Here is a 115,343-nt window from a genome sequence, read left to right on the forward strand (position 1 = left end):
CCCCGGTGTGGGGGGGGGTTGTCCCCCCCCCTGGAGCCGGGCCCCCCCCCCTCCAGGGCCCGCCCGGGCAGCACTGCGTGAGTCCTAGAGCTCCGTGGTGACCTTCCACGACGAGTGAATGGCGCCGTGGATGTAGTTGACCGCGCCGGCGTCACCAACCACGTCGCAGCTGATACCCGCGTCCCGCAGCTCGTCCGCGAGCGGGGCCGCCGACGTCGTGCCGTCCGCGTAGACCACCATGGCGGCGGGTGCGGAGAAGGACTCCTCCCCCACCGTCCATTCGACGGACTTCTCGGTGATCCGGGTGATGACGGCGTTGCGGTGAATCTGGACGCCGTGCTTCTTGGCGTCGCTGACGGCGGTCCAGCGGCGCGGCATGGCCAGCGGCAGGCCGAGCTGCTGCTTTTCGTGCAGCAGGGTGACGCGGCGGCCGCGTTCGGCGAGGAACTCGGCGAGCTCCAGGCCCACCAGGGAGCCGCCGATCACCACCACGTCCTTGCCCATGGGCAGCCAGAACTTGGTGAACTGGCGGACGAACTCGGGGCTCTTGGTCACGCCGGAGAGCCGGCCCATCTTGCCCAGGGTGCTCAGCACGGCGCCGGCTTCCTCGGCGGTGGCGGTGCCGAGCATCATGGCGCGCAGGGTGTCGCCGGTCTGCACGATCGGCAGGTCGCCGCCCGGGAAGTCGGGCTTGGGCCGGACGGCGCCGGTGGCCACGATGACGTGGTCCGGGTTCAGTGCGCGGATGGTTTCGAGGGTGGCCGGGGTGTTCAGTTTGACGGCGATGCGCAGCCGCTTGATCTCGGCCTTGAACCAGCGCAGCAGACGTTCGTTGTCCGGCGTCGTCATGGTGGAGAACCACATGGTGCCGCCCAGGCGGTCGGACTTGTCGATCACGGTGACGCGGTGGCCGCGTTCGGTGAGCACGCGCGCGCTTTCCAGACCTGCGGGTCCGGCGCCGACGACGACGACGTGCTTGGCCGCCGACGCGGGTTTCAGTGGTAGCAGGGCTTCGTTGCCGAGGGCCGGGTTGACGGCGCAGAACGGGGTGTCGTCGAAGAAGTTCTCGGCGACGCAGAGGTAGCAGTTGATGCAGGGGCGGACTTCGGCGAAGCGACCCTCGCGGAGTTTGTTCGGCAGTTCCGGGTCGGCCAGCAGCTGGCGGCCCATGGCCGCGTAGTCGATCCGGCCTTCGGCGATGGCCTTTTCGGAGATCTCCGGGAGCATACGGCCGACGGCGATCACCGGGACATTCACCGCTTGCTTGATCGCGGCGGCGTTCTCCAGGTAGGCGCCCACCTTGTTGGGCAGCGGGCCGTCGGTGAAGTTGTCGAACGGGTTGCGTCCCCAGCCGGTGACGTGGATGGCGTCCGCTCCGGCTTCTTCGAACAGCTTGGATGCCTCGATGGCTTCGGGGAGGGTGAGGCCGCCTTCCTGGCCGTATTCTTCACCGGCGACGCGGACCAGGATGGCCAGCTTGTCCCCCACGCGTGCCTTGACCGCGGCGATGACCTCGCAGGCCAGGCGGGCGCGGTTGGCGAGGGAGCCGCCGTAGGCGTCGGTGCGCTTGTTGTCCCGCTGGTTCAGGAAGACGCCCAGGATGTAGCCGTGGGCCGCGTGGATTTCGATGGCGTCGGCGCCGGCCTTCGCGATGCGCTCGGCGGCGTCGGCCCAGGTCTGGATGAGCCAGTCGATGTCCTCCTGGGTCATCTCCTTGTAGGAGGTCTGCTTGCCGGCGGTGGCGGCACCCATCTTGCCGAGTTCTTCCCGGGTGCTGTCCGCCAGGGCGGACATGTCGTAGCTGTAGTCCGGCTGGTTCGGTGCGAGAACGGCGCGGTCATTGGCGACGTCGACGCGGGCTACCTTGCCGTGGTGCGTGGACTGGATGCAGAGCTTGCTGCCTGCTGCGTGGATCGCGTCGGCGAGGGCTTTCAAGCCGGGGATGTACTTGTCATCGGAGAGCCCCGGCTCCTTCATCGACGCTGCGCCGACGGGGAACGCGATGGCGCAGGCTCCGGTGATGATCAGGCCTGCGCCGCCTTTGGCGCGGGCGACGTAGTGGTCGATCTCGGTCTGTTCGATTTCGCCGTGCTCGGAGACGTTCATGTCCATGGCCGGCAGGACGATGCGGTTGGGGGTTTCCATCGGACCAATACGGCCCGTGGCCATCAGTTGCGGGAAGGTTCTGGTGCTCATGTTCCGAATTTTAGTCGTCTTGTTTACAACGTATACACGGATTCGCGGGTGCGGGGATGTGTTCTGTGCGACAGGTGTGTGCGGTGCCGGTAGGACCGCACGGGTGGGCGGCCGCTACTCCTGCGGCCGGGACCGAGCGGCCAAAATGAGTTCGCGCAGAATGTCCGCATGGCCGCAGTGCTGGGCAACTTCGCGCAGCAGATGCTGCTGAACCCAGCGCAGCGGCAGCGGACCGCGCCGGTTGCCGGGGAGCAGGGTGTCGCCGTCCATTCCGGCGACCGCTTGCCGGGACTGCGCGACGGCGGCAGCATAGTCCGCCAGGACGGACTCGATGGTGTCCGATTCCTGGAGGTCGAAGGACTCATCTGGCGTGGCCGGGATGCTCAGTTCCGTTCTCGATGCTCCGGTGACCGCTTCACCGAACCAGACCCGCTCCACGAAGGTTGCGTGCTTAACCAGTCCGAGCAGCGTGGTCTTCGACTGGACCAACCGCCGTCGGGCTTCTTCCTCCGTGATACCCTCTAAGCTGGCTGCCAGCATGCCGCGGTGCTGCTCGATGAACGTGTTGATCTGCACGTTGAAAGGGGCAAGGTAGGCGTCTCGGCTGTCAGGGTTGTGCACAGTCCCTCCCTTGACGTCGTGGCGGTACGGCATGGTGCCGGAACGCCGCCTCCGCAGCATAGCAACGGTTGGTGACGGGCAGAGGAGCGTTCGTCTGGGCTTGTTGAGCCCTTCACTTGTCCAGGCCGGATCTGAGCACTAACTCTTAGGGCGCGGATAGCCTTCATCCAACAGCCGCCAGCCGACGCCGAGCTGCGTCCGCCGAAGGTCCCTGGCGATGGCCTGCAGCGACTCGCCCCTGCGGTACAGGTCCTCCATTCGCCCCAGCTCAGCGGCCGAATAGGCCTTCCCGTGGCGGAATGCTCCAGTTTCATCCCTGATGTCGCCGGACGGAGTCAGGAGTCTGTTGATCAGATAAGTGGCTACCTCATGCTCGTCCAAGCCGGCCTGGCGTGCGACGTGGGAGACCATCATTCCCTGCCGATACAGCTCCATAACGCGCCGGGATGTTTCTTCCGGCCATGCACCATCCGTCTCGTCGATCTGCTTTGGACTCTCCGGTACCGGTCCGCTCACTCGAGTCGCGCCAGCGACTTTCCGGGGAGCACCGGCCACCACCAGGTTTCCAGAGACACTAACCTTCCCCGATGCCAGCGCTGCGGCCAGTGCGTCATCCAGCCGTTCTCCGATTCCGGCAGTGACCCGTTTACCGCCAAAGACCCGAATGGCCTGGCGCTTGAGCTCTTCAGGTTCCAGTCCGGCTGCATCGCGGCACAGCTCCGCCATGGCGTTGCCGATCTCCACCAGACTGACGTGCTCGATTTTCCGTGGTTCGGATTCGTCGCTTTGCCGGTACCTGGTCCAGGTCTGAGCGTCCAGCGCGGTTGGCCAGACGAACGCGTCCCGGTCGACATGGAACTTCTTGCGGTCGATGAGCTTCAGAACGGAAGCCGTCCGCTGCGCATTCACCTTGTTGAGGTCGAACTCGGCACAGACCAGCTTCGCCAGCCGCACTGTGTGGACGGGCCCTTCGGCGTCAATGACCGCCTCGAGCACTGAACGCACCGCATCGCGGGCGCGGCGCGACGAGCTGAGCTGGTCCAGATATTCGATGCCACCTGCGCCCCGGTAGGACCACGGAACGTACGGCAGGCTGTTCGAAACCGGAGCGGGGGCTGGCGTGGGCGCCGGCGCCGCCTTCACCAAGGCGGGTTGGACCGCAGCTGCCGCGCGAACCGGCTTGGCGGGTTCCGCTGCCTCGACCTCCGGCTCAGCGAGCAGGTCCTCCCGCCGGATTTCCTTCTCCAGCCTGTCCAGCACAGCTGCCGAGTCCGACAGCCATTCCGGCAGCCAGACCCGTTGGACAGATGGCCAGCGGAGCATACGGGAGAGGACGTCGTTGGGCAGCCCGTCGCGGTCCCCTACGGTTCCGCGGGAGGCCCACACCGGAGAGTCCAGCAGGATCGCCATCAACGGGCGTTCTGGCTCCTCAGGCAGGGCCACGCTGAGGTCCACCTTGAAGTCCGAAAGCCCAACGTCAGTGGAAACCACCAGACCGCGCTCACGCAGCGCCTCAGCGATTTGTTCCCGGTGACGGTCCGGGGCAGGCCTGCGCCGGCCGTCGGCAGGGAGGGCATCTGTGCCACCTGCTGCCAGATCCAGATAATTGCGCAGGTGTTTGATACCCAGGGATGAGGTCTCCTCAGCCCGCAGGTCAGAGGGATCGAAGCTGGAGAAGACGATGACCTGCCGGCGAGCACGTGTCACCGCCACGTTCAGCCGCCGCTCACCGCCGCTGCGGTTCAGCGGACCGAAGTTCAACGGCAGGTAACCCTTCTCGTTCTTCGAGAAGCCGGTGGAGAACAGGATGGTGTCCCGTTCATCACCCTGGACGTTTTCCAGATTCTTCACAAAGAGGCCGTCCGGGGCGTCCAGAGCTTCGGCGATCCGGGGATCGTCTGAGTCGCGCAGCAGCGACTCAATGTAGGCGCGCTGCTGCAGGTTGAAGGTCACCACGCCCACGGACGGGTACACCTGCGGCGAGGCGTGGAAACGGCGTCGTATCTCCGCAACCACGGCCTCTGCCTCCACCGGGTTGGTGCGGAGCAGTTTGCCCTTGCCCGTCCGGTTGAAGTGTCCACCGGCCACGCGGACGAAGTTGACGCCGTACCCGTTCACTTCCGAGCTGGCATTCCCGTGTACAGGTGCAGGGAAGGACGAGAGCTTGCTGTCGTAGTACTGCTGGTTGCTGAAAGCGATGAGGGATTCGTCCTGGCTGCGGTAGTGCCAGGTCAACCACTGACGGGGCACCCGCGCCGACACGCATTCGGAGAGGATGGATTCCTCGTCCGCTACGGTCTCCGCGGCGTCCTCCTCCTCGTCGTCCCGGTCCAGGCTGGTTTCGGCGAAAGAAGTGGGCGGCATCTGTTTGCTGTCGCCGACGACGACGACGGAACTCCCCCGTCCCATGGCGCCGACGGCGTCGGCCACCCGGATCTGGGATGCTTCGTCAAAGACCACCAGATCGAACAAGCCAGACCGTGCAGGGAAGAAACGGGCCACGGAATCTGGGCTGACCAGGACGCAGGGGGTGATGCGTGTGATCAGCTCACCGAATTCCTCCATCAGGGGACGGACCTTCAACCCGCGCTTGGAGTTCAACTGGCGCTGCAGCTTGCCCATCTGGCCGGCTCCGGACTGCGGGTTGAAGTCGCGCCGTGCCAGCACTTCAGCCGGCACGGCGACCTTCAGCTGCTCGCGGACCACGGCGGAACGGGTAATGAAGCGGTCGATCATATTCTCGTGTTTGCCTGCCTGGAACCGGTCCAGGCCCGTGGCAGACGCACGCTCGCTTTGCGCTGTGAGGGCGAGTCCGCGCTCAAAGGCGCTGACGGCGTCGTCGGCTGAAATCGATCCGGACATCAGCTGCTTCCGGGCCTCGCGCAGCCCGGAGTTCTTCAGCGGTTCGAGCGCGCTGAGGAATTCCATCCACCGTTCCAGCGAGGGCAGGCCTGGACGTTCGACGTCGCGGCCCCGGCTGGTCTGGTTCCAGCGTTCCACAAGGGTGCTGCCGGCCAGCCACGTTTCGAGATCCTTGGAACCTACCCCGGCAGCATCGAACAGATCGGCGGCCGCCTCGGCAAGATCGGCCGCGGTTTTGGCCACGTTCTCAGGAACCTGCTCTGTCTTGCGGAGATAGCTGCGCAGCGCCTGCAGGAACGGCTGGTCACCTGCTTCGCCGGTGACCTTGACAAGGTCCGATGCCCAGCGCAGCCAGTCCACCGAGTGGTTGAGTAGCTCCAGGCCGGCGTCCGTCAACGGGTTCCATGACTCCGGCAGCTGCATACCCGGCACCGCAGTCACTTTACCGGTCAGGCCCCGGACTGCGCTCTGAACGGTCAGCAGCGCCTCGGTGAGTGCTGGAACCTCCTTGGGTTTCACCACAGCACCCGGCCGAATGTACTCCGCCAACTGGTCACGGACGGCGATCAGGCGCTTCTTCCGTCCGAAGAAGCCGGATTCCGCCGCTGCAACGGCTTGCGCGTGAAGATCCGCCACAGGCAGATCGACAGCTTCGGGCACAACCTTGTCCAGCCCCGGATGGGCCGCTCCGATGAAGGCAGTGACCTGACTGCCCAGTGCTTCGATGGAGGTGGCCCAGCGCGGCGACGCCACTTCATCCAACAGGTCCAGATCCAGGGCTCCGGCAGCCAACACCTCCCGGAGCTTGGTCAGGTCCGCTACGGTATGGGCCGATTCCACGACGTGGGCGAATTCAGGATCCGCCATGCTCCGGTCCAGGGCTGCCTGCAGCCTCCGCACTGCGTCCTTGACCGCGTCCACCTTCGCGGCAGACAGGGGACGGTGGATGAACCCCCACGGCGTGCGGTTCCCCGGAGCGGCGGGATCAGCCACATCCGGGAGTTCAGCCAGCAGGCTGCGCAGATGTTGCAACTGCTCGATGCTGGTCTTCTCCACAAAGGATTCAGGCACCACAAGCGGCTCGGTTTCATCCCCGACTGCGAGCTCCTTGGTACGGGCACTGTATAGGGAGAGTTCGGCGTTGTTTTCGTCATGGAGCCGTGCTGCATACCGGACGAGTCCGCGCCGCGCCTTGTTCAGCTCACTCAGCGCAGCATCCAGGCCCTGGTGGTCCGGGTCAGCGCGATGATCGAGGGCACGCTTGATTTGTTCCCGCACCGCTGCTGGCTTGCTCCCCTTGTCGTGGAGGTCCAGCGCGAAAACGCCCATGCCGACGTCGTCAAGCCGCTTTTGGACAACCTCCAGTGCCGCCCGTTTTTCCGCCACGAAGAGGACCCGTTTTCCGTCGGCGACGGCGCGTGTCAGAAGGTTGGTGATCGTCTGGGATTTGCCGGTTCCGGGAGGGCCTTCCAGAACGAAGGTCTTTCCGGCCACCGCTTCGGAGATGGCCTGGAGCTGGGATGAGTCGGCCGGGATGGGCACCCGTGCCGCAAGTTCGTCGAGGTCCTGTCCCGTTTCGGTGGTGACAGGATCAGCAAAAGGATCCGTAGGCGTATTGACCAGATGGCTGACCAGCGGGTTCTTGGACAGCTCCTCCCAATGCTCGTCGAGATCCTTCCAGAGACGGAATTTGGCGAATTGCAGGATCGAGAGGTCCACGGTGGGTTCCACCCTGAACGGCAGTCCCTTGGCCTGGACGGCGGACCTCACCGCACCCAGCGCTGCGTCCAAATCGATGCCCGCGTTGTCTTCCTCAGGTTCAGCGAGGCCGGGAATCTCCATCCCATGTTCCATGCGGAGCTTCTCGAGCAGGCAGTAATTGGGTGTCGATCCGCCTGTTTCGTCCAGGAAGACCTCATAGGGGCCCTGTTTCGACGTCGGACGCAGCTTCACCGGCACCAAGACCAGAGGGGACCGGAGCTCCTTCCCATCCAGGCTCCAGACCAGCGACCCCAGCGCCAGATACAGATTGTTCGCGCCGGTTTCCTCAACCAGGGTCCGTGCCTTGTACGCGAGGCTCCGCATCCGCGTCTGGTAGCCGGCTTCCGTGACGTCAGCATAGACGGCGTGACGCTTGACCAGCATGTCCGCGAGCTGTTCCTGCGGCAGGTCTCGGCCGTAGCGGATGCCGCGTTCGCGCTGTATGGCGGCAACGTAGTCGGAGGCCTCCAGCCGGATCGGTTTTCCAGCGCTGATCAGGTCCTCGAACTGGCCGATCCAGCTGTCCGGTACCGCCAGGGGAAAGCGTGCCGTCTTGGTGAAATTGATGAGACGGTTCCGCAGGCTAAGGTCGAGCAGCGCGTTCTTCCACTGGCTGATACGCGGAGGAAGCTGTTTGGCATCGGTCCGGCTCTGCGTTCCCCGCCCACTGCCCTGGGGCACGGCCGGCATTTCCGGGCGGGGAGGCGTGTACTCGTAGACCTCGACTTTTCCGCCGGCGGTGGCGAGACGGGCCGGGATGGGCCGGATCCCGGCGCTGCGGGCGCCGAAGATATCCACGACCCCGCGGACACTGTCCATGTCCCCGGTCAGATAGCGCTTGTACGCGGCGTCGTGCACGTCCTGCGGGCGGAGAGATTCTCCCTCTTCCGTCACCAGAGTCGATTCGATGAGGCGGATATTGCCCAGGTCCACTTCATTGACCAGATAGGCCGCCTCCTCCAGCGCGGGCGTCTGGAAGTTGCGCTCATCGCGCCAGTAGCCGAGGAAAATGTGCCCTTCCATCAGCCACAGGTTCGCCTGCAGGCCAGCGAACTCCAACGCCGCCGCCAGGATCACCGTGGTGTCCATGCAGGTGCCAAACTGACCGTTGAGCACCTGCTCAGGGGTGCGGATCCTTTGGGCGTGCTGGCCCCATGCTGCTGCCGGCTCGCTGTACCGGATGCCCCGGTTCATGGCTGCCCGGAAGATGGCCCAGGCGATCTCGTCGGCGCGTTCCGGTCCGGACTGGTAGCCATTCATAGCGCCGCTGCCGCTCTCTGCCTTCAAAAGGTCAGATGCCTCGGAACACAGCTTCGCGATTTCCGGGTGGTTGGGCTGGACGAAGGCTGCAAGGGATTCCAGCGCCAGCAGTCCGCGACGCAGCTTCCAATGCTGCGCTCCCAACAGTTCGACGTCGCAGCTGGCGGACGCGACCACATTGTTCTCCACCAGAAGTTCAGCACGAACTGTGCCCTGCTGCCGATCCTCGAGCTGCAGCATGGCAGCAGGATCGCCCTGCAGATTCGGGCTGGAGAGAACAGTGGAACCGCCCGCAGGAATGTCCAGATAATGCTCACTTGTTCGGGAAACGACACCGATTTCGGCACTGAGGCTTAGCTGCAGCACCGCACCGCGAATCTCCGGGCCGGAGTTCGCCACCACGAGCCGGTTGATGACCTGCCCGCCGTTGTAGGACATGGCGTAGCTGACCTCGGAGGCGGTCTCGAGGGTGATGGTGATGCCCTGCTGCACTTGAGGCTTCGGAGCCGGCTGCGGTGTTGCGGTTTCCTTCTCCATGGGCCGAGGAGCTGTCTTCGCGCCTGGATCCAGCGGCCTTGGCTGGGGCGCGGCAGGCCCCTGAGGCGAGGTTTCCGGGGCGGGGGCGGCTGTGCCGGCAGCCCGGAAGTCTTTAAGCAGCTGCTCTGCTTCAGCGGCCGGCTTGTCCAGACGCATCCAGCGCATCAGCCGCAGGGACGTATCGATCGCACGGACCACGTCGTCGTCGGAAAAGGTCTCGTTGTGGGCCCAGCTGTTGCGCACCTGGCGCAGCTCCGAGGCATAGGCCACGGCTTCCCGCGGCAGGGCGAACGGGTAGCCCAGCGTTCCCAGACGCTCGGTCAGGACGCGGAGCTGGGTCTGAACATCGTTGGCTTTGTACGTCTTGGTGCCACGGCCGGCCAGCTCGTCCTTGCGGGAGAGGAGGGAGGGCCAGTCGACTCCCGGCGAAACCTCTGCCATCGCCCGATCGATGTATGGTTTCAGCCCTCTGGACAGGATTTCCAGGGTTCTCCCGACGAACTCCCGGTTGGATAACGCCATGCCACTTCCCTACGCCAAATCGGCGCCTCCCCTGGCGCCCCCAGACAGAATATACCTCTGCATGAACTCCCCCTGCTGCAGATACGCGGATGCACAACCCATGCAGTGTTCCTGCGTGGATGTGCCTGTGCAGACCGCCGGTGAAAGTCCTAGCAACAGCTGAAGATTCAGCAGGTACCCCGGTTTGCAGCGCCATAAAGGTAGCCTGTTACTGCTGCCACAAAGCCTGCTGCAATTCCGAAAGCGCTCCTTCGATCAAACAATGACTTCCCTTATCTCTTGGCTTGATGCCAACACTGACGAAAACAACCGCATGCGGGAGTTGGTAAAACTCTTTTCCACGCCGGAAACCATCGATGATCTGGGCATCGGGCAGATTCGGGATGTCATCAGCAACACCCTTTTCCCCGGTACTTCCGTCCTGCATGCCGGCGCCCGCTACCTTCTGCTAGTTCCCTGGGCTTATCTGACCGCCGCGGCGGGAACAACCCAACCGGATGCCCTGAAATCGCGGGCAGAGAAATCCGAACGCGCACTGATCGACAGGCTTGGCGAAATCTCCACCACCGGGTTCATTGGCAGCTCGGCCGGCAATAAGGTCCGCCAGCTTCCGTCAGCGGCCTACTGGTCCGCACTTCGCCGGTATGAGATTGTGCACCCGGATATCGACCGGGCAGGAGTCGCCGAGGCCATGTGCGCAGCCCGGCGCAGCTCGGAAAGCTCCAACGGCAGCGAATCAACGGTGATCTGGGACCAGTCCCTGCCCAAGCCGCCCGAAGGCTTTCCCAGTACAGAAGAGCACGGCCTAGCGCTCACTCATGCCGAAGCATCATGGCTCCAGGAACGCCTGCTCGCTTCCTGTCGGGGGACACTGCTGGCACATCTGGTGATGTCCCCGGTTCCGCTCGCGGACAACACCTATGGTCCATGGGAGGAACCGGCCGCCCGAACTGCCGACGCTCACACTGCCCAATGGCTTCGCGACGCTGAACTTTTTTCGTTTGTGCACAACGGTGCCAACATCCTCTACCAGCATTTGCTGGCCGAACTTGCTGCCAGGACTTTTCCCGACGGCAGCTCGACGGAGAAGACCAACGAGCTGCTGCAGTCCTGGGAAATGGAACGGAGTGCGAAGAGGTACCTGCTCGAAAGCTGGGACACCGCCTCCTTCCTGGAGAGAGTGCAGGCCGTCAACCCCGCTATCCGCTTGAGCACCCTCGACTTCGCCCGCACTATCGCCGCAGCTTCTCAGGACTTTTCGACGCACATGGCGGACAACCTCGCCCTCCGCCGGGCCGTTGAAGACCGAGAGCGGCTCATGAAGAAAGCCAACTCTCGCTTCCGCAACGAGCAGCGCCTCCGTGCCTGGGCCCCGACGGAGCGAGTCTCGGCCCTCACATTCCGCTGGACTCAGGTCCGGCGGACCATCCGCGACATTCACGACGGGCTGGCCCGCGGACAGGAACTTCCACATGCTTGATGCCGGGAACAGGCAGGCCCTGACTCAGCAGCTGCGTCCGCCGGCCGGGTTCCGGTTGGTTCATGCCGTGGGCACCACCTTCACTCTGGACATGGCCAGTGCGCTGGCCGTCCCACTGAGTTTTGTGTCCGGGTCCGGGGAGCAGTTCACTAATTCGGTCGCGGTGCTTACCGCGCTCCGAAAGGTATCCGACCGTGTGGACATCTTCTGTCAGGCCGGGAATATCCGGGTTCCACAGGATGCATCGGACTTGCTGGCGCTGCTCGAGCCAATGATTCACCAGGTCAGCGCCAGACGGGGTGGCCTCTTCCACCCGAAGGTCTGGGTACTGGAGTTTGAAAACGACGACAACGGCGAACGCCGCTACCGGTTCCTGTGCAGCAGCCGCAACCTCACCCCGGACACCAGCTGGGATCTCCTGGTCCGGCTCGATGGTGCGCCCTCGGTATCTGCGCAGCCTGGCAACACTCCCCTGTCGCAGTTCCTCACAGGGCTGAGTCCCATGGCCTCCGTGCCGCTGGATCAAACACGGGTCAACCGCATCAATGACCTCGCTGAGCGAATCACCACGGTTGAGTGGGAGTTGCCGGAGCACATTTCCTCGCTATCGTTCCGTCCACTCGGTGTTCAGTCCGAGCCGGAGCCTTCGTCCCTGGTCAGTTACCTGCGCAACCCGCAGACCGCCACGGGCCTGAATCCCGACCCGGGGGCGGCGAAAACCATCGGTTACAAGAAGCTTGTTATCTCCCCTTTTCTGGATGAAAAGCTGCTCCGGCGCCTTATCGACGTCCGCACCGACCAAACCCACGTGTTTTCTCGTGCCGACCAGTTGGATCTGCTCCCCTCAACCGTGATTTCGAACAAGCGCCTCTGCTTCCGCTCCTTCGACGACACAGTCACCCCTGAAACAGGCGACGACGGGGTTCCCAACTCACCGGGTGAACTCACCGGCCTGCATGCCAAGGCTTACTTCTGTGACTACGGTTTCCAGACCCATGTTCTTCTCGGCTCCAGCAATGCCACCGACGCCGGGTTCAACACAAATGTGGAGTTCCTAGTCGAGATGAAGGGACTCAAATCCAGAATCGGCGTGGATGAAATCCTAAACAGCCTCAAAGACGTTCCATTCACGGATTATGCGGGCGACGGCGGCAAACAGCCCAGCAACGAAGACAAGACTCGTTTCCAGCTCGAGACGGAGCTCCAGAAGGCGGCGGCTGGAAGCTTCGTTCTTGATGCAGTCAAGGAGCAGGGACCTGACTCATCCGGACGGTATGCGGTCAGCTTGGAGCATCATTGGACCCCTCCGCCGCAGTTCAGCGCCACCGTCCGGTTGGTGACGCTTCGCACACCGGTCTTCGAGGTCCTGGGGGCTTCCGAACGCCCGGCCGCGAGTTTGGTTTCTCGGCAGGTGCCGCTGGCAGATGTGACCCCCTATCTAGTACTGGGTCTGACCGACAAGGAATCCGGGCTGAGCGCGACGGCCGTTGTGCAGGGTGTGCTGCGCACCGATCCGGCGGGCCGTCTCGACGAGGTCATTGCCCGGCAACTGGACCACCCGGACAAGCTGCGGCAGTTCCTGCTTCTGTTTCTGTCACCGGAAGACGCTCCACCCGGTTCAGGCCTTGCCGGCTTTTCGTGGCATTTCCGTTCAGGATATGAGGCGGGGTCATCAGCCGGACTGTACGAAGCCCTGATCACCGCACTGGAGAATCCCAACGCCCCGGACGTGTTCAGCGATCTGGAGCCGGTGATTAAACGCCTGGTGCAGCTGAATGGGGGCAGCGAAGAGGTCCTGCAGCTCCAAGCCCTCTGGTCCGCCGCAACAGATGCTCTGCAAGTGAAGGAAACGTCCCATGGTCTTTGACCCGCAACCGGCGCTGAACAGCCTGCGGGGATTCCAGCGGCGCACCGTAGACCACGTTTTCCACCGGCTCTACCAAGACACCCAGCCGGCAGACCGCTTTCTCGTCGCCGACGAAACAGGGCTCGGGAAAAGCATGGTTGCCCGCGGCGTCATCGCCAAAGCCATCGCTGAACTGGACCGGACCGACTCAGGCGTGGATCGAATCGACGTCGTCTATGTCTGTTCCAATTCCGATCTGGCCAAACAGAATCTGGCTCGCCTGAACGTCACCGGCCAGCAGGACATCATCGAATCCGGACGGCTGACCATACTCCCCAGCCAGCTGGATTTGCTGCAGGGTGAACCTGCCAAGGGCATGAACAAGAGGGTCAATTTCATCTCGCTGACTCCGGGCACCTCATTCAAAGTCACTCATGCCACGGGGCAGGCGCCGGAACGGGCTGTGCTCTTCACGCTACTGGAACAGCTCAACGTCATCACTCCCCACAACCGGACACATGCAGTCGAACTTCTGCGCGCTACTGCCGGAACCGGCTCGTTTGAATGGCAGCTCGGCCGCATTAAGACCAAGAACCCCGACGGGTTCATGCCCCAGATCGCGGACGAGTTTCTGACTCTGGCATCGGCCAGCGGAAATCTGCCGGCGTTCAAGCGTGAGCTGTTGAACGAGGCAGCTGACTGGGACGTTCAACGCAAATCCATGAACAGCATCATCGGCGGTTTGCGATCCGACTTGGCGCAGGCAGGCCTGAACTGTCTGGAACCGGATCTGATCATTCTGGACGAGTTCCAGCGCTTCCGCGATCTGCTGCGACCGCCCGCGGACGACGACCAGATTGATGAGGCCAATGAATTAGCCCGGCAATTCCTGGAGTACGACGGCGCGAAGCTGCTGCTGCTCTCCGCGACTCCCTACAAGGCTCACACCGCCGCCGCTGATATCGACGGGGACGACCATTCCTCGGATTTCCTTCAACTTCTGGACTTCCTCAGCCGCGGCGAGGAAGGCTACTTGAGCAGGCTGAGAGCCGATTTCGAAACACGACGCCGGCAGCTCACCGGTCAATCCGTTGATGAGAACGTGACTGACCGGATAGAACGCTCGCTGCTCCGGTTTATGTCCCGGACCGAGCGGCCCCAGCTCGGCATGGACGACATGCTCAAGGTCATCGATATGGCGCCAACCGAGGTGAAGCCCGGGGACCTCGCAAGCTATCGGTCCCTGTCCGAGGTCTCACGGGCAACCGGTTCGGGCAACGTGCTGGAGTACTGGAAATCCATTCCTTGCTTCGCTCACTTCCTAAGCGGCTACAAAATCGGTCGATCGACTGCCCAGAACGGTGTAGCTCTGCAGCCACTGCTTACCAATCTGGCCACCATCGATCCGGACAAATACCACCGCTACGAACCGCTGGAGACCGACAGTGCGAAGTTCCGTGCCATTCGTGACCACACTGTCGGCCAGGAATGGTGGAAGCTGCTGTGGATTCCGCCGTCGCTACCCTATCTGGAACCGAAGGGTCCCTTTACCGGGCAGTCCTCCGTGACGAAACAGCTGATATTTACGTCATGGAATGCTGCCCCCACAGCGATTAGCACTCTCCTTTCCTATGAGGCGGAGCGGGAAATACTCCAGGGGTCCGATCACGGAGAAAACTCTCCCGAGGCCCGGCGGAAGTTCCGCGGCAGGTTCCGCTATGACGTCAAAGACGGGGAGCCGCAGCGTATGTCGACGCTGGCGTTGTTCGTCCCCCACGTTGGTCTCAGCGCTGCCGGTGATCCCTTGTCGGCTGCAAGGTCAGCCAGCCGCCGCGTGACAGGTACGGAGCTCAGGGAACGCACTGCCGCGGCAGCTCAGCTAATCTCGGGAGCGCCGGAGGGCGATGCCGGGCGGCTAGGATCCTGGGCATCTTATTTCAGCGTTCCGGGTGGCTTCCCTAAGACATGGGACAAAAAGGACGCTGTGTCGAAGAAGTTTCGAGAGACAGCCGAGGACATCGTACGGCGCTCGGGCTCAGAGGACGCTCTTGAGTCCACTAGGAACGACGACGGCGGACGGGAGGACACTGCCTACCTCCAGCATGTTGACCGGATGCTTGAGGTGGCGGCTGGAGGGTTCCTTGGATGGGATGCTGAGATTGCTGATCTGGCAGCGAATTCACCTGCCAACTGCGTGTACCGCTCCCTGCTGCGGATAGCTCCGGAAGGAATGGACCAGGGCGATGTCTATCAAGCCGCCCTAATCGGTGTTTCCGGCCTCCGTTCCCTGTTCAACCGGCTTGATGTCGCTGAACTCCTGGTCAGACTGTTCCCGGAGGGCGAACCCTGGCAGAGGGTGCTGAGGTACTGCGAGGCAGGAAACCTGCAGTCCGTACTGGATGAGTATGTGTTCCAGCTGCGGAGTCAGCAGCCCCCGGGTGAACTGACCAGGGAACAGCTCATGCTGCTGGCGAACGACATCCGGGGCGCCCTCACTCTTCGTCCCGCACCCATGCAGGCGAAATATCCGGATGGCTCACACGAGGACCTTCGAATGGGGGTCCGCTTCGCAGTCCGCTACAGCAACTCCCGCTCAGAGGACGGCGATTCAGCCCGCATGCCGGAGGTCCGCCGGTCATTCAACAGCCCCTTCTGGCCGTTTGTATTGGTGTCAACTTCGGTCGGCCAGGAAGGTATCGACTTTCATTGGTGGTCGCACTCAGTGATGCACTGGAACGTCCCGTCCAACCCGGTTGATTTTGAGCAGCGTGAGGGACGGGTTCACCGCTATCTCGGCCATGCCGTGCGCAAAAATGTAACTACGCAGCACGGGGATGCCGTTTTCGGCTCCAATACCCAAGACCCCTGGGCAGCTGTTTTTCGGGTTGCGTCCCAGGCCGTCGCCGAGTCTGAAGATGCCTACAAAGAGTTCTCACCTCATTGGATACACCGAGGCGAGAACAAAATAGAACGTCGGTTACTCGATCATCCCCTGAGCAGGGATGTTGTACGGACCAGGCAGATGCTCTCCGGTCTAGCGACATACCGGCTGGCGCTGGGTCAGGCTCGACAGGATGATTTGCTCGGTCTCATCCCGAAGAGCAGCCAGGCCCCGGCGCTGAATCTACGCCCTCGAGGCGTGCCTATGGGAAAGGACTCTGGTAGCGCGTTGAAGTCCTCACCCACGAGAAAGACAAACTGAGCTAGGTGCTAGTAGAAATCGGGACTAGCCAGCCGGCGTCTGCACTACCTCGAACTGGCAGTGGTCGACCTCCTGCCTGCTGTTAATGCAGGTCCGGGCCGCCCGCCTCCACCAGCTCGGCGAGGATGCTAATGTTCTCGTCCACACCGTCCTCCCCCGTCGTCTGTTCTGGAACCATCGGAACGGTGTCCTCCTTCAACTGCGGGTATTTTTCGAGCAGAAAGCGCCGGCGGTAGGCCATATCTGCGGTATCGATAATGGCCTCCAACGTGGCCCAGTTGAACCCGCTCCCGATCACTATTCCTGCGGCAGGAACGACCTTGCCCAGCGACTGCTTGGTAAAGCGAACGCTAAATGCATTGGCAAACTGCTTATAGACCTGGGTGACTACGGATTTATCGAGAATGGCCCACGCTTTACCACGTACCAACGCCTGGGTCAGACGAGAAATGTCTGCAAGAGCAGCGGTCTTGGCACTCGCGGAAACCGCTGTTCCGGCATTGACAACTGACATCACGAAGAGCTTTTCACTTGGGTCCTCAGGATCGTAGCCATAAAGAAGGGACACATGGCCAACTGAGCGTGACGCGATGCCCAGGACGGCCGCTGCGTCACCTACCATGGCACCTGCAATGGCTGCGCCGGACGGCGCAGCCGCGGCACCTGCCGACACGGCAGTCGCCAGCGACCCTCCGGAAACCACAATGCCCGCACCTGCTCCCGACATGGCTGCCGCAAGCGGATAGTACAAATTCATGCCGCGGCCACGGACTGCGTCTATCTCTTCAAGGTCTAGGAGTCGCAGGTCCGACAGCACCGCTACGTCATGCCCGCGCTTTCTATGACTTTGCACTACGTGACGTGGAGAGAGTCCCACTCGAGCTACCCGAGCCATGGTCTTGGTCACAGAGCTTAGCGCTGCACCGGACCAGTCGGCCATGCCATCAGGAATCGCGTCCGCCGTTTTCCGGGCGCCAGATCGTGCAACGCTCACACCCTTGCCCAAGAGATCCTTTCCCCGGGAGACGGCAGCCTGTGCGCCGGGGCGTTCTTCCAAGAACTGAGAGGCGCGGTGACTAAGACCGGCGGCACCATTGGCCACTTGATCACTCGCTTTCCTAACCGCCCGCGAGACAGGGCGGAGTCTGAACTGCTGAATGCTGCGCCAGGCGGCCAGCTCATACATCGAAGGAGTTGTCATAACGAGAACTATATGGATTCACACGGACACGGCCTCGGAAACAACCCAGTGAGTCCTTGGCCTGAAAAGTGAGCCCCGCGCCTCAGTTGTGCTCATCGGAGCACGCCAGCTCATTCAACGGCCCCGATCACCTCATGCGCATTGGCGACAGTTCCAGCGTGTATCGCCCATATGCCTGGAACGACCCGCGTGCGCTGCGAGATCTTCTGTGAGAGCTGTTCAGTTCGGCCTGAATACGTCCGCCAGTGCACATTCTCCGTGGAACGCTAGCTCTCCACGGAGGTCTGGCAAGCAGCGGACACTTCCTTTTCCTGCAGAACTAGAGTTAGTGCATTTTCAAAAGGCATCCCCGGGTGCTCCCGGAAGGTATGGCGATGCCACCGTGACGGATGCCGGGGCTCGTCGCTAACGGTCCAAACAGGGATATCCAAAGGCTCAATCTCAGCAAACAGCCACGAAATCTGATCCCGCCACAGGTGCCTCGCTGGCCCTGAAGGGGCTGACGTCCCGTAAGCGAGCAAGAGTCCGTCCGCCAAAGACATGCCAGAGTGCAGTTCTTCGCGCGCTATCGACCATGGCGCTTTATGAGTCCCCAGTGTCTTTAGGTCGCCAGTTGATTGGGTAGGCAGTGGGAACATGTTTGCAATTCGAACGTCCTCGTACCGGAGAATTCTTCGCGCAGTTTCAACCCGGTTGACCGTCCGTGTCCCAGTCGTTTTCGGTGGGCTGCAGCAGATTGCCAACAATAAGCCTGATACAGGTAGCTCTATAATCTTCGCTCGCTATCGTCGCAATACGGTCGTACATATTGTACAAGCCCCGGTCGATTGCCACATCAATAGGCATGACCAATGAACACGCGTCCAGGACTATCAGCGACGCCCCTATGACAGCGGTCACTAACGTGCCACTCCCCCTTAAGAAGCGCGTCCAGGGAGGTAGAATCGTAACTGCCCCGACACCTTAGGAACGCCAGCCCGTGCAGTTTGATGAACCAGGCCTTTTTGACCTACCCGAAGAACCAGCAGAGCGTGTCCAGCCCGAGCCCCTTATCAATGAGGACCAGGTCGCTGCAATTAGGGCAGCCTTTGAGCGGGCCGGCATAATGTCCATGAAGGAGCGTCAGGAACTGGTGCAATCCTGCGTGATCCGACAGGTCGCGTCGATTCGTGAGGTGTACGCGCACGAGGCTAGACGCATCCTTAACCGGATAGAAGATCGCAAACCCCGAAGGGCTCCCTCCTCAGGGTCCGCTTGGGACAACCGGGACGAGCCTACTTGGATCGACAAGCTCTGAAACAGGTCGAGACCCGACGCTGACGGGGTGCATCACATCCTGTACGTCTGCGCGCCGCAGCACAATCCTGATTCCCCGGCGTAAGCTAGATCAGCGGCCTTCTACGGCAGCAACAGCATCGACACCGTTAGCCATGGGGGCAAAAACACCAATGAAGGCCGATTCTCCGCATTGGAAGGTGATGGGCCCTGCCGCGACGCCCGAGGAAGCAGCCGCCCTCGAGGCCTTCCGCGAGGTCCTGCCCGACGACGGCCGCACCACCGCCTGGGTCAACCTCACCTTCATCGACACGAACAATCGAACGGCCGAAGTCGATGTACTACTCCTGACTCCTGTGGGGCTGTTCTGCGTGGAGCTCAAGGGGTGGCACGGAACCATCACCGGCAACTCCCAGCGCTGGTACCGGCCGGGCAAGACGCACCCGAACCCGTTCCTCGTGACGGATCGGAAGGCGAAACGCCTGTCGTCATTGCTGAAGACGTATGCGTCCGGTCATTACACCGAGCAGTCCGTTCCTTGGGTAAATGCGCTCGTTGTGCTGCACGGCCAGGGCTCAACCTTCGCCGTAGACCCCTCCGGACGCGCCGGGGTCATCAAGCTGGACAAGTACAACGTCAGCTCCAACCCGCCGCTGCAACGCCTGAGCGAGTTCCTGAAGACTCCCCCGCCCAATGCCAGAGACTACATCGATCCCCAGCGCGCCCAGCTCGTACGGCACCTTTGCGAGAAGGCAGATTTCCTTCCTACCCCGAAGAAACGGATGGTCGGGGACTACGCCGTTGCCGATTCAGACCCCGTAGCCGAGGGCGTCGACTGGCAGGACGTAGTCGTCACCCACCCGAACCTTCCCAAAATCAAGCAACGTCTGCGGCTTTACGACGTACCGCCAAAGGCTTCAGCCTCCGAACGCAAACGCATCGAGCAGCTGGCTCAGCGCGAATACCAGCTCACCTTCGGAATCCGCCATGAAGGCATCGCTGTACCCCAGCAGTTCCTGGTGACCGACGACGGCCCTGCCCTGGTTTTCGAATATCAGACCGAAGAGCGTCCGCTCGATGCGTTCCTCGCCGACGAGGGGGCTGCGCTAACCCTCGACCAACGCGTTGCCTTGGTTGAGCAGCTTGGCGACATTCTCCGCTTCGCCCACCATCGGCATCTTTTCCACCGCGCTTTGTCACCGCACCGGGTATGGGTGCGTCCGTCTGCGGATGGTCCGCGGCTCGAAGTCCGCGACTGGTATTCCGCGCAGAAGGACCACGACACAGCCACGACGACGCGGTGGACCATCAGCCGTGGAGTGACCGACCTTCTCGGCATTGCCGGTGCCGAAGACATGGTATGGCTCGCACCTGAGGCACGCCACACCGTCACCGACGTCCCCGGCGCCCCGCTGGACGTCTTCGGGTTCGGCACTATGGCGTTCTTGATCCTCACGGGGAAGGCACCGGCGACAACGATCGCCGAGGTGCAGGAGATCCAGCAACAGGCGGGGCGGTTCGATCCGCGGACCGTCACCGCTGCACTGCCGGACAGCCTCGCCGATGTTATTGGCGAACTGACAGCTGTCAATGAGGCCGAGCGTCCAGCCTCGGTGGAGGATGCACTGGACCTGGTCCGTTTAGCCTGGGAAGAAGTCCGCCGTCCGGATGATCAGGCCCCCCGGGCCGTCATCACTGACCCGCTGGATGCCCAGAGCACCGACATGATCGGCGAACGCTTCCTGGTCGAAGGCCGCCGCGGCGAAGGATCATCGGGAGTTGCCCTGGCGGTGCTGGATGACACGACCGGCGATGACAGGGAACTCATCCTCAAAGTCGCCCGGGATGACGCTGCCGGGCGGCGAATCGACGTCGAAGCCCAAGTGCTCAGTGGACTCGAGCATCCCCGCATCGTCAGACTGCGGGAAAAGCTCGAGCTGGGCGGCCGCACTGCTCTGCTGATGTCGGATGCGGGCAAAGAGACGCTCGCTACCCGCCTGGTCAAGGAAGGCCAATCAACCCTGGAGCAGCTGCAGCGCTGGGGTACTGACCTGTTGGAGGCCATGGCGTATCTCGTGGACGCCAAGGGCATTTTCCACCGGGACATCAAGCCTGCGAACCTGGGCATCGCTCCCGATCCGGGTTCTCGGAAGCCTCACCTCACGCTGTTCGACTTCTCCCTGGCGCGTGAACCGCTGGAGAACATTTCTTCCGGAACACCTGGCTACCTGGATCCCTTCCTCGGCACAGGGCGGCGTGCGCGTTACGACCGCGCTGCCGAACTGTGGTCCGTCTCGGCGACCCTGTTCGAGATGGCTACCGGCGTGCTGCCCTGGTGGCCCAACGGAGCCAGCGCACCGGCGCACCCTTCTGACCGGCCGGTGATTGAGCCGACGTCGTTCGATCCCGCCGTGAGCGCTCAGCTCACCGAGCTGTTCACGAAGGCCCTCTCGCCGGATCTCAAGGAGCGGTTTGGCAACGTTGAGGACCTGCTGGTCGCTTGGACCGAAGTTTTCGCATCCCTCGCCTTGGATGTCGAGGCAAAACAGAAAGATGATGAGCTTGCCGCTAACGTAACGCTCGAGACACCACTGGAGCAGTCAGGCCTATCGGCGCATGCTCTGTCGGCGCTGCGCCGCCTCAACGGCATAGTTACTGTTGGGGATGTTCTCGGTGTTCATCCGGTCAAGATCAACGGCATCCGGGGCTTGGGCGAGACTTATCGCAAGGAAATTCAAGCCCGCATCGCTCAGTGGCGAAAAGCCCTCCGCCCGGCGGAAACCGCTCAAGGAACCGAGGTAACACTCGGCGTGGACCGGGTAGTTGGCGACCTGCTGGAAATGCTTCCCGCAGGAGACAAACCGCTGGCCAAAGGGCTCCTGGGCCTGTCAGAGGCTGAACCATGGCCCACGGTGGCCGACGTAACCTCCAGCTTCCAGACCACCAGGGAACGCGTCACGACGATGCTCGACGACGCCGCCTCGACCTGGTCGAAGAATCAGCCGTTCGTGGCTGCGTGCGGAGAGCTGATCAAGATCCTCGTTGATGCAGGGCGGGTCATGACAGTGGTGGAAGCGGCGAGTGCGCTCCTGACCCTCCGTGGTTCCACCCTTGACGGCCCTGAGCGTTTGGCTCACGGACTGGCCCTGGTGCGGGCCGTTGTTGAATTCGACGCGCGAGACAGTCAGCCAAACTTTGTTCTGCGTCGCCGTGCCGGCGGCAAGGCGGCTCTGCTTGCGCTCAGTGACCAGACGGAGACCCAGGGGGACGACGTCTTCCCATCTGCTGACCTCCTCACAGATTTCGCCGGAGAGCTGGGAAATAAAGCCGATGAACTAGTCGCAGCCGGCGTCGTAGCAGCCAGCACGGCAATCCATGAACTTCGCAGTGTTGTCGAGGAGCTCGGTGGTGCGGGCCAATGGCACGTAAGCGATACCCGTCTGCTGCGGTTGGCCGCGGCCGCCAGCCAAACAGCGGCCGTATCCGGATTCCAGGAACTGTACCCACGCAACTTGCCGATTAAACAGGCACTCGAACACGCCATGCGGGGTAAACCCGGACGCTCCATCAGCCAGATGGCGGTACGGCGCACCCTGGCTGCTCGGTTCCCGCACCGGACCGAGTCGCTTCCGAGTTCAGACAAGCTCGACTCCCTGATGGGAGAGCTATATCCCGACCTGGTTAACCGGGACGGAGTGTATGCCCCCAAGAGCACCGTTCTGTCCGGCACCGGGACGGGAACGTCCACTCAGTTCACGCCAACGCCTGCCGCTGACGTCATCCGAAAGTTGCAGGACTCACTGGGCAGAAATGCAGCACTGACCCTCACCGTGGCACCCAAGCGGTATGTCGCTGCCGCGGAGGCGTTGGCTTCCCGTTACGGCGTGGAGGTTGTCGACGTCGCCGACCTCGTGGTCCGTGCGGGCAAAGCGAGAATAGAGAATGCCGGCGGCATTTGGACCGGCTTGCTCGGTTACGATGCGTTGGACCGGGAAAGCAAGGAATGGAAGTCCCTCGTGCAAGTCGTTCAGGGAGCCGTTGAGCCACTTTGGACCGACCTGATCGCGTCCGCCAAACCTCTATTGCTGACGAATGTCGGACCGCTGATGCGGTATGAAATGGCTCCGCTGCTGGCGTCTCTGCTCGACACCGGCAGTAAACGCCCGGCGGCCCGCTGGCTCTTGGTTGCCAAACCCGGAGATGCCCGTGCGCCTCTCTTGGAGGGCCGGTCCGTGCCACTGGGTCCGAGCGGCTGGATCGATCTTCCCCGCGAGCTGACACGTCCCGAAGGCACCGACTCTTCCACCTTTGACCATACTTTTTTGACCGGAGATTTTGCATGATCACGTCCTCGACCCTCCTGCCGGATCTGAAGTCCCAGCTGAAGGTCCTGCAAACCGATCTGAAGGAACGGGCCGACGACGCGACCACCCCATGGGGCGCCTCCCTGCAGAAACAGCACGCGGAAGCCCTGCGGCGGGAGCGCACGGGTTTGTCCTGGACGGCGTGGCGGGACAACGAGGTCGACCAGGCCGCGGTGGCCTGGATTGTAGCCACCACCTTTATCCGGTTCTGTGAAGACAATGACCTGCTGACCGGTGCCACCCTGGACGGGGTCCCGGTCCCGGTGGGCTGGATCGCCGGACCCGGTACCCGGACGGTGCGTGCCCGGGAGAACCAGACAGCGTATTTCCGCACCAACACCAGCCATCATGACCGGGACTGGCTGCAGCAGGCCTTCCGCGTGCTCGCCGCCCAGCCCGCCGGAGCGGCGCTGGTCGATCCCGAACACAACCCGGTCTGGACGGCGGAGATCAGCGCCGAAGCCGCCAAGGGCCTGCTGGACTTCTGGCGCCGCACCGACGCCGGCGGGAACCTGGTGCACGACTTCACCGACCCGGACCTGGACACCCGTTTCCTGGGTGACCTTTACCAGGACCTGTCCGAGCACGCCAAGAAAACCTATGCCCTGCTGCAGACCCCGGTGTTCGTAGAGGAATTCATCCTAGACCGCACCCTGACCCCGGCCGTCAACGAGTTTGGTATCGACGGGCTGAAGCTCATCGACCCGACCTGCGGGTCCGGGCACTTCCTCCTCGGCGCCTTTGAACGCCTCAACCGGGAATGGACCAATGAGGCTCCCGGGATGGATCCCAAGCAGCGGGTCCGTAAGGCCATGGACTCCATCCACGGCGTGGACCTGAACCCCTTCGCCGTGGCTATCGCCCGGTTCCGTCTCACCGTCGCCGGACTCCTCGCCGCCGGGGAAAAATCTCTGGTCGGGGTGCAGCAGCCCGGTTTTCACCTAGCCATCGGCGATTCCCTCCTGGGCGAGCAGGGCGGCGCCAAGACCCTCTTCGCCGAGAATACGTATATCTACGAGACAGAGGATCTTAACGAATACACGGACATCCTGCAGACCGGCCGTTACCACGTCGTCGTCGGGAACCCGCCGTACATCCAGCCCAAGGATCCAAGCCTAAAAGAGATGTACCGCCGCGCATACTCCTCCGCGCACCGTGAATTCCAGCTTTCAATTCCGTTCATGGAGCTTTTCTTCCGACTAGCTATTCGCGGGGAAACAGGAAGAGGGGCTGGTTTCGTTGGGCAAATCACTTCCAATGGGTTCATGCGACAGGAGTTTGGAAAGAGATTAATTGAGGATTTCTTTGCAGGTTATCATTTGGGAAACCCTGTCGATCTCCTGCTCGTAGCCGACACTGCGGGTGCATACATCCCTGGACACGGCACACCGACAGTTATCATCGTCGGCCGCCGCCGGCGCCCGGTCACCGAGCGTGTCCGGGTGGTGCTCGGTGTGCGCGGAGAGCCGGGCCACCCTCGAGATCCCTCGACGGGACTTGTCTGGTCAGAGATCGTCAAGCACGTCGACGACCCTGGACACGACGGAACGTATACGAGTGTTCGCGACCTCAAGCGCGAGGTACTTAGTCGACATCCTTGGGCGATTGCCAGCCCCGTGGCATCGGCCTTGCGCTCCCAAATCGAAATCCTCTCTACCCACACAATGTCCGAGGTCGTACTCACAATGGGATATACCGGGCAGACCAATGCTGATGGGGCTTTCCTGGCGCAGCGTCCGGCGTTGAAACGTCGCGGTGTCGAAGATGATGTAATTCGCGACTTCGTCACGGGAGATGATGTTCGGGATTTTCATATCCGTACAGGTTCAGCTGCAATCTTCCCCTACCGCGATGGCAAGCTCATGCGAATTCGCGATACTCCGGGGTTGGAACACTGGTTGTGGCCAGTCCGTGCCGCAACTTGGAATCGAAAAACATTTTCAAAGCAAACATACCGACAAGAAGGGCGCACGTGGTGGGAGTGGCATCAGATTGCCCTTGATCGGATTGGTCGGTGGGCGATCACTTATCCCAGTATTGCTACGGGAGTTCATTTCAGCCTCGACCGAGGTGCAATGCTATTCAATCGTCACGCTTCGTTCGTCCAATTACCAAATGATGCGACGGAAGAAGACTACTACGGGCTGCTCTGCATCCTTAACAGCTCCGTGGCTTGTTTCTGGCTAAAACAGGTCAGCCACAACAAAGGCGGAGATCAGACAGAACCTTGGGGATGGCGTTTCGAATTTACCGCGGCAAAACTTGAAGAGTTTCCACTCCCACCCGCCCTTCCGGCAACTAGGGGAAGGGTTGTTGACGCACTCGCGCAGGCACTCGATAAGGTCGAACCAGGAACGTCAGTTTCCGAATGGTGCAGCCGTAATGATCGAGGATCTCTTACCGATACATTAGATTCAGCGCATGAAGAGTGGATCGATCTGCGGGAGCGCCTTGTCTTCGAACAGGAAGAACTCGACTGGCAGGCATACGGGTTGTACGGACTCCTAGAAGAGCCTCTTACGTATAACGACACGGATATGGATTCAATACCGCTTGGGCAGCGCGCCTTTGAGATCCGGTTGGCGAGGCTCATGGCGAATGGCGACGAAGAGTCGGCGTGGTTCGAAAGACATCGGTCAGTTCCGGCAGCCGATCTACCAACCGAGTGGCCGGAAGACTACCGAGCACTCGTTGAGAAGCGCCTCCACCTTATGGAGACGGACCCGAACATCCGGCTCCTCGAGCGCCCAGAGTACAAGCGTCGCTGGACGACCGCCCCCTGGGGGAAGCAGCTGCAGGACGCCTTGGAGGAGGCGATCCTTGACCGTCTCGAAGACAGGGAGCTGTGGCGTGATCCGCAGGGGCCCTCTATCCGTTCAGTGGCCCAGTTGGCGGATCTGCTGCGCCATGACAAGGTGCTCTCTGAACTCGCCAGTGTCCTCACGGGAAACCCTGAACCAGATCTCGTTGGTGTGATAGGTTCCCTGGCGCCGACGCAGGCCGTCCCGTATCTGGCTGCTTACCGGTACAAGCCCTCCGGTTTGGAGAAATTCCGGGAATGGCAGACCATTTGGGATCTGCAGCGCCGCGAGGATGCCGGTGAAAAAGTCACCATCCCGGTCCCACCGCAATACAAAACACCCGATTTCCAAAAGGTCTCCTACTGGCAGGCCCGCGGCAAGCTCGACGTGCCCAAGGAACGGTTCATCATCTATCCCGGGGTGGGCCGCGAAGGCGATACGACTCCTGTTCTGGGCTGGGCCGGGTGGAACCACCGGGACCAGGCCGTTGCCCTGGTGCGGGAGATCATGAACCAGCAAGCACTCGGTGCGTCGAACGATGCTCTGGTCCCGATGGTTGCCGGGCTCGTGGAACTGGAACCCTGGCTGCACCAGTGGCACACCGACCTCGAACCCGAGTTCGGCACCAGCGCCGCCCAGGCCGTTACCAGCCAGATCGAGCAGTTCCTGACCCAGCTGCAGATGACCCGCGAAGACCTCAACGAATGGCGGTCACCAGCTACGGCAAGGGAACGCAAACGTGCCTGATCAGTTGGAGTACCGTCCTCTTACCCACATAGATCTAATCCACCCGATGAACGGAAGTTTCCGCTGATGAGCACCCCCACTTTTGGCGCCCTTGCCATGATGCTGCGTGATGCAATCAATGTTCCCGAAGCTGTCCACGACGACGACTTCGTTATGCGCATCCATGAGGGCGTCCCTGCTGCTGAGCAGACTCTCAAGGATTACGTGGTCACCGAGAAAATCGCAGAGGCTTTCGACGAGGGTCTCGGCCTGGTGAAATCAGCCATCTCCCGTGGCACTGCAAAGGGTGCGTTTATCCATGGCTCGTTCGGTGCGGGTAAATCTCACTACATGGCCGTGATGCACCTATTGCTGACCGGGAATCCGCAAGCGCGGGCATTGAGCGGCCTGCAGTCCGTTGTGGCCGCACATACCGACGTCCTGAGCAAGCAATTTCTCGCAGTCGATTACCACCTGATCGGCGCGGAATCCTTCGAGGCCGCACTCTTCTCGGGATACATCAACACTGTGAAGGCGAAGCATCCCGACGCTACCGCACCAGTACTGCACCAAAGCGATCAGCTGTTCCAGAACGCCCAAAAACTGCGGGCCCAAATGGGCGATGACTCTTTCTTCTCTAACTTTGCAGCAGAGCTTGATCCGGTACTGGGCACCCTCAGCGAAGGCGGATTAACGGCGGCCGACCTCGATGCCGCCGCCAACGGCACGGCGAACGAACGTGGCCGGCAGAGAGTTGCCACAGCCCTCGTCGAGACCTACTTCCCCGCCTACACATCCACCTCAGCCTGGTTGCCCATCGACCAGGGCCTGCGCGTCATGACCGCGCACGCCAAGGACTTGGGCTACGACGGTCTTGTGCTCTTCCTGGACGAACTGGTCCTGTGGCTCGCCAACCATCTGCGGGACTCGGCGTTCATCCAGAACGAAACCTCCAAGGTGGCCAAGCTCGTCGAAACCGGGTCAGGGCAAATGGCCATCCCTATGATTTCCTTCGTCGCCCGGCAGCGTGCGCTCAAAGACTTCCTTGGCGGCGGCAATGCAGGTGCCGAGCAGGTCGCACTGGAGGATTCCTTCCAGTGGTGGGAGGACAGGTTCGATAAGATCACTCTCGCGGCCGCTGACCTTCCGGAAATCGTGAACAGACGTTTGCTTACCCCAAAATCCGACGACGGCCGTTCCGCCCTTGCCGCTGCCGTCGGACGGATCCGGGCCAATCCCACGGACTGGAAACACCTGCTGACCGACGCAGCCGGATCCGCCGCCATTGATTTCGAGAAGGTCTATCCCTTCTCCCCCGCTCTGGTTGACGCGATGGTTGCCCTGTCAGCCATCATGCAACGCGAGCGCACCGCGCTGAAGATCATGAGCGAACTGTTGTACCGGGGCCGCGAAGAACTCACGGTGGGTGATCTGATCCCTGTCGGGGACCTGTTCGACGTCGTCGTGCTCGGGGACGCCAAGCCGCTGACCGAAGACATGGTTAAGATCTTCGACGCCGCGGCGTCCTTTTACCGCGGCAAGATGCGCCCCTATCTCTTGGACAAACACCACCTCTCCGATGCCGAGGCACGAGCGGAAGGCCGCAACTCCGCGTTCCGTCGGGAAGACCGCCTGGCCAAGACCCTTCTCGTCGCGGCGATTGCACCAGGCGCTACCTCCTTGAAGGACCTCACCGCGTCCAAGCTCGCGGCGCTCAACTATGGCAGTGTCGTGTCAATGTTCGGCGGGAACGTGTCCGGGCAGGTGGTGGCCCTCGCAACTGAGTGGCAGTCAAAGTTTTCGGAGATCACGGTCGGCTCCACCGCGGACCCTGTCATCTCCCTCCAGCTCACCGGTATCGATTTTGACGCCATTCTGGCTCATGTCACTCAGGAGGATTCCCATGCGAACCGCCGCAAGCTCATCCGCGACACTCTTGTCAGGGAAATCGGTGCGGTAGCCACCGGTTCCTACGCCGGCGAATATTCCCTGGATCACGTCTGGCGCGGCCAAAAACGAACCGTCGACGTCGTGTTCGGCAACATTCGCGACAAGTCTGCCCTGCCTGTTGAGGCTTTGAAGGCGGCAGACGGCCGGTGGAAACTCGTTGTCGATTTCCCCTTCGATGACCTCGATGACCGGGCGCCCTCCGACGACGTCGAAAGGATCTTTACGCTTCGGCGGGAAGGCATCGTCACCGACACCGTTGCGTGGGTGCCTCACTTCCTGACGTCCCAGCGCATGGACGACGTCGGCAAGCTCGTTCAGCTCGAGTACCTGCTGACGGGTGACCGGTTCGAGCAATATGCCGCGAACCTGCCGGTCAGCGACCGTGAGCCTGCGCGCCGGCTGTTGGAGAGCCAACGGGACTCGCTGCGTGGACAGTTATCGGCCCTGTTGCGTCAGGCTTACGGCGTCGATGCCGCCAACGAGGAGAATCTCGGGAGGACTCTCAGCACTAGCAACTTCGTCACCCTCGCCGAGGGTTTCACCCCGGCAAAGCCCTCAGCGGCGACTCTGCGTGACGCCGTCGTCGGTGTTTTCAACGCTGCACTGACGGACCGGTACCCCAAACACCCGGAAATAGAGCGCGGTACCGAGGAAATCCGGCGACCTGAGCTGAATTCAGTGTTGGAATTGGCCCGCAGGGCTGTAGACAACGGTGGGCGCCTCGAGAACGTGGAGCGCTCCCTTGGTACCAAAGTCCGTCGTGTTGTTACTGCTTACCGCACCGGCACATTGCGGGAGACGACTTATGCCTTGGACGCACAGAACTTCGAGTTTTTTGATGAGTTCACAAGGGCGGCGGGCACCGGGGACGTCACAGTCGGGAAACTGCGCGAAGTGCTTGCCGAGCGAGGGCTGACCTCCGATATTAAGGACCTGCTGGTCCTCGTCTGGGCAAAGGTCACCGATCGCGAGTGGTACCGGGCGGGCTCCAGAACATCGGAACCAGGCATTGGCGGACTCGCTCCGGAGATGGTTTTGCGTGAGCCGGTGCTTCCCTCTGAAGATGAGTGGCGCGTAGCACTCAGCCGTGCCAAGGGCATGTTCGGTGTGGGAAGTGATGAATACCATCTCTCTACGGCCGCCGTGCAGCGCGTCAGCGACGCGCTCGTCTCGAAGGTGCGCCCTGCTCTTGCTACGACGGCGGGCGTCGCAACGGAGCTGTCTGCACACCGGGATGTCCTGGGACTGGATGAAACGTCCCCACGCTGGCAGACCGTTAGTCGTGGACGGGACTTGGTTGCAGCGCTGGCCGCTGCGGATGGTCCCCTTGCTAGGATCGAGGTGCTGGCCCAGTTTGATCTGCCTGATGAGCCGCAAGCCGTCGCCACGTCCATAGCAGCCGCCGGGGATGTCGCCGCCGCGTTGCGCGGGGCGAATTGGGGGCTCATTGAACGACTGCCGAAGCTCGAGGGGACGCAAGCTGCAGATGCCCTTTCCAAACTGCGGGATGTGGCCCGCCAAGCCGAGCTACACGCCGCTTTGAAACCTGCTCTCGCCGCCGCTGCCGAAGAGGCGACGGAGGCGCTCCTCAACGATCCACATGAGAAGTCGATACGGGACGCAGAGGAACGAGAGCGCAAGGAGGCCGCACGCAAAGCAGCCGCTGAGCGCGAGGCTTACGCCGCGGAACAGGCAAAGCGGAAGGCTGAGCTCCAAGCCCAAGCCGATGAGCAGGCAAAGCAGCAGGCAGAACTCGAAGCCCAAGCCGCGGAGCAGGCAAAGCGAGAAGCCGACCTTGCCCAGAAGCTCGAGGAACTCAACAAGATCCGCCTCAGCGAAAAAACCCAGCAGGTCACTCGCGTCGTCGAGGTACAGGAGATCGGCAGCAAGATCACTGAGGAACTCATGCATCCGGTACCGGGTAAGAAGCTGCGGGTGAGCTGGAGGTGGGAGTGATCAGCTCTGCAGCCGAAGCTACGCGCACCGTTCCCGTATCAGAGGCGCTCATTCGTACCCGCGCCGCTGAACTCATCTCCAAGGGTGGAGAGTCACGCGTCCTGGTGATGCGCGCTCAGCCTCGTTGGCAGGGTGGTCCCTTAACCGTTAGCGGGCAACGGGTCCGCGTGGTCGAGGGTATCTCCCAGCTTGCGATCCTTGACGCCTATTCAGCGCAGGCTGAGGACGAGTTCCTGGTGGTCCTCACCGACCGTCCACGTGCGGATCTTGGAGATACAGTTCTGGCCCGGGCCTACCGGCAGCAGATCGAAGACCCCGATGAATGGGGCAGCATCCCCGCCCTGTTCCGAGGGGCGCGGGAAGTCAGCCGGGATCTGCGCCGGCTCGAGTGGGCTGCCACCGCGCTCTTGGACCACCAGCCCGCCCAGGGCTGGGCGCCGTCGTCCGATCTTGCCGTCAGCGCTGAACACGCGGTGGGGGGCTTGTTGGCGTATTTGCTGGGGACCGATGCAGGATCTCTCGACGGCGTGACCGTCCTCACTGCACTAAGCAATGGGGCGAGGGCGTCTTGGTCTGTCGTGGACCAAGAGCTGCAGGATCACCTCATCGATTGGGCGGAACAGCAGTACGGAACCGCTGCCGGTTTCGCTCTACGTACTACCGCCACAGCCGGCGGCCTCGTCAAGCCGCTGGCACTTGGGCTCGCCATCGACGTTTTGTGGCCGGATCCGCCGGGCGATCTGGTCGAAGAACAAATTGCAGCACGGACCCGCCTTTTGGAACGCTACATGGGCGGCAAATCTCTGACCCCATTGCAGGCGCGCGACGTCGCCAACGCTTCGGTGTCTGCCATGCTGCGGCTATCCCGCGAAGGCGACCCGGAGGGGCGCCTTGGCGTTGTGCTCGATCAAGCCGAGGCATTGCTGCGTGACAACTTGGGCTGGCCGACGGGTGCCGAACACTCATTGATTCTTCGTCCTGGTTTCACTGCTCGACTGCGCGCCCTCGGAAAAGCACTGGACGAAAAATCCGGTGTTGAGGAAGCACTGGCTGCGGTGCTCGACCACCGCGAAGCAGCCTATAACTCCAACCAGATCGCCCCTCGGATGGCTGTCCGGCTTGCCCGTTGGCTGGAAACGCCTGAGCAGGAGGTCCATAACCTTCGGGGGGATCTCCAACGCCAGCTCGACGACGGCGCTTGGGTCGACGCCGCCGTCGGCGTGCTCTGGAACGGGTCCAGCGATCCCGAAGTCGGCGGCGCTTATGGTCGACTCATTGAGCGAGTGCAGACGAGGCGACGGGCGAGGGACGCTGCGGCCGCTATGCACCTGGGAGACTCAGTGGCGGAGAGTGTAATTGCCAATCTGCTGACCGAAGGACCGGCACTCGGAGTCGAACAGATTCTGCGTCTTGTCGTTGATCCGTGGAAGCCGTATGGAGGAGTTCTCCTGGTGGTCTTGGACGGAATGAGTGCCGCTATCGCTACTGATCTGTCTGCCGAGGTTGGCCGCTCCGGCCTAGTCGAGTGGGTTCCTGCGTCCTCCAAACGTCGCCTCGCCGCCACGGCAGCGTTACCATCCATGACGGAAATTTCCCGAACCAGCCTCTTCTGCGGGGACGTCCGCAGTGGAAATGCGGCGGTGGAAAAAACGGGTCTCGCCAAAGCCTTCCCCCGAGCTCAGTTGTTCCATAAGGGAGAGCTGCGCGCGGCTGGCGGTGCACAGCTCTCGGAGCCAGTCGCCTCGGCAATAGCTGACCCCACTGTTCCCGTCGTCGGCGTCGTCATCAACGCCATTGACGACGCAACGCACAAGAATGACACTTCGGGCCGGCCTTGGACGATGGGAGACTTGGAACCGCTGCGGGCATTGCTGAATGCCGCGTCCATCGCGGGGCGAAGCGTTGTTCTCACCTCTGATCACGGTCATGTAGTAGAGCGCAAAACCGAGATGCTGCCTGCCGTTCCCAGTTCCGACTCGCGGTGGCGTCCAGCTTCCTCCGGGCCGGTCCAGGACGGAGAGGTCTTGGTGCGTGGACCTCGGGTTGCCACCGACGACGGAGAAGCCATCCTGCTGTGGCGGGAGGACGCCCGGTACGGCGCGTCGAGGGCCGGCTACCACGGTGGAGCCTCCCTGGCTGAGCTGACTGTGCCGGTCCTCGTTTACCAACACTCTCTTGCGCAGAAAGCTCCGTCGGGCTGGGAGCAGGCACCTCCACAGGTGCCGGCATGGTGGAATGACCCCATCGCTGAGAAACAACCGTTGCCCGCGGTGCCGACTCCGAAGAGGGCCCGTAAGAAGCCTGTCCCGGAGTCGGCCGAGCCATCTCTCTTCGAAGTTACTGAATCGGCTGCGTCCGCGCAGACAAAGACGGTTGATTTGGTTTCGCGGGTGCTCGGATCACCGGTATACGTTGACCAGGTCCGGCTTGCGGGACGAGCGGCGGCTTCAGCAGATTCTTTGTTGGAACCAATTCTCCGAACGCTCATCGAGCGCAACGGCCGTGCGCACCAAGACACCGTTGCCTCCGCCGCCGCCCTGCCTTCAACGAACGTGGGGCCCGTGCTGGCCGTGGCCAAACGTGTCCTCAACGTAGAGGGATATGACATCCTTTCCTACGACAGTGATGGTGAGACCCTGCGCCTTGACATTGACTTGCTCAAGGACCAGTTCGGAGTGGTGTAGTGGCGGATGTGGCGATCAGTCCCCGGCGGCGCCGGGAGATTATCGATGCCTTGCGTCGCGGTACGGTGCCGCAACAGGGGCTCGACATTATGGCGGTGGGGCTCACCAGCTTTGAGTCGGCCATCGACGGAGAACTGGAAGCCGTCCAGCATGGTGCTGCTCAGTTCAAGGCAGTTCGGGGTGAATACGGTTCAGGTAAGACGTTCTTCTCTCGTTGGCTCACTGAACGGGCAAAGAAAAGGAACTTTGCAACTGCAGAAATCCAGATCTCCGAGACCGAAACCCCACTGTACAAGCTGGAGAAGGTCTATCGCCGGGTTGTAGAGAACCTGTCGACCCCCACGGTTCCGAGCGGTGCTTTCGCCGACGTTGTTGACGGTTGGCTCTACGTCCTTGGCCAGGATGCCCGGGCGGGAGCCCCGACATCCCCTGCAGATCTGGATGCACGAACAGACGTCCTGCTGGAAAAGCGACTAGCGGCCGTATCTAAGGAAGCGCCGGCATTCGCCATGGCACTCCGGGCCTACCGGCAAATGAGTGCCGCTGGTAACAACGCGGATGCAGATGCGCTCTTGGCGTGGCTCGGCGGTCAGCCTCATGTCTCAGCCAATGCCCGCCGCACGGCTGGAGTGCGCGGGGAACTCGATCACTTCGGTGCGCTCGGGTTCTTACAGGGATTGTTGACTGTTTTGCGTGACTCCGACTATGCGGGACTTGTTCTGGTGTTGGACGAGGTGGAGACACTGCAGCGTATGCGATCTGATGTCCGCGAGAAGTCGCTCAATGCGCTTCGGCAGCTGATGGACGAAGTGGACAGTGGGCGTTACCCAGGCCTGTACGTTTTGATGACTGGCACGCCGGCCTTTTACGACGGGCAACAAGGCGTGCAGCGACTTCCGCCACTCGCCCAGCGTCTGCAGACCGACTTTGGAACGGACATCCGGTTCGATAATCCGCGCGCCACGCAGATCCGCCTTCACGGGTTCACGCCGGACACTTTGGTGGAGCTCGGCAGCCGTGTTCGGGACATCTATGCCGCCGGCACTGAGAACGCCGAACGGATCCGTTCGGCAGTGGACGACGCTTACGTTGCCGACCTGGCCAGTGCCGTCGCTGGAAAGTTGGGCAGCAAAACCGGCGTAGCACCGCGAGTTTTCCTCAAGAAGCTCGTTGCCGATGTTCTCGATAGGGTCGACCAGTTTCCAGACTTCGATCCGCGTCAGCATTATGAGCTGACATTAAGCGCATCTGAGCTCACCGATGTGGAACGGGAAGCGCAGACACGTGGGGATCTGCGCGCCGCTTCATCCGTGGACGACGTCGATCTTGGGTTCTAGACCGTGGGTGGCGTTACTGGGCTCGACGAGGCAATCGAGTACCACATCGTTAACTCCCTGGGCTGGCCTGGTCTTCGTCCGCTTCAATCGGCATCGGTTGCCCCTGTTCGTTCAGGATCCGATTGTGTACTGATCGCTCCGACCGCTGGTGGCAAGACTGAGGCAGCCCTCTTTCCTCTGCTATCGGAGATGGTCCAAGGGCGCTGGCAAGGCCTATCGATCATCTACGTGACCCCGCTAAGAGCCCTCCTAAACAACCTCTATCCCCGAGTCACGAAATACGGCGAGTGGTTAGGCAGGCGAGTTGGTCTGTGGCACGGAGACATTGGTGACTCTGCCAGGCGTCGTATTCTCGCGGATCCTCCGGACATTCTTCTCACTACACCTGAGTCGCTGGAGGCTATGCTCGTTTCGCAACGAGTCGATCACGGCAGTTTCTTCTCGGGGTTGCGGTCCATCGTCGTTGATGAACTGCATTCCTTTGCCGCTTCGGACCGCGGGTGGCATCTCCTGGGTGTCCTAGCTCGGCTGGAGCGGATTGCGGAGCGTCCTATCCAACGGATTGGCCTTTCAGCGACGGTCGGGAACCCGGAAGAAATTGGTCGGTGGCTTCAAGGTGGGAAACCTTCCTCACCAACGGATGTTGGAGAGCTGCGGGTGGTATCGGAAGAAAACACCGCCGCCGTGCCTGAGCCGGAAGTCTTGTTGGACTACGTCGGCTCGGTCGGCAACGCAGCGAAGGTCATTGCTGCACTCCACCGTGGAGAGAAGCGGCTGGTCTTTTGCGAGTCACGGCGTGTCAGCGAACAGCTAGCCTTTGAGCTGCGCGCTCTCGGCGTCGAGACGTTTGTATCCCACTCCTCACTGTCCGCAGACGAACGCCGAAGATCTGAACAGGCCTTCGCCGAAAGGCAAAACACGGTCATTGTCGCCACGTCCACTTTGGAGCTCGGGATCGATATTGGTGACCTCGACCGCGTTATCCAAATCGATGCCCCACGAACTGTCGCTTCCTTCCTCCAGCGCTTGGGACGAACAGGGCGCAGACCCGGTACACGTCGGAATGCACTGTTTCTCGCCACAAATAACGACGCGTTCCTGGAAGCCGCGGGGCTCCTCCTGTTGTGGAGGCGCGGGTTTATAGAACCCATCACTCCTCCCCCGCACCCGCGGCATCTGACCGCCCAGCAGCTGCTTGCTCTTGCCCTGCAGGAGGGCGCCTATGCTGCTTCGTCCTGGCGGGAGTGGTGGGGCAACCTTGAGCTGATGGACGAAGGCGAGGAGGTGCTCGCCTATCTTCGGGATGAAAAGTTTCTTGTCGAGGACGGCGGACTGCTGATGATCGGTCCGGCCGCTGAGAAGGCGTTTGGGCGCCGGCATTTTATGGATCTGTTGTCTTCGTTCGATGCTGAGAAGGAACTGCGTGTCATCAGCGGAAACAAAGAACTGGGGTTCATCTCGCCCCTCGCGTTGCCTCGCCAGGGCTCCGAAAAACTGGACGCTAAACCTATTCTCATGAACGGGCGGGCGTGGCGTGTAGAGCAGGTGAATTGGGATCGGTTCGAGGTCTTGGTCAGCCCCACCCCAAACAAGGGAGACGTTCGGTGGCAGAGTGATGCGATCGCGCTGTCCTTCGAGATGATGCGAGCACAGCGCGACGTACTCCTGGGTGAAACTCCGGATGTTCCGCTCTCCCGGCGCGCAATTGACAGGCTCTCTACGGTCCGTGAGGTACGGAAGGGAGACGTCGCTCGAGAAGGACTCGTCGTTCAAGCCGATGCGAACGGAATGCATCTGTGGACCTGGGCGGGGTTAAAGGCGAATGAAACCCTTCGTACTGCCCTTGGCGGCGCGGAAGGGCAGTCCTTCAACGACGTATTGACTCTGCGCGGTGCTGGAGATATGTCGCAGCTGGAAGAGCTCGCATTCGATGACGTGGTCCCGCGGGTGCCTGTTGAGATGGCTGTGAACCTCAAGTTCTCTGCCGCCTTGCCGAGGGCGACTGCAATCAAAACGTTGGCTGAGCGGTTCGTCGACAGAACGGGAGCCTCGACAGTTGCGTCAGAGAGACACATCACGGGGATCGAACGCCACTCCTAGGCGCGCTTTGCCTGCGTCCTGAGGTGGTGACTGAGTCAACTTGGATAATTACGCGACATGGACGAAATATGTCGAAGAGATAATTGATGTTTGTTGTTTCAAATCCGGCTTGATAGTTTTTGCTCCATGTATAGTGCATTGCCCATCGTGGAGAAGGTTAGTGGGGAACTCGAGTTCCTGCATGGTTCCGACCGCCCAGGTGGTCAACCCCGTATCGCATCAAGGGAAGAACCTTTTCCGGATGTTGAGAGCTTAAAACTCGTCCAACGTGGCCTCCGCGCTCAGAGTGGGCCATGGGAAAGGTATAGCGAGGCCAGGGTGGCTAACAACTTGGCTGCCGTCTACCTATGTCTAGACAAACCATCTGAAGCCCTTCAAGCGACGGCAGACGCCGATGCCGTCATTCGAGAAATGTTCGATTCTTCCAACCCCTACCCAATAAATCTAACCTTCGTTGGATTCTGCGTCGCGCAATACCACGCCTGTATGATTTACGCTCGATATGGTGGCGAGGATGCAAACAGTTGCGAGAAGCGTCGATTGGACACCCTGTCGCTAATTGACGATAATGAACACCGTTATCGCGTTCCCGACGGCGTCCCACAGAGGCTTGCACCCTCGCGCGCGTCAATTGATTTCGTGCAATCGGCGCTTTCATCCTTAAGAATAGCTCCCGCCAACTAGGGACAATCGCCGGATTAAGGTCACTTTCAGAATCGCCCGGAGATTAGCAGCCTCCACTCACGCACATAATTCCTAAGTGCGATCCGGCAATACCCCATTGCGCCGGGGCACTAGCCTCGAAGTCAACGCCCGCAAGCATCGTCAGGGTGGCGCTTCCACACGATGCAGACCCGCTTCACCACGGTAAGATCTGAAGTCCAGGTGCCCGAGGTGGTTGCACTACGCGGGCGGTGGGAACGGTGCACTGACCGGTTCGATGCTTGCCCAAGGGGGCTGTTTCCTCATGGGCCTACAGCGATGGTCAGCCCGTCGTGCCGCCCAGCCCCTCGAAAGCCTCCTGAATCTTCGCTGTAACGTCCGTTCCGAATCGTTGCGCCCGGCCCGTCGGGAGCCTAGGTCCCTGCTTATGCGGAGTGAGGAGCCCTATTAGCTCCTTACTGGTGTACTCTCGTGCCCACTCAACAGTGTTCGCGTCTCGGTCGAATCGAATACATAGCGCGAGATCAAGATCGGCGCTGTCTACAGTTTCTGACTTGAACTGGAATATGCGATTCGTCCCCTTTGGCAGAGTACGGGTCTTCACCTGGATTTTGCGACCCAGTGCGTCAGTTAGGTCATACCCACGTGTGCCGGGCGCCGCGAGAACACCACCGTAGACGGCCAAAGCAATTGCTTCGCCGATCTCGCCCTCAAGACTCCCGGATGTACGGGAAAGGCCGCGGCGACGAATTTCGTCCCTGACGCAGGATTGCAGATACAGTAGCTGGGCAAGAGTCAGCCTACTGATATTAGGAATATCCACGCTCCAATCCTAATGTGTTCCGAAGGACGGGATCGTTAACGTGCCCGATGGAAGACGAAACAACCAAGTTCATCCAACTAAATACTTCACCTGCATCCTCCGTGGAGACAACAGCTTGGACTGCTACGCACCCAATTGACCTAGCCAATCAGGCATTTCATCCGCGGCTAAGGAAGGTGCCGAGCAGTGCGGAATAGGGAAGCACCGAATAGGACTCCGCCATTGGACGACTCCAAGACTCAGTTTCTCCTGCGCGGAATTTACACCCTTTGGGGCTTAGCAGAGTCGCTACTGCGCCACAGCGCTAGCCTCAACATAAACATCCGCAGGCATCGCCCGGTGCAGCTTCCATACGATGCCGACCGGCTTCGACCCGGAATGCGACATGTAGTCCAGCTGCCCCAGGCAGGTGTACGGCATCGTCATCCCGTTCTCATCACGCTGCCGAGGCCGGGTGAAGAGCAGAACCTTCGACCCCAATGACTTGTGGTTGATGTACCGCCGGCCGGTCACGCTTTCCGGAGAGGTCGCGTTCTGCGACTCCCAGTGGAAAACATCCGGACTCATCGCATAGTCCTTGTACATGATGGACGCCGCACGTTCCTTCTCGTCCTTCTCCAGCGTCACGAAGAACGCATCGGTTTTCGTTTTCTCGCACCAGGCAACGCCCTCCCGGTGGCTGGTCTTACCGCCCAATGCGAAGTAGCCCAGCGCCGCCAGGACTTCCTCCCGCCGATAGGTAGCGTGTGAATACAGCGGGATATGCTGCAGCCCCAGGCCCAGCCCTTTGGGCGCATACCCGGAACGCTGAACGATAAGTGCAGCCAGTTGGCGGATCTCCGCGCAGACCAGCGGATAGTTGCGCAGGAACTCGAGTCCGGCGTCGTACGATGTGTGCCCTCCCCCGTTCGGCCACAGCGCGAAGAAGAGCATCCGGGCCAGAATCTGTTCCCTGTCGCTCAGCTCGCCGTAGCGGGGTGCGTTCTCCGAGACCAGTTTCGCGTACGTCTCCGCCCGCTCCGGATCATCAATGCAGAGCATCGCCGTCATCCGGCGCAGCAGGTCCTCTTCAAGCGCTGAAGTCTCGTTCAGCTGGGAGGCCAGTACGACGTCGTGCGCCTGGCTGATGTCCACCAGTCCGGCTTCACGGATGAGCGAGGTCCAGGAATCCCCGGTTTTGCGGTACACGTCGGGCAGGTCCCGCCCGGACTCCCGCAGATAGTCTTCCAGCAGGTGCTCCCCGTAGGACCGGACCTCCGCCACCAGCTGCTTCCGGTTGACGCGCAGCTGTTCCCGGATGTTGTTGAGCACGGTCTGCTGCGCCACGCGGTCCAGGATGATCTGCGATCCGGACGGCAGGTAGGGGAACCCGTCCTCCACAGCCTTCTCCAGCGCCTTGCGCCGGAGGCCGGTAAGGGATTTCAGCTTGGCATCGAACCGGAACTCACGGCGCTGCTGGCCGATGAAGTCCAGCACGGTGAGGACCGCTTTGTCCTTCGCACGGCGCAGGCCGCGACCGAGCTGCTGGATGAAGACAGTCGCGCTCTGCGTGGGCCGCAGCAGCAGAATCGTGTCGATCTCCGGCAAGTCGAGACCCTCATTGAAGAGGTCGACGGCGAAGAGGCAGTTCAACTCCCGGTCCCGGAGTTTGCGCAGGGCTGCGGCGCGATCCGCCTCGGGTGTCTCACCGGACACTGCCAGGGATGCGATGCCTGTGCGGTTGAAGACCTCGGCCATGTACTGGGCGTGCTGCACCGAGACGCAGAACCCGAGGGCCCGCATGTCGCTGGTGCTGGTCACCTTGTCCCGAAGTTCAGCGATGACCTTAGCGGCGCGGGCGTCATTGCCGGTGTAGAGGGCGTCCAGCTGGGTGATGTCGTAGTTCCCGCGCTTCCACTCCACCTGGCTAAGGTCGACGTCGTCCGCCACACCGAAGTAGTGGAAGGGGACGAGGAGATCGGCGTCGAGGGCGTCCCACAGCCTCAGCTCGCCGGCGATCCGTCCGCCGAAGAACTGATCGGCCACGTTGACTCCGTCGCCACGTTCGGGTGTGGCAGTCAGTCCAAGGAGTTCCTGCGGCTGAAGGTGGTCCAGCAGCCGGCGGTATGTGGGGGCTTCGGTGTGGTGGAACTCATCGATGACGACGACGTCGAACTGCCGCGGGTCGAGCTTGTCCAGTCCCAGCGCGGCGAGTGACTGCACACTGGCGAAGACCTGCTTCCACTGTGACGGTTTGTGGTCGCCAACGTAGAGCTCACCGAACGAACCGCGTTGCATGACGTCCCGGTAGGTGCGCAGCGACTGCTTGAGGATCTCCTGCCGGTGGGCGACGAACAGCAGGGACAGCTCGCGGCCGTCCGCCTCGCACAACCGTTTGTAATCCAGTGCGGCGATGACGGTCTTGCCGGTTCCTGTTGCGGCCACCAGCAGGTTTCGGTGCTGGTCGTCGACGGTGCGGGCCGCGTCGAGGTTCTCCAGCATTTCCTGCTGATGAAGGTACGGCTGGATCTCCAGTCCCGTGGTGCTATCTGGCCGGGCGGTCTGGCGGCCGCCGTTGCGGGCCAGCGCGGCGTCGAGGCGGTCGCCGTCGACTGCTGGGTCGTAGGGCTGGAAGGCCGGCTGCTCCCAGTAGCTGTCGAAGGTGATCTCGAATTTGCGGAGCAGGTCCGGTGTGCCGACGGAGGAGAGCTTCACGTTCCATTCGAGGCCGTCCAGCATTGCGGGGGCACTCAGGTTGGAGCTGCCAACATAGGCCGTGTCGAATCCGGTGTTCCGGCGGAACAGCCATGCCTTGGCGTGAAGGCGGGTGGCGTGGGTTTCGTAGTTGATCCGGACTTCGGCGCCGTATTTGAGGACCAGCTCATCGATCGCCCGCCGTTCGGTAGCTCCCATGTACGTGCTGGTGATGACCCGGATGGGGATGCCACGGTCATGGGCATCTTCGAGGGCTGGTTCGAGGAGGCGCAGGCCCGTCCAGCGGATGAATGCGCACAGCAGTTCGACACTGTTGGCGGAACCCATTTCTGCGCGCAGTTCTGCGGCGAGGTTCGGATCGTCCTTGCCGTTGGTCAGGAGTGCTGGCTTGCCCAAAGGTGTGGATGGACGGCGGAGCTGGCGGCGCTTCAGGGAGTCCGGTCGGAAGAGGGATAGGAGCTGGGTGGGGCCTGGTTCGACCAGGTCTGATGACAGATTCGCCAGAATGGCGTTGGTCAGTTGGACACGGTCCTCAGGTTTTACTCCTGCCAGAACTTCGCGCACTTTGGCAGCGACGTGCCGGGCAAGCAAAGCCGGCGACTCGTCGTCGGAGACGGAGTCCGTGATGGCCTCCACTTCTGGGCTCAGAGCGAGTTGATCGTGCAGTTGCCTGGTATACAGCATTTCGTATAGGCCTTGTGCCAGACCAACGTCGTCTCCCCCAGATATGTTCACCCAAAGAGAATACGCGTCCTTCCCGTGAGCAAGCTCTCGGATGCACTCAGGCTGGAGGCTGCCAATTAGACAATGGGTGGCGTGCGCGGCTGCATGCGCACGCCACCCATTCGCCTATCGCATCAGATACTGAGCGGCTCCGTTGTTCGCCGCCATCAGAACGGGTAGTGGGCGCCTGGTGAGCTCATAGAAATCACTCACTGTAATTCTGTGCCCGGGACGTTCCTTACGAATCGACTCGACCGCCTGCGTTTGTTGGTGGTTGAACCTCTCCTCGCTCCTGGACCACAAGGGGTGGTTGACCAGGATCGTGGTGTGAGCGTCCTGTATGTGCACCACAGGAGTACCGGTGCTGTCATAGGACACCCTGATCTCCGGGCTGATATTCGTCATGATCGCCTCCAACTCCGCTCTGCGACCGAACCAGCGTTCAGGGTCAAGCGGAGCACCTGAAGAGAGATCAAGCATGTCCAGCGCCAGTCTCCAGTCCAAAGCTCCATGCAGACGCTGGTTATCCCAGGACCGTAAACAGTCGGGGCATGATCCGGAGCAGTCGACATGCTTGGGATCCTCGTACTGACCCCGCAGCACCGTGCGCGTACTGCGGAGGAGCTCCTCGAAGACCCTGGGCTTCGCGATTTCAACCGCGTATCCCGCACCGTTATCCAGGGAATCAGCCAGAAAAACTCGGGCCGTGGAACGCGACCCCGCCGAGATGTACTGCAGTCCAGCCTGAATTTCCTGCGGATCGATATCCAACTGTTCTCTCGCGCCAACACGAAGAACTTCAGCTAGCGACCAAAGCGCAGCGTGCCCAGCCGGTAGAACCGACTGCTGAATGGGGACACCACCGTCGCCCGTAGCTAGCTCCGAGAAATCAACTGTGAGGGCATCGGTGGTCCGAATCTCGCCAATTGCGGCTCTTCCGAGGTCGTGCCCGGTCACAGGCATGTCCTTCCACCCCGATGGGTACAGACCCTTGTCGGAGGCGACCACGGACTGATCCGCCTGCCGAAGCAGTCTGAAGAGCTTCGATTTGTTGTCGTTGTACTGCACCAGCTTTCCTTGCTCGTACAGGCGGAGGTCAACGTCGCAGACTCGCGTCTCCTCGCTTGTTTCCTGTTCTGACACGAAAGTCGGCATACTCTTGGCGTGGCTGCGGGACTGGTCGATCCTAAAGGGCCGCTCCACGTAGGTGGTCCTGAAACCTAGTGGCTCATACATACGGAAATCAACCATGGGAGAACCGCAGGTGGGGCAAGCTGCCACTGCCTTGTCGATAAAGGTTGTTGCGCATTCCTGACAGAGTGCAACCTGATGGCTGGCTCCCAGCGGGTCCGCGGCTACCCATTTGTTCTCGCGTCGAACGTAGTGTGCAAATCCAGCGGCAGTGTGTACGAGTTGATCTCGAACCACCTGGGCCCCGGGAGCGTAGTTTGTAATGGCTATGCTCAGCGGACGGTCCGAAACGAGCGCGTCATCAAGTTTCTGAGAACCGGGATACGTCCGGTACAGATTTCGGACTCGGGTGGGAAACCCGAACATTGGGAGGACGCCGCCCAAAGCCAGGGCCTGACTGAGCTCAGGCTCCGTTACGTGGGGCTGCTGGAGGACGAAGTCAATTCGGGGGCATAGGCCGGTGCGCGCCCAAGAGATTAGCTCTTTCACCTGACCTTCCGTGAGTTTCGTATAGGCAGCGAGCCTGTGCACTGTTGCAGCTACCTGTGGGCTGCTGGCTAACCAATTCGCCACACCTTCTCGATGGGTGTCCCACTGGGATGTCTTTCCGAATGATCCGTGCAGGCTCTCGCTTGACCACTCCGGCGGGGCGGGCAAGGAAAGAAATGCCCTCCTCAGCAGCTCAGCGGCTACAACTCTCTGAACGATCCTCACTCGCCCCAGGTCCAGGAATGGCTGCGGGGCGAGGTCCCCGGTGATGCGTTCAGCGTGGTTAAAGTAGTACTCGTCGTGAGCGGAGTCGCGACAGGATGTAATTGCGAAACTAAACGGCTGCCCAGCACGTCCAGCGCGACCTACACGCTGTTGGTAATTGAACCTTTGCGGGGGCATGTTGGCCATCAGAGTCACATTCAGGGACCCGATGTCCACGCCAACTTCCATCGTTGTGGTAACGCTGAGCACGTCGAGTTGGGAAGTCCTCGAGTTCTCTCGTGGAGCGGGGAGTCTCACGCCTTTGAACCAACGTTGCCGTTTGCGTTGTTCTTCAGCCGGCTTCGTTTGCGCCGTCAGCTCGGCAACGGCAATGCGCCGAACTGGCTGTTGAGCCAGCCAGCTGTAGTAGTCCTGGGTGTAATCGCCCCGCTTACGCTCAATGAGTTCCGTCGAAGTGCATCCCTTGTGCGCGCAGACTCCCGCTGAAGCTTGGAGATGGCGGAAACCACACTGGCCACATTCCCAGACTTGCTCTCCGGCAGGTGCGAAAGCAATTTGGGTGGAGTGTCCATGCAGCCGGAGTGCCCATCCGTCGGCGATATGGGAGGTCTGGAGAGCTCTGTAGACCCATGCCTCCAGGGAGGCGCGGTCCAACCCGAATTTGGTTGAAACTCTATCGAGATACCCTGTGACTCCAGCCGGGGCTTTGGTACCTGTGTCCTGCAAGCGCCAATGCCCCTCATACTGCCGGTCGAGGGCAAGGATCCGAATGCAGCTCGCGACCACCTGCATTCCTTCCTCTGCTCCCAGAGGGCCGTTGTCCTGCAGGGGAGGCTTAACCCACGCCAAGAGAGTCGACTCAACGTCGCGTCGGCCTCCATCAAAAAGCTGGAGCGCGATCTCCTGGTCGAGCTCCTTGGCGAATGCATCCCGTGCAGGTGCGCTGGCAGAGACTGACACCTCGCGCCACATCCCAGGTTCCGGAGACGGATAGTACGCGTACCAGGGTTCTCCGCCTTTCTCCTGAGCGAATGCGCCGCTTCCGCCAGGGCTGAGTCCGAGATCGACTAGTTTCGTCGTCGTCCTGGCACGGAGTTCGGCCCATCCGACAGTGTCTGACCTAGACAGGCGTATTTGGGAGATAACGTCCAAGTCACCCTCTGTTGGTGAGCCGCTTCTTAGACGAATAACAGCAAGAATCGCCGTCGGATATTCCCGCGCGATCTGCTGAGCGACGGAGAGCTCTTCCTCGGTTAGCTCGGAGCTGCCGTGAGCGAACCGGTCGACGAGGTCAATGGGATCCTGCGCTGAAGCCTCCGCCAGGCCCTGGTACAACATTTGTACCAGGATGTCGCTGTATTGCCGGGTGGCCAAGGAGGCAGCTGTCCGTGCCGCCGAATCGCGGTTATCGGTGAAAACAATGGTGCGATAGTCTTCGGGTTTTTCCCCTAGAGTGCGGGGCAGCTGACGCAAATACACCGAAGTAACCTGGGCAGGAGAGGTCGCGTGTCCCTGTAGCGGTGTGGCTACTGCGCCTGTTTCAAACTCCGTCTGCCGCCCCCCTGACTGGCCACAGCGTGGGCAGCGGCTGGGCAGCGCCGGCGTCGCCCCGGCGTCGCCTTTCCCGGCAATTTGGAAGACCCATCCAGTAACTTCGTCCGAGCCAGTTTGCAGGATGCCTGCCGAGTTCAGGTGAGCAGGGACCCACTGCAATTTGAAGTTCGCGTGGGTCCAATCCGTTTGCCCTACCGGCCTTGTGCCGTCGGGGGAAGGCCAATACCACCGGTAGCTCTCCCTGCGGCGCCTGGTGACAAGCCCTGGGCTATCGGACATAACGGACGTGGGCGTGGCGCTCAGTGCCTCTTCACCATCCGCTTGCAGAGGCAAGTGATAGCCCCCGAAACTCGTGTCTCCACACTCACCGCATAGGATAAGTTCCAGCACTCTCGAGCCACATGCGTCGCACACCGACACGGGTCGAGCAAACATCTTTCCAACCGTTCGATGTGAGTCTGCCCGGCTGGGTTCGATCCCAGTGCAGTCGTGGTTGGTGCATGCCCATAGGCCGGAAAGCACACGGGCAAATAGGTGCGCTCTCAGCGGGATGGTCGGTTGCCCAGACTGTGCAATCGCTTGGAAAGCCGCTCCCAGCCCTAGAAATCCTGGGTCTGCACGGTTGAAGAGCCGCTCTGCCAGCTTGGAGAGCGAGTGGCTTCGATAGCGTCCATCCACCGGGTCAAAGCACGCTCGGGCCACCGCTTTGGCCAGTTCTGGGCCCTTCTGACTGAGGGTGCCCGCTGCGGACTCCTCCAACACCTGCCCGAGCTCCAGGGGAAGCTGAGCCTCGATCGTTTCTTGTTGCCCTTCGGTCAAATGAAACCGGGTTCTTTCGACGCCAAAGAACTCCTCGAGGAACTCGTATCCGGCTTCGTTTGCATCGAGGGAGGCGCTCGCTGCAATGATACGAAGCTGCGGACTGTCAGGGGTCAGTTCGAGGCGGCTGAGAAGACGCCTGATCAAAAGGGCAACCTCGCTGCCCGCAGTCCCTCGATAGGAATGCAACTCGTCAACCGCCAGCGTGAAGACATGATCCGGCGACTCTTTCAACCACTTTAGCGTCGCCGCAAATAGTGGATTTTCGAAGTCCCGCATCAGAATCGCGTTCAACATTGCGAAGTTGGAGACCAGCACGTCCGGAGGGTCCTGGACGATGTCCCAACGAACAACCATTTCGTGTTCAGCAGGGTTTGTGAAGAGCGCTAGATCCTCATCGCTCGTGCCTGCCTGGATCAAGCCCGTGTACTCTTCCTCGAGTTCCTGGAGCTCCTTGGCCACTCGGGCAATCTTCGGCTTCGATTTGGCTCCGGCGGGGATTCCGTTTCCACCCGGTGTCGCCCCGGTATATCGTCCCAGCCAAAGGCGAGCCGATGGATCTGTCTGACCTATACGTCTAAAAGCGAGTCTCAAACGCGTCAGCTGGTCCTCGACCAAGGCGTTGGTCGGGTAGAGGATCATTGCCCGTACAGCGGCTGGACGCTGTTCCTCAGCTCGAAGCCGTGTATAAGACTCGGTAGCCCACCAACGATTAACAGGGCCGGGAGAACTCCAAGCTTGGGCTTCCTCAACCAGTCGCAGGAGAATCGGCAATAGGATCGCTTCAGTCTTGCCGGACCCTGTTCCGGAAGTGACCACAACGTGCTGGGGCCCATCCTCGGCCGGGCGCCGGTTTACCGTGATGCTGGAGGCCTGATGTCGCCGAATTCGGGGCCCTGAAGAGTCCGTTGTGAATTGTCGGAAGAGCGCGTCTCCAACGGTTGCGGCTACTTTCTCTGAGTATCCAGCATCGACAGCCGTGGTGATGAGGTCGTCCTTAGCAGGGTAGGGAATTACCGGTTCGATCAGAGGGTCCTGAAAAACCTGGCCAGGAGACATGACGAGTTCATCTCGGTCCGCGGTGAGCCCAGGCGACCTGAGGCGGTAGTGCGTGCTGAAATAGCGTTGAAAGGCGTCCCTCAGTGACGCGGAGACCGATGTCGGAGTGGGGGCGAGAGTCATGAAGCGACCTTTCCAATCAGAAGGCGGGCAGTCTGAAGCTCCACTCCCCGGTAATTCAATGAAGACGTTCGATAATCCGCCGTAGGGAGGCAGCCGGAGGCCATGACGGCGGCCCTGCCATAGATCCCCGGAAGGTCTGCGCCCATGGGTACGGACAGCATCCTTGAATCTGGATCATAGGCAACCAAATGTCGTCCGTATTGCAGGGCCGAGAGGTGCTTTCCGAGTTCTACGGTCACCTTGGCCCCAACGCCATCTTCGACGTCCTGTTGGTTGCGGTAGATGTATTGCGTCAGATATCCGTCACGAGTTCGAAACAGACCCGGATACTCAGCTGATTCCACATCTATCCAACTAGCTGATGCGGGCTCAAAGAACTGGCACCCGTGCATACTCGGTAGTAGTGCTCGAGTAAGAGACCCGTCAAGTGTGGAGATTTCTGGGAGCACTGCGGCCAGTGCCTCGGCCGCATTCGGTTGGAAGACCACGTCAAGATCAGCGGCCAATTCCTCGACTTCGGAAACTGCCATATCCATGATTGTTTTGCTGGCATGGGTCTGGCCATTCAGAAAATCCAGACGGCCGCCGGCGTTTTTGACCTCTTTAGCGGCATAGGCCTGCATGTCCTTATCCCACAAGCCAGCGAGCATCCATGAACCGTCGCTCAATCCTCCGATGCTGCTGGCCGCTACCTCCCAGTGGGTTATGAGATGAGACTCATTACGTTCCACTTCTATGAAGGCAAGCGATTCAAGGGATGAGATGAGGTATTTCTCGAAAAACGCCGTGTCCTCGAGTTGCCTGGCTAACACCGAGAAGTCTCGGGTGGTGCCTGAGCCGATGTAGGCAAGTGCGTCCATCAATGCTTCCCAGTTAGTTTCCTTATCCGACAGCGGGGGCAGCTGCACCTGGCTGGATGGAGTGCTCCGCTGTACCCGCTGCTTAGGACGGGTAGGAGCACGATGGCTCAAATGGCACTGCTCGCATTCGCCATACATCCAGCTAGTCTGCGGCCAGCCGCCGTGAAAGGTGGGGAAAACGAAGCGATGCCGTCCAGTTACAAGACAGGATGCGGGACCTGGTGGAGCGAGCCGGACCGGCTTGCCCCTCGGACTCTCTACGCGGCACGCCTTCCAAGCACCGACTTTGGGGTATGGCACCTCTCTCGCTTGAATAACTTCACCGTCGATCAGGAGCCCATCAATTCCAATATGTTCTGCAGTGTTGTTGGACACTGCAGTGACCGGCCATAAAGGGTTCGCGAAATCTCGACACAGATATCGAAACGGTTCAGCAGCTAATGACCTTGTTGACGTGGAGTCGCGGAGCTTGACTGACAACGATTGCAGAGTCCTTTTTCCCGCGCGCAACGAGAGAGTGAAATCCTCGCGGTCCATGTCAAGATCGGCAACCATCACAGCATAGGGTGCACGGATCGCGCTTTTCAGAACGACTTCCTGCGCCTGCAAGCTCTCGTCCTTCAATGTAGTTGCTACGAGATCGAAGGGCCCTTCGTCTTCGGATGCAATAACCAATTGCAGAGGGCTAAGAGAACTCCACCTCGCTATTCGCCCGGGTAGCTTTAATCCACCTGTGAGTGTCATCTGCGATGAAAGGCGGAGTTCGAATCCGGCGAGCTCTTTACTAGTCGTGAGAGCCGCGACCGGGCTTCGCACCATCTGCACACGGTCGAACATGATCCAGCCATGAGGTATGCCCGAACGGTTTTCAGGAAGTCTCACATATCCGGGCTGCGCGGAGTCAATAATGATTTTCTCGACCGCATCCGCCAAGCCGCTCTCAAGGCGAACCAGGATCCGTGCAGGGGTTCCTGGTACTATCCTGTCGGCCTCCAAGTACCGTTCCGTCACTGGGTCCCTGGTCAGTATGAGTACATTCTTAGGAAACCGCCTGATCGTCCGTCCCGAGGCGGTAGTAATAGACACCAGACCTTCGAGAAAGCTGGCGTATTCCGGCACTGCAGCTCCAAAATCCACGTCGGCCCGGCCAGGCGCGTTGTGTCGGAGGACAATCGGAATGTCGCTGTTCTCCCCGGTCAGGATCCCGTCTTCATCGGAAGCTACCTGCAGGTTCACCAACAGACCCAGCTGAAACACTGTGCCGAGGCCCTTCCGTTTCTCCCGGAGCGTGATTAAGCATCTCTTGGCGTACGAGTTGAAGGTGTCGCCCGTACCATCGTTGTCCGGCCCGTCCCATGCAGCCAGTTCAGCCACTGCGATATCGGTTATTCGGTCTTGGGTGTCGCTGTTTCCCCACATTTTGATCATGGCCGCGTTGGCTGATGTGCGAGCGCTGCGAATCCAAACGTCGAGGGCACTGAACATTTCGCTATGCGAGAGGGACGTCCCCGGAAGTAGCCCCTGTTCCTCAAACATGCGCCGCAGGTTACGCCTCTCCGTTTCTCTGACAAGCGCCTGAGAAACCGGCAAGCCAACATAACGATGAGTCAGTGCGTATGCGCTCGGTAACCCCAGAGCGCCATCGTTTTCCTCCAGCCAGAGCGCCAGCGCCTCCCAATAGGCCTCTGTAGAGGCTCTGAATGCCGAGCGCAAACGAAGAGATTCCTCCGACGGTATTGAGAGGAGATTTTCCAGTTGTGCGTAGAAACCGGCCTCGTTCCCGCCCTGTCTACGCCCCGAGATATTGCCCATTGTCTCCGCAGCCATAGAGAAGACGGTTAGAAGCGCGACGTGTGGCGGTTCTGGCGGCGTTCCGTCCGAGCGGTTCCGTCTTGCCAGCCACTGCTCTGTCTCGTAGTCGAACCAAGCAAAAATTGAAGTCCCGGAGCGTTTCCAGTAAAGCCGTTCACGGACAGCAGCGGCCAAAGCCGCGGGTGCCTGATCCAAGGCGATGCCAAGAGATGCTGCCGCAGAGGTAAATGCTTCGTCGTCCTTATCGAGGTACACGAGCTTACCCGCGTTATCTTCGACGAAATATGCCTGTGCCAGCGCTGAGTTCCAGCGCATGTAGGCGCTGTCCTTGGCATCGACGTCCAACGTCCTGACCATAGTCCCCCCATGTTGATGTTCAGTTTGAGCTTACTGACGCCCTCCGACATTTCCCGCAGATCGGGCACAATAAATGCTCAATTTCAAGGGCACTGGTTGGAAAGGCACCTGACGCCATTCCGCTCTTCGAGTAGCGGTACGGTGTTGGGCTTCCGGAACCGGAACGAAGATCACATCTACTGCGCATCTATGACAAGTCCAATGCCGTCGTCGTGAGCGCCGTGCCACTGTGGCTCTCTCCACGTGCTGGAAGGTCCACACGAGGTACCCTGCTCATAGGATCCGGCCTAGCCGGTACACGATAGAGGGGGAATCGTGCATTGCATACCTGAGAAACCTGCTTTCCCGGAGGGCCATCACGCCGAGAAAGCTGTATGGGATGCCCTGCGCGCCCAGCTGCCGGATGATGTCGTACTGGCGCACTCCGTCCAGGTGCGCCATGGGCGCGCAGAGCACGAAATTGACATTCTGGTGCTCTGGCCGGGCGTCGGGCTGGCTGCGATTGAGGTCAAGGGCGGAAAGATCTCCGGCGATCAGGGCCAGTGGTACCAGTCCGATCGGCAAGGCAAGCACCGAATCGAGAGCCCCATCGCGCAATCCCAGGGGTCTCAGCATGCCTTCAAGGACTGGGTCAAGGACCAGATCGGGTCACCGCTGGTCAGCCGGTTCGCCTACATGGCGGCCTTCCCTTACAGCGATGTTCCCCATGACTGGGAAATGGCCGGGGTTCCCCGCCCGTTGATCTTCGACCATGACGACCTCACCGACTGCCGGGAACGCCTTCGTGCCGCCATCGAGACCCAGGCGCAAGGCGGAAGTCCGCTTGCGCCCAAATACGCCCAGCGGATCATTCCCCTGCTCTCCGGAGATCTGGAGCCGTCCAGCGATCCGTCGCTAAGTGCCGACGAGCTTGAAGACCTGCAGGAACACCTCACCGAACGGCAGAAAGTCCTGCTGGATTCCACCCGCTCCATTCCCCGGGCCCGCTTCGTAGGAGGGGCAGGCAGCGGGAAAACCTGGCTCGCCGTAGAGAAGGCGAAGCGCCTGGCCAAGGAAGGCAAGCGCGTCGGGCTCTTCTGCTACAACCGTGGCCTCGCTGAGCATCTGCGCCGGCAGGTTGCCGGCTGGCGCCAGGCCAAACTGGTTTATGTAGGCGAATTCCACGACTACGCCGTGTCCCTCGGGGTTCCCAACGGCGAAGGACAGGCCTACTTCGACGAGGACATGCCCGCCCTGATGATGAACCTCGCTGCGGGACTTCCCTCGGATCAGAAGCTGGATGCCATCGTTATCGACGAGGCACAGGACTTCGCTCCGCTGTGGTGGAAGAGCCTGCTCGCCTGCCTTCGGGATCCTGAAGGCGGGGAGATCTATGCCTTCATGGACGAACGCCAGAACGTTTACGGCAGGTGGGATTCCCAGTCCGCCGGCACGGCACTCGATCCAACCGCTGGCCTGGTCACCCTCCACATCGACGAGAACCTCCGCAACACCAAGCGCATTGCCCAGACATTCAAGGGCTTCGCCGGCAAGCACTTCGCGCCGCGCGGAGGCGACGGGCTTCCGGTGCGTCTGGTCGTCTGTTCCACCGAGGACGCCATCGACGTCGCCGGTGACTGCGTCGATGCCCTGATCGACGAGGGCTGGGCCAACAACCAGATCGCGTTCCTGACCACGAAGAACCGGCACTCCATCCACAAGGAATTCGAGAACGACCCCGTCGGCTACTGGAAGGCATTCCACGACGACGACGGGGAGTTCTACGGGCATGTCCTGGGCTTTAAAGGGCTGGAACGGTCCGTTGTCATCCTTTGCGTGAACGGCTTCAAAGACATGGACCGGGCTGCTGAACTGCTCTATGTAGGACTCTCCCGTGCCCGGTGCCTGTTGGTGGTGGTCGGCGACCCCGATCTCATCGCCGAGGCCGGTGGGCCGGAGATGGCGCATGCCATGGATCGGATGCAGAAGTGGCAGCCGGAGTTGGAGCCAGCAGCGGCTTCCAGCGCCTCCTAACGTCCCCGCCGCCACAACCGCGACGCGACGCTGAAAAGAAGGCAGTGCCGTGTCAGTATGATCCTCGCAATCCCCCGAGGCCAGTGGTCGCCTGTCCAAGGACAGCGTTACGTTCCAGCCGAAGGGCGTAAGTAAACACTGACGACCGCCGAGCGCTTGCTGAGGGAACCTTGTTCGGTCAGCAAGCGCCCGTCCGGGTCGCTCATGTCAACGAGCGTTCCAAAGCTCGCCTCGCAGACCGCGCCTCGTTTTGGCCCCTAGGAGGTCGCCTCTGGCCAGTCGCGCGCGTATTCGTCGGCGACTTGAGGCCAGATTATCTGGAGCCCATCGGCGACTGATTCAATTACCTCGGCTGGCGCTCCGGAGATGACAAAATCGTGTGGGATAACCCTTCCCGCCCTGTCCGTTCGCCCTTCCGGATCTAGAAACCTCAGTGCAACCCTGTGGCTAGCCCGGCGACAGACCTCGGGCTCATCCTCCAAGCCGGCAAAGGCCTCTTGATAAACAGGCAGCGGGTCCTCGAACCCACCATCCCGGAGGAACTTGAAACCCCATGCCCGCCCCCGGGTCGCCCAAATGAGGCTCATCTGCGACTCCTCAGAAGGATGCCGTCCTCTTCCGCCTGGTCCAAGTCCATCTTGAAACGGGTCAACGTCGCGGCAAGGTACTCTCGCTTAGCCATAGCGTCAGCATTCATTTCTCTCACCTTGTCCCCGGCCAAATTCACCGCACTGTTGAGAACGCTCGGGCCGATCAAGTTAGCCAGGTGGCCGATGGGGCCAGGAATATTCAGCTTGCGCCCAGACACGGCAGCTGCCAAAGCTCCGACCCCACCCAATAGATTCTCGACAACTTTCCTGGGGAGTTGCATAGCATGAGCCCACTTGGCATGCCGCTCGAACGGGAGTATGGCTGCCATCGGTTGGATTAATTCGATGCCGATGCGCTTGTCGACTTCAATCCCGCCCCCGTTGAACCGCGCGGATGAGAAGAGAACGAAATCCTCCCCCACCGACAGAGCGTCACTTCCGTCTACCAGTTCGGCCAGTACCTTTCGCAGCGCATCCATGTCGTCACAGGCCTTCTCAATAAGAAGATCCCGGAACCTAAATACATCCATGTCTGGCAACAAATCGGCTTTGGAGAGGGCCATCACCCAGATACGAGGAAAATCTGCAATTGGTTTCCCTTCCTCCAGCAGACCGTCTTTCAACGACAAGAGACCATTCCGGAAGTTTGCCATCAACGATTTCAGGTACCGCTCTTCTTCACCCGCGTTGTCCAACAGGCGCTGGGCATCAACCAGCAGGAATGCCACATCAGACCCAAGGAGGGACTTAAATGCGTCAACTCGATGCAGAGCTTCGGTGGACCCGCTTACCCCCTGCTCAAACCATTCCCCGGGGTAGTCATGCCAAACCAGACGCAGAGCATCGAACGGCTGGCCCCTAAAGGCCTTGGCCTTCGCACCTTCCTTCAACCTGATAGAAAAACTGTACGAGGCAGCCGTGAACTTCGTTAGCATGGGCAGACGATTTGAATCGCGCATTCCCAAGTAATTGCGGTGTAAACGAGCGCCTTGGCCAATATCGTCTGCCACCACGTGGAACAAGTTCTTTTGCAGGTAGGCAGGCTCTTGGGTAGCCCCGTAAAACGAGGAAAGCATGACTGTCTTTCCGCTGCCGCTCTCGCCAAACACTGCAATCTGTTGCTCTAATGCTCTGCTCAATTTCATACGAGAAGCCTACGCGGGCAAAAAGCCACTCCTGGACTGACTGAACAAACCCTAGCGTCCCCGCCGCCACAGCCGCGAAGGCCGGCCGCGGGTGCCGTCGGACATCTCCCCCGTCCCCATCAGCTGCGGCTCCATCTGGCGCCGGAAGGTATCGCGCATCAGAGACCGCCCAGCGACCGCCTCATGCAGATCCCGGAGCTCCTTCAACGTGAAAGGTTGCTCCAACAGCCCTGCGGGGTCCGGCACGCGCGCATAATCCTGCCGCAGCCGGTCGACCGCCAGGAGCACCATCTCCGCGTGGCCGTAGGGAAGGCCGGCAATAAGCTCCGCGTCCGGTGTCACCGAAGCCAGCCGGACGTCGTCGGATTCCAGCGGCTTCTCTAGTTCGCGGAACGGAACCGCGTCCAGGTGGGCCACTGACAAGGTCCAGCCTCGGTCGTCACGGCCAGGGTCGTCGAAGACGTGTAGCTGTTGAGGAACCCTCCCCTCAATTCCTGCTTTGTCCCGGAGCGAGCGCAGGACGGCAGCTGCCAGGGTTTCGCGTTCTCTCAGGAAAGTGCCCGGCAGCGCCCACTCCCCGGGATGGTGCTTCTCCCGCCGGCGCACGAGCAGGACCTTCAGCGCGCCGTCGTCGACAGTCAGCGCAGCAGTGTCCACGGCCACGGACGGCCGTGGAAAGTCCAGCAGGGAGGACGGGGGTCGAGACTCACTCATACCTGCATTTATCTCAATGTTGCGCAAAAGATGCAACCGGCGCATACTGAAAGAAGTTAGCGCGAATCTGCGCTAAAGGAAGGAGTTCGCCATGAAGATTCCACAGCTCCACGTAGGTGCCGGCACCGCCGTCGGACCGGTCACCATCTTTCCCGTCTGGACTGCCGGAGGCGGACGGCTCGGCATCAGCACCGGATTGAAAGCCGACATCGCAGTGTCCGAGCTGACATCCGGCGCAAGGGTGGGCAATCTGACCATCCTGAATAAAGGAAAAACCAACGCCCTGTTGCTCGAAGGAGAGCTGCTGGAGGGAGGCCAGCAGCACCGTACCTGCGCCCGGGATGTGCTCATCGCCCCCGGCGAATCCATGGATGTTGAGACCTTTTGTGTTGAGGCCGGGCGCTGGGAGGCAGGCCAGAGCATCCACCGCCGCCTTGCACGAAGGGCACCCCTGAGTGTCCGGTCCGAGCTGGTCTATGCCGGCGCGGCACCGGGACGTGACAGCCAGGCACAGATCTGGGAACGGGTCCGGCGGTTTGATGCCGCCCGCGGCCCCTCGGCCACCAGCTCCCTCCCGGAGCATCTGGACCGCTTTGGCGGGAACACACGGCACCACTCCGTACCTCAGATTCCGAAACCCCTCGAAGGGCAGCGCGGAGTGGTGATCGGGATTGCCGGGCAGCCGCTGCTGCTGGAAGTCTTCGGTACCGCGACGCTGTTCCGCCAGCACTACCGCCAGCTCATCGAGGCTGTACTGCTGGACGCGGAGCTGCTGCTGCCCGATTCAGCGCGGAACGCCCCACCGATGCCGGGGCAGGCTGCCCGGGACCTGGCAGCAATCGCCGGTCCCATGGATTTCGGCGAATTCTACGGCTGCGGCGGCGCCCGGCGGCATGACACCATGCGCAGCCGGGTCATCAGCGGAACCCGCGGACCCGTCCGCGCCTCGGGCATCGCGGTCAACCTCCCCGACCGGGAACCTGAGATTGTCCACGTGAGCTACTGGAACACCAACCACCCCCTGATGGAGGCCGTATGAACCTAAACTCTTTGCAGAATGATCGCGCCGCCGGCGTTCTCGTGGCCCTGGCGGCAGGCGATGCCCTCGGCGCGGGATACGAATTCGGTCCCCCGCTCACCGACGGCGCCGACGTCAGCATGAAGGGCGGCGGCCCGTTCGGGTTCGAGCCGGCCGAATGGACCGACGATACGTCAATGGCAATCCCTATCGCCGAAGCGCTGCTGGAATACGGCGCGGCCCCCGCCGCTTTTGATGCCGTGGTCCAGGCCTGGACGGACTGGGCGCGCGACGCGAAGGACGTCGGAGCGCAGACACGAACGGTGATTTCAGCAGCTTCCCGCGCAGCGGATAAGGATCGCCGAACCGTGACTGCTGGGGATTTCGCGGAAGCCGCCGCGGAGTTTCATGGTCGCTCAGGCCGCAGCGCCGGCAACGGGTCACTGATGCGCACCGCGCCGCTGGCGCTGGCCTACCTGCACCGGGATCCCACCGATTTGATGACGGCCGCCGTCGGACTGAGTGCCTTGACCCATTATGAATACGATGCGGGTGAGGCTTGCGGACTATGGTGCATCGCCATCCGCCAGGCCGTCCTGACCGGGCAGCTGGATCTCCGGGCTGGCCTGGCTCTGCTGGAAACGGGCCGCGCGGACCTGTGGCGGAAGCGCATCGAAACGGCTGAGAGGTCCCGTCCCCGAGACTTCGCTCAAAATGGCTGGGTAGTTGAAGCGCTGCAGGGTGCCTGGAGCGCCATCACATCCACCGGCGCCTCGCCCGCTGGGCCGCAGCATCTTCGCGCTGCCCTGGAAGAAGCAGTCCGCGGCGGAAACGACACGGACACTGTGGCGGCGATCGCTGGGTCGCTGCTCGGCGCTGTCTATGGGTTCTCGGCCGTGCCGTTCGAGTGGCGCCGTCGGCTGCACGGCTGGCCGGGGCTGCGCACCCGTGACCTTATGATTCTGGGCGCCGAGCTGGCTGCTGGAAAGGGCAAGCAGAACTACATCTGGCCACGGACCGGGCACCAGGACTACAGCGGCCGGAGCCGCACCGACGCGCTGGTACAGCACCCGGACGACGACGGCGTATGGCTGGGTGGGGTGGGTGCACTCTGCAGGACGGAGGAGCTGGGCATCGATGCGGTGGTCAGCCTGTGCCGCCTGGGAACCGAAGACGTCACCGGCATTGCCCCGGAGAACCAGGCAACATTCTGGCTAGTCGATTCGGCATCCCCCGAGTCCAATGCCGCCGCTGCGCACGTGCTGAATGAGGCTGCGGCCGCCGTCGAGCTCTTCCGGGCTGAGGGCAGAACCGTCCTGGTTCACTGTGTGCGGGCGGAGTCCCGGACTCCAAGCGTCGCCGCCCTATACGGCGCGCGGGTGGCAGGCGGGTCGGCACTGGATGCCTCGAAGCGGGTTCTGCGGGCACTCCCCCCGCGCCAATCCGAACCCCGCGTTCCGGGAGGTGCTCGCGGCTCAGGACGCGGACGCGGGGTCGACACCGGCCTAGTGAACGAGCAATGTCAGAGCCGCCCCCTAATGTATGCAGCATGAGCTAGTTCACATCCGAAGGGAGCTTGATGGCAGCAGTAGGGATGGGCGGCTCCGGAACCGGAGCTTCAGAACCGACCGGCGTGAGTGCTCTGCCGGCCGTTCAAGTCAACGCGTGCATCGGGCCTGCCCCGGTGTATGACCTCGTTGAGGAATACCGCCGCGGTGCCCCGCTTCGCGAGATCGCATTTTCATCAGGGCTCGGGTTGGAGATCCTGTGCCGGGAACTTGCGTACCGGCACAGTTCTGGGCCCCTGCATCTGCAGCGGTCCAAGGCGGTGCGGCGCGCTGTTCAAAAAGCAGAGAAGAGCATCGTGGATAACCTGCGGCTTATTCACCAGCTGCGGGATACGGACATCACGCCACGCGAAATCCCCATCGTCCTTCAGTCCCTTGGCCGGATCGAAGACGTCGATTACGTTGGCGACCTGCTTGAGTACCCAAGGCCGCCCTCGAGTGAGCCCTACAAGACGGAACGTCCTCGGCCTACTGCAGCAGACCGCATCTCGCTGCTCTACGTGACCGGGATCCATCACGGGATTGAACCGGATCACCAGCTGGCTCTGGCCAGGATCTCGCCGGAGACTGTCGCGGGGTTCCGTCAATTGTTCCCCGACTCGTTCTCCTACCGCCGGTTTGCCGACTTCCTGGCAGTTGCAGAAACCACGGCCCTAGCCATCCGAGCCCGCACCGTTACCCACCTTTCCTATGCCGATTACGTCAGTTGCGCGGACACGATCCGGCGGCGCCTCGGAACGATCACCGTGGACGGCGCCGCGCCGTGGCCTGTATCTGGCCCCGACCTGCGCCGCCGGCTGGGCGACACATACTGGGACGACACCCTTAGGAGTGCAGGCCTGAAGGTCATGCACAGTCAGGACCTGTTCCATCATGACGATTTCGTAGATGCGTTGGACGCGTTCGTCGAAGAAGCCACAGACATGGAACTTCCCCTCACCCTTGGGTCCTACGACGCTTGGTACATCGCCGAACAGGCCTGCTCGCAGAATCGTCCTTCCGCAGTTGAGGTCATTCAGCGCTTCGGAACCTGGGAGAGTGCGCTGAAGCTAGTCGGGGGTCCACCTGAGGAAAAGGAGGACGGGACACGGACCTGCCCCGTATGCGGCGAGGAGGCGTGGCCGATAGTTCTCGGAATGTGGTTCCCGGATCCAGACAACCCGAATCCCAAGGTCATCCACACGGGGTGCGTCGTGACCGATGAAACGCCGAAGCACCGGTGGCAGTGCATGAACCAGTCCTGCGGTTTCGGCTGGTCCTAAGCTCTTCTGCCCTGACCCAGGGGAGCTCAGGAGTTACAAAAAATTCTTAGCGCCTGCTCCTAGCTGCAATGTCAGAGGCGCCCCCTACTGTGAACCACATCTCCTGCCAGTGCCGGAGGTCACCCCTTGTAATGCGTTGTCGACTACCGCCAGGAGGCGCCGATGTCCTACCCCGTCCCTGTTCCGCCCACGCACCGCCTCATGTCTGCCGAAGAGGTGTTGAAACTCCGCAGTGGAGTATCCGTACGTATCAGTCCAAAACACGGGCGTCTCTTCTGGGCGGTCACCAGAACAGAGGGCGCAAAGTTGCTGGCCGTCGAATCAGGGTCAGTGGAAGCGTCGGCCGCTGGCACACGCAACCGCAGCCTGTTCAGTCAGGTTCGCGCCGCCGTCGTGCGCCACCTGCGCAGCTCCACAGAACCTGTGTTCTGCGATGACGAGAACACAGCCGAGGGGCTCCGCGCGGCGGGGCTCACGGCCAGCCACACTTATCCTCCTGCAGCAGCGATCGTGGCACTGGACGAAGCACTGTGCCGTGACATCCAAGTACTCCACGCCCGGTGCACCATCACCGCGGATTCGTCCCGCGGCAGAACCTCGCCCTGGCTCGGCCACGGCTGGCTGGTTGATTTTGGTTCCCAGTCCCGCCTGGTCCTCGGCCAGAAGGCGTCTCGGGGTTCGAGCATTCTGGAGGGTGAACTGCGTTCTATCCGCTTGGGGCTCCAGGCGGCCAGGAACACTTATGCGGGGTCGATGCTGGGAGAAACGGAGATCACCGTCCGTTCTGACAGCCAGCTCGCGCTGCGGATGCTGACTGATCCAGGTTTTGAACCTCCCTCGGCCAACCGTTTCTGCCGGGAAGAAGTGGCACGCATCCTGCACTGTGTCAGGTTCTCCTCAGTCACCTTCAGCTGGGTCCGCGGGCACAACGGCGACCCCCACAACACCGCGGCCGACCGTTTGGCCGTCCTCGCCCGCCGGGCACAGGAAGCGGAGCTTGGCCACGAAGAAACGTTGCGTCTCGCTGAACAGGTCCGGTTGGACGTCGCCGTCGATATCCGCCGCTCTTCCATGGCGCTGGCCGCCTAATAGTTGCCTGAGGAGGAACGATGCGCAACAACACGGACACATCATCCGTCCACAAGAGCGCCGACTGCTAGGTTGAAGTCACTTAATAACAAGGGGGAGTTTGTTGAGTACTGCTACAGATCCGGATGTGCGTCCGGGCACCCGGAGCTTTGGCCGCATGGCCGATCTGCTGAAGGAGCTGGCCGACACCGTTGCTGCCGCCCAAGAGAGCGGACCGCTCCAGCCCGTCACGGTCATCGCCCCCTCCCATTCCGCCGCCCTGGATGTGGCCCACTACCTTGGACGGGTCAGCAACGGCGGGCGCGGAAGTGCCGGCGTTCGTGTCCTTACATTTCGTGACCTCGCCGACGAAATCGCCGCTGCCCGCGGACAGCTAGCCCGCCGTGTGCCTCTTCCTGGAGTAGTCCGTGAAGGCGCCATCACAGCCGTCCTGACTGAAGCACCCGGTTTGTTTTCCGAGGTTGCCGGCCAGCCTGCCCCCGCGCGCCCCCGGGGCGCGCGGGGGCCGAGACCTCAGCAGTCCTTGATTCCGTTTGTCCAGCAGACATCGACCGGTTGCCGCCGCTGGTAGCGGAGGTTGCCCGAATCCATCGGAAGGCTGCTGCAGCACTAACCTCCCGCTGGTATACCGACCACGATCTCTTCACAGCCGCAGCAGCTGCCCTGGACAGCCCCCAAATCCTGAAGCGGCTGGGAACCGTCTTGGCCGTCCAGCCCGCTGCGGACCGAGATCCGTCTGCCGCGGCCTTTCGGACGTCACTGGTGCAGCATGCCGGGCTGATCCAGTTCACCGCTGCAGCACCTCCACTTCCCGGCCAGATGGTCCTCAGCGCTTCCGACGCCGATGACGAGGCCCGCGCCGTCGTCCGTCTGGTCGCCGACAAGCTTGCCGCAGGAGTCCCTGGACACCGCATCGGGGTTTTCTACTCGGCAGCGGATCCCTATCGAGCCCTGCTGGCCCAGCGCCTGCATGAAGCCGGAATCGAATTCGTCGGTACGGGTTCTCACGGCCTGGCCGACACCTCCCTCGGGCGCGGGGTCACCAGGCTACTGAGCCTCGATCCTGCGGCTCCGGACCTGCGCATAATCCTGGATGTCATGGCACAAGGGAGCCTCCACTGGCAGAACGGTTCCCTGCCCAGCAGCGCAGCCTGTGAACGCCTGCATGCTCATCCCCCGGCCGAAGCAGAAGAAAATGACGACGACTCCGAATTGTCCGGTTACGAAGTGCAGCGGCAGCAGGATTACGCCAGCTTTATGGAGTTTGCGGCCGTCCTCGGTGAACGTCTGACCGAGGTATTCTCAGCCGCAGGATGGGCTGACGCAGCAGACGCTCTGACCAGATTCGTTGCCGAATTCTTCGCTCCGCGGTCCCAGGCAGAGCGTCCGGAGGTAGCCAAGGCAGGCGAGGACCTTCTGCAGGTCATCCGGGAGCTCGAGCTGCTGCAGGGTATTGCGCCGGCCCCCACCCCGGCCGCGGTTCGGTCCACCATGGAGCGGGGCATCTCCTCGCACCATTTCTGGCATGGCTCCAGCGGTACGGGTGTGGTTCTGGGCTCCTACGACGACGGCGTCGGAAGGGATCTCGATGTCAGCTTCATCCTGGGTGCCGCCGACGGACTGGCACCGGCACGCATCCGGGAGAACCCCCTGCTGCCCGATTCCATCGGCGAGCTTCTCGAAGCCCCGCTCCCGACCATCCATGAACGTACGGCTGCTCTAAAAGAGCAATTCCGGCGGCTGCTCGCGACCGGCACGGAACGGACCATCCTGTTTCCGCGCGGAAGCCTGCGCTCCGGAGGCACCTACTCCCCTTCCCGCTGGCTCGACGGCGCGGAGCCCAGTCATCTGCCGTCCTTTGCGCATGGGCTGACGCAGGGAGCTCCCACCGGCAGACCCGCCACCGCCCAGGAATGGAGGGTGCGCACCCTGCTTGCCAACGACGCCGTCGACGACGCCGTCCTGAAGTCTTCACTTGAAGCCCGGTCACATCGCCGCGACGGAACGTTCTCCCGGTTCAACGGCGATCTCTCCGGGGTAGCCGGTCAGGTCGTCGATCCGCAGAAGCCGATCTCCCCCACCCACCTTGAAGACTGGGTCATCAGTCCGCTCACCTACCTCCTGCGCCGCGTGCTCCGGGCGGAACTCTTTGAAGACGTAACGCTGGAAGTCCAGATCAGCAAGATGCAGCGCGGCAACCTGATGCACCAGGTGCTGGAGGATTATGTCCGCGGGCTGGCTCTCGGCACCCACCCGGTCTCTTCCGAACGCCTGCTGAAACTCGCCGAGGATGCTTTCGCTGCCACCGCCAACCCTGCGTGGCTGAAACACACGTGGGAGCGTGACCAGTCACGGATCCGGGCCGATCTTCTGAAGTCCCATGTGACCGACGACCGCGAGCGGGGCAACGGCTGGCAACACGTGGCCGTGGAAGCCGAGTTTGGCGGCTCCGCGGGTGACCCCCCGGTGGAGTTGAAGCTCTCCGATGGGTCTACGGTGCTGTTCCGGGGCAAGGTGGACAGGGTCGACCGGCACAGCGACGGCCGGGTCCGTGTGATCGACTACAAGAGCGGCAAATCCGATAAGTACAAAGATCTCAGTCCGGACAACCCGACCGCTGGCGGCACCCGATTTCAGCTGCCCGTCTATGGACTGTTCGCTCGACGTTTCCAGCAGGACACCGGCGTTGAAGTCCTGGCCGAGTACCGGTTCCTCTCCTCGGCCGCAAAGAAACCGACCGTAGGCTACGCGGTGGGTCCCGACGTCGTTGCCACACTGCGTGAGGACGTCGGGCTCATCATGAATGCGATGCGCGCCGGCATCTTCCCGCCACGCCCTGAATCGGACCGGTATACCAACCACACCACGCTGATGGGCGCCGCCGGGGTGCGGCATATCTGGGAACAGCTCAAATCCGACCCAGCGCTCAGCGACTATTCACGGTTCTTTCAGGAGGAAAAATGAACACCGCCGTCCACATTCCCCTGAAGGATCAGGATCACCGCACCCTCATCGCCACCGAACTGGATACCACGGTATTCGTAGAGGCAGGTGCCGGCAGCGGCAAAACGCACGCCATGGTTGAACGCATCGCCGCTCTGGTGGAAAGCGGAGTGGGCATCGGCAGCATTGCCGCAATTACCTTCACCGAAAAGGCCGCCGGAGAGCTCCGGGAACGGCTGCGCAAAACGCTGGAGCTGCGCATCTCGGCGGACGGTGGTTCCCACAGCCTTTTCAGCACGGCCCTGGACCGCTTGGATGCAGCTCCCATCGGAACCATTCATTCCTTCGCGGCTCGGCTCATCAGCGAGTACCCGATCGAAGCCGGTGTGCCGCCGCTGATCACCGTGGTCGATGAGCTCCGCGGCCAGCTCGCCTTTGAACGCCGATGGGAGACAGCTCAGCAGGCAGTGTTCACCGATCCCGCCGCCGACGGCGCATTGCGGGTCCTGCTGGCCCTCGGCATCACCCTGGATCAGCTGCGCAGCGTAGCCAAGGAACTGGACTCCAACTGGGACCGGCTCCGGGACCACCCGCCTGTCGGGCAGACCGTACCCAGGCTCGATGTCGGTCCACTGCTGCGCGCTGCGGAATTGGTTCTGGAGAACAAATCACTCTGCACTGATCCGGCGGATGCACTGATGGCCCGCTTCCCGGTGGTTGAAGACTGGCGCAGCAGGCTGCAGGAAGTCGGCGGCTCCGGAGACCTCGGCCGCACCATCGATGTCCTGGAAGCCCTTCCGCCCACGGGCTACGCAAGAAAGGGTGCCAAGAAGAACTGGGCCGTCGATGTTGAATCCGTCCGGCAACAGTTCAAGGACCTCGTAGAAATGCGCGACGAGCTCGTTGCAACGCTGGTGGCTCCCGCGGTGGAGACAATCAGCTCCATCATGGCTCTGGTCCTGCTGGACGCTGCCCGCACCCGCCAGCGCAGTGGTGAACTGGAGTATCACGACCTGCTGGTTCACGCTCGTGACCTTTTGGTCGGCGAAAGTGACGAGCAGGCACCCGCGCGGCGTCCTCTGCAGCAGCGGTACACCCATCTAATGCTCGACGAATTCCAGGATACCGACCCGGTTCAGGCCGAGATTGCTGTCCGGTTGGCCGCCTCCGCAGGCTGCGGGCCTGATGGATGGGAGAAGCTGCCGGTTCCGGCCGGACGGCTCTTTACCGTCGGAGACCCCAAGCAATCCATCTACCGGTTCCGGCGCGCTGACATCGCCACTTTCCTGGCCGCCCGCGGACGGGCAGAGCTCGATGCTGGATCGCAGATCGCCAGTCTGCAGACCAATTTCCGGTCAACCACCGGGCTGCTCGACTGGATCAACACCGTGTTCGGGACACTTATCCATGCCAACGGAACGGTCCAGCCACCCTATGCGCCGCTGAATCCGGCACCTAGCCGGCCGATCTGGACAGCTGACGGTGCGGGCCCAACCGTCGCCGTCATTGGCCGCAGCGGTGCTCTCCCAAACGGCGACTGTAAGGTCACGGCCGCCGACCGCAGCCGGCAGGAAGCTGCCGATGTGGCTTCAGCCATCCTGCTTGCCACCGGCAGCGCCGGTGGTTCCGCGTGGCAGCATGAAGGCGGCCAGTCCGATGGTTTCCGCCGTCGTGCTCTGGAGCTCAAAGACATCTGTATCCTCCTGCCCACCAGAACTGCCCTGCCCTACATCGAAGATGCACTGGACGCGGCGGGCATCGAGTACCGCGCGGAGGCCTCCTCACTGGTGTATGCCACTCAGGAAGTCACCGATTTGCTCCTGGCACTGCGTGCCCTGGCCAACACCGCTGACCAGGCGGCGCTGGTACTCACCCTGCGTTCTGCGCCCTTTGCCTGCGGAGACGACGACCTATTCCGATGGAAACAAGCCGGCGGTTCCTGGAACCTTTATGCGCCGGCCCCCGACGGGCAGGAGACCTCAGCAGTGGGTTCGGCAATGGCCTATCTCGCTGCACTGCACCGGGAGCTGCCGGTTCTCTCCCCCGCGGAGCTGCTGGAACGCGTCGCCGCTGACCGGCGCGTGCTGGAGGCAGCGACAGACACCCCGCGCTACCGCGATGTCTGGCGCCGGATCCGTTTCGTCTCTGATCAGGCACGCGCCTGGACCGAAGCTACTCACGGCGGACTGCGTGACTATCTGGCGTGGGCTGCGTCTCAGCAGGAGGAGAACGCCCGGGTTAAAGAGTCAATGGTGCCCGAAACCGATCTCGCCGCCGTTCGAATCATGACCATCCATGCCTCCAAGGGGCTGGAGTTTCCGATGGTCATTCTGGCCGGTGCAGGTTCCGCGCCCCGCTCCTCGAAGGCTTTGGCCCTCTGGGACAGCAGCGGCAGGGCACTGGTGCACTTTGTCTCAGACATCGAAAGCCCCGGTTATGCCGAGGCCTCCGAGGCGGAGAAAGAATTTGCAGACGCGGAACGACGCCGCTTGCTTTACGTCGCCTGCACCCGGGCCGAAAGCCACCTTGTGGTCTCACACTACAGCGGATCAGAAAGCAGCCTCAGTGGTCTGCTGGCGTCAGTGAACGACGACGAGGAACTGGCTCCCGATCTGGTGCTCCCGGCTGAACTGGTTCCGCTGTCCAAGGAACCGATGCCCCCTGCGCACGTGCCTCCGTACCCTGACTGGGCGGCAGAACGGGAGGGCTGGATGAAGCAGTCTTCCTTGGAATCCCGGACTTCCGTGACTGCCCTCGCCAAGGGCAAGGACGTGTCCGCGGAATACGGCACCTCGGTGTCATTCGTCGTCCCGGAGGAATCAGCTGAGGATCTGCCAGGGTTCGCAGGCGCTCCAGCAGAACATGGACCGGCCTTCGGTACCGCCTTGCACCGGCTTCTCGAGCTGACGGATCTGGAGCTGACTCCATCGCTTCCGGAGCTCGCTGCCGGCGTCGCCGCTGCTGCGGGTCTGCGAATCGTGCAGGATTTGGAGGCTTCCGCACGCTCCGCTCTGGAGTCGGAACCCGTCCGTCGGGCCGCTGAGCGTGAGCACTGGCTGGAGCTGCCGGTTGTGGTCTCGGAAGGTGACCGCACCGTGGAGGGAATCATCGACCTCATGTACCGAGAGGACGACGGCACCCTGGTCATTGCGGACTTCAAGACCGACATCAGCGTTGGCCAGGAACAGCTGGCGGCTTACTGGCGCCAGCTCGGAAGCTACGCCCGAATGGTGGAGCGCATTACTCAAGACAAGGTCAATGCATTGGTCCTGATCTTCTGCCGGGCAGATGGAGCTCAGGTACTAAGGAGGACCCGTGGATAACCGTCCCATACATGACCAGCGAATCATCGAGCAGGTCGCATCCCTATTGGGGTATTACGTCTACATCCTGATTGATCCACGGGGTAACCAGCCGTTTTATGTCGGCAAGGGAACCAAGGTCAGGCTACTGTCGCACGGTCTCGCCGCTGAGGCGCTGACCTCTCCGGAGGATGAGCCCTCCGGAGAGCATTCGCGCAAGATCGACCGCATACTCGACATCCGTGCGGCCGGACTGGAGCCGCAGATCTGGATCCTGCGTTACGGAATGTCCGCCAGCGAGTACACAGCTGCCGAAGCGGTAGCGATCGATCTTCTAATGTCATTCCAGCTCGCACCCGTTCAACCTGCCTACCCCTTGGAGACGAGCTCACAGTTAACGAACGCCCGCCGCGAAGCCAGCCGAGAGCACGGAATTAGGACCTTGGACAGTCTCGTCGCCGAGTTCGCCGCGCCTGTACTGGAGTCTGAAGACGAACCGCTGCTTCTGATCACTCTCAAAAATTGGCACGATGAACCGCTGCAAACACCAGGGGGAACGATCCGCTCCGGGTACGGTTTCAAGGCATCCTGGTTCAACCCCGAGACGCTGAAAATGGAGATCGATCAGCTGGCGGACTCCGTGCGCTGCTGGTGGAAGCTCAATCAGGATCGAGTTGAGAAGGAAAACATCCAGCATGTCGTTGCTGTACACCGTGGTGTGACCCGTGCATTGTTTGAAATTGTGCCGGGGACGTGGGAGACGAACGAACACGGACGTCGCGGTTTCCAGGTCAAACCGGTCTTCGAAGGAACGCTCTATGAGGGCGTCATCGGCCCCTATGGGCACCGCACTCCCAAAAAGCAGGCGGGAGACCAGAGCACCATCAACTATTGGCCCCGCCGCGTTCCTGCATCGGCCGAAAAGATCTGGGACGTTGCCCACGAGCGTCTGGTTGAGGACATTCGATGGCTGAAGGATGGCGACTTCACCTCCGTCGAGTACCACGTGGAAACCGCCAACGGTCTCTCCCCCTATGCTCAGGTCGCCCGGGAAGATGACTACTACTGGTGCGAAATCGTCTCGGAGGAGTTTTTGCCGGGCTCAGTCTGGCCGCTTGACGAAGACGCCCTCCGCAACGCCGGGTGGAGTGCACCTGACCAGGATTGCCCCAACTGGTACAGCCAGCGCTACGGCGCGGAAGCAGCGTCAGCTGCAGTGCTCTACGGACTCCGACACGGCCGAGCATGCTCTGACCCCGAACGTCTGCGATGGCGCTTGGCCACCACCCCCTCAGACGGGGGATAAGCCGCATCACGTGGCCAAAACCCTGCGTCCGCCTTCGAGGAGAGGACTCCGTGCCTACGTTTGGTGTGTTCGCTTCATCCCGCAGTGGCTTTACCAGCAAGGACACAAACAGGGCATCAGCTGGTTGCCAGTAGCCTCAATCAAGCGATTCGCGAACGTCTGGGACGGACCCGCACAGAGCGCCATACGGGAGTTGAAGGGTGCAAAGCTTTACGGATAAGCCTAGGGATAAGGTAGCACCAGCGCTACCGGGCCCTTCGGCAATGGCGTCCGAGTTGGAGTGGCGGCCCGGCCTAGGCTCTTGGCGCCACCTGCCTGAGAACAAATGGTTTTCCAGAAGGCATAGCCACTATTTCCACGATGATCATTTGTCCGCGATGCAGGGAAGCGCCCGCGCCGGTGAAGCGTATCAAGCCGTCCACGCCAGCGGGAAGGGACACGAAGGCGCCATAGTCCATGATTTTCTTGACGGTCCCCAAGTACCGGTCATTGGCGGAGAGCATACTCGGCCATGTCTTCCAATGCGTGCGAGGAGGAATATTCGGTGCAGTGATCTCGGCTTGAAGCTTCAAGATCGCCTGTTCCAAGGACACACGCGTTGCTGCCAGCCTCTTTCTCCGCCAGATGGATGCGGAGGTAGGGAGGGCAATGAGGCGGTCGATTTCCATGCCGAGTGCGTGCTTGGCCACACTCGCACGTTCTTGTTGCCGTTGGTTCAGTTCCTCCTGCCGTCTGACAGCAGCCTCCTGCTTCTTGCGCAGCTCTTCTGCTTGCCGGCGCTTCTCCTCCTGCTCCTGTTTGTGGCGTGTCTCGGCTTCCAAACGGCGTTCGTTTTCTGCGAGTACGGGCTGAATCAGTTTGTCGAACTTGTATCGTGCAGCGGCGAGGTCCGTGACATCTCTCTCTGCAGCGTCTCGTTCGCGCTGGGCGGCCTGTTGTTCCGACTTAGCCTCGGACTGCTCAGCAACCGCTTCATCACGTTCGGCAAGCAAGAGCTCTTCCACACTCGAAGTCGCCGCTACCTTTACCTCTGCTACGGCCCACAGCGCGCGCTCATCAGCTGCTGCCAGCCACCCATCCGCCGCTGCCTTCTTCGCAAGCGCTTTTTCCAGCCGATCTTTGGCAGCCGCTAGGTGTGATTCTGGAAAAGGGTTCTCGACGCGGATTGAGCGAATTGTGTGCTCGAGTGTCTGGGCGTACCGCCGAACGGCATCGTCCACATCCCACACCGCACTCCGGACCTCTTGCGCTTGTTCATCTCTCAGGCGCGAGGCCTCGGCACGCTGCTTCGCCTTGCGGGAGCGCTCGATTGCGTCAGCCTTGTGCTGCTCCACCTTCTCTGCCTGCTTGCTCGCTCGAAACTCGTCACGCTTCCACTGGGCGTAGCAAAGCACTTCGTGGGCTACGACAAGCGTCCCCAAGTCGTCATCCCCCGCCGCCTTGACCGCTTGAGTGACGCCCTTAACGGCCTGCAGAATCCGCTCAATGCGGTCACCACTCCTGTACCTGCGTTGAGAGATACCGAGGCTCTTGGCTAACGCGTCATGCCAGGGGGATGGAGTGGATATCCCATCCGCCGAATAGTCTTTAGGATCGGTCGATGACGCAGCGGCCATCGCGCGAACCGCCGCGGCGAATGCGACGTCGCTAGCTCCTGCGTTGGAACTGGCGATAAGGGCAGCGGCAAACTGCCCCGGCAGTGACTGACGGAATCGCGCTTGGAGGTAGATCCTCGTCTCTTCGAAAAAGTAGTCTTCGAGAATCCCATACTCCGGGTCCGTTCCTGGCGAAGGCCTGCGGCTCTCGTAGCCGAGCATCGAATTGAGCCTCTCGGCTGACTCAGGATTCGACGCCTTCATTTCAGCGATCCTCGCTCGACGCTGCTCCACCCGGCGCGATAGATCCGCTTGCATTCTGAGGATCGATCGGATCTCGGAAAACTCGAACTCGGCATTCTTCGTTTTCGTCGTCACCGCTTTAATGAGCGCGGCCCCTTGCAGCGACCATCGCGTCAAATGAAAATCGGCTTCAGCTGCGGCATTAGTTCCCGTTACCTCCGCGAGTGACGTCAGGACTTGTTCCCGCTGGATGTCTTCGAGCCAGCTCAGGGCCTCTTCATCGCCCCCATCTGCCGCACGAATCTGATCCACGAAGGTAGCCGCGTCGAGGCCGAGTCCCTTGTACTGGATCAGACCATCGGGATCCAATAGACCCTGAAGGACAACAAACTTCGACGCGGGTGAATGGGCCGAGGTAAGTACCGCCAGCGCTGAGTCCATTCCTTGGAACAGAGCGAGGAACGTTGCCATCCGAGGATCGACACCGTCTTTGAGCTCTGCCAGAGCATCGAACCACCGGACCCTCATTTGCTCGGCAAGTGCGGCGGGTTCACGGACAAGCGCCGGCGTCCATGCTGGTCGGTAGCCTAGTAAAGAACGTCCTCCAGTAGTGGGTGGCCGGCCGGAAGGTCCGCTAGCAACGGAACCGGACTGAGATTCGTTGTGCGCCAAACGAATTTGAAGGGAAGGCGAGCCCTCGAACTTTGCATCATGGACCACTTCCGCCTCGACCATAATCTGCGGACCACCTGGGTCCAAGTCATTCGAATGGATCGTGTACAGGACCGAAGCGATGGGCTCATTCCTTGAAGCCTCTGCCTGCCCATCTGCGCCAGCCGCACCAAATGCCGCTTGAACCAAGGAGTCGATGTCGTCTGGAACGTTCAGAAGCTGCGCCAATATGGTCATCGGGCCAGACGCGGACTCCGCAAGCGCACTTTGTACGGCAAGACCCAGTGCCGGTTCGAATAGCCTTTTGAGGCTGTCCCCCCGGCCAAGCATTGCAGAGAGAGGGACCACACCTGGGGGCGAAGAGGTAAAGAGAGGCGCCCGACTCGACAGGCCGCGTCCTTCTGTGCGTCCGCGGGACGATGAGCTCTTGCCCGCTCCTCCGATAACGCTAGACGCTCTGCCCATCGAGTAGTACTTACCGTCGTAGCTTCCATGCGCCTTGAGTGCTGCGATCTGCTTGCCGGTAGCGGGACGGGACCAACGGTTCGAACTGGTTCGGGGTGTCACCAATGCTCCTACCTGCATTTATGCGGACATGTGAAACGCTATCAAGCGCACCCGGGGCATCGGATTGTGTTACGCACCTGACCTCTCTACGATCGCGGCGGACGGAGCATGCCGGTGCGGTCCGCGGACTACCGCATTGCGCGCGGGCAGGTCCGGCCGAACTCCATTGGATCATTCCCAGGGAGGAGGCCGACCTCTGCTGCCTGGCAAAGCGAGCCCCTGTGCAACCGCCGCGGGCAAAGCGGCCGGACATCACGCTGAAACGCGACGCGCCTAGATTCCCTCGGCACCCCGCCCCGTGCACTGTAAGCAAGGTGAAGGCACCGATCAGTCCGAGCACGAGCAGCACTGGTCCCATGCCGTTGATGTTCATAGCGATGACGCTGCGTGATCCTGAGCCGGTCTGGTCGGCGAGGATCCGCAGGCGATTCTCGCCGCGCTTTTGACCGGGATCCGCGTCGCGGGCCTCGACGGGGACGGGATCACCGTGACGGCGTGCAACCATGGAGATGCCCGGAGTCCGTACGTCGCCCGACCGTCCCCTGGTGGCCAATGCCGTGTCGGCGCTGGCAGACGTTAGTGTGGACAGTGGAGTCACGGGGTGGTCTGCAGCGCGCGACGGCGGATTCGTCGCCCGGGACTTCGGCGTTCCGGTGATCGTCCTGGGACCCGGGGCCTAAACGACCGGGCCCATCAAATCAACGAGTCCGTGAGGGTGACCGAACTGGTTGCTGCGGCGCGGACATATGCGCTGATGTACCTGCGGCACATGCCCACAAACTGACGCGGCTGGAACGGGTAGCTACCCGCCGGCACGCGCCGTGCTCACCACGGCGGCAAGCCCTGCAAGGAACCCCATGTTCGCGAACACCATAAAGTTTACCCAGCGGGCCTTCACCCCGGATATCACGGCCGCGTGCAGGTTCCCGCCCATGGCGTAGATGTGCCGAGGTTCAGCAGGAACGAGTACGCGAGCACGCAGTGCGGCCAGGATGATCGGCGTCCCGCGGTTGTAGGAAGAGCGCAGAGTGGCGTGTGCCGTGCGTGTTCAAGAGCGCGGTGATCCCTTAAACCCCCACCCGCCGCCGCTCCTCAGCATCCACCCGGTTCTCCTCCAGATAAACCTTCTTCGGCCAGCCCACCGAATCCGGAGCGCCGGGAATCACTTCGCCGCGCAGCGTCGCCTGCGCGGTCTCCCGCATGCACAGGATGCTCACCAGACCGATCACACCGGCAATCGCCATGTACCAGCCCGGTACCAGTTGGTTGCCGGTCGTCTCGATCAGCTGGTTCGCAATGGTCTGGGAGGGGCCGGCAAAGAACGCCGTGGAGAAGTTGTAGGCGAGCGCAAAGCCCGTGTAGCGGACCGCAGTCGGGAACAGCGCCGGCAGCGTGGAGGACACCGATGACACCAGAATCACCAGCAGGAAGCCCAGCACAGCCAGGCCGAGGAACTGCAGGATCAGGCTCTCCACACCCAGGAGCATGATCGCCGGAACCGACAGCACAATGTAGCCAACAGCCGCGGTCAGCAGCAGCGGTTTGCGGCCTATCCGATCAGAGAGCGCACCCACCGGGGGAATCGCCAGCAGCATCAATGCCATGACGGCCACCAGCATCCAGTTGCCCTGCGCGGTGCTGTGCCCCAGCTGGCCGCTCATGTAGGTGGGCATGTATCCAAGGATCAGGTAGAACGCCACGTTCAGCAGCACCACAAAACCGGCCAGGACCAGTAGCTGCCGCCAGTTCTGCGCCAGTACCTGCCGCAGCGGGGACTTCAGGGTCTCCCGGTGTGCCGAGGCCTCCGCAAACACCGGGGCCTCCACCAGCCGGGTCCGGATCCACAGTGCGGTCAGGCCCAGCGGAATGGTCAGCAGGAACGGCAGTCGCCACCAGCCCTCCAGCATCCCCTCGTCGCCGACGAGGGTGATGGTGGTGGTGCAGACAATCGCGGCGAGGATAAAGCCCACCGTGGTGCCGAATTCCAGGAACGACCCGAAGAAACCACGGCGCTTATCCGGAGCGGACTCCGCCATGTACACGGCAGCACCGCCGTACTCACCGCCGGCAGAGAACCCCTGCACCAGCCGGCAGATCAGCAGCAGCACCGGAGCCAGCAGGCCCGCCGTTTCAAACGTGGGCAGCAGCCCGATGCAGCCGGTGGCCAGGGTCATCAGCGTCACGGTGAGCACCATGACCTTCTGCCGGCCCACCTTGTCCCCCAGCGGGCCCAGGATCAGACCGCCCAGCGGACGCACCAGGAAGGACAGCGCCAGGGTGGCGAGCGTGAGCGTGACGCCCAGGCCGCCGTCGCCGTCTTCCGACCCAAAGAAGTTCACAGCCATGTAAATGGTCAGGTAGCCGTAGACCCCGTAGTCGAACCACTCGACGGCGTTGCCCAGGGCTGAGCCGAGGATGGACCGGTGCAGGGTCTTTTTCGCTTCCCTGCCTTCGGGTTCGGCGCCGGGAACCGGGGCGGGTGCATTTCGGGGCTGGGAGTTAGCTGACATCGGTCCATCCTTCATACGAGTGATTGGCTGCTGCGGTGGTGCCGTGTGCTGCTCTGCTGCCCGGTCCCCTGCCGGGCCAACTACCTAGGTCCTGGGCATCGCCAGGTACTTCGTTTCCAGGAACTCTTCGATCCCCACGCGTCCGCCTTCGCGGCCCAGGCCGGAGGCCTTGACCCCGCCGAACGGTGCTGCCGGGTTGGAGACAATGCCGGTGTTCAGCCCGACCATACCCACCTCCAGTGCCTCGCCCATCCGGAAGCCGCGGTCCACGTCCTGCGTGAACAGGTAGCCGACCAGGCCCCACGGCGTGTCGTTCGCCAGTCGGGTGACCTCTTCCTCGGTATCGAACGGGATGACGGGCGCCACCGGACCGAAAATCTCCTCATTCATCAGGTCCGACTCCGGGCTCACCCCGGACAGGACCGTCGGCGAGTAGAAGAACCCGGGCCGTTCCGGCCGCGAACCGCCGCAGACCACCTCCGCGCCCTTGGCGACGGCGTCGTCCACCAGTTCCTGCACCTTCGCCAGTGCTTTCTCTTCCACCAGGGGCCCGACGTCGGTGCCCGGCTCCGCGCCGTCGCCCACCGACAGTGAGCCCAGGCGGGCGGCGAGCCGGCGCGCAAATTCATCCGCGACGGAGCGCTGCACAAACAGCCGGTTGGCGGCGGTGCAGGCCTCCCCCATGTTCCGCATCTTCGCGGCCACGGCACCATCCACGGCACGGTCCAGGTCCGCGTCCTCGAACACAATGAACGGGGCGTTCCCGCCCAGTTCCATCGAGGAGCGCATCACGTGCTCGGCGGCCTGCTCGAGCAGCCGCACGCCCACGGCGGTGGAGCCGGTGAAGCTCACCTTCCGGGCGATGCCGCTGGACATCCACGGCGACACCACCGAGGACGCCTTCGACGTGCACACCACGTTGAGCACCCCGGCGGGCAGCCCGGCTTCCACCAGGATGTCCACCAGCGCCAGTGAGGACAGCGGCGTCAGGTTGGCCGGCTTGAACACCATGGTGCACCCCGCGGCGATGGCCGGGCCGATCTTGCGGGTGCCCATAGCCAACGGAAAATTCCACGGCGTCACCAGCACACACGGCCCCACGGGTTCCTTGGACACCAGGATCCGGGTCTTCCCGTCGCCTGTGGAGGAGAAGTCCCCGCCGATGCGCACGGCTTCCTCGGAGAACCAGCGGAAGAACTCGGCAGCGTATGCGACCTCGCCCTTGGCCTCGGCCAGAGGTTTGCCCATCTCGGTAGTCATGATCAGTGCCAGCTCATCCTGCCGCGCCATAATCAGGTCATAGGCGCGGCGCAGGATCTCACTGCGCTCCCGCGGTGCCGTCGCGGCCCATTCCTTCTGCACCCGCCCGGCGGTTTCGATCGCGCGCTGCGCGTCCTCCGGACCGCCGTCGGCCACCGTCGCGATAATCTGTTCGGTAGCGGGATTCACGACGTTGAACCGCGCACCGGACGCGGCATCGCTCCACTGACCGTCAATGAACAGGCCCGTGCTGACCCTGGCGACGGCGTCCCGGGCAGCCTGGGAGGTGGTGCTGGTTTGCGTTGTCATTCGTCGGAGTCCTTTGCTTGAGGGGTCGGGAAGCTGGTTGTGGCATCCGGGGCGGATCCGGTGCCGGGGTCAAGGATCTGGGCCAGGTGGGTGCCGGGCCGGGCGGCGTCGAGCTGCTGAACCTGCATGGCGCAGGAGAAACCGTCGGTGAGGACCACGGTTCCGGCGTCTGTACCGCGCAGCGCGGGTGCCAGGGCCTGCTCGGCCACCTGCATGCTGACCTCGTAGTGGTCTTTCTCGAACCCGAAGTTCCCGGCCACGCCGCAGCATCCGGTAGCGTCCACCACCTCCGGAATTCCGACGGCGGCGAGCGCGGTCTTCTGCGTTCCGGAACCGAAGACGGCGTACTCGTGGCAGTGCGTCTGCAGCACCACCTTCTCCGGCAGAGGAGCAGCCGGCACCGGCGTCCAGCCGGAGGCAGCGAGCTCGCCCACGTACCCGGCGAAACTGCGCACCCGGGCGGCGACCCGGCGAGCCTGGTCGGTATGCACCAGTTCGGGCAGATCCTTCCGCAGCGCAGCGGCGCAGCTGGGCTCGACGACGACGATTGGCCGCTCGGTCCCGTCATCCAGCGCCGCGGCGGCTTTCGCCAGCATCTTCTTCGCCGTACCGAGCTGCCCGGTGGAAATCCAGGTCAGGCCGCAGCACGCATCGGCCGAGCATTCCGTCCGCTCCCCCGCCCCTTCCAGGACGCGGGCAGCGGCACCGGAGACCTCGGGACGGAAACCCCGGGTGAAGGTGTCCACAAAAAGCACGACGCCGGCCTTCCGCCCGGGTGCGCCGGTTGCCGACGCGCCGCTCGCCTCTGCGCCACGCCCCTCATTCCCGGTTCCGCTCGGTCCTCCCGGTGCGCCCGGTGTGCCCGCCGCCGAAGGAGCCGCAGCAACTTCCCTTCGCCACGCACCGGCAGGCGCGAACCGCGGCAGCGACCGCTCGGTGGTCAGCCCGCCCAGCCGGGCAGCGACCTTGCCGAGCGGCGTCGCCAGCACGGCGTTGACCAACGGCGCCACACGGCCGGTGAGCTTCAGCCAGCGCGGCAGCCAGCCCAGCGAAAAGTGCGACAGCGGCCGGAGCTTCCCCCGGTAATAGTGGTCGAAGAACTCCGACTTGTAGGTGGCCATATCCACACCGGTGGGACAGTCGGTGGAGCAGGCCTTGCAGGAGAGGCAAAGATCCAGGACTTCGCGGACCTCCTCGGACTTCCATCCCTCCTCCACAGTGCGTGCACCACGGACCATTTCCTGCAGCACCCGAGCCCGTCCCCGGGTGGAGTCCTTCTCATCCCGGGTGGCCCGGTAGCTTGGACACATCACCCCGCCGGTGTCCGTGCGGCAGCGGCCCACCCCGATGCAGCTCTGCACCGCGTGGACAAAGGGGTCGACCGCGGCTCCGGCCGATGTACCGGGATCGTCGGTTTCAGCAGTCGATCCGCCACCGGAGTGCAGCGGCCGCAGATCAAAGCTGGTCCGCCATTCCCGGCTGGGCACGCCTTGCAGTGCCAGATGCGCGTCGATCGGATCAGGGTCCGTCAGCGATCCGGGGTTCAGGATCCCGTCCGGGTCCCAGAGCTGCCGGTACGCAGCAAAGGCGGCCAGCATCCGCGGCGAATACATCAGGGGCAGCAGCTCGGACCGTGCCCGGCCGTCACCGTGCTCCCCGGACAGTGACCCGCCGTGCCGCACCACCAGCTCCGCGGCTTCCCGGGAGAACTCCCGGAACACGGCCCGGCCGGCATCGGTACGCAGGTCATAGGTAATGCGGATGTGCATACAGCCGGCGCCGAAGTGCCCGTACATCACACCCTGCAGACCAAAACGGTCCAGCAGGTCCCCGAAGTCCGCCAGGTAATCGGCCAGTTTTTCCGGCGCGACGGCGGAATCCTCCCATCCCGGCCAGGACTCGCCTCCGGTGGACAGCCGCGAGGACAGCCCGGCGCCATCCTCCCGCACCCGCCACAGTGATGCCCGTTCGACGCCGTCGGGCACCGGACGCCCTTCGACCAGCCGGCCGTTTTCCTGCAGCCGGGCCAGCAGCCGGTCCGCGTCGGCCTGCACGGAGGCGGGGTTGTCACCGTCGAGGTCAACGTACAGCCAGGCCCTGCCAGCGGGCAGCCCGGTCACGGAGTTCGCGCCGCGGCGGAACCGCATGGTGTCAACAATCGCTTCGTCGATCCCCTCGACGGCGGCCGGCGAAAACTCGAGGATGGTTCCGATGTCACGGGCGGCTTCCACCACGTCCTCGTACCCGAGGCAGACCAGCAGCGCGCTGGCCGGTTTGGGCACCAGTTTCATCCGCGCGCCAACGATCACGGCGCAGGTGCCCTCCGACCCCACGAGCGCCCGGGCGACGTTGAAGCCGTGTTCCGGCAGCAGGTTGGCCAGGTGATAGCCGGAAACCTGCCGCTGGATCCGTCCGAGTTCGGTCCGGAACCCGGCCAGATTGGAATGTGCCAGGTCCTTCAACCCCGCGGCCAGCGCGGCGGCACGCTGTTCGGAGAACGCATCCCCCGCATGGGTGGCCCGGATCCCCGTGGCCGTGGCGGTGAGCTGCGCGCCGTCGGCCGTGACGACGTCGAGCTCCGCCACATGGTCCGAGGTGCGGCCGTAGCGCACCGAGTGGTTGCCGCAGGCGTCATTGCCCAGCGCCCCGCCCACGGTGGCACGGTTCTTGGAGGAAGGATCTGGGGCAAAACTGAACCGGTTGCCGGTGGCGCGCTCGACTTCGCGGGTCAGGACCGCAAGCACGACGCCGGGTTCCACGGCCACGGTCCGCGCGTCCTCGTCCACGGTGCCGATCCGGTTCAGATGCCGGGAGAAGTCCAGCACCACGCCGGGGCCAACCGCGTTGCCGGCCATGGACGTGCCGCCGCCGCGGCTGATCAGCGGCGTCCCGGTCTCCCGGCACACTTTCAGGACGGCGACGACGTCCTCCGCCGACCGCGGGAACACCACCGCCAGCGGCGGCACCCGGTAGTTGGAGGCGTCGAAGGAATACTCCGCCAGCCGCCGCGACGACCCGTCGGCCTCGACTCCCGCCGCGGCCAGCAAATCCAGCAGCGCACCGGCATCCGGTGTGCTGGCGGCAGCTGCAGACGGGGCGGCCAGGCCGGTTTTTGTCATCGGCGCTCCGTGGTTGCCGAAGTGGTGGCAGCCGCTGTTCCGGCCGCGGCGGGCACAGCACCCGCGACGGTGGCCAGCGCGGCTTCGAAGCGTTCCAGTCCGGTGGCGATTTCCTCCGCCGAGACCACCAGCGCCGGAATCAGCCGGACCACGTTGCCTGCCGGTCCGCAGGTCAGCGTGAGCAGTCCCTGCTCGGTGGTGGCCTGCTGCACGGCCGCGGCCGTGGCGGCGTCGGGCGTTCCGTCCCCGGCGGTGAACTCGATGCCCTGCATCAGCCCCAGCCCGCGGACGTTGCCGATCACCGGGAACCGTTCCTGGATCTCCAGCAGCCCGGCCTGGAGCTGTTCGCCGCGGATCCGGGAGTTTTCCACCAGGTTTTCTTCCTGCACCACTTCCAGGGTCGCGACGCCGGCGGCGGCGGAGACGGCGTTGCCGCCGTAGGTGCCGCCCTGGGAACCGGGCCAGGCTTTGGACATGGTGTCCGTGGACGCGGCGATCGCCGAGATCGGGAAGCCGGAGGCGATGCCCTTGGCGGTGATGAGGATGTCCGGGGTGGCTGCGGAGTACTGGTGGCCCCAGAACTTGCCCATGCGGCCGACGCCGGCCTGCACTTCGTCGATGATCAGCTGGATGCCGTACTTGTCCGCACGTTCCCGCAGTCCTTCCAGGAAGGCCGGCGGGGTGGGCAGGTAGCCGCCGTCGCCAAGGGCCGGTTCGATCAGGAACGCGGCGGTGTCCTTCGGGTCGGTGCGGGTCTGCAGCAGGTAGTCCACTTCCTGCAGGGCGAATGCGACGGCGGTGTCCTCATCCCAGCCATAGCGGTAGGCGTAGGGGAAGGCGGCCATGTGCACGCCGGCCATCAGCGGGGCGAAGCCGGCAGAGAACTTGGTGCCCGCCGTCGTCAGGGATGCAGCAGCGACGGTGCGGCCGTGGAACCCGCCCTGGAACACCACAATGTTGGGCCGTCCCGTGGCCATGCGGGCCAGCCGGACGGCGGCTTCCACCGCCTCGGAACCGGAATTGGCGTAGAACACTGAATCCAGTCCTGCCGGAAGGACCTCCCCGAGCTTTTCCGTCAGTTCCAGCAGCGGCTTGTGCATAACGGTGGTGTACTGGGCGTGGATGATCTTCCCGACCTGTTCCCGGGCGGCTTCCACCACCTTCGGATGGCAGTGCCCGGTGCTGGTCACGCCGATGCCGGTGGTGAAGTCCAGGTAGTCCCGGCCGTCGGTGCCGTGGATCCAGCACCCGAGGGCGTGGTCCACAATCACGGGAGTGGCTTGTTTCAGGGCGGGGCTGAGGGAAGTCATGCGGCCATGATGCAGGTCACTTATGTCTATTGTCAACAATCCTGCAATGGGGATACGGTTGTGGCGTGAGTAACACTGTGAGCAAACCGCGCGTTGTCATCCTGGCCGCTCCCGGCCAGCCGCTGCCGGTGAATCTGGCGGAGATCCAGGCCCTGGCAGACGTGAGGATCACCGACGCTGCCGGCCTGCCGGCCGCACTGCCGGGAGCACAGGTGCTGTTCCTCTGGGACTTTTTCTCCTCCGCGCTGGCCGCTGCCTGGCAGTACGCCGACTCGCTGGAATGGGTCCACGTGGCAGCCGCCGGCGTGGACGCCATGCTCTTCGAGGACCTCCGCCAATCCAACGTTGTCCTGACGAACGCCCACGGCGTCTTCGACCGGCCGATCGCCGAGTTTGTCCTCGCATCGGTCCTGGCGCAGGACAAGCAGCTGCACCTGTCCAAGCGGCTGCAGCACGAAGCGGTGTGGAAGCACCGGGAACTCACCGGTACACACGGCTCCCGCGCCCTGGTGGTGGGCACCGGCGGAATCGGGCGTGCGACAGCAAGGCTGCTGCGCGGCGTCGGGCTCTCCGTCCGCGGTGCCGGGCGGACGGCCCGGGAGGACGATCCGGACTTTGGCACGGTGGTTCCCAGCGCAGAACTGGCAGAACACGTCGGCTGGGCGGACCATTTGGTCCTCGCCGCACCGCTCACCGAGCAGACGCGGGATCTGGTGGACGGCGCCGTCCTGGCCGCCATGACGCCCTCCGCCCACCTGGTCAATGTGAGCCGCGGTGCGCTGGTGGATGAAGACGCTCTGCTGCAGGCGCTCCGGACCGGCCAGATCGCTGCGGCATCGCTGGATGTCTTCCGCGAAGAGCCACTGCCCGCCTCGCACCCGTTCTGGGGTATGGAGAACGTGCACATTTCCGCGCACATGTCCGGCGATATTCGGGGCTGGCGGGACACCCTGGCACTGCAGTTCCACGGCAACCTCCAGCGCTGGTCCGCCGGCAGGGACCTGGAGAACGTGGTGGACAAGCAGCGCGGCTATGTGAGTTCATCCGTCTAACCGCCGTTCCAGCTATTTCCCAACTATGTGGAGGTACCCGCTTGCTGTTCAGCCAAGAGGAATACGATGCCCGGCTTGCCGGAGTCCGTACGCGCATGGCCCGGCAGGGGCTCTCAGCCCTGCTGGTAACCGACCCGGCGAACCTCTACTACCTCACCGGATACAACGCCTGGTCCTTCTACACACCCCAGGTCCTTTTTGTACCCGCTGACGGGCCGATGCTCTTCTTCGCCCGGGAAATGGACGCCGGCGGAGCATCGCGCACCAGCTGGCTTCCGCCGGAGAACATCGTGGGCTATCCGGAGCGGTACGTGCACCGGCCGCACCTGCACCCCTTTGACTGGATTGCCTTCGCCCTCCGCGAGCGCGCGCTGATTGCCCCGGCAGCAGCGGGCTGCGTGGGCCTGGAAATGGACTCCCACTTCTTCTCCCCCAAGGGTTACCGCGCCCTGGTCAATGCACTGCCGGAGTGGACGCTGGTGGACTGCTTCGAGCTGGTGAACTGGGTCCGGTCGGTCAAGTCGCCCGCCGAGCTCGAGCTGATGCGCCGAGCCGCGCGGATCTGCAACGGTGCCATGGAAGCGGCTGTGGCGAGCATCGCCGTCGGAGTCCGCCAGTGCGACGCCGCCGCGGCCATCAGCCAGGCACAGATCACCGGTGTGGACGGCACCGGCGGGGACTACCCAGCGATTGTGCCGATGCTCCCCACCGGCGAAGCGGCAGACACCCCGCACCTGACCTGGAGCGAGGACCGCTTCCAAGCCGGGCAGGCGGTGGTGGTGGAACTCGCCGGAGCGTACCGCCGCTACCACGCGCCGCTGGCCCGCACGGTGGTGCTCGGCACTCCTTCTTCCCGGCTCGGGAAACTGGCCGACGCCGTTGCCGACGGGCTGGACGCCGTGCTCACCGAAATCCAGCCCGGAGTACCCGTCAGCGAACTGGCCCGCACCTGGAACCGGACGCTGGGCAAGTACGGACTCGAGAAGCCCTCCCGCATCGGCTATTCGATCGGCATCGGCTATCCCCCGGACTGGGGCGAGCGCACCATCTCCCTCCGCTCCGAGGACGAGACCATCCTCGCGGAGAACATGACCTTCCACCTCATTGGCGGCATGTGGATGGAAGGCTACGGCTACGAACTTTCCGAATCAATCTGCGTCAGCTCCGACGGCGTGGAAACACTCACCAGCTTCCCGCGGGAACTGCTCCAGAAAGGCAGCTAACCGATGACCGTGAACTCCTATGCCGCCCGCTCCCAGCCGGCGCGTTCCGCCGCTGCCGGCCGTGCCGCGCTTCCCCTGGCAGACCGTGCCGCCGGACTGGTTGGCTCCGTGATCGATTCAAGCACCTCGCTGCTGGCGTCCCAGACACATGACATTGTCCGTTTTGCCATGGGCTCCCCCGCCGACGAAGCAGTGCCGCTGGAGGAGTTCCGGGATATTGCCGCACAGGTGCTGGACCACAGCTCCCTCACCTACGGCGCCACTGAGGGCGAACCGGTGCTGCTGGATGCATTGGTGGACTATCTGGCCGGAACCGCGGATCCCGTGGAGGCCGACCGCATCACCATCACCGCAGGAGGCATGCAGGGCCTGGACCTGGCCTGCAAGATCTTCATCAATCCCGGTGACCTGGTGATCGTGGAGAGCCCCACCTACACCAACGGCAGCGCCACGGCGCTGAGCTACGGCGCGGACCTGCTGGAAGCTCCGGTGGACCAGGACGGTCTGATCGTGGAGGCTCTGCCGGAGCTTATCGCCGCGGCCGGGCGGACGCCGAAGGCCATTTACACGATCCCCAACTTCCAGAATCCCTCCGGCGTCACGCTCTCCCTGGAGCGGAGGCACCGGCTGCTGGAACTGGCCCACGAGTGGAACGCCGTCATCATCGACGACGACCCCTACGGCCTGCTCCGTTTCCAGGGTGAGGACCTGCCGTCGCTGCAGGCACTGAGCCCGGGCGATCCGCTGCTGTTCTCAGTCCGCACGTTTTCCAAGATCCTGGCCCCCGGTCTGCGCGTTGGCTGGGTGGACACGGATCCCTCGCTCCGGCAGCTGGTCATCAACGCCAAGCAGGCCATGGACACCTGCACCAATGTTCCTGCCCAGCATCTGGTCGCTGAGTTCATCCGCCGCGGCGGCCTGAACGACCACCTCGCCGGGCTGCGCACCGAGTACAAGCGCCGAAAGGACGCCATGCAGGAGAACCTGCACCGGCATCTGGGCAGCCGCATCACCACCACCGATCCCGAGGGCGGGTTCTTCCTCTGGCTCACCCTGCAGGGACCGGACGCGCGGATTTCCACGCAGAAGCTGTTCGAGACGGCACTGGCAGAAGGGGTTGCCTTTATCCCCGGGCCGGCGCTGTCTCCCAGCGGGAAGTTCGACGACGCCCTGCGGCTGTGCTTCGCGTCCACCACTCCCGAGCGGGCTGAGGAAGGCATTCTCCGGCTGAAGCGGGCTCTGGACCGGGAGCTGGCAGGGCTGGATTCCGGGGCGGGTGCGTGAGCGTTCAGCCCTCCCTTATGGAAGAGACCGTCCTGGGACTGATCTCGGAGTCCGACGTGCTGGCCCTGGCAGCGGATCTAATCTCGGCCGGCGGGGAAAACCCCGGCGGGACCGAAGCCGCCACCGTCCAGGTGCTGATGGATTTTGCCCGGGCTGCCGGGCTGGAAGTGTCGTTCACCGAGGTGGCTCCCGGCCGGCCGAACCTCACCGCGGTGCTGCCGGGCGGCACCCGGCCGGGCCTGCTCTTTCTGGGGCATTCCGACGTCGTGCCCGCCGGTTCCGGCTGGAATCGGCCGCCGTTTGAACCGTATGTCCGGGACGGCCGTCTGTACGGCCGCGGTTCCACGGACATGAAGGGCGGCCTGGCTGCGGTGCTGGTTGCGCTGCGGGCGCTGCGGTCCGCCGGCGTCGAGCTCTCCGGCCCGGCCGCTTTGGCGTGCACCGTGGATGAGGAAGACCTGGGCCTAGGCATCCGCGCCTTCACAGCAGCTGCTGGTCCGTTCCCCTACTCGGCGTGTGTGGTGGCCGAACCAACCGATCTGGAAACAGTCATCGCGTGCCGCGGGGACAGTTACCTTGAACTGCGCGTTACCGGGAAGTCGGCACACTCCGGCCGGCCGGCGGACGGGCGCAATGCCATCGACGCCGCCGCACGGATCCTGGATCTGGTCCGCGCGGACCATGCCCGGCTGCAGGCCCAAACAGATCCGCTGCTGGGCACAGGCTCCTGGAACACGGGCATGATCCGCGGCGGAACCGGCACGTCCATGGTGGCTGCGGAATGCACGGTGTCCCTGGACCGGCGGCTGATGCCCGGCGAAGACCCGGAGACGATCCTGGATGCGCTGCTGGCCGCGATCCGGGACACCGGGATCGACACCGACGGGATCGACGGCGACGGGATCACCGTGGAGGCAGAGGTGACCATGGAAATGCCCGGGTTCCGCACGGCGGCTGACCATGCCCTGGTGGCCAATGCCGTTTCGGCGCTGGCGGAAGTTGGCGTGGACAGTGCCGTCACGGGCTGGACCGCCGCGTGCGACGGCGGGTTCATTGCCCGGGACTTCGGCGTTCCGGTCATTGTGATGGGACCGGGTGGCCTCAACGACCAGGCCCATCAGGTGAACGAGTCAGTGAGTGTGGCCGAACTGGTCGCTGCGGCACGGGCCTATACGCTGATGTGCCTGCGGCACGCGGGCTAGTTTCCCTAAGCGGTCGCCGCCGGCTCGGAATGCCCGCCGCCGGTCAGCCGCTCCAGCGCGTCGTCCATGTGCCGGATGAGCAGTGTGCCCACCAGGTCCTGGTCCCCTCTGGCCAGCGCATCGGCAATGGCCTGGTGCTCCCCCACCCGGGTATGCGGATCCGGGTACCGCTGTTCAAGGGCGGTGAGGCACATCCGGGTCTCGGTCAGCAGGGTGTTGTGGATACGGGTCAGCCGCGGGCTTTCCGCTGCGGAGACCAGGGTGGAGTGGTAGTCCATGTCCGCCTCGGACATCGCGTCGAGGTCGGTCTTGTCCGCCGCTTTCTTCATGGCCTTCACCACCCGGGAGAGCTGCGCGGCGACGGCCTTGCCCCCGTTTTTCGCCAGGATCAGCTCGGCTGCGGCACGTTCGACGGCGGTGCGCGCCACGTACATGTCCCGCACTTCCTCCTCGGTCATGGTGATGACGAAGATTCCGCGGTTGCGGATGCTGATCAGCAGGCCCTCCTGGGTAAGCCTCTGCATAGCTTCCCGCAGCGGTCCGCGGCTCACGCCGAGCTCCCGGGCGAGCTCGGTTTCCACCAGCTGGCTCCCGGCAGGAATCTGCCCGCGGCCGATAGCGGTCCGGAGTTTTCCGGCGATGATCGACGGCGTTGATTCGCGCACTACGGGATCGAAAATTGCCAACGCAAACCACACTTTGGTCGGGGCCTTCCCGGGGCACGCAGTCCAGCGAAGGCAGCACTGTAACTTGTCTACAATCCTACAGTGGCTACATCTCTGAGTCTGCAAAAGTTTCTCAGCATTTCGATCAAAAGAATCAGCCGCCTCAGCCCCAACTCCAGCATCTGCTGTTGACGTTCGTCAGAGCACGCTCATAGCGTCCCACCTACACTCGCGCCGCCGGACCCGCAGTTGGGTACGGCACTTCCACAGCTGCCTGAGCCTCCGCAGGACGCACGGGCCGGGCAGCCGCACCCCCGCATGCACAGCATGCGACGCCGTGCTTTGCCCGCTGCGGCGATGGCAGCCGCAGCCCGTATGAGGGACCCCCATGCATCTAAGACATAAAACCGCCGTGGCGGTGACCGCCTCCCTGGCCCTGATCGGACTCACCGTTTCCCCCGCCGTCGGCACACTGAACGAGCCTCCACCGGCCAGCAAGCTTCCTGACCTTCCCACTCCGGCGGAGTACTTCGGCTTCGAGATGGGAGACGAGGGACGGCTGGCGTCTTTCGCGGACATCAGTGACTACTTCGAAACCATCGCCGCAGAGTCACCCGAGGTGGATTACGAGGTGGTGGACCGCACCACGGACAACAACGAGTACCCCATCCTCCGCCTCAGCAGTGAAGAGAACCTCGGCCGGCTGGATTCAATCCTCGCCATTAACGAGCGCCTCTCCGATCCCGCCGCGATGGCCGAAGAAGCCGAAGCAGTCGGCGTCGAGCCCGAAGCCTACGCGCGGGACCTGGCTGCACAGACCGTTCCCGTCTACTACATCGAAGCATCCATCCACGCGACGGAAGTGGGGAACACCCAGGCCCTGGTCGACGTCGTCCACCGCCTGGCCACCGACAACTCGGAGGAAACCAGCCGTATCCTGAACAACCTGGTGGTGCTGGTGGTGCCCTCCGCGAATCCGGACGGCCAGCAGATGGTGGTGGACTACTTCAACCAGACGGCCGGAACCGAATACAACCGGGTTTATCCGGACCTCTACCACCGCTACGTGGGGCACGACAACAACCGCGACTGGTTCATGATGACGCAGAAGGAGTCCCGGACCCGGGTCGCGCTGGAGCAGAAGTACCGCCCGGTGGTGCAGCACTACATGCACCAGGCCGGGACCAACAGCCCGCGGATCTGGACCCCGCCGTATGACGAGCCGCTCTCCCCGGACGTGGATCCGATCGCTGTTGCCTCCTCCAACGCGCTGGGCCAGTTTGTGCAGCGGGACCTGGTGGCCGAAGGCCTGAAGGGCGTGAAGTCGGACGACGCATACGGCATCCTGTGGAACGCCGACGTGGCCGGGTACGGCTCATTCCAGGGCACCTCGATCTTCCTCACGGAGATCGCCTCTGCCCGGGACCTTGCCTACCCGTTCACCGGCGACGGCGTCCTGGAACCGGCGGATAAAACCATCCGTTCGCCCTTGCCGTACGACTCCGATACCTGGACGCTGAAGCAGATTGTCCAGTACGCGACGTCGGCCGCTTTCTCCGGCCTGAACACCGTTGCCTCTGATCCGCAGTCCTGGCTGATGAACAACCTGTACCAAATCAACGCCAACAGCCTCACATGGGAGGGCGGGCCGTACGCCTATGTGGTTCCTGCTGACCAGCGCGACCCGTATGCCGTGTACGACATGATGCGGATCTTCGACCAGGGCGACGTGGAGATCGAGCAGGCCGCGGCTGCCTTCAACGCCGGCGGGCAGGAGTTCGGTGCAGGTTCCTACATCCTGCGTACCCAGCAGCCACTGGGTCGCTGGGTGGACCAGCTGCTGCGCATCGACGAGTATCCGGAGAGCGCCCGCAAGTGCGCCGACTGCCCGCTGATCCTGCCATACAGCGAAACAACGGATAATATCGCGCTGTTTATGGGAGTTGACGTTGCGGCAGTGGAGGAGGAGTTCACCGCGGAGACCCGCAGCGTGCGCGAAATCCGCCAGGAACGTATTCGGATGCCGCGGCCGCCGGCAACCGGCGGAGCATATGTGCTCGGGGCTGAGTCCTACGGGCTGGGCCGGATCATCGACGCGCTGCAGGACGCCGGAGTGGACGCGTATCGTGCCACCGAGGCCATCTCTGCTGCCGGCCAGGAATTCTCGCCCGGAGCGCTGTTGATACCGGCATCGGAACCGCGGGCACGGCAGACCCTGACGCGGGCAGTGCGTGAAACCAGTCTGCCGGTGTACGCCACTGACACCCTTCCCGCCACCGGCGCGATCCAGCTGGCGGAGAAGACACGGGTGGGGCTGGTCCGCGGCACCAACAACATGCCCGGCGGGTGGCTGATGTGGATGATGGACCAGTTCAGCACCAACTATGAAGTGGTGGAAGCTGAGGACTACGCGGACCTCGCCGGGCAGTTCGACTCGATCGTCCTGGCACCGGGCATCACCACGGACCGGCTGGTAACAGGACTGGACACCTCAAAGTATCCCGAGGAGTTCGCCTGGGCGGCCGGTGTGCCGGATGCGCCGCAGAAACTCGCGGAGTTCGCCGAGCAGGGCGGTAACGTCCTGGCCCTCGGCTCCGCGTCGCAGACTGCTGCGGCGGCCATGAACCTGCCGGTGGAGAACATCACGCCCCAGGACCGCGATGCGTTCACCATCCCAGGTGCCCTGCTGGCCCAGGACTACGACACCACCCAGCCTGCCGCCTGGGGCATGCCGGCGTCGTGGCCCACCTGGTTCAACAACGACGCCGCCTTCCGCCTCACCGGCGAAGGAACCACAGTCTCTGCGTACCCTGCGGAAGGAAATCCGCTCGTCAGCGGCTACGCACGGGGTGGGGAAGCGCTCAACGGAGCAACTAACATTGCCTCCTTCGACGTCGGAGAAGGCAAGGTGACCATTGCCGGCGGGCATATCACGTTCCGTACTTGGCCGCGCGCTTCCTGGACGGTAGTCACCAACGCCATCTACAACGGCGCGGGAACCACGCTGACAGCCGAGGAGGTCGCCGCCCGGTTTGGAGGCAGCAGAGGCTGACCCAGAACGCGCCCTAAACACCAGCGGCCGGCACTCCATGACGTGGAGTACCGGCCGCTGCCGTTCGGTAGAGAAAGGAGGACTAGGATCCGCCCTTACGCCGGAATCCCACCGCCTGCACCACCAGCAGCGTGAAGGCACCCAGCAGGCCGAACAGGAACGGGACCGGACCCGTGCTTGCGAGGTTCATAGCGATCATCTCACCCACTCCACCATCTTGACTGAAGGACGGGTTGTAGAACTCAGGGCTCAGAGTCAGGAGTCCGGTCAGCCAACTAACACCGCAGAGGAGCAGCAGAGCCACCACGCCCCAGGCAGCTGCCAAGTAGGGGTTGAGCCTGCGCCAGCCCGAATTGCTCTGCGGAACACGGCTTGCCCCCGCTGCGGCCGTGTCCCCTGTATCCGGCCAGCTCCCTGCGTCGGGGCCCGTGACTGACGCTCGGTGGGGCACGCCGGCACCCGCCAGCCGAGCGCCGGAGCCGGGCCCTGAGCCGTCCTCAATGATCTGCACGGAGTCCTGCCGCGCGGAACGCGGCGGCACCGACCGCTCCGGTTCAATGCCGTCCGCCGGCCGCCGGTAGTAGTCGTGGTCTGCCCCGTCGGGCGTCTGTGTATTCCCCATGCCGGGAAGCCTACTGGATGATGCCTCCCATACGCCGGACGGGATCCACCTCGCCGCTTATTTCCCCACCTTCCCGGTTCGTGCGGCTGCGGGCCGCATAAAGAGCGGCTTCGTCAGGAACCAGCCCGCGGCCACAACAAGAAGGGAGAGCAGGAAGATCCCCAGGCCCCACCAGTCCGTGACGTCACGCGAGGTGTACATGTGGTTCAGGTTGCGCAGCGCCCCGGTGAAGAAGACCAGAAACACGTGGGCCACGGTAAAGGCCAGGAAATAGAGCATCACGGGGACGTGGACTGCCCTGGCCCATTCCACCGGGTAGGCCTTACTCAGCCGGACAGCCTGTTCAGGCCACCATGTGGACATTCGGATCCCCGAAAGGACCGCCAGCGGGGCGGCGATAAACACGATGCTGAAGTAGCTCACCAGCTGAAGCGCGTTGTAGTGCACCCAGCCGTTTTCCGTCGGCCAGTCCAGCGAGGCGTACTGAATGGCAGTAGAGACCAGATGGGGGAACACATCCCAACCGGCCGGAACAATGCGCTTCCACTGTCCGGTGGCGAACAGCAGCACCACAAAAACCAGCCCGTTGAGCACCCACAGCACATCCAGGCTCTGATGCACCCACTGGGTCAGGGATACCTTCTTCGGTGTGTTTCCCTTCGGCGAGAAGAACGAGTCCTTCCGCGCCGTCCAGTACGCGGCAGGCTTGCGTTCGGTGCGAATCTGCAAACCGGTCCGCACGATCAGCACCATCAGGAACATGTTGAAAAAGTGCTGCCAGCCCAACCAGGCCGGTATGCCCTCGGGTGTGCTTTCCGGCTGGGACGCGTGCCCGTCGTAGGCAGTAATGAACAGGTGGACGGGCTCCAGTGTCCGCAGCCAGCGGGCAGCAAGCACCATGACAATTGCCACGGCAACTACGACGGCGGTTACGGCCAGGTGCCTCCTCCAAGCCGGGCTGGTGGTCTTGCCGGCAGCGGCGGTGCCCGGAAGGGCGGGGTCGGCGGCAGCAGCCCCGGGCGGCGCGGTTGCCACGCTGGGTGAGCTGCCGGCTTCAGCCACCGGATTGGCCGGTGCCGGTACGGATGCCCCCGGCGCCGGAGCGCCGGTCTGGGGCGCTCCCATCCGCTGTCGTGCAGGCCTCGCCGGCGCGCCGGGTACGGGAGCGACCGGCGCGCCGGTTACGGGCGCCGCGGCTCGTTGCGCCCCCATGCGCTGCTTCCGCACCGGTGCAGGGACAACTTCCGGGTTCGCGGGCCCGGCCGGATTGTTCTGGTCGCTCATGTTTCCTCTTGCCTCATAGGTTCGTCAGTTAGTGCCGGCGCGTTAGCTGCGCCGGGCCGCAAGCTCCTCAATGAGCTGGGGCACCACGGTGAACACATCCCCCACCACCCCAAAGTCCGCGACCTCGAAGATCGGGGCGTCCTCGTCCTTATTAACCGCGATGATCGTCTTGGCCGTCTGCATTCCCGCCCGGTGCTGGATGGCGCCGGAAATGCCCAGGGCAACGTATAACTGCGGAGCCACGGACACACCGGTCTGGCCCACCTGCAGCGACTGCGGAACATAACCGGCGTCCACCGCGGCGCGGGAGGCACCAACCGCGGCACCCAGCGAATCCGCCAGCTGCTCCACCAGGGCGAAATCCTCCCTGGACCCCAGCCCCCGGCCACCGGACACCACGGCGGCGGCTTCGCGCAGCGCCGGCCGGCCAGCCGACGCCGGAATATCCGAAGCCTCGACGATCCGGGCCCCCGGAGCCGCCACGGCAACACCGGCGGCCAGCGTTACCTGCGGGTCCTCCACGGCCCCGGCCCGCGCGTCGAGAGCACCCGGACGCACGGTCACAATCATCAGACCGCCCTCCACAGTCGATTCGGTGGCAAAGTCGCCGCCGAACACAGAGTGGGCTGCGATCGTTTCCTGGCCCTCGTCGTCGTACCGCAGGCCCACCGCGTCCGCGGCCACGGAGCCGCCGGCCACAATCGCCAGCCGGCCCGCAACCGTCTTGGAGTCGTTTGTGTTCGGCACCAGCACCAGGCCGGCGGAATAGTGCGCGATGGCATCGGCGAGCGCACAGACCTGCGCGGTGCCCAGCTCGTGTGCGGCCCTGTCCGTCTCAGCCAGGTACACCTGCGCTGCCCCCAGCCCGCCAAGCTGTGCGGCAAGTTCACTGCCTTGTCCGGGCGGCGCCACGAGCACGGCCACCGGTGTGCCAAGTCCTTCGGCCGCGCCCAGCAGGGCGGCGGCCGTCGGCTTCACAGTGCCGGCGCGGGTGGTTTCGATGAGTACAAGGATGTTTCCCATGATGTGTCCTTCAGTGGTCCGGGTTAGGAGGATCGGGCCAGCCGCAGGCCGGCGAGGAAGTCCGCCAGCTGGCGCGCCGCCGTGCCGTCGTCGTGGACCTTCGGCCCGGCCTGCTTGGCCGGACGTGCCGCGGCGGAGACCATCTCGGAACGCACCGGCGCGGCGCTCGGGCCGGCCGCAATGCCCAGCTCAGCAAGAGTCAGCACTTCCATCGGCTTTTTCTTCGCCTGCATGATGCCCTTGAAATTCGGGAACCGGGCCTCGGCACAGCGCTCAGTGAGCGACGCGGCGGCCGGGAACCCGGCACTGAGCCGCAGCGCTCCGCCGTCGACCTGTGCAGTGCCGGCCACTGAACCGTCGGTGATGGCAACCTCGTCCAGGCCGGGCAGCACCGGCCAGCCCAGGATTTCGGCGACCATGGCCGGGACCATGCCCCCGCGCCCGTCCGTGGCTTCGTTGCCGGCCAGCAGCAGGTCCGGTGCGATCCGCCGCACGCCGGCTGCCAGGACCCGCGCGGTCTGCACCATGTCGGATCCGGCCAGCGCCTCGTCGCTCACCAGCACCGCGGAGTCAGCACCCATGGCCAGCAGCTTGCGCAGCGACTTATCGGTTCCCTCCGGACCCATGGACAGCAGGATGACTTCCGTGCCGGGATTGGCGCCCTTATACCGCAGGGCCGCTTCCAGGGCGCGCTCATTGATTTCGTCCGGGACGGATTCGGAAGCCGCCCGGTCCAGACGGCCGGTTTCCAGGTTGATCCTGCGGTCGGACCAGGTGTCGGGCACCTGCTTGGCCAGTACGGCGATCTTCATTGTGGTTCGTCCTTCTTACGCAGTTCTCGGGGCTGGGCAGCGGGCTAAAGCCCGTAAGAGCGGCCGATGATTTCACGCTGGATCTCATTGGTGCCGCCGTAAATGGTGGCGCCCAGGGCCGCGGTCAGATGCTGGGTCATGGGGAACTCGGTGGAGTATCCGTAGCCGCCCATCATCTGCATGCCTTCCAGAGCCGCGGCCTTGGCCACCTCCGAGGCCTTGAGCTTGGCCATTGACGACACGCGGGAGAGGTTGGTCCCGGCGCCGGGCGCATCCGCCTGCTCCGCGACGCTGTAGACCAGCAGCCGGGCACACTCGAGCTCCGTGGCGAGGTCCGCAATCCGGTGCTTCAAGGCCTGGAAGGAACCCACCGGACTGCCGAACTGGGTGCGTTCGGTGACGAAGGCCAGACAGTCGTCAAACGCACGCTGGGCCGTGCCGAGCATCTGTGCGGCCAGGATCAGCCGCTCCGTGTCCAGTCCTGCCATCAGCTGGTACCAGCCCTGGCCCACCTCGCCAATGACGGCGTCGGCCGGGAGCCGGCAGTCGGTGAAGAACACATCGTTCACTTCAGAGCCGTTCATCGTGTTGATGCCGCGGATTTCCAGCCCGGCAATGCCGGTGGGGACGTGGAACATGGTCAGCCCGTGGTGCCGCTTCTCGCCGCGGGAGGTCCGGGCCACCAGCAGGATGCTGTCCGCCTGGTGGGCGTTGGTGATCCAGGTCTTCTGGCCGTTGACGACCCACTCGCCGTCCACCAGTTCGGCCCGGCAGGAGACGGCGGCCACGTCCGAGCCGGCTCCGGGTTCGGACATCGCCACGGCCAGGGCCTCGCCGTCGGCCAGCCGTGCCAGCACGGACTTCTTGAGTTCCTCACTGGCGAACCGGTTGTAGATGCCGCCGGTAATGAGGCTGGTTCCCAGCCACGGCAGGGGCGCCATTCCCCGGGCGAGTTCTTCGAGCAGGACGCAGAGGTCCACGTGGTTCCCGCCGGACCCGCCGTACTCCTCGGGCAGGTTGATGGCAGCCCACCCGTACTCGGCGACCCGCCGGTTCAGTTCCAGGCTGTGTCCTTCCCGCCCGCCGTCGGTCAGGCGGTCCCGCTGCTCCTTGGAGCCGGCTTCCCGCTTGCAGAAGTCGCGGACCGACTCCGCGAGGGCGAGCTGTTCTTCCGAGAGGATGGACAAGGTAGGGCCTCCTGGGCGTGGGGTGTTCGGTTGGTAAGGGATCAGGGAAACGACGGCGGTGCCCGGCGCTACGCCTGCACCGGGACGGCCGCGGGTGTCCCGGGCCCGGTGCCGGCAGCGGTACCTGCGCCAGCGCCGGCGTCGCCGTTCGCGGCGTCGGAAGCCCGGTACCGACGGGCGGCCAATCCGGAGATCAGGGACACGACCGAGGCCAGGCCGATCATCGTGGCCAGCGGCCACCAGTGGCCCGTGGCGTTCGTGGGCACCAGGGCGGCGGCCAGCAGCGGGGTGGTTGCGGCCCAGGCCACGCCGGCGAACGCACTGCAGAGGGCAACCCCGCTGTACCGCACGGAAGTGGGAAACAGGTCGAACGTCATGCTGGAGACCACCGCGTAGATGCTGGCGTGGCCCAGCACCAGGGCAAGGGTGAACGCTAAGGTCATCAGGACCACGTTGCCGGTATCGAAAAGCACGAACAGCGGCACCGCGAACGCCAGGGTGAAGACGGCACCGAGCATAAAGATCTTCCACGGGTTGATTTTGTCCGCGATGATTCCAACGGTGATGATTGCCACCAGATCAAAGGAAGCGGCAATCAGCAGGATCATCAGGGTGTCGCTGCGCTCCAGTCCGTGCCGATCCGCGGCCATGGAAAGCATGTACGTGGTGATCAGGTAGAACAGCACGATCACGCTGGCCTGCAGGCCAATTCCAATGAGCACCTGCACCGGCATGCGCTTCAAGACCGTGCCGATGGGGTTGTTTTTGACGTCCGCCGCCTTCTTCACCTCTGTGAACTCGGGGGATTCCTCGACGCCCAGGCGGATAAGCATGCCGATGATGACCAGGACAAATCCCACCAAGAAGGGAATCCGCCAGCCCCAGGACAGGAGGTCCTCGCTGGGAAGCCGGGCCACGAAGTACATCACGATACTCGCCATGACCAGGGCCAGCGGGCTGGCTATCTGCGGGGCTGATCCGTAGAAACGGGCTCGCTCCTTGGGCGCGTTTTCGACGCTCATCAGCACCGCTCCGCTCCATTCACCGCCCACAGCAACACCCTGCAGGAAACGCAGAGCAGTGAGCATGATCGGCGCCCAGATACCGACGTCGTTCCAGGTGGGCAGGATTCCGATGAGGCCGGTGGCGACGCCCATCAGGGTCAGGGTAGCGATGAGCGTGCTTCGGCGTCCCAACCGGTCCCCGAAATGTCCGAAGACGACCGCGCCCACCGGCCGTGCCAGAAACGCGACGCCGAGTGTGGCGAAGGATGCGAGAAGTCCCAGATTTGAATCGACCGAGGGGAAGAAGATCGTTGAAAACACCAGGCTGGCTGCCGTGGCATAAATGAAGAAGTCAAACCATTCAACCGTGGTGCCGACGAGGCTGGCGGTGAAGGCGCGTTTTTGCTGTTTGGTGCCGAAACTCTGTTGCTGTGTTGCCATGATTGTTGCCTTTCAACGGCGAGGGTGAGGGCACGGCGGCGCCCGGTCACACAGAGACGGGTGAGCGGTTCAAATGGCCGCTCACGAAGATGGTGGTGCTCAGCTGCTGCGGAAGAGATCCTCGCGGAGCAGGTTCTTGCGGATCTTTCCAGCCGGGGTCTCCGGCATGGACGCCACAATGCGTATAGATTCGGGCCACAGGCGGCGAGGCACTCCCCGTTCCGCGAGCCACTCCAGGATTTCTGCCAGCGTCGGCGGGGTACCGGCGGGCTGGATGACGGCGCAGATGCGCTCGCCCATACGCTCATCCGGTTCCCCCACCACGGCAATACGGGAAATAGCGGGATACCCGGCCAGGACCGCCTCAATTTCCACCGGGGAAAGATTGACTCCTCCGCGGATGATGATGTCCTTGCTACGCCCGGTGATCCTCAGGTAGCCGGCGTCGTCGATGATTCCGACGTCACCCGTGCGGAAGTAGCCCTCGCGGGTAAAGGACTTCCGGTACATCTCGGTCTGGTTGATGTAGCCCAGGAACAGGGAGGGAGTTTTCATCACGATCTCACCCTCGGTGCCGCGCGGGGCGATCTGCCCGTCTTTCAGGACCTGCAGCTCGGTCCCGGACATCATTCGTCCGCAGGTGCTGGCAACTTGGTCCACGGAGTCACCGGGCAGGCTGGAGGTTGCTCCGCCTTCGCTCATCGCCCAGATCGAGCAGATTCGGGTGTCCGGCATCTGGCGCTGCGCTTCCTCGATAAGCGAGGGTGGAATTGGGGCTCCCCCACAGAGGAAGGCCCGCATGCCCGCCAGCTTTGGAACCTCGTTGTCCCAGTCGGTCTTGACCAGGTCCGTCAGGAACGGCGTTGCCGCTACAGTGAATGCGCATCGGTTGGCGGCTACCAGTTCCAGTGCACGGCGTGGTTCCCACCGGTCCTGAAGTACCAGCGGCGCGCCCACCATGATGGCCATCCGGGCTCCGTGCCAGAACCCGGTGCTGTGGCCCAGCGGCGAGGGCATGAAGATGGGCTTGTCAGCGGTAACGCCATAGCGGTCAACCACGGCTTGGTTGTAGGCACGCAGGCTCTTTTCCGAATGGGCAATGGCCTTGGAGCTGCCAGTCGTGCTAGAGGAAAAGAGGATATGGACCATGCCCGCGGGGTATTCAGGCAGGACCGGCGGGGGGCCGGTGACGGTCCGCCAGTGGCGATGCCCGCCATGCTCCCCGTCCAGGAACATAATCTCCAGATGCTGTCCGGCCGATTCGGCCAGCCGGTCGATCTCTTCCTGGAAAGAGCGTCCGCGGTGGACAGCCGGCAGGAATACCGCCCGGGCTCCCACCAAACGGCTCACGTAGGCGATCGACCCGGGGTCGGACGTCACCGGCAGGGTCCCGGGAAGCAGACCGGATCGCAGGGCTGCGAGGTAGACACCCAGCCAGTCGGTCCAGTTCGGCATGCAAATGATAACGACGTCGCCGGCAGTCAGGCCGCGGGCTTCCATATCTGCGGCGATCTCAGCTGACAGAGTCTCAAGTTCGGCGCGGGTCAGCTTGTTCCCGCGGTCATCCATTACCGCGGTGGCATTAGGGTCTTCGGCCAGCCGCGTCAGGAAGTCGTTCCAGATCCCTGTGTGGCCGGCGTCGGAAGGTCCGGTCACGGAACTTTGCGCAGCACGTCCAGCCAGTGCGGAGGTGGGCATCATGACTCCTTTTCCAACGGATGGTGACGGTGGCGGCTCTGTGACGGCCACCTCAGTCATAAATGTTCCTCAACTATGTTTCACGCCCCACAAGTAGTCAAGAGAGTGATGTCGCTTTTTTGTTAATAGTCTGTTGCCTGCCGGTTTCTGTTGCGAATCCGCACACTCAGCCTCCGGGTATGAAAAAGGCGGCGGCGCCCGCGGGCCGCCGCCACCTTCTCCAAAGAGCCCGAGCCGGATGTTCCGGCCGGCGAAAAGTCACTGGGAGCGCTTAAACAGTGCCGTGTACCAGTTGTGGGTAATGGATTTGGCTGCATCCTCAAGGGACACTTCGCCGCCGCGCATTTTGTCCTGCGCGAACCAAATATAGGCTGACTGCTCTGCCATGCAGGCCAGTGCCTCGACATGGAGCCTGGCATCCACCCCGTCAATCTCGGTGATGCCGTGGACGCGGGCCAGCGCGCCTGCCAGGCGTTCCACATGGCGGTGGCGCATCTGCCACCAGATATCCTGGAACCGCTTTTCCACGTGCGCAGCCTGAATGAAGGCTCTCATCAGGTCCCTGTTCTCGCTGTAGACCAGCAGGTATCCCCGATTGGCTTCCAGGAGTGCAAAGTAGGGCTCAGTGCGGAAGCTGTACCCGCCGGACGAGCTTGCCTCGAACAGCTGCTCGTGGAGATCCTCTATCACTTGGGCAAAGAGGTCTTCTTTATCACTGAAGTAGCGGTAGAGGCCACCCATCGAGATATCAGCCTCCGTGGCTACATCGCCCATACGGGCGTTCACATAGCCGTTTCTCGCAAACACCGCCCGCCCTGCACTGACAAGATGTTCTCGGGTGCGGCGCCCCTTTGGAGTTGTCGGTTCAGCTGCCATTTCTCATCCTTTGCTCCCCCGGCGGATTCCCTGGCGCGAAAGCGTTTCGCGAGTCAGAAAGCACTTTACCCGCCGGTTTTTAAAAAAGCGACATCACTCTCTTGACTTGTATGCACTCCCGTGATGATGTGAAACAGACGACACAACGCCCCTTCCCCGGTGCGCAGCAGTTGCGCGACCCGACCATGAGGCAGTGAGGAGGAATGCAGATGCAGGCAGTTGCCATACACGACCTTGAGGTGGCGTTTACGGAAACCGGAAAGCCTATGCCTGGCCGCGCCCCAGTTGTACTGATCCATGGCCTCGCCGAAGGCCGGAACAGTTGGAGCGGCGTGCAGGCAGCACTGCCGGACATCCACACGTTCGCCTATGACCTGCGCGGACACGCTTCCACCACTCTCGGCACCGGGAACGGCAGCCTCGAACAGCTGGGCCGCGACCTCATCGGCTTCCTGGAGCAGGTCACCGGCCCGGCAACCGTTGTGGGGTTCTCCCTCGGCGGTACGATCGCACTGTGGGCCGCCGCCGAGCGGCCCGACCTTGTACTTCGCAGCGTGGTGCTGGGCACCTCTTCCTTGGTAGGAAGAAGCGCCGTCCAGTTCTATGGGAACCGCATCTCGCTGGCTCAGGACACCGCGGCCCCGGAGTTCCGGGAGGCTATCCGTGCGGACACCGCCGCGGCCCTGCACTCGGCGTCGGCCAGTCTCGATGAGATCACTGCCGACCGCCTCGCGGCGATTGGGGACGGGGGCGGATACATAAACGCCTCGCGTGCCATGGCCGCACTCAACGAATACCCCCTCACGCCCCGGCTCGCCGGAATCTCTCACCACGTTGATGTGGTTGGAGCCGCCCATGACGCCTTCTGTCCGGCGAAGGCTGCACAGATCATCGTCGAGGCACTCCCGGATGTCACGTACTGGGAGATCCCGGACGCAGGACACCTGATGAGCGCAGACAACCCGGCGGCGGTGATCGGTGTGCTCCGCCAAACACTAATACCGGACCTATCCAGCGATCCGGAACGCTCCCCTGCCCTGACCTTTGAGGAGAAGAAATGACCAGCACAAACAAAGTAGCCCTTGTCACCGCAGCCGCCGGCGTCGGCATAGGTGCGGCTGTCACCGCCAGGCTCGCCATGGACGGGTATGACGTGGTGGTGACCGATGTCCATGAACGCCGCTGCCGGGAGGCGGCCGAAAAGCTGTCCGCAGAGCACGGCCGCGACTTCCTCGCCGTCCCTCTTGATGTTGCGGACGAAACGGCGGTCCGGTCCGCGATCGACGCCGTGATGGAACACCACGGGCGCCTTGACGTCCTAGTCAACAACGCCGGCTGGTCCAAGATCGAGCCGGTCGCCGAAATGTCGCTGGCCACTTGGCAGAAGTGCCTGGATGTCGACCTCACCGGCACCTTCCTGTGCACCCGCTACGCACTGCCCCACATGATCGATGCCGGCAGTGGAGCGATCGTGAACATCTCCTCCATCGCCGCGTATGAGACTTCCACGGTCCACGGCGCCGCCTACTCTGCTGCCAAGGCCGGTGTACTGGCTTTGACCCGGGTCACCGCTGCGGAGAACGGCAGGCACGGCATCCGAGCCAACGCCATCACCCCAGGACTGATCTACAACGACTTCCTGCGGAAGATCTACCCTGACGAGTTCTTCACGGGCTACGCCGAGAACCAGTCCAAGCTTGGCCGGATTGGCCAGCCCGAGGACGTCGCAGGGCTGGTGGCATTCCTCGCCTCGGACCAGGCCGGGTATATCACCGGCGAGACTTACGGCGTCAGCGGCGGAGTCCACCCGCATGGATGAGGCCATCACTCTTCCCGTTGCCGAACTGGCTGCCGCCTATCGGCGCCGCGACCTGAGCCCCGTCGAAGTCACGACCGCGTTCCTGGACCGGATCAACGACGTCGACCCCGGCTTGCGCGCCTTCGTCACAGTGCTGCCGGATACGGCCCTGCTCCAGGCCAAAGCCGCGGAACGTACCTTTGCCGGCGGCGAACCCGCTGGCCCCTTGTCCGGCATCCCGGTTGCACTCAAGGATGCCTTCCACGTGGCCGGCTCGCCCACCTCCCTCGGGTCCCGGGTTTATGAGGGTCTGATCTCCAAATCCGACTCCGGCGTGGTGCGGCGGCTGCGAGCTGCCGGTGCAGTGTTTACAGGGAAAACCAGCACTGCTGAATTTGGGCAGTCCGCCACCAGTGAGAACCTCCTTGGCCCCGAAACAGGCAATCCCTGGGATGAAGGGCGTACGCCCGGTGGTTCCAGCGGCGGTTCAGCCAGTGCCGTCGCTGCCCGGCTTTCCTCGGTTGCCGTGGGGTCGGACGGCGGAGGATCGATCCGGATTCCGGCCGCCTTTTGCGGGATTTTCGGGCTCAAGACCTCCCCCGGCCTGTGCCCGGACGAAAAAGGCTTCCGCGGCATGACTGACTTTGTCGGTGCGGGCCCGATGACCAGCATCGTGGCCGACGCCCGGCCACTCCTGGGCATCCTCGCCGGACGGGATTATGCACGCAGGGAAGTACCTAGGCTGCGGATTGCCTACTGCGCAAGGCCAGAAGGCCGGCCCGTGGATCCCGGGGTGGCGCGTGCCGTTGATGCCGCGGCCAGCCAGCTCGCCGCGATGGGGCACGACGTGGTCCACACCGATCTTCCGCTGGACGGCTGGAACGATGTGTTCGGCCCACTCGTACTGGAAGACGAACACCGCGAGCGCGGCCACCTGCTGCTCCGGCATGCCGAGGAGCTCACCCGCTATGAGCGCTCTTCCCTGAGGGCAGCCCTCGCCCTGGATCCAGCATCGGTGGCCCGGGCGCACGAGCTGCTTCCGCAGTACCGGATGCGGCTAGCTGCCCTCTTCAGCAGATTCGACCTCCTCCTGACGCCGGCATCAGCGGTTCCGGCGTTCCCGCATGGCGAACGCCCAGCCCGCATCGACGGGCAGGAAGTCGATCAGCTGTGGGGCCCCTTCCCCTTTGCCGTCCCGTTTAATGTGGCAGGCGTGGCGGCTGCCTCCGTGCCCTGCGGTTTCACGGAAGGGCTGCCTGTCGGCGCGCAGCTGGTTGCGCCGGCCGGTGCCGAACAGCTGCTGCTCGATGTCTCCGAAGACCTGGAGGAAGCGCTGGAATTCGACCGCCTGGCTGTGGTTTCCCGCTGGAGCCGCGCCACGGTGCCAGCGCCATGAGCCGGTACGTTCGCCGGGAACTGACCGGACATGTGCTCTCGCTGGTCCTGGACGTTCCGCCACGCAGGAATGCGCTCTCCTTCGCGCTGCTCGGCGAGCTGGCGGCAGAGCTTTCCTGGGACCTTGAGGGCGTTACCGGCATCATCATCACGGGTGCCGGGCAGGTTTTCAGCGCCGGAGCGGACTTTGGGGACCTCACCGGAACCAGCGCCGATGCTGCCTTCGACGACGCCGTGGAGCGCGTTGCGCACGCCATCACGGCCAGCCCGGTTCCGGTAGTGGCCGCTGTGGAAGGACCCTGCATGGGCGCCGGCGCACATCTGGCACTGGCCTGCGACCTGCGGGTGGCCGGCCGGGACAGCTTCATCCAGGTCCCCGCGGTCCGGCTCGGCCTGCTCTACAGCCCGCGCTCAGTGGCCTGGCTCGCCAGCGCCTATCCCCGGGACACCGTGCGCCGGCTGCTGCTGCTGGGTGAGCGCTTTGAGGCGCCGGACGCCCTCGCGGCCGGGTTGTTCAGCACGGTAGTACCCGCCGGAACCGCCCGGGCGAGTGCGCTCACAGCGCTTTCGGGCCTGGCCCCGGAGAACCTCGCTGCCTTGGCCGCCACCCGCGAACTGCTTGGCGAGCTGGAGACAGGCACTTACAACGACGCCGCCTGGCAGCAGCGCCGGAAGAACCTGCTGGACTCCCCCTCCCGTGCCAACGCCGTCGCGCAGGCCAAGGCACGCCACCCCTAACTCTCACCACCAACAGAAGCGGGTCACCAGATGACAACCACCATGACTCTTCCGCTTGCGGAACTTGCCGGCACCGACCTCGGCGAACACACCGTCCGTTATGAGGACACCGCGGTGATCCTTTACGCGCTCTCCGTCGGCGCCTCGCCGTCGGACCTGGACCTGGTCTACGAACGCGGCCTGCGCACGCTGCCCACCTACGCCTGTGCCCTGGGACTCTGGGCTGTGGAAGCCACCGGCCGGCTGGGTGCCTACGACCCGAAGCGTTCCCTGCATGCCTCCCAGCGGCTGGTGATGCACAAGCCCCTGCCTGCGGCCGGAAGCATAGTTATGACCGGACGCGTGGCCAACGTCTATGACAAGGGCAAAGCCTCCATCGTGGAGATTGAAGCGGTCTCGGAGTTCTTCACGGCGACCTACAACATCTTCCTCCCCGGCATCGGCGGCTGGGGCGGAGACCGCGGTCCCTCCGCAAGCCGGGAAGAACGCCCGGACCCCGTGCGGTCCTCGACGTTCCAGACCTCCGGGAACCTGGCCGCACTGTACCGCTTGACCGGTGACCGGCATCCGATTCACATCGATCCTGCGGTGGCGGCAGCCAACGGATTCGACCGGCCCATCCTCCATGGGCTGTGCACGCTTGGCATTGCTGTCCGTGAGGCCGCCGCGCAGACAGGCGCCCATCCTGCTGACCTCACGGAACTGGACGTGCGGCTCTCCGCCCCTGTCCTGCCCGGCCAGCAGCTCGAGATCACCTCAGCCGAGCGGGACGGCCGCACCTACTTTGGCGCCACGGCGGGAGAAACGACTGTCCTGTCCGGCGGCACCGCAACCTTCCGCCGCAGCTAAACGGGTCTGTCCCGGCAGGCACGTCCGCCGGGCGGCTCGATTTCCTCTGATCCTCCCCTTGTACACACCGCGAAAGGCCTCCGATGTCTACCACCAGCACTCTGCCCTGCACCGGCGATCTGATTGATTTCGACGACTTCCTCACCCCGGAGGAACTGGAGCTGCGCAGCCAGGTCCGGGACTTCGTGCAAACCGAGATCAAACCGAACATCGCCCGCTGGTACGAGGACGCCCATTTTCCGCTAGAAATCGTCCCCAAAATGGCCAAACTAGGCCTGCTGGGCATGCATCTGAAGGGCTACGGCTGCGCCGGCCGCACCGCCGTCGAATACGGACTCGCCGCGGCTGAACTCGAAGCCGGGGACTCAGGCCTGCGTACCTTCGTCTCGGTTCAGGGATCCCTGGCGATGTCCGCGATCCACAAACACGGCTCCGAGGAACAGAAACAGCAGTGGCTGCCCGCCATGGCCGCCGGAGAAGCGATCGGATGCTTCGGCCTCACCGAACCGAGTGCCGGTTCGGACCCCTCCAGCATGGAAACCTTCGCCCGCCGCGATGGCGATGACTGGATCCTGACCGGCACCAAACGCTGGATCGGCCTGGCATCGGTCGCGCAGGTCGCAGTGATCTGGGCGCAGACCGACGAAGGCATCCGCGGGTTCGTGGTCCCCACCGACACGCCCGGCTTCACCGCTACCCCGATCGAACCCAAACTCTCCATGCGCGCCTCGATCCAATGCGAAATCGACCTGGCCGAGGTCCGACTGCCGGCCGGCGCGGTCTTCCCCGACGTGGTGGGACTCAAAGGCCCGTTTTCCTGCCTGAACGAAGCACGGTACGGGATCATCTGGGGTGCCATGGGCGCAGCCCGGGATGCGTTCGAGGACGCACTGTCCTATTCCCAGTCCCGGATGCAGTTCGACAAACCGCTGGCCGGGTACCAGCTGACCCAACAGAAGCTGGTGGACATGGCCCTGGAAATCAACAAGGGCTTCCTGCTGGCCCTGCACCTGGGACGCAAGAAAGACGCCGGTACCCTGGGCCTGCACCAGATCTCGCTGGGGAAACTGAACAACTGCCGGGAGGCCATCGCGATCTGCCGTGAGGCCCGCACGATCCTGGGCGGCAACGGCATCACGCTGGACTACTCACCGCTGCGCCACGCGAACAACCTGGAATCGGTGCGCACCTACGAGGGGACGGATGAAGTCCACACCCTGATCCTCGGCAACAAACTCACCGGCGCCCCTGCCTTCCGCTAGACCCCGTTCCCGGCGGGCTTACCCGTTTCCCGGCGGGGCGCCGCGCCGCGGGTCCCCTCCCACACCGAAACGAGCGAGACGATGACTTCCTCCCCGAGCACAGCCAGCCTTCCGGCGGCGGACGTCCCGCCCATCACCTGCATCCTGGTCGTCGGGGCGGGCACCATGGGCCGGCAGATCGCCATGACCGCGGCCCTTGCCGGCTACCGCACCATCCTGCAGGACATCTCGGCCGACGGACTCAAGCACGCAGAAGCGGACCTTCGCACGTGGAGCGAGGGACGGACCGGCAAGGGAAAACTGCCCGAAGCAGAGGCCGCGGCGGCCCACGGCCGGCTCAGCTACACAACCGATCTATCCACCGCGGAGACTGCCGACGTCATCATCGAGGCCGCAACCGAACGCCTCGACGTAAAACAGGAGATCTTCCGGTCCCTGGACCGCATCGCCCCGCCACACGCCATCCTTGCCAGTAATTCCTCCACCTTGGGTTCATCCAAGGTCGCCGAGGTCACGGGCCGGCCGTCCCAGGTGTGCAACATGCACTTCTTCAACCCCGCCCTGGTAATGAAGTGCGTCGAGGTGGTGCGGCACGAGCAGACCTCATCGAAAACCGTTGACACCGTGATGGCCCTCGCCCGGTCGCTGGGAAAGGAACCGGTGCTGATCAACCAGGAGATTCCGGGCTTCATCGCGAACCGGCTGATGGGAGCCCTGCAACGGGAGGCCCTGGCCTTGGCCGCGGCGGGGATCGCGACGCACCGGGACATCGACACTACGGCGCGCACTGCGCTGGGCCACCCCATGGGGCCGTTCGAGCTGATGGACATGGTGGGTTTAGATGTCATCGACTTCATCGCCCAGGCGACCTTTGCCGAGACCGGCGATCCTGCGGATATGCCCGACCCGACCGTTGCCTCCCTGGTGGCGCTGGGCCGAACGGGCCGTAAATCCGGTGCCGGTTTTTACGATTATGCCGAATAGTTCCGGATGACGGCGGGCGGAAAGCCTGCTTTGTAACCTCGTGTTAACACCGGGGCGCTCTTCCCGCAATATAAAAATGGGTAACTAGATTCAACACCGTTTCCTAACAGGTAACTGCGATTGATTGGATCTAGCTATGACTGCCATTGCCGACCAGCAGACCCGCACCATCAACCAATCCTCCCTTTCCGAATTCGCCAGCCCGTCCCCGTCCGCGGCGCAACCGGCCGGAGTCGCCGCTGAACGGGCCGCCGCCTTGACAGACCTCACCGCCCGCCACGGGACCCGATTCATCCTCGCCACGTTCGTCGACCTGAACGGCAAACCGTGCGCGAAGCTCGTTCCCACGGCCGCCATCGCCGAACTTGCCGACGGCGCCCTCGGCTTCGCCGGCTACGCAGCGGGACTGATTGGGCAAAACCCCCAGGACGGCGACCTCTGCGCCGTACCGGATACCTCCTCCTTCACCCCCCTGGATTTCATCCAGCCGGGCCTGGCGATGGTCCACTGCGATCCCCACGTCAACGGCGAACCCTGGCCCTACGCACCGCGCGTCATCCTGAAAAACGCCATCACCCGGCTTGCCGCTGCAGGAATGAGCGCCAAGGTTGGGGCCGAAGTGGAGTACTTCCTGGTTTCCAAGGACGACTCGGGAGAACTGATCACCGCCGACCGCCAGGACGACTCCCCGCGCCCGTGCTACGACGCCCGGGGCGTAACCCGCATGTATGAGCACCTGACCACCGTCTCCGAGGCCATGAACAACCTGGGCTGGGGCAACTACGCCAACGACCATGAGGACGGTGCCGGGCAGTTCGAACAGAACTTCAACTACGACGACGCGCTGGTCACGGCCGACCGCGTTATCACCCTTCGGTACATCCTGAATGTGCTGGCCGAGCAGCGCGGCATGATCGCCACGTTTATGCCCAAGCCGTTCACCGACCGCACCGGCAACGGACTGCACTTCCACCTCTCGCTGTGGAGCAACGAGGATACTGCCCTGTTCCCAGACGCCGCAGATCCCCGTGGACTCGGTATTTCCCGGGACGCCTACTCCTTTATTGGCGGCATCCTGGAGCACTCCCCCGCACTTCAGGCATTCCTCGCCCCCACCGTCAATTCCTACAAGCGCACCGGGGCCACAACCAGCGAATCGGGTGCCACGTGGTCCACCAACCGCGCCTCTTACGGCGGCAATGACCGCACCCACATGGTCCGGGTTCCGGATGCCAACAGGCTGGAACTGCGCTCCGGCGACGGCGCCGCGAATCCCTACCTCGCCATCGCCGCGACCATCGCAGCAGGGCTTGACGGAATCGAGAAGTCCCTGGATCCCGGCACCCCCAGCGGGCCGGGTGAACGCAAGTCGGATGCCCATACCCTGCCCGCAACGCTGATGCATGCAGTCGAGGCCCTGCGCCGTGACGAGGTGATGCTCACCGCGCTCAGTGGTGATCCCGCAGTTGGCCGCTACTTCGCCGATGCCAAGGAGCAGGAGTTCATCAGCTGGCACGGGAATGTGACGGCCTGGGAAATCACCAACTACCTGACCTCCGTCTAGCCCGGCCCGGAAACCGGCCGCTACACCCCAGCACAACTCCCCCGCCCCCAAGAAGACAAGGAACCACCGACATGTGCGGAATTGCCGCCCTTCAGGTCCGCAGCGCGGCGCTGCGGCCCCAAATGGGCTCCCTGCTCACCGGAATGCTCTGCCAGATCATCGAACGCGGCCCCGATTCCGCGGGCATGGCGGTTTACGACAACCCGGACCTCGTGACCAGCGGTCTCGCGACGCTGAGCGTCCTGGACACCGGCCTGGGCATCACCGACGCTGGCCTGGAACGCCTCCTCGGTGAGTCGCTGCCGGCCGGTGGCGAGGCCCGGGTGCGCGAAATCGGGGACACCACACTGATCAGCGCGCAGGTCGACGCAGGAACGCTCGCGGATGCAGTGTCCGCCGGGTACCCCGGCATCGTCGTTGCCGGCCGCGGTGAACATGTCACCGTCATGAAAAGCGTGGGCAACCCGCAGGACGTAGCCCGGCGGCACGGATTGGAGGGGATGTTTGGCACGCAGGGGCTCAGCCACACCCGGATGGCCACCGAATCAGCGGTCACCGCCGCCGGCTCCCATCCGTTCGCCGTAGCCGATGACCTCTGCCTGGTCCACAACGGTTCTTTCTCCAACCATGCCTCGGTCCGCCGCGAACTCAAGAGGCTCGGCGTCGACTTCGATTCGGAGAACGACACTGAGGTTGGCGCACGCTACGTCGCCCACCGCCTCGCCTCCGGTGATGACCTGGAGACCGCGCTGACCAACCTCGGCAAGGTCCTGGACGGTTTCTACACACTGGTCGTCACTACAGCCACTTCCATGGCAATAGTCCGCGATCCCATCGCCTGCAAGCCTGCGATCGTCGCCGAGTCCGCGGAATACGTAGCGATCGCCAGCGAGTTCCGCGCCCTGGCACATCTTCCGGGCATCGAGTCCGCACGGATCTTCGAACCCGAACCCGGGCGGGTCTACACCTGGGATCTCTAGGCTCCGCCGCACACCCGTCAGCCTCACAGTAAAGGGAACCTCATGACCACCATCAACCTCGCTGAACCAAAGTCCAGCACCCTGCCCTCCCAGTCCTTCGACCTGGACACCGATACCGTCCGCGACCTGAACCTGGCCCTGCACCACAGCGCAGACACCGGGCGCTTCACCGTGGAGAACCCAGGCGGCCGCCACTCAATCGGCGTCGGAATCAACTCCAGCCTTGAGCTGGACGTGCACGGCCATGTTGGCTATTACGCCGCGGGCATGAACCAGGGCGGGACGGTGACCATCCATGGCAATGCCGGAGTGGGCGTGGCCGAGAACATGATGTCCGGGACCGTTAGGGTCCGCGGGGACGCCTCACAGTCTGCCGGTGCCACCGCCCACGGCGGCCTGCTGGTCATCGAGGGCAGCGCCTCGGCGCGCTGCGGCATCTCCATGAAGGGGGTGGACATAGTGGTCGGCGGAAATATCGGACATATGTCAGGGTTTATGGCCCAGGCCGGGCGCATGGTGGTCTGCGGCGATGCCGGCGAAGCCCTAGGCGATTCCATCTACGAGACCCGGATTTACGTCCGGGGCAGTGTTGCCTCCCTGGGCGCCGACTGCGTGGCCAAGGAAATGCGGGCCGAGCACCTCACCGAGCTGGCCGGACTGCTGGCGGCCGCCGGGCTTGAGCACAACCCCGCCGACTTCACTCGCTACGGCTCCGCCCGCGGCCTCTACCACTTCAAAGTGGACAACTCGAGCGCCTACTAGCGCCCAGCCGGACCCTCGACATCCTCCGCATCCGTTAGGAGCCCCACCCATGACCCTCACAGCATCCACTCCAGCCCCCGGCACCGCGGCCTCGCCCGCCGAGCTCGGACTGCGCGAGTCCGCGACCTTCGACCGTGCCACCATCTTCGACATCCGGCGCGCGGCAGAAACCGGAATCTACGACATCCGCGGCTGGGGCGCCAAGCGGGCCCTGCCCCACTTCGATGATCTCCTTTTTCTGGGCGCCTCAATGTCCCGCTACCCGCTGGAGGGCTACCGGGAGAAATGCGGCACCGACGTCGTTCTCGGGGACCGGTACGCCTCCAAACCACTGCGTCTGGACATTCCAGTCACCATTGCCGGAATGAGCTTCGGCGCTCTTTCCGCCAACGCGAAGGAAGCCCTGGGCCGCGGCGCGAGCGCGGCCGGCACGTCAACCACCACCGGCGACGGCGGCATGACGCCGGAGGAACGCGGCCAGTCCCGACACCTGGTCTACCAGTACCTGCCCTCCCGCTACGGCATGAATCCCGACGATCTCCGCAAGGCCGACGCTATAGAGATTGTCCTGGGCCAAGGCGCCAAACCCGGCGGCGGCGGGATGCTGCTGGGGCAGAAGATCACCGAACGGGTTGCCGGCATGCGCACCCTGCCGGTGGGCATCGACCAGCGCTCGGCGTCCCGGCATCCGGACTGGACCGGCCCGGACGACCTCGAAATCAAGATTGCCGAACTGCGCGAGATCACCGACTGGGAAAAACCCATCTACGTGAAGATCGGCGCCTCCCGCCCGTACTACGACACCGCTCTGGCAGTGAAATCCGGTGCCGACGTGGTGGTACTGGATGGGATGCAGGGCGGAACAGCCGCCACCCAGCAGGTCTTCATTGAGCACGTGGGTATCCCGACACTCGCCGCCATTCCGCAGGCCGTCCAGGCCCTGCAGGAACTCGGTATGCACCGCAAGGTCCAGCTCATTGTCTCCGGCGGTATCCGCAACGGAGCCGACGTCGCCAAGGCCATGGCGCTGGGCGTGGACGCTGTCGCCATCGGAACTGCGGCATTGATCGCCCTGGGTGACAACAACCCGGTGTATGCCGAGGAGTACGCCAAACTCGGCTCCGCCGCCGGGTTCTACGACGATTTTCAGGACGGCAGGGACCCCGCAGGCATCTCCACTCAGGACCCGGAACTGGCGGCGCGGCTGAACCCCATCGCTGCTGGACAGCGCCTGGCCAACTACCTGCGCGTGCTCACTCTGGAGGCCCAAACCATCGCGAGAGCATGCGGCAAAGCCCACCTGCACCATCTGGAGCCAGAGGACCTGGTTGCCCTGACCGTGGAGTCCTCAGCCATGGCACGGGTGCCACTAGCCGGCACCCAGTGGATTCCCGGCGCCGCCGGAACCGGGTTCTAGCCATGGACGACACAGAATCCTTCGACTACGCCGTGGTGGGTGCCGGACTCGCCGGCGCCGCTACCGCCTGGCGGCTCGCGCAGCGCGGACATTCCGTGGTGATCCTGGAACGCGCCGAGCCCGCCAACGACGCCGGCAGTTCCCACGGCTCCGCCCGGATCTTCCGTTATGTCTACGCGGATCCCTTCTATACCCGCCTGGTCCAGGACTCCGTGGCCGGGTGGAAGGAACTGGAATCCGTGCACGGCGGTTCCCTGATTACGCCAACAGGATGCGTGGACCACGGTGAGGTACGCGGTCCGCGGCAGCTGGCCAGCGTCCTGGAAGAGGCCGGGCTGTCCCACGAGCTGCTCTCCCCGCGTGAGGCGGCCGAACGCTGGCCGCAGTTCTCATTCGACACCGAGGTGCTGTGGCACTCCGCCGCGGGGGTGATTGATGCGCAAAGTGCTGTGCACGCCATGGTCGCGGCCGCCGTCGCGCAATCGGCAACTCTTCTGAGCGGATGGCCCGTGGCGTCCGTGGCAAAATCGGGTGCCGGCTACACGCTGGCCGACCCAGAGGGCCGCACCGTGACCGCCCGCCAGGTGGTCATCGCTGCCGGCGGCTGGCTCCCCGGCCTGCTGGCAGGGCTGGAGCTCCCGGCCGGTTTCCTCAGGTCCCTGCCCCGGTTCGAAATCCGGCAGGAAACCGCCTTCCACTTCCCGTACCGCGAACAACCTGCCCCGGACACCGGCTGGCCCACCTTCATTCACAAGGCCGACTGGATCCAGGTTTACGGGCTGCCCGGTGGACGCGATGCGGGCCACCGCGGGCAGAAAATCGCGGAGTTCAACGGCGGCAAGGTGCTCGCCGATGCCTCCGCCCAGGACGGAAAAATTGACCCGGACCACCGCCGGCGCATGGTCGAGTACGTCAAGCGCCACCTCCCGGGCCTGGTTCCGGAGCCGTACGCCGAAACGACCTGCCTTTTCACCAACACCCCCAATGAGGACTTCGTGATCGACCGGGCCGAGGGCATCACCATCCTCTCCCCCTGTTCCGGCCACGGCGCAAAGTTCGCACCGCTCCTGGGCGAAATGGCCGCCAATCTTGCGGGCGGCATGGGACGAGTGCCCCAGCGGTTCCGGACCTCGCTTATGGAGGCCCGGCCATGAGTCCGAGCTTGGCGGCCGAATCCTCATCGCGGCCCGGCCAGGCTTCCGTATCCGGACTGATGGCGGAGATTGCGGGGACGGGAACCGACCCGGCCCGCGGTGGTTACACCCGGCCGGTGTTCTCCACTGCCGAGCGGGATCTGCGCACCTGGTTTATTGACCAGGCGCAGCGCCGTGCCCTGGCTGTAGAAACTGATGCGAACGGCATTATCTGGGCGTGGTGGGACGTCCCGGGGACGGCTCCGGGCTCTGCACGCGAGAACGCCATCGTGACAGGCAGCCATCTTGATTCCGTCCCCGGCGGTGGTGCCTTCGACGGTCCGCTGGGCATCGCCTCCGCCCTGGTCGCCGTGGACATTCTGCGCGCCCGCGGCCAGGTGCCCAGGCGTCCGCTGGCCATTGCCGTCTTTCCGGAGGAGGAAGGCTCCCGCTTCGGCGTTGCCTGCCTCGGCTCCCGGTTGCTCACCGGAGCCATCAGCCCCGAACGTGCCCTACGCCTACGCGACCCGGACGGCAACACCCTCGCCGACGTCGCGGCCGCAAACGGCCAGGATCCGGAGCGTTTCGGACCGGATCCGGGCAGACTGGCGAGCATCGGCCAATTCGTTGAACTGCACGTCGAGCAGGGCCGCGGGCTGATCGATCTGGCCCGGCCGGTGGCCATCGGATCCTCCATCCTCGGCCACGGGCGCTGGCGCCTGCGCATCACCGGGCAGGGCAATCACGCCGGTACCACTCTGATCCAGGACCGCCGGGATCCCATGGTTGCCGCAGCCGCCTGCGTTTTGGCGGTGCGCGCGGTCGCCCTCCGCTTCCGCAATGCCCGTGCCACCGTGGGCAGGCTGGTGCCTGTCCCGGGCGGCACTAATGTCATTGCCTCCGCCGTCGATCTATGGTTCGATGTGCGGCATCCGGAAGATGCGGTGACTGCGGCCGTCGTCGAAAACATCCGCCAGGAGGCCCGGTTGGCCGCGGCCGGCGAGGGCTGCGACATGGAACTGACCGAAGAATCGCTCAGTCCCACCACCCACTTCGACGCCGGCCTTCGCACCGCCCTGCAGGATGTGCTGCCCGAAGCTCCGGTGCTGGATACCGGTGCCGGGCACGATGCCGGGGTACTGGCCGCACATGTCCCCACCGCCATGTTGTTCGTACGCAACCCTACGGGAGTCTCACACTCCCCCGAGGAACATGTGGAGGATGCCGACGCCGAGACGGGGGCCGCAGCGCTCGCCGATGTGCTTGCCTCGCTCGGCTAAGCCTGTCCCCGAGAAGCGGGGCGGGGCGGGAGCCCTCCGGTCCGGCTGCGCGGCCGGACCGGAGGGGCACACCCACGGGTCCGCTTATGATGGGCTGGTGCCCATTCCACCGAGCCCCGCACCATCACCTGACGAAACCGGCATCCGGCCGGAGGCCTCTGGATCGCTGGAACACGTGATCGCGGTCCAGGTGAAGAAGCACCGGGTGTCCCAGGGAATGTCCGCGGCGGAACTGGCGTCCCGGGCCGGGTTATCCAAGGCCATGGTCTCCAAGATCGAGTCCGCTTCCACTTCGTCCTCCCTGACCACGCTGCAGCGTCTGGCAGCCGGGCTGGAGGTCCCGGTGACAGCCCTGTTCCAGGGAGCGGATACCGAGCGGGAGGCCGCTTTCACCAAATCCGGCCAGGGCAGCGTAACAGTGCGCAGCGGAACCCGGCACGGCCACGAATACCGACTGCTCGGCAGCCTGCTGCGCCACCCGAACCCGATCGAGCCCACTCTCGTCACGCTGACCAGCGCAGCCGATGTCTTCCCGCGGTTCCAGCACCCCGGGACGGAGTTCATCTACATGCTGGAGGGCCGGATGGTTTACGGCCACGGCGCCTACGAATACGAACTGGCCCCTGGGGACTCACTGGTCTTCGAAGGTGAAGGACCGCACGGTCCGCTGCGGCTGCTGGAGCTGCCGATCCGCTTCCTGGCGGTTACTGCGGCCCCCTTCCCTACCGGGCTCTCCTCCCCCGCCGTGCAAAACCGACCGCAACCGCAAGCAGCAGCACCAGGCCCTTGATCACCTGCTGCCACGCGGCATCCACGGACAGAATGGACAGGCCTTGGTTCAGCACACCCATCACCAGACCGCCGATCACCGCACCCACCACAGTGCCAACACCGCCCTGCACCGACGCGCCGCCAATAAATACGGCAGCGATCGCGTCCAGCTCAAATCCGCCGCCGGCCGAGGCCACGGCACCACCGGCACGCGCCGTGCTCACCACGGCCGCCAGCCCGGCCAGGAACCCCATGTTCACGAACACCATAAAGTTCACCCAGCGGGTCTTCACCCCGGACATCATGGCCGCGTTCAGGTTCCCGCCCATCGCGTAGATATGCCGGCCAAACACCGTCCGGTTCAGCAGGAACGAATACGCCAGCACCAGCGCGGCCAGGATAACCAGGATGATCGGCGTGCCGCGGTTGAAGGCCAGCAGATAGCAGAGGTACATAATCGCTGCGACGGCCACGGCGTTCTTGAACACAAACGACGCCGTCCGTTCCCGCGGCAGGTCAAGCTTCTTGAGGTCCGCACGGGACTTGAGCTGCTGCCCCACCAGTGCCGCGGAGGCGACGACGCCGATGCCCAGTGTGAGCAGATCCGGCACCCCGGTGGCCGGGAGGGTTCCGTTGCCGATGGCGTTGAACGGGCGCGGCAGCCCGCTGATGGTTCCGCCGGTGAGCAGGATCAGCGCCACCCCGCGGAAAACGAGCATGCCGGCCAGCGTCACGATGAACGCCGGTATCCCCACAAACGCCACCCAGAACCCCTGCCAGGCACCGATCGCTGCCCCCACCACCAGGGACAGGATGACCGCAGCCCACCAGGGCATGCCCCAGCTGTTCATTGCCAGTGCCGCTATGGCCCCCACCGTCGCAACCACCGACCCCACGGAAAGGTCGATGTGCCCGGCGATAATCACCATGACCATGCCGATGGCCAGGATCAGCACGTACGCGTTCTGCTGGATGAGGTTGCTGACGTTCCCCGGATACAGCAGCCGGCCGCCGGTGAGGACCTGGAAGAGCAGCACGATCACCACCAGCGCAGCGAGAATCCCGTACTGCTGCAGGTCGATCCGCAGCCGTTTCCGTCCGGTTCCGCCGGCGGGCGGCGGCGCCGGAGTCTTGGCCTGTTCAGGAGTTGTTGTGGTCACTGGCCCTGCGCTCCTTCAATCCTGGCGGCGGTCATGTGCCGCATCAGTTCTTCCTGCGTGGCATCGTCCCGGGGCACCTCGGCTGTGAGGCGGCCCTCGGCGATGGTGTAGATGCGGTCGCAGAGCCCGATCAGCTCGGGCAGCTCACTGGAAATGACGATCACGGCCTTGCCCTGCGCCGCCATCTCGTTGATGATTCCGTAGATTTCGAACTTGGCGCCGACGTCGATACCGCGGGTTGGTTCGTCCAGGATCAGCACGTCCGGCCCGGAGTAGATCCATTTGCTCAGCACCACTTTCTGCTGGTTCCCGCCGGACAGGTTCGCGACGACGGAGGCCACGGAGGGGGTGCGGATGTTCATTTTCTGCCGGTAGTCGTCGGCCACGGCATATTCGCGGTGTTTGTCGATCACACCCAGCCGCGCCAGCTTCCCCAGCGCCGCAGCGGACACGTTCACCACCACGGAACCGATCAGGTTCAGGCCGTACCGCTTGCGGTCCTCGCTCACGTAGGCCAGTCCGTGCCGGATAGCCTCCCCCACCGAGCGGGTCTGGATTTCGGCGCCGTCCTTGTAGACCCGCCCGGACACCCCGGTTCCCCAGGACCGGCCGAAGATGCTCATCGCCAGCTCGGTGCGCCCGGCGCCCATGAGCCCGGCGAACCCGACGATCTCCCCGGCCCGCACGTTAAAGGACACGTTGTCCACCACCACGCGGTCGACGTCGATCGGGTGGTGGACCGTCCAGTCCTCCACCCGGAACTTCTCTTCCCCGAGCTGCGGTTCCCGGTCCGGGAACTGGCTGTCCAGCGGCCGTCCGACCATCGCGCGGATGATGCGGGTCTCGATCTCCTCGTTGTCCTCCACCGGGAAGGAATCGATCGTCTTCCCGTCGCGGATCACCGTCACGGTGTCCGCAATGGCGCGGATTTCCTTCAGCTTGTGGGAAATGACAATGGAGGTGATGCCGCCGTCGCGCAGCTGATCGATCAGCCCCAGCAGGTGCGCGGAGTCGCCGTCGTTCAGTGCCGCCGTCGGCTCGTCCAGGATCAGCAGCTTCACTTCCTTGGAGAGGGCCTTGGCGATCTCCACCAGCTGCTGCTTGCCGACGCCGAGTTCGAGGATCTTCGTGGCCGGGTTCTCATCCAGGCCCACGCGTTTGAGCAGGGCGGCGGCCTGCAGGTTGGTCTGGTTCCAGTCGATCACCCCACCGCGCTGCACCTCGTTGCCCAGGAAGATGTTCTCCGCGATGGACAGGAACGGGCTGAGCGCGAGCTCCTGGTGGATGATCACCACCCCGTCCCGTTCGCTGTCATTGATCGAGTTGTAGCGCACCTCTTCACTGTCCAGGGAGACGCTGCCGTCGAAGCTGCCGTGCGGGTATACGCCGCTGAGTACGTTCATCAGGGTCGATTTTCCGGCGCCGTTCTCGCCGCAGATCCCGTGTACTTCACCGCGCCGGACGGCGACGGACACGCCGTCGAGCGCCCGGACGCCGTTGAATTCCTTCACGATGCCGTCCATTGAAAGGATGACGTCCTGATCGATCATGAGCTGCCTGTTCTTTACGGAGGGTGCGGGGGGGCGCCGCCGCGCGCGCCCCCCCCGCCCCCCCGCCCGGGGGGCGGGCGAAGCGGACCGCCCCCCCCCCCCCCCCCCCGCCTGGCGGGACGCGTTAGAGTCCGACGTCGCCGGCCTCCACGAAGCCGGAATCCACCAGCTTCGACTGGACCTCGTCCTTGACCACTACCTGCGGTTCGAGGATGTAGGTGGGGACCACCTTCACGCCGTTGTCGTAGGTCTCGGTGTCATTGACCTCCACCTCTTCGCCGTTGACGAGCTGTTCGATCATGGTGTCCACCTGGGCACCCAGTTCACGGGTGTCCTTCCAGACAGTCATGGACTGCTGGTCGCCGAGGATCGCCTTGATGTTTGCGACGTCGCCGTCCTGCCCGGTGATCACCGGCCAGTCGGTGCCGGGGGCGTAGCCGGCACTGGCCAGGGACTGCTCGATGCCCAGGGCCAGGCTGTCATTGGGCGAAAGCACGACGTCGACCTTGTCGCCTCCGGTGTAGAAGGACTGCAGGCGGTTGTCCATTTCCGCCTGCGCGGCTGCCGACTTCCAGCCGAGGACGCCGATCGATGTCCAGTCGTCATTCGAGGAGGGGGACTTGCCGGAGGGAACCACCAGCTGGCCGCTTTCCACGTAGGGAAGCAGTACGTCCCAGGCGCCGGAGAAGAAGAACTTGGCGTTGTTGTCATCCGGGCTGCCGGCGAACGGTTCCAGGTTGTACGGGCCCTCGCCGTCGGCCAGTGCCAGCTGCTCCTCGATGAACTCGCCCTGGAGCTGGCCCACCTTGTAGTTGTCGAACGTGGCGTAGTAGTCCACGGCGTCGGTCCCGTTGATCAGCCGGTCATAGGCGATCACGGTGACGTCCTGGTTCTTGGCCTCTTCCAGGACCGGGCCGAGGGTCTCGCCGTCGATCGCCGCGACCACCAGGATCTTTGCGCCGCCGGCCACCTGGTTCTGGATCTGGGAGATCTGCTGGTCGGTCTTGTCATCGGCGTACTGCAGGTCAACGGTGCAGTCCCGGGCTTCGAGGTTCTCCTTCAGCCCTTCGCCGTCATTGATCCAGCGTTCCAGGCTGCGGGTGGGCATGGAGATGCCCACGTTGCATTCGATGCCGTCGCCGCCTTCGCTGTCGCTGTTCGTGGTGCCGGCGGGGGCGCAGGCCGCCATGCCTGCTGCCAGGCCGAACGCCAGGAAGAGGGCCGAAACATTCTTTCTTTTGCTCATGGTCGAACCTTTGAAAAGGATCCTGCCGCCGGCAAGGCACTGCACGGCGAGACTGCGGGAAACATCCTTGTGACCCGGACGGCTGGATCGAGCGGATACAACGCTGTAGCGCCCCTGTCGATACCCCTACCGACAATTTGTAGGCGAGCACAACATATCCCCGTGACGTGGATCACGGCAAGGGGTTTCCGGAACGTTATCCAACCGCAATGCGGGGGTGGAATGCATACGTTGTAATGATCCGTTTCGGGCCTCTTTCCATATCCTCCCGCTACACGGCCCCGGCAGCCCTGACCCCGTCGCACGGTTGACGGTCGACGGATTCCTTGGCTCGTCCTGTGTCGCAATAACGCTGTCATGATGGCCGGGGATTCATCCTGGGCTGCAATAACGTCCTATTCAGCGGGCTAGAGCAGCGTTA

Annotated in this window: 68 protein-coding genes and 1 pseudogene; 38 read left to right on the top strand and 31 right to left on the bottom strand. The window is 63.3% G+C overall.

What is annotated here, in order from left to right; all coding sequences use genetic code 11:
* Nucleotides 1-84 precede the first annotated feature (84 nt).
* The 3 genes from TVC13_RS02885 to TVC13_RS02895 form a co-directional block, all read right to left on the bottom strand.
* A complete protein-coding gene (locus TVC13_RS02885; RefSeq protein WP_422399741.1) occupies nt 85-2,196 on the bottom strand; it encodes an FAD-dependent oxidoreductase in 2,112 nt (703 codons plus the stop codon).
* A 114-nt stretch (nt 2,197-2,310) separates the two neighbouring features.
* Nucleotides 2,311-2,817 (bottom strand): DinB family protein, encoded by a 507-nt coding sequence (locus TVC13_RS02890; RefSeq protein ID WP_422399742.1) that lies wholly within the window; start codon nt 2,815-2,817, stop codon nt 2,311-2,313.
* 138 nt (nt 2,818-2,955) lie between these two features.
* The gene (locus TVC13_RS02895; RefSeq protein ID WP_422399743.1) at nt 2,956-9,759 is read right to left on the bottom strand and encodes a DUF4011 domain-containing protein; all 6,804 of its coding nucleotides are present in this window, start codon (nt 9,757-9,759) and stop codon (nt 2,956-2,958) included.
* Nucleotides 9,760-10,021: 262 nt separating this feature from the next.
* Here TVC13_RS02895 and TVC13_RS02900 point away from each other — a divergent pair, with 262 nt between their 5' ends.
* The 3 genes from TVC13_RS02900 to TVC13_RS02910 are packed head-to-tail and all read left to right on the top strand — an operon-like array spanning nt 10,022 to nt 16,287.
* A complete protein-coding gene (locus tag TVC13_RS02900) occupies nt 10,022-11,239 on the top strand; it encodes a DUF6361 family protein (protein ID WP_422399744.1) in 1,218 nt (405 codons plus the stop codon).
* Entirely contained in the window at nt 11,232-13,106 is a 1,875-nt protein-coding gene (locus TVC13_RS02905; protein ID WP_422399745.1) for a phospholipase D family protein, read from the top strand. The genes TVC13_RS02900 and TVC13_RS02905 overlap by 8 nt, the downstream gene beginning before the upstream one ends.
* A complete protein-coding gene (locus TVC13_RS02910; RefSeq protein ID WP_422399746.1) occupies nt 13,096-16,287 on the top strand; it encodes a helicase-related protein in 3,192 nt (1,063 codons plus the stop codon). Before TVC13_RS02905 ends, TVC13_RS02910 begins: the two co-directional genes overlap by 11 nt.
* Nucleotides 16,288-16,369: 82 nt before the next feature.
* On the opposite strand, the gene TVC13_RS02915 is transcribed toward TVC13_RS02910, so the two are convergent.
* Nucleotides 16,370-17,488, bottom strand: a complete 1,119-nt coding sequence (locus TVC13_RS02915) for an EcsC family protein (RefSeq protein ID WP_422399747.1) — start codon at nt 17,486-17,488, stop codon at nt 16,370-16,372.
* A gap of 1,448 nt (nt 17,489-18,936) precedes the next feature.
* Between TVC13_RS02915 and pglW the strand changes: the two genes are divergently transcribed.
* From pglW to TVC13_RS02945, 6 genes are all read left to right on the top strand, one after another.
* Nucleotides 18,937-23,106, top strand: a complete 4,170-nt coding sequence (gene pglW, locus TVC13_RS02920) for a BREX system serine/threonine kinase PglW (RefSeq protein WP_422399748.1) — start codon at nt 18,937-18,939, stop codon at nt 23,104-23,106.
* A complete protein-coding gene (gene pglX, locus TVC13_RS02925) occupies nt 23,103-26,675 on the top strand; it encodes a BREX-2 system adenine-specific DNA-methyltransferase PglX (protein WP_422399749.1) in 3,573 nt (1,190 codons plus the stop codon). The genes pglW and pglX overlap by 4 nt, the downstream gene beginning before the upstream one ends.
* Nucleotides 26,676-26,741: 66 nt before the next feature.
* The gene (locus TVC13_RS02930) at nt 26,742-30,560 is read left to right on the top strand and encodes a hypothetical protein (protein ID WP_422399750.1); all 3,819 of its coding nucleotides are present in this window, start codon (nt 26,742-26,744) and stop codon (nt 30,558-30,560) included.
* Nucleotides 30,557-33,244, top strand: coding sequence for a BREX-2 system phosphatase PglZ (pglZ, locus tag TVC13_RS02935; RefSeq protein WP_422399751.1), 2,688 nt, complete (start codon nt 30,557-30,559; stop codon nt 33,242-33,244). The genes TVC13_RS02930 and pglZ overlap by 4 nt, the downstream gene beginning before the upstream one ends.
* A complete protein-coding gene (gene brxD / locus TVC13_RS02940) occupies nt 33,244-34,581 on the top strand; it encodes a BREX system ATP-binding protein BrxD (protein ID WP_422399752.1) in 1,338 nt (445 codons plus the stop codon). Before pglZ ends, brxD begins: the two co-directional genes overlap by 1 nt.
* A gap of 3 nt (nt 34,582-34,584) precedes the next feature.
* A complete protein-coding gene (locus TVC13_RS02945) occupies nt 34,585-36,681 on the top strand; it encodes a DEAD/DEAH box helicase (protein WP_422399753.1) in 2,097 nt (698 codons plus the stop codon).
* Nucleotides 36,682-37,666: 985 nt separating this feature from the next.
* Here the strand turns inward: TVC13_RS02945 and TVC13_RS02950 are convergent.
* From TVC13_RS02950 to TVC13_RS02970, 5 genes and pseudogenes are all read right to left on the bottom strand, one after another.
* Nucleotides 37,667-38,167: a DUF6998 domain-containing protein gene (locus TVC13_RS02950; protein ID WP_422399754.1), complete on the bottom strand. Its 501-nt coding sequence runs from the start codon at nt 38,165-38,167 to the stop codon at nt 37,667-37,669.
* A gap of 288 nt (nt 38,168-38,455) precedes the next feature.
* On the bottom strand, nt 38,456-41,545 hold the full coding sequence (locus TVC13_RS02955; protein ID WP_422399807.1) for a DUF3427 domain-containing protein: 3,090 nt from the start codon (nt 41,543-41,545) through the stop codon (nt 38,456-38,458).
* 165 nt (nt 41,546-41,710) lie between these two features.
* A complete protein-coding gene (locus TVC13_RS02960) occupies nt 41,711-46,324 on the bottom strand; it encodes a helicase-related protein (protein WP_422399808.1) in 4,614 nt (1,537 codons plus the stop codon).
* 123 nt (nt 46,325-46,447) lie between these two features.
* A pseudogene (locus TVC13_RS02965) lies at nt 46,448-47,044 on the bottom strand (DEAD/DEAH box helicase); the annotation flags it as partial.
* A complete protein-coding gene (locus tag TVC13_RS02970) occupies nt 47,041-50,061 on the bottom strand; it encodes a hypothetical protein (RefSeq protein ID WP_422399755.1) in 3,021 nt (1,006 codons plus the stop codon). The gene TVC13_RS02970 and the pseudogene TVC13_RS02965, both read right to left, overlap by 4 nt.
* A gap of 327 nt (nt 50,062-50,388) precedes the next feature.
* Here TVC13_RS02970 and TVC13_RS02975 point away from each other — a divergent pair, with 327 nt between their 5' ends.
* Nucleotides 50,389-52,086, top strand: coding sequence for an NERD domain-containing protein (locus tag TVC13_RS02975; protein ID WP_422399756.1), 1,698 nt, complete (start codon nt 50,389-50,391; stop codon nt 52,084-52,086).
* 257 nt (nt 52,087-52,343) lie between these two features.
* Here the strand turns inward: TVC13_RS02975 and TVC13_RS02980 are convergent, their stop codons facing one another.
* The 3 genes from TVC13_RS02980 to TVC13_RS02990 are packed head-to-tail and all read right to left on the bottom strand — an operon-like array spanning nt 52,344 to nt 54,535.
* Entirely contained in the window at nt 52,344-52,673 is a 330-nt protein-coding gene (locus TVC13_RS02980; protein WP_055240039.1) for a hypothetical protein, read from the bottom strand.
* Nucleotides 52,670-53,821: an ATP/GTP-binding protein gene (locus TVC13_RS02985; RefSeq protein WP_422399757.1), complete on the bottom strand. Its 1,152-nt coding sequence runs from the start codon at nt 53,819-53,821 to the stop codon at nt 52,670-52,672. Before TVC13_RS02985 ends, TVC13_RS02980 begins: the two co-directional genes overlap by 4 nt.
* 51 nt (nt 53,822-53,872) lie before the next feature.
* Nucleotides 53,873-54,535, bottom strand: a complete 663-nt coding sequence (locus tag TVC13_RS02990) for an NUDIX hydrolase (RefSeq protein ID WP_055240037.1) — start codon at nt 54,533-54,535, stop codon at nt 53,873-53,875.
* Between the two features lie 91 nt (nt 54,536-54,626).
* Here TVC13_RS02990 and TVC13_RS02995 point away from each other — a divergent pair, with 91 nt between their 5' ends.
* From TVC13_RS02995 to TVC13_RS03030, 8 genes are all read left to right on the top strand, one after another.
* A complete protein-coding gene (locus TVC13_RS02995; protein ID WP_055240036.1) occupies nt 54,627-55,574 on the top strand; it encodes an ARPP-1 family domain-containing protein in 948 nt (315 codons plus the stop codon).
* Nucleotides 55,575-55,585: 11 nt separating this feature from the next.
* The gene (locus TVC13_RS03000; RefSeq protein WP_422399758.1) at nt 55,586-57,106 is read left to right on the top strand and encodes an ADP-ribosylglycohydrolase family protein; all 1,521 of its coding nucleotides are present in this window, start codon (nt 55,586-55,588) and stop codon (nt 57,104-57,106) included.
* A gap of 26 nt (nt 57,107-57,132) precedes the next feature.
* Nucleotides 57,133-58,383 carry a hypothetical protein gene (locus TVC13_RS03005; protein WP_152969879.1) on the top strand — a complete coding sequence of 417 codons (1,251 nt, stop codon included), beginning with the start codon at nt 57,133-57,135 and terminating at the stop codon, nt 58,381-58,383.
* A 306-nt stretch (nt 58,384-58,689) separates the two neighbouring features.
* Nucleotides 58,690-59,472 carry a ribonuclease HI gene (locus TVC13_RS03010; protein ID WP_055240033.1) on the top strand — a complete coding sequence of 261 codons (783 nt, stop codon included), beginning with the start codon at nt 58,690-58,692 and terminating at the stop codon, nt 59,470-59,472.
* Nucleotides 59,473-59,575: 103 nt separating this feature from the next.
* Nucleotides 59,576-60,043 carry a hypothetical protein gene (locus tag TVC13_RS03015; RefSeq protein ID WP_422399759.1) on the top strand — a complete coding sequence of 156 codons (468 nt, stop codon included), beginning with the start codon at nt 59,576-59,578 and terminating at the stop codon, nt 60,041-60,043.
* Nucleotides 60,028-62,436, top strand: coding sequence for a PD-(D/E)XK nuclease family protein (locus TVC13_RS03020; RefSeq protein WP_422399760.1), 2,409 nt, complete (start codon nt 60,028-60,030; stop codon nt 62,434-62,436). Before TVC13_RS03015 ends, TVC13_RS03020 begins: the two co-directional genes overlap by 16 nt.
* Nucleotides 62,433-65,738: a UvrD-helicase domain-containing protein gene (locus TVC13_RS03025; protein WP_422399761.1), complete on the top strand. Its 3,306-nt coding sequence runs from the start codon at nt 62,433-62,435 to the stop codon at nt 65,736-65,738. Before TVC13_RS03020 ends, TVC13_RS03025 begins: the two co-directional genes overlap by 4 nt.
* Complete coding sequence (locus TVC13_RS03030) at nt 65,731-67,023, top strand: GIY-YIG nuclease family protein (protein ID WP_055240030.1); 1,293 nt, start codon at nt 65,731-65,733, stop codon at nt 67,021-67,023. Before TVC13_RS03025 ends, TVC13_RS03030 begins: the two co-directional genes overlap by 8 nt.
* A gap of 293 nt (nt 67,024-67,316) precedes the next feature.
* On the opposite strand, the gene TVC13_RS03035 is transcribed toward TVC13_RS03030, so the two are convergent.
* Complete coding sequence (locus TVC13_RS03035; protein ID WP_422399762.1) at nt 67,317-69,770, bottom strand: hypothetical protein; 2,454 nt, start codon at nt 69,768-69,770, stop codon at nt 67,317-67,319.
* Nucleotides 69,771-70,603: 833 nt separating this feature from the next.
* Here TVC13_RS03035 and TVC13_RS03040 point away from each other — a divergent pair.
* Nucleotides 70,604-70,780, top strand: coding sequence for a hypothetical protein (locus tag TVC13_RS03040; protein WP_422399763.1), 177 nt, complete (start codon nt 70,604-70,606; stop codon nt 70,778-70,780).
* A 122-nt stretch (nt 70,781-70,902) separates the two neighbouring features.
* Here the strand turns inward: TVC13_RS03040 and TVC13_RS03045 are convergent, their stop codons facing one another.
* The 5 genes from TVC13_RS03045 to TVC13_RS03065 all read right to left on the bottom strand — a co-directional run bounded on the left by TVC13_RS03045 (nt 70,903) and on the right by TVC13_RS03065 (nt 78,608).
* On the bottom strand, nt 70,903-71,034 hold the full coding sequence (locus tag TVC13_RS03045; RefSeq protein WP_422399764.1) for a hypothetical protein: 132 nt from the start codon (nt 71,032-71,034) through the stop codon (nt 70,903-70,905).
* A 133-nt stretch (nt 71,035-71,167) separates the two neighbouring features.
* Nucleotides 71,168-72,610, bottom strand: a complete 1,443-nt coding sequence (locus TVC13_RS03050; RefSeq protein WP_422399765.1) for an MFS transporter — start codon at nt 72,608-72,610, stop codon at nt 71,168-71,170.
* An 84-nt stretch (nt 72,611-72,694) separates the two neighbouring features.
* A complete protein-coding gene (locus TVC13_RS03055; protein ID WP_422399766.1) occupies nt 72,695-74,179 on the bottom strand; it encodes an NAD-dependent succinate-semialdehyde dehydrogenase in 1,485 nt (494 codons plus the stop codon).
* The gene (locus TVC13_RS03060; protein ID WP_422399767.1) at nt 74,176-77,298 is read right to left on the bottom strand and encodes an FAD-binding and (Fe-S)-binding domain-containing protein; all 3,123 of its coding nucleotides are present in this window, start codon (nt 77,296-77,298) and stop codon (nt 74,176-74,178) included. The genes TVC13_RS03055 and TVC13_RS03060 overlap by 4 nt, the downstream gene beginning before the upstream one ends.
* The gene (locus TVC13_RS03065; RefSeq protein WP_422399768.1) at nt 77,295-78,608 is read right to left on the bottom strand and encodes an aspartate aminotransferase family protein; all 1,314 of its coding nucleotides are present in this window, start codon (nt 78,606-78,608) and stop codon (nt 77,295-77,297) included. Before TVC13_RS03065 ends, TVC13_RS03060 begins: the two co-directional genes overlap by 4 nt.
* A gap of 65 nt (nt 78,609-78,673) precedes the next feature.
* Here TVC13_RS03065 and TVC13_RS03070 point away from each other — a divergent pair, with 65 nt between their 5' ends.
* Genes TVC13_RS03070 through TVC13_RS03085 form a run of 4 tightly spaced genes read left to right on the top strand, consistent with a single transcriptional unit; the run spans nt 78,674 to nt 83,369 of the window.
* Nucleotides 78,674-79,660 carry a D-2-hydroxyacid dehydrogenase gene (locus TVC13_RS03070; protein WP_422399769.1) on the top strand — a complete coding sequence of 329 codons (987 nt, stop codon included), beginning with the start codon at nt 78,674-78,676 and terminating at the stop codon, nt 79,658-79,660.
* 41 nt (nt 79,661-79,701) lie between these two features.
* On the top strand, nt 79,702-80,883 hold the full coding sequence (locus TVC13_RS03075) for a M24 family metallopeptidase (protein ID WP_422399770.1): 1,182 nt from the start codon (nt 79,702-79,704) through the stop codon (nt 80,881-80,883).
* 3 nt (nt 80,884-80,886) lie between these two features.
* Nucleotides 80,887-82,167, top strand: coding sequence for a PLP-dependent aminotransferase family protein (locus TVC13_RS03080; protein WP_422399771.1), 1,281 nt, complete (start codon nt 80,887-80,889; stop codon nt 82,165-82,167).
* 17 nt (nt 82,168-82,184) lie between these two features.
* On the top strand, nt 82,185-83,369 hold the full coding sequence (locus TVC13_RS03085; RefSeq protein WP_422399809.1) for a M20 family metallopeptidase: 1,185 nt from the start codon (nt 82,185-82,187) through the stop codon (nt 83,367-83,369).
* Between the two features lie 5 nt (nt 83,370-83,374).
* Here the strand turns inward: TVC13_RS03085 and TVC13_RS03090 are convergent, their stop codons facing one another.
* Nucleotides 83,375-84,055: a GntR family transcriptional regulator gene (locus TVC13_RS03090; protein WP_422399772.1), complete on the bottom strand. Its 681-nt coding sequence runs from the start codon at nt 84,053-84,055 to the stop codon at nt 83,375-83,377.
* Between the two features lie 391 nt (nt 84,056-84,446).
* Here TVC13_RS03090 and TVC13_RS03095 point away from each other — a divergent pair, with 391 nt between their 5' ends.
* Complete coding sequence (locus tag TVC13_RS03095; protein ID WP_422399773.1) at nt 84,447-87,086, top strand: M14 family zinc carboxypeptidase; 2,640 nt, start codon at nt 84,447-84,449, stop codon at nt 87,084-87,086.
* Nucleotides 87,087-87,168: 82 nt separating this feature from the next.
* Here the strand turns inward: TVC13_RS03095 and TVC13_RS03100 are convergent, their stop codons facing one another.
* The 9 genes from TVC13_RS03100 to TVC13_RS03140 all read right to left on the bottom strand — a co-directional run bounded on the left by TVC13_RS03100 (nt 87,169) and on the right by TVC13_RS03140 (nt 96,332).
* Complete coding sequence (locus tag TVC13_RS03100; protein ID WP_422399774.1) at nt 87,169-87,708, bottom strand: hypothetical protein; 540 nt, start codon at nt 87,706-87,708, stop codon at nt 87,169-87,171.
* Nucleotides 87,709-87,765: 57 nt separating this feature from the next.
* Complete coding sequence (locus TVC13_RS03105; protein ID WP_422399775.1) at nt 87,766-88,992, bottom strand: cytochrome b/b6 domain-containing protein; 1,227 nt, start codon at nt 88,990-88,992, stop codon at nt 87,766-87,768.
* 42 nt (nt 88,993-89,034) lie between these two features.
* Nucleotides 89,035-90,015, bottom strand: a complete 981-nt coding sequence (locus TVC13_RS03110; protein WP_422399776.1) for an electron transfer flavoprotein subunit alpha/FixB family protein — start codon at nt 90,013-90,015, stop codon at nt 89,035-89,037.
* Nucleotides 90,016-90,038: 23 nt separating this feature from the next.
* Nucleotides 90,039-90,827 (bottom strand): electron transfer flavoprotein subunit beta/FixA family protein, encoded by a 789-nt coding sequence (locus TVC13_RS03115; protein ID WP_422399777.1) that lies wholly within the window; start codon nt 90,825-90,827, stop codon nt 90,039-90,041.
* Between the two features lie 44 nt (nt 90,828-90,871).
* Nucleotides 90,872-92,014 (bottom strand): acyl-CoA dehydrogenase family protein, encoded by a 1,143-nt coding sequence (locus TVC13_RS03120; protein WP_422399778.1) that lies wholly within the window; start codon nt 92,012-92,014, stop codon nt 90,872-90,874.
* A 68-nt stretch (nt 92,015-92,082) separates the two neighbouring features.
* Nucleotides 92,083-93,459: an MFS transporter gene (locus tag TVC13_RS03125; protein WP_422399779.1), complete on the bottom strand. Its 1,377-nt coding sequence runs from the start codon at nt 93,457-93,459 to the stop codon at nt 92,083-92,085.
* A gap of 99 nt (nt 93,460-93,558) precedes the next feature.
* Entirely contained in the window at nt 93,559-95,160 is a 1,602-nt protein-coding gene (locus TVC13_RS03130) for an AMP-binding protein (RefSeq protein WP_422399780.1), read from the bottom strand.
* A 255-nt stretch (nt 95,161-95,415) separates the two neighbouring features.
* Nucleotides 95,416-96,033 carry a TetR/AcrR family transcriptional regulator gene (locus tag TVC13_RS03135; RefSeq protein ID WP_422399781.1) on the bottom strand — a complete coding sequence of 206 codons (618 nt, stop codon included), beginning with the start codon at nt 96,031-96,033 and terminating at the stop codon, nt 95,416-95,418.
* A 65-nt stretch (nt 96,034-96,098) separates the two neighbouring features.
* Nucleotides 96,099-96,332 carry a hypothetical protein gene (locus TVC13_RS03140; protein WP_422399782.1) on the bottom strand — a complete coding sequence of 78 codons (234 nt, stop codon included), beginning with the start codon at nt 96,330-96,332 and terminating at the stop codon, nt 96,099-96,101.
* Nucleotides 96,333-96,365: 33 nt separating this feature from the next.
* On the opposite strand from TVC13_RS03140, the gene TVC13_RS03145 reads away from it, so the two are divergent.
* The 14 genes from TVC13_RS03145 (at nt 96,366) to TVC13_RS03210 (ending at nt 110,985) form a co-directional block, all read left to right on the top strand.
* Nucleotides 96,366-97,094 carry an alpha/beta fold hydrolase gene (locus TVC13_RS03145; RefSeq protein ID WP_422399783.1) on the top strand — a complete coding sequence of 243 codons (729 nt, stop codon included), beginning with the start codon at nt 96,366-96,368 and terminating at the stop codon, nt 97,092-97,094.
* Nucleotides 97,091-97,852, top strand: coding sequence for an SDR family NAD(P)-dependent oxidoreductase (locus TVC13_RS03150; protein ID WP_422399784.1), 762 nt, complete (start codon nt 97,091-97,093; stop codon nt 97,850-97,852). The genes TVC13_RS03145 and TVC13_RS03150 overlap by 4 nt, the downstream gene beginning before the upstream one ends.
* Nucleotides 97,845-99,227 (top strand): amidase, encoded by a 1,383-nt coding sequence (locus TVC13_RS03155; protein ID WP_422399785.1) that lies wholly within the window; start codon nt 97,845-97,847, stop codon nt 99,225-99,227. Before TVC13_RS03150 ends, TVC13_RS03155 begins: the two co-directional genes overlap by 8 nt.
* Nucleotides 99,224-99,964, top strand: coding sequence for an enoyl-CoA hydratase/isomerase family protein (locus TVC13_RS03160; protein ID WP_422399786.1), 741 nt, complete (start codon nt 99,224-99,226; stop codon nt 99,962-99,964). The genes TVC13_RS03155 and TVC13_RS03160 overlap by 4 nt, the downstream gene beginning before the upstream one ends.
* Nucleotides 99,965-100,006: 42 nt before the next feature.
* The gene (locus TVC13_RS03165; protein ID WP_422399787.1) at nt 100,007-100,813 is read left to right on the top strand and encodes a MaoC/PaaZ C-terminal domain-containing protein; all 807 of its coding nucleotides are present in this window, start codon (nt 100,007-100,009) and stop codon (nt 100,811-100,813) included.
* Nucleotides 100,814-100,896: 83 nt separating this feature from the next.
* Nucleotides 100,897-102,075, top strand: coding sequence for an acyl-CoA dehydrogenase family protein (locus TVC13_RS03170; protein ID WP_422399788.1), 1,179 nt, complete (start codon nt 100,897-100,899; stop codon nt 102,073-102,075).
* 81 nt (nt 102,076-102,156) lie between these two features.
* A complete protein-coding gene (locus tag TVC13_RS03175; RefSeq protein ID WP_422399789.1) occupies nt 102,157-103,059 on the top strand; it encodes a 3-hydroxyacyl-CoA dehydrogenase family protein in 903 nt (300 codons plus the stop codon).
* Between the two features lie 136 nt (nt 103,060-103,195).
* On the top strand, nt 103,196-104,623 hold the full coding sequence (glnT, locus tag TVC13_RS03180; RefSeq protein ID WP_422399790.1) for a type III glutamate--ammonia ligase: 1,428 nt from the start codon (nt 103,196-103,198) through the stop codon (nt 104,621-104,623).
* Nucleotides 104,624-104,694: 71 nt separating this feature from the next.
* Complete coding sequence (locus TVC13_RS03185) at nt 104,695-105,603, top strand: glutamine amidotransferase (RefSeq protein ID WP_422399791.1); 909 nt, start codon at nt 104,695-104,697, stop codon at nt 105,601-105,603.
* Between the two features lie 42 nt (nt 105,604-105,645).
* Nucleotides 105,646-106,365: a protein glxC gene (locus tag TVC13_RS03190; protein WP_422399792.1), complete on the top strand. Its 720-nt coding sequence runs from the start codon at nt 105,646-105,648 to the stop codon at nt 106,363-106,365.
* A gap of 49 nt (nt 106,366-106,414) precedes the next feature.
* The gene (locus TVC13_RS03195) at nt 106,415-107,782 is read left to right on the top strand and encodes an FMN-binding glutamate synthase family protein (RefSeq protein WP_422399793.1); all 1,368 of its coding nucleotides are present in this window, start codon (nt 106,415-106,417) and stop codon (nt 107,780-107,782) included.
* A 2-nt stretch (nt 107,783-107,784) separates the two neighbouring features.
* Nucleotides 107,785-108,936 carry an FAD-dependent oxidoreductase gene (locus TVC13_RS03200; protein WP_422399794.1) on the top strand — a complete coding sequence of 384 codons (1,152 nt, stop codon included), beginning with the start codon at nt 107,785-107,787 and terminating at the stop codon, nt 108,934-108,936.
* Complete coding sequence (locus TVC13_RS03205) at nt 108,933-110,195, top strand: allantoate amidohydrolase (RefSeq protein ID WP_422399795.1); 1,263 nt, start codon at nt 108,933-108,935, stop codon at nt 110,193-110,195. The genes TVC13_RS03200 and TVC13_RS03205 overlap by 4 nt, the downstream gene beginning before the upstream one ends.
* 97 nt (nt 110,196-110,292) lie before the next feature.
* Nucleotides 110,293-110,985, top strand: coding sequence for a helix-turn-helix domain-containing protein (locus TVC13_RS03210; protein ID WP_422399796.1), 693 nt, complete (start codon nt 110,293-110,295; stop codon nt 110,983-110,985).
* Here the strand turns inward: TVC13_RS03210 and mmsB are convergent.
* From mmsB to chvE, 3 genes are all read right to left on the bottom strand, one after another.
* Entirely contained in the window at nt 110,918-112,126 is a 1,209-nt protein-coding gene (gene mmsB / locus TVC13_RS03215; RefSeq protein WP_422399797.1) for a multiple monosaccharide ABC transporter permease, read from the bottom strand. The two genes, TVC13_RS03210 and mmsB, sit on opposite strands and share 68 nt — an antisense overlap.
* Nucleotides 112,123-113,676, bottom strand: a complete 1,554-nt coding sequence (gene mmsA / locus TVC13_RS03220; RefSeq protein ID WP_422399798.1) for a multiple monosaccharide ABC transporter ATP-binding protein — start codon at nt 113,674-113,676, stop codon at nt 112,123-112,125. Before mmsA ends, mmsB begins: the two co-directional genes overlap by 4 nt.
* A 124-nt stretch (nt 113,677-113,800) precedes the next feature.
* Nucleotides 113,801-114,922 carry a multiple monosaccharide ABC transporter substrate-binding protein gene (gene chvE / locus TVC13_RS03225; protein ID WP_422399799.1) on the bottom strand — a complete coding sequence of 374 codons (1,122 nt, stop codon included), beginning with the start codon at nt 114,920-114,922 and terminating at the stop codon, nt 113,801-113,803.
* Nucleotides 114,923-115,343: the final 421 nt, after the last annotated feature.

The organism is Arthrobacter sp. 3Tela_A, from assembly GCF_049311025.1.
GTDB lineage: Bacteria > Actinomycetota > Actinomycetes > Actinomycetales > Micrococcaceae > Arthrobacter_B.

Bases quoted from the DNA above. Each gene is read 5' to 3' on its own strand.
- TVC13_RS02885 (WP_422399741.1), bottom strand. From the start codon at position 2,196: ATGAGCACCAGAACCTTCCCGCAACTGATGGCCACGGGCCGTATTGGT.
- TVC13_RS02895 (WP_422399743.1), bottom strand. From the start codon at position 9,759: ATGGCGTTATCCAACCGGGAGTTCGTCGGGAGAACCCTGGAAATCCTG.
- TVC13_RS02900 (WP_422399744.1), top strand. From the start codon at position 10,022: ATGACTTCCCTTATCTCTTGGCTTGATGCCAACACTGACGAAAACAAC.
- TVC13_RS02905 (WP_422399745.1), top strand. From the start codon at position 11,232: ATGCTTGATGCCGGGAACAGGCAGGCCCTGACTCAGCAGCTGCGTCCG.
- TVC13_RS02910 (WP_422399746.1), top strand. From the start codon at position 13,096: ATGGTCTTTGACCCGCAACCGGCGCTGAACAGCCTGCGGGGATTCCAG.
- TVC13_RS02915 (WP_422399747.1), bottom strand. From the start codon at position 17,488: ATGACAACTCCTTCGATGTATGAGCTGGCCGCCTGGCGCAGCATTCAG.
- pglW (WP_422399748.1), top strand. From the start codon at position 18,937: ATGAAGGCCGATTCTCCGCATTGGAAGGTGATGGGCCCTGCCGCGACG.
- pglX (WP_422399749.1), top strand. From the start codon at position 23,103: ATGATCACGTCCTCGACCCTCCTGCCGGATCTGAAGTCCCAGCTGAAG.
- TVC13_RS02930 (WP_422399750.1), top strand. From the start codon at position 26,742: ATGAGCACCCCCACTTTTGGCGCCCTTGCCATGATGCTGCGTGATGCA.
- TVC13_RS02955 (WP_422399807.1), bottom strand. From the start codon at position 41,545: ATGCTGTATACCAGGCAACTGCACGATCAACTCGCTCTGAGCCCAGAA.
- TVC13_RS02980 (WP_055240039.1), bottom strand. From the start codon at position 52,673: ATGAGCCTCATTTGGGCGACCCGGGGGCGGGCATGGGGTTTCAAGTTC.
- TVC13_RS02985 (WP_422399757.1), bottom strand. From the start codon at position 53,821: ATGAAATTGAGCAGAGCATTAGAGCAACAGATTGCAGTGTTTGGCGAG.
- TVC13_RS02990 (WP_055240037.1), bottom strand. From the start codon at position 54,535: ATGAGTGAGTCTCGACCCCCGTCCTCCCTGCTGGACTTTCCACGGCCG.
- TVC13_RS02995 (WP_055240036.1), top strand. From the start codon at position 54,627: ATGAAGATTCCACAGCTCCACGTAGGTGCCGGCACCGCCGTCGGACCG.
- TVC13_RS03005 (WP_152969879.1), top strand. From the start codon at position 57,133: ATGGCAGCAGTAGGGATGGGCGGCTCCGGAACCGGAGCTTCAGAACCG.
- TVC13_RS03025 (WP_422399761.1), top strand. From the start codon at position 62,433: ATGAACACCGCCGTCCACATTCCCCTGAAGGATCAGGATCACCGCACC.
- TVC13_RS03035 (WP_422399762.1), bottom strand. From the start codon at position 69,770: ATGACCATATTGGCGCAGCTTCTGAACGTTCCAGACGACATCGACTCC.
- TVC13_RS03040 (WP_422399763.1), top strand. From the start codon at position 70,604: ATGGAGATGCCCGGAGTCCGTACGTCGCCCGACCGTCCCCTGGTGGCC.
- TVC13_RS03045 (WP_422399764.1), bottom strand. From the start codon at position 71,034: ATGGGCGGGAACCTGCACGCGGCCGTGATATCCGGGGTGAAGGCCCGC.
- TVC13_RS03050 (WP_422399765.1), bottom strand. From the start codon at position 72,610: ATGTCAGCTAACTCCCAGCCCCGAAATGCACCCGCCCCGGTTCCCGGC.
- TVC13_RS03055 (WP_422399766.1), bottom strand. From the start codon at position 74,179: ATGACAACGCAAACCAGCACCACCTCCCAGGCTGCCCGGGACGCCGTC.
- TVC13_RS03060 (WP_422399767.1), bottom strand. From the start codon at position 77,298: ATGACAAAAACCGGCCTGGCCGCCCCGTCTGCAGCTGCCGCCAGCACA.
- TVC13_RS03065 (WP_422399768.1), bottom strand. From the start codon at position 78,608: ATGACTTCCCTCAGCCCCGCCCTGAAACAAGCCACTCCCGTGATTGTG.
- TVC13_RS03080 (WP_422399771.1), top strand. From the start codon at position 80,887: ATGACCGTGAACTCCTATGCCGCCCGCTCCCAGCCGGCGCGTTCCGCC.
- TVC13_RS03085 (WP_422399809.1), top strand. From the start codon at position 82,185: ATGGAAGAGACCGTCCTGGGACTGATCTCGGAGTCCGACGTGCTGGCC.
- TVC13_RS03100 (WP_422399774.1), bottom strand. From the start codon at position 87,708: ATGGGGAATACACAGACGCCCGACGGGGCAGACCACGACTACTACCGG.
- TVC13_RS03105 (WP_422399775.1), bottom strand. From the start codon at position 88,992: ATGAGCGACCAGAACAATCCGGCCGGGCCCGCGAACCCGGAAGTTGTC.
- TVC13_RS03110 (WP_422399776.1), bottom strand. From the start codon at position 90,015: ATGGGAAACATCCTTGTACTCATCGAAACCACCCGCGCCGGCACTGTG.
- TVC13_RS03115 (WP_422399777.1), bottom strand. From the start codon at position 90,827: ATGAAGATCGCCGTACTGGCCAAGCAGGTGCCCGACACCTGGTCCGAC.
- TVC13_RS03125 (WP_422399779.1), bottom strand. From the start codon at position 93,459: ATGGCAACACAGCAACAGAGTTTCGGCACCAAACAGCAAAAACGCGCC.
- TVC13_RS03130 (WP_422399780.1), bottom strand. From the start codon at position 95,160: ATGATGCCCACCTCCGCACTGGCTGGACGTGCTGCGCAAAGTTCCGTG.
- TVC13_RS03135 (WP_422399781.1), bottom strand. From the start codon at position 96,033: ATGGCAGCTGAACCGACAACTCCAAAGGGGCGCCGCACCCGAGAACAT.
- TVC13_RS03140 (WP_422399782.1), bottom strand. From the start codon at position 96,332: ATGGATCAGTACAACTGGGGCGCGGCCAGGCATAGGCTTTCCGGTTTC.
- TVC13_RS03150 (WP_422399784.1), top strand. From the start codon at position 97,091: ATGACCAGCACAAACAAAGTAGCCCTTGTCACCGCAGCCGCCGGCGTC.
- TVC13_RS03155 (WP_422399785.1), top strand. From the start codon at position 97,845: ATGGATGAGGCCATCACTCTTCCCGTTGCCGAACTGGCTGCCGCCTAT.
- TVC13_RS03160 (WP_422399786.1), top strand. From the start codon at position 99,224: ATGAGCCGGTACGTTCGCCGGGAACTGACCGGACATGTGCTCTCGCTG.
- TVC13_RS03165 (WP_422399787.1), top strand. From the start codon at position 100,007: ATGACTCTTCCGCTTGCGGAACTTGCCGGCACCGACCTCGGCGAACAC.
- TVC13_RS03170 (WP_422399788.1), top strand. From the start codon at position 100,897: ATGTCTACCACCAGCACTCTGCCCTGCACCGGCGATCTGATTGATTTC.
- TVC13_RS03175 (WP_422399789.1), top strand. From the start codon at position 102,157: ATGACTTCCTCCCCGAGCACAGCCAGCCTTCCGGCGGCGGACGTCCCG.
- glnT (WP_422399790.1), top strand. From the start codon at position 103,196: ATGACTGCCATTGCCGACCAGCAGACCCGCACCATCAACCAATCCTCC.
- TVC13_RS03185 (WP_422399791.1), top strand. From the start codon at position 104,695: ATGTGCGGAATTGCCGCCCTTCAGGTCCGCAGCGCGGCGCTGCGGCCC.
- TVC13_RS03190 (WP_422399792.1), top strand. From the start codon at position 105,646: ATGACCACCATCAACCTCGCTGAACCAAAGTCCAGCACCCTGCCCTCC.
- TVC13_RS03195 (WP_422399793.1), top strand. From the start codon at position 106,415: ATGACCCTCACAGCATCCACTCCAGCCCCCGGCACCGCGGCCTCGCCC.
- TVC13_RS03200 (WP_422399794.1), top strand. From the start codon at position 107,785: ATGGACGACACAGAATCCTTCGACTACGCCGTGGTGGGTGCCGGACTC.
- TVC13_RS03205 (WP_422399795.1), top strand. From the start codon at position 108,933: ATGAGTCCGAGCTTGGCGGCCGAATCCTCATCGCGGCCCGGCCAGGCT.
- mmsA (WP_422399798.1), bottom strand. From the start codon at position 113,676: ATGATCGATCAGGACGTCATCCTTTCAATGGACGGCATCGTGAAGGAA.
- chvE (WP_422399799.1), bottom strand. From the start codon at position 114,922: ATGAGCAAAAGAAAGAATGTTTCGGCCCTCTTCCTGGCGTTCGGCCTG.